110 protein-coding genes (1 of these 110 running past the window's edge) are annotated in these 115,343 nt (G+C 37.9%); 57 read left to right on the top strand and 53 right to left on the bottom strand.

Features of this window, described 5'->3' with window-relative positions:
* The 12 genes from GXM16_RS21010 to GXM16_RS20955 form a co-directional block, all read left to right on the top strand.
* Positions 1-221, top strand: partial view of a CPBP family intramembrane glutamic endopeptidase gene (locus GXM16_RS21010; RefSeq protein WP_163396460.1) — the 3' portion only. 526 nt of this gene lie to the left of the window's left edge; the window shows 221 of its 747 coding nt (coding positions 527-747); its start codon lies off the left edge, out of view; the stop codon is at positions 219-221.
* A 31-nt stretch (positions 222-252) separates the two neighbouring features.
* Positions 253-822 (top strand): NUDIX hydrolase, encoded by a 570-nt coding sequence (locus GXM16_RS21005; protein ID WP_163396459.1) that lies wholly within the window; start codon positions 253-255, stop codon positions 820-822.
* Between the two features lie 46 nt (positions 823-868).
* Entirely contained in the window at positions 869-1,666 is a 798-nt protein-coding gene (locus tag GXM16_RS21000; protein WP_208797407.1) for a carcinine hydrolase/isopenicillin-N N-acyltransferase family protein, read from the top strand.
* 109 nt (positions 1,667-1,775) lie between these two features.
* Positions 1,776-3,035, top strand: coding sequence for a S41 family peptidase (locus GXM16_RS20995; protein WP_163396457.1), 1,260 nt, complete (start codon positions 1,776-1,778; stop codon positions 3,033-3,035).
* Positions 3,036-4,196: 1,161 nt separating this feature from the next.
* Positions 4,197-5,447, top strand: coding sequence for a PKD domain-containing protein (locus tag GXM16_RS20990; RefSeq protein WP_163396456.1), 1,251 nt, complete (start codon positions 4,197-4,199; stop codon positions 5,445-5,447).
* Between the two features lie 139 nt (positions 5,448-5,586).
* Positions 5,587-8,187 (top strand): glycosyl hydrolase 115 family protein, encoded by a 2,601-nt coding sequence (locus GXM16_RS20985; protein WP_163396455.1) that lies wholly within the window; start codon positions 5,587-5,589, stop codon positions 8,185-8,187.
* Between the two features lie 74 nt (positions 8,188-8,261).
* Positions 8,262-9,674: a glycoside hydrolase family 28 protein gene (locus tag GXM16_RS20980; protein ID WP_163396454.1), complete on the top strand. Its 1,413-nt coding sequence runs from the start codon at positions 8,262-8,264 to the stop codon at positions 9,672-9,674.
* A gap of 177 nt (positions 9,675-9,851) precedes the next feature.
* Positions 9,852-12,557, top strand: a complete 2,706-nt coding sequence (locus tag GXM16_RS20975) for a glycoside hydrolase family 2 protein (RefSeq protein WP_208797406.1) — start codon at positions 9,852-9,854, stop codon at positions 12,555-12,557.
* A gap of 514 nt (positions 12,558-13,071) precedes the next feature.
* Positions 13,072-13,584, top strand: coding sequence for a hypothetical protein (locus GXM16_RS20970; RefSeq protein WP_163396452.1), 513 nt, complete (start codon positions 13,072-13,074; stop codon positions 13,582-13,584).
* A 399-nt stretch (positions 13,585-13,983) separates the two neighbouring features.
* Complete coding sequence (locus GXM16_RS20965) at positions 13,984-14,490, top strand: hypothetical protein (protein ID WP_163396451.1); 507 nt, start codon at positions 13,984-13,986, stop codon at positions 14,488-14,490.
* Positions 14,491-15,067: 577 nt separating this feature from the next.
* Positions 15,068-17,533, top strand: a complete 2,466-nt coding sequence (locus GXM16_RS20960; protein WP_163396450.1) for a TonB-dependent receptor — start codon at positions 15,068-15,070, stop codon at positions 17,531-17,533.
* 48 nt (positions 17,534-17,581) lie between these two features.
* The gene (locus tag GXM16_RS20955) at positions 17,582-18,025 is read left to right on the top strand and encodes a DoxX family protein (RefSeq protein WP_163396449.1); all 444 of its coding nucleotides are present in this window, start codon (positions 17,582-17,584) and stop codon (positions 18,023-18,025) included.
* A gap of 312 nt (positions 18,026-18,337) precedes the next feature.
* On the opposite strand, the gene GXM16_RS23110 is transcribed toward GXM16_RS20955, so the two are convergent.
* From GXM16_RS23110 to GXM16_RS20935, 5 genes are all read right to left on the bottom strand, one after another.
* Entirely contained in the window at positions 18,338-18,472 is a 135-nt protein-coding gene (locus GXM16_RS23110) for a Fe-Mn family superoxide dismutase (RefSeq protein ID WP_229684412.1), read from the bottom strand.
* 183 nt (positions 18,473-18,655) lie between these two features.
* On the bottom strand, positions 18,656-19,012 hold the full coding sequence (locus GXM16_RS22935; RefSeq protein WP_229684408.1) for a hypothetical protein: 357 nt from the start codon (positions 19,010-19,012) through the stop codon (positions 18,656-18,658).
* A 48-nt stretch (positions 19,013-19,060) separates the two neighbouring features.
* Complete coding sequence (locus tag GXM16_RS20945) at positions 19,061-20,230, bottom strand: chromate transporter (RefSeq protein WP_163396448.1); 1,170 nt, start codon at positions 20,228-20,230, stop codon at positions 19,061-19,063.
* A gap of 11 nt (positions 20,231-20,241) precedes the next feature.
* Positions 20,242-20,757: a hypothetical protein gene (locus tag GXM16_RS20940; protein WP_229684407.1), complete on the bottom strand. Its 516-nt coding sequence runs from the start codon at positions 20,755-20,757 to the stop codon at positions 20,242-20,244.
* A gap of 62 nt (positions 20,758-20,819) precedes the next feature.
* On the bottom strand, positions 20,820-21,665 hold the full coding sequence (locus GXM16_RS20935) for a chromate resistance protein ChrB domain-containing protein (protein WP_163396447.1): 846 nt from the start codon (positions 21,663-21,665) through the stop codon (positions 20,820-20,822).
* 1,116 nt (positions 21,666-22,781) lie between these two features.
* Between GXM16_RS20935 and GXM16_RS20930 the strand changes: the two genes are divergently transcribed.
* The 9 genes from GXM16_RS20930 (at position 22,782) to GXM16_RS20890 (ending at position 32,411) form a co-directional block, all read left to right on the top strand.
* On the top strand, positions 22,782-22,946 hold the full coding sequence (locus GXM16_RS20930) for a hypothetical protein (protein ID WP_163396446.1): 165 nt from the start codon (positions 22,782-22,784) through the stop codon (positions 22,944-22,946).
* Positions 22,943-23,563, top strand: coding sequence for a YciE/YciF ferroxidase family protein (locus GXM16_RS20925; RefSeq protein WP_163396445.1), 621 nt, complete (start codon positions 22,943-22,945; stop codon positions 23,561-23,563). Before GXM16_RS20930 ends, GXM16_RS20925 begins: the two co-directional genes overlap by 4 nt.
* A gap of 79 nt (positions 23,564-23,642) precedes the next feature.
* A complete protein-coding gene (locus GXM16_RS20920) occupies positions 23,643-24,815 on the top strand; it encodes a PQQ-dependent sugar dehydrogenase (RefSeq protein WP_163396444.1) in 1,173 nt (390 codons plus the stop codon).
* Between the two features lie 4 nt (positions 24,816-24,819).
* Entirely contained in the window at positions 24,820-25,779 is a 960-nt protein-coding gene (locus GXM16_RS20915) for a gluconolaconase (protein ID WP_163396443.1), read from the top strand.
* A 24-nt stretch (positions 25,780-25,803) separates the two neighbouring features.
* The gene (locus GXM16_RS20910) at positions 25,804-26,916 is read left to right on the top strand and encodes a catalase family protein (RefSeq protein WP_208797405.1); all 1,113 of its coding nucleotides are present in this window, start codon (positions 25,804-25,806) and stop codon (positions 26,914-26,916) included.
* A 115-nt stretch (positions 26,917-27,031) separates the two neighbouring features.
* Entirely contained in the window at positions 27,032-28,444 is a 1,413-nt protein-coding gene (locus tag GXM16_RS20905; protein ID WP_163396442.1) for an MFS transporter, read from the top strand.
* 213 nt (positions 28,445-28,657) lie between these two features.
* Entirely contained in the window at positions 28,658-29,143 is a 486-nt protein-coding gene (locus tag GXM16_RS20900) for a (2Fe-2S)-binding protein (RefSeq protein ID WP_163396441.1), read from the top strand.
* The gene (locus GXM16_RS20895) at positions 29,136-30,155 is read left to right on the top strand and encodes an FAD binding domain-containing protein (protein ID WP_163396440.1); all 1,020 of its coding nucleotides are present in this window, start codon (positions 29,136-29,138) and stop codon (positions 30,153-30,155) included. The genes GXM16_RS20900 and GXM16_RS20895 overlap by 8 nt, the downstream gene beginning before the upstream one ends.
* An 18-nt stretch (positions 30,156-30,173) precedes the next feature.
* Positions 30,174-32,411 (top strand): xanthine dehydrogenase family protein molybdopterin-binding subunit, encoded by a 2,238-nt coding sequence (locus GXM16_RS20890; protein ID WP_163396439.1) that lies wholly within the window; start codon positions 30,174-30,176, stop codon positions 32,409-32,411.
* A 356-nt stretch (positions 32,412-32,767) separates the two neighbouring features.
* Here GXM16_RS20890 and GXM16_RS20885 read toward each other — a convergent pair whose 3' ends face one another.
* Complete coding sequence (locus GXM16_RS20885; protein ID WP_163396438.1) at positions 32,768-33,508, bottom strand: DUF72 domain-containing protein; 741 nt, start codon at positions 33,506-33,508, stop codon at positions 32,768-32,770.
* Positions 33,509-33,970: 462 nt separating this feature from the next.
* On the opposite strand from GXM16_RS20885, the gene GXM16_RS20880 reads away from it, so the two are divergent.
* Complete coding sequence (locus GXM16_RS20880) at positions 33,971-34,219, top strand: hypothetical protein (protein WP_188726563.1); 249 nt, start codon at positions 33,971-33,973, stop codon at positions 34,217-34,219.
* A gap of 83 nt (positions 34,220-34,302) precedes the next feature.
* Here the strand turns inward: GXM16_RS20880 and GXM16_RS20875 are convergent, their stop codons facing one another.
* Together GXM16_RS20875 and GXM16_RS20870 are read right to left on the bottom strand one after the other, a co-directional pair.
* Positions 34,303-35,370 (bottom strand): zinc-dependent alcohol dehydrogenase, encoded by a 1,068-nt coding sequence (locus GXM16_RS20875; RefSeq protein WP_163396437.1) that lies wholly within the window; start codon positions 35,368-35,370, stop codon positions 34,303-34,305.
* Between the two features lie 45 nt (positions 35,371-35,415).
* Positions 35,416-37,614, bottom strand: a complete 2,199-nt coding sequence (locus tag GXM16_RS20870; RefSeq protein WP_163396436.1) for a hypothetical protein — start codon at positions 37,612-37,614, stop codon at positions 35,416-35,418.
* Positions 37,615-37,909: 295 nt separating this feature from the next.
* Between GXM16_RS20870 and GXM16_RS20865 the strand changes: the two genes are divergently transcribed.
* A complete protein-coding gene (locus GXM16_RS20865; RefSeq protein WP_163396435.1) occupies positions 37,910-38,533 on the top strand; it encodes a YciE/YciF ferroxidase family protein in 624 nt (207 codons plus the stop codon).
* A gap of 59 nt (positions 38,534-38,592) precedes the next feature.
* On the opposite strand, the gene GXM16_RS20860 is transcribed toward GXM16_RS20865, so the two are convergent.
* From GXM16_RS20860 to GXM16_RS20835, 6 genes are all read right to left on the bottom strand, one after another.
* Positions 38,593-39,081 (bottom strand): CinA family protein, encoded by a 489-nt coding sequence (locus tag GXM16_RS20860; protein WP_163396434.1) that lies wholly within the window; start codon positions 39,079-39,081, stop codon positions 38,593-38,595.
* A gap of 92 nt (positions 39,082-39,173) precedes the next feature.
* The gene (locus tag GXM16_RS20855) at positions 39,174-40,310 is read right to left on the bottom strand and encodes a hypothetical protein (RefSeq protein WP_163396433.1); all 1,137 of its coding nucleotides are present in this window, start codon (positions 40,308-40,310) and stop codon (positions 39,174-39,176) included.
* A complete protein-coding gene (glf, locus tag GXM16_RS20850; RefSeq protein ID WP_163396432.1) occupies positions 40,311-41,444 on the bottom strand; it encodes a UDP-galactopyranose mutase in 1,134 nt (377 codons plus the stop codon).
* Complete coding sequence (locus tag GXM16_RS20845) at positions 41,441-42,580, bottom strand: glycosyltransferase (RefSeq protein ID WP_163396431.1); 1,140 nt, start codon at positions 42,578-42,580, stop codon at positions 41,441-41,443. Before GXM16_RS20845 ends, glf begins: the two co-directional genes overlap by 4 nt.
* Before the next feature lie 583 nt (positions 42,581-43,163).
* Positions 43,164-43,706, bottom strand: coding sequence for a DUF2243 domain-containing protein (locus tag GXM16_RS20840; RefSeq protein WP_208797404.1), 543 nt, complete (start codon positions 43,704-43,706; stop codon positions 43,164-43,166).
* 213 nt (positions 43,707-43,919) lie between these two features.
* Positions 43,920-44,282: an SPW repeat domain-containing protein gene (locus GXM16_RS20835; RefSeq protein ID WP_163396430.1), complete on the bottom strand. Its 363-nt coding sequence runs from the start codon at positions 44,280-44,282 to the stop codon at positions 43,920-43,922.
* Between the two features lie 308 nt (positions 44,283-44,590).
* On the opposite strand from GXM16_RS20835, the gene GXM16_RS20830 reads away from it, so the two are divergent.
* Genes GXM16_RS20830 through GXM16_RS23105 form a run of 3 tightly spaced genes read left to right on the top strand, consistent with a single transcriptional unit; the run spans position 44,591 to position 46,688 of the window.
* Positions 44,591-45,748 (top strand): zinc-dependent alcohol dehydrogenase, encoded by a 1,158-nt coding sequence (locus GXM16_RS20830; RefSeq protein WP_163396429.1) that lies wholly within the window; start codon positions 44,591-44,593, stop codon positions 45,746-45,748.
* Between the two features lie 16 nt (positions 45,749-45,764).
* Positions 45,765-46,304 carry a hypothetical protein gene (locus tag GXM16_RS20825; RefSeq protein ID WP_163396428.1) on the top strand — a complete coding sequence of 180 codons (540 nt, stop codon included), beginning with the start codon at positions 45,765-45,767 and terminating at the stop codon, positions 46,302-46,304.
* Positions 46,305-46,340: 36 nt separating this feature from the next.
* Positions 46,341-46,688: an SPW repeat domain-containing protein gene (locus tag GXM16_RS23105; protein ID WP_373285447.1), complete on the top strand. Its 348-nt coding sequence runs from the start codon at positions 46,341-46,343 to the stop codon at positions 46,686-46,688.
* A 171-nt stretch (positions 46,689-46,859) separates the two neighbouring features.
* Here GXM16_RS23105 and ligD (GXM16_RS20815) read toward each other — a convergent pair whose 3' ends face one another.
* The 7 genes from ligD (GXM16_RS20815) to GXM16_RS20785 form a co-directional block, all read right to left on the bottom strand.
* Positions 46,860-47,273, bottom strand: coding sequence for a non-homologous end-joining DNA ligase LigD (gene ligD, locus GXM16_RS20815; protein ID WP_163396426.1), 414 nt, complete (start codon positions 47,271-47,273; stop codon positions 46,860-46,862).
* Positions 47,274-47,496: 223 nt separating this feature from the next.
* On the bottom strand, positions 47,497-47,778 hold the full coding sequence (locus GXM16_RS20810) for a hypothetical protein (RefSeq protein WP_163396425.1): 282 nt from the start codon (positions 47,776-47,778) through the stop codon (positions 47,497-47,499).
* A 32-nt stretch (positions 47,779-47,810) separates the two neighbouring features.
* Positions 47,811-48,086, bottom strand: coding sequence for a DUF2188 domain-containing protein (locus tag GXM16_RS20805; RefSeq protein ID WP_163396361.1), 276 nt, complete (start codon positions 48,084-48,086; stop codon positions 47,811-47,813).
* A gap of 5 nt (positions 48,087-48,091) precedes the next feature.
* The gene (locus tag GXM16_RS20800; protein ID WP_163396424.1) at positions 48,092-48,271 is read right to left on the bottom strand and encodes a DUF3606 domain-containing protein; all 180 of its coding nucleotides are present in this window, start codon (positions 48,269-48,271) and stop codon (positions 48,092-48,094) included.
* Between the two features lie 125 nt (positions 48,272-48,396).
* Entirely contained in the window at positions 48,397-51,657 is a 3,261-nt protein-coding gene (locus GXM16_RS20795; RefSeq protein ID WP_163396423.1) for a CheR family methyltransferase, read from the bottom strand.
* 524 nt (positions 51,658-52,181) lie between these two features.
* Positions 52,182-52,529: a hypothetical protein gene (locus tag GXM16_RS20790; RefSeq protein WP_163396422.1), complete on the bottom strand. Its 348-nt coding sequence runs from the start codon at positions 52,527-52,529 to the stop codon at positions 52,182-52,184.
* 192 nt (positions 52,530-52,721) lie between these two features.
* On the bottom strand, positions 52,722-55,043 hold the full coding sequence (locus GXM16_RS20785; RefSeq protein WP_163396421.1) for an ATP-dependent helicase: 2,322 nt from the start codon (positions 55,041-55,043) through the stop codon (positions 52,722-52,724).
* Positions 55,044-55,205: 162 nt separating this feature from the next.
* Between GXM16_RS20785 and GXM16_RS20780 the strand changes: the two genes are divergently transcribed.
* The 3 genes from GXM16_RS20780 to GXM16_RS20770 all read left to right on the top strand — a co-directional run bounded on the left by GXM16_RS20780 (position 55,206) and on the right by GXM16_RS20770 (position 56,746).
* The gene (locus GXM16_RS20780) at positions 55,206-55,943 is read left to right on the top strand and encodes a transporter (RefSeq protein ID WP_163396420.1); all 738 of its coding nucleotides are present in this window, start codon (positions 55,206-55,208) and stop codon (positions 55,941-55,943) included.
* Between the two features lie 273 nt (positions 55,944-56,216).
* Positions 56,217-56,465 carry a hypothetical protein gene (locus GXM16_RS20775; protein WP_163396419.1) on the top strand — a complete coding sequence of 83 codons (249 nt, stop codon included), beginning with the start codon at positions 56,217-56,219 and terminating at the stop codon, positions 56,463-56,465.
* A gap of 56 nt (positions 56,466-56,521) precedes the next feature.
* Positions 56,522-56,746 carry a hypothetical protein gene (locus tag GXM16_RS20770; RefSeq protein WP_163396418.1) on the top strand — a complete coding sequence of 75 codons (225 nt, stop codon included), beginning with the start codon at positions 56,522-56,524 and terminating at the stop codon, positions 56,744-56,746.
* Between the two features lie 369 nt (positions 56,747-57,115).
* Here the strand turns inward: GXM16_RS20770 and GXM16_RS20765 are convergent, their stop codons facing one another.
* The 5 genes from GXM16_RS20765 to GXM16_RS20745 all read right to left on the bottom strand — a co-directional run bounded on the left by GXM16_RS20765 (position 57,116) and on the right by GXM16_RS20745 (position 62,930).
* Positions 57,116-57,619 carry a mechanosensitive ion channel family protein gene (locus GXM16_RS20765; RefSeq protein ID WP_229684405.1) on the bottom strand — a complete coding sequence of 168 codons (504 nt, stop codon included), beginning with the start codon at positions 57,617-57,619 and terminating at the stop codon, positions 57,116-57,118.
* A 29-nt stretch (positions 57,620-57,648) separates the two neighbouring features.
* Positions 57,649-57,924, bottom strand: coding sequence for a mechanosensitive ion channel family protein (locus GXM16_RS20760; protein ID WP_163396417.1), 276 nt, complete (start codon positions 57,922-57,924; stop codon positions 57,649-57,651).
* 244 nt (positions 57,925-58,168) lie between these two features.
* Positions 58,169-61,225 (bottom strand): DNA polymerase III subunit alpha, encoded by a 3,057-nt coding sequence (locus tag GXM16_RS20755; RefSeq protein ID WP_163396416.1) that lies wholly within the window; start codon positions 61,223-61,225, stop codon positions 58,169-58,171.
* A complete protein-coding gene (dinB, locus tag GXM16_RS20750; RefSeq protein WP_163396415.1) occupies positions 61,225-62,433 on the bottom strand; it encodes a DNA polymerase IV in 1,209 nt (402 codons plus the stop codon). Before dinB ends, GXM16_RS20755 begins: the two co-directional genes overlap by 1 nt.
* A gap of 278 nt (positions 62,434-62,711) precedes the next feature.
* Complete coding sequence (locus GXM16_RS20745) at positions 62,712-62,930, bottom strand: hypothetical protein (RefSeq protein WP_163396414.1); 219 nt, start codon at positions 62,928-62,930, stop codon at positions 62,712-62,714.
* A gap of 234 nt (positions 62,931-63,164) precedes the next feature.
* On the opposite strand from GXM16_RS20745, the gene GXM16_RS20740 reads away from it, so the two are divergent.
* Entirely contained in the window at positions 63,165-63,464 is a 300-nt protein-coding gene (locus tag GXM16_RS20740) for a MauE/DoxX family redox-associated membrane protein (RefSeq protein WP_163396413.1), read from the top strand.
* 118 nt (positions 63,465-63,582) lie between these two features.
* Here GXM16_RS20740 and GXM16_RS20735 read toward each other — a convergent pair whose 3' ends face one another.
* Together GXM16_RS20735 and GXM16_RS20730 are read right to left on the bottom strand one after the other, a co-directional pair.
* Positions 63,583-64,401 (bottom strand): carcinine hydrolase/isopenicillin-N N-acyltransferase family protein, encoded by an 819-nt coding sequence (locus tag GXM16_RS20735; protein ID WP_163396412.1) that lies wholly within the window; start codon positions 64,399-64,401, stop codon positions 63,583-63,585.
* A 233-nt stretch (positions 64,402-64,634) separates the two neighbouring features.
* On the bottom strand, positions 64,635-65,144 hold the full coding sequence (locus tag GXM16_RS20730) for a hypothetical protein (protein WP_163396411.1): 510 nt from the start codon (positions 65,142-65,144) through the stop codon (positions 64,635-64,637).
* Between the two features lie 500 nt (positions 65,145-65,644).
* Here GXM16_RS20730 and GXM16_RS20725 point away from each other — a divergent pair, with 500 nt between their 5' ends.
* The 4 genes from GXM16_RS20725 to GXM16_RS20710 all read left to right on the top strand — a co-directional run bounded on the left by GXM16_RS20725 (position 65,645) and on the right by GXM16_RS20710 (position 68,490).
* Complete coding sequence (locus GXM16_RS20725) at positions 65,645-66,025, top strand: response regulator (RefSeq protein WP_163396410.1); 381 nt, start codon at positions 65,645-65,647, stop codon at positions 66,023-66,025.
* 486 nt (positions 66,026-66,511) lie between these two features.
* Complete coding sequence (locus tag GXM16_RS20720) at positions 66,512-66,874, top strand: lipocalin-like domain-containing protein (RefSeq protein ID WP_163396409.1); 363 nt, start codon at positions 66,512-66,514, stop codon at positions 66,872-66,874.
* Between the two features lie 172 nt (positions 66,875-67,046).
* On the top strand, positions 67,047-67,379 hold the full coding sequence (locus GXM16_RS23100; protein ID WP_163396408.1) for a DUF3667 domain-containing protein: 333 nt from the start codon (positions 67,047-67,049) through the stop codon (positions 67,377-67,379).
* Between the two features lie 382 nt (positions 67,380-67,761).
* The gene (locus GXM16_RS20710) at positions 67,762-68,490 is read left to right on the top strand and encodes an SDR family NAD(P)-dependent oxidoreductase (protein WP_163396407.1); all 729 of its coding nucleotides are present in this window, start codon (positions 67,762-67,764) and stop codon (positions 68,488-68,490) included.
* Positions 68,491-68,722: 232 nt separating this feature from the next.
* Here the strand turns inward: GXM16_RS20710 and GXM16_RS20705 are convergent, their stop codons facing one another.
* Both GXM16_RS20705 and GXM16_RS20700 read right to left on the bottom strand, forming a co-directional pair.
* Complete coding sequence (locus GXM16_RS20705) at positions 68,723-69,115, bottom strand: response regulator (RefSeq protein ID WP_163396406.1); 393 nt, start codon at positions 69,113-69,115, stop codon at positions 68,723-68,725.
* Positions 69,116-69,175: 60 nt separating this feature from the next.
* A complete protein-coding gene (locus GXM16_RS20700; RefSeq protein ID WP_163396405.1) occupies positions 69,176-72,421 on the bottom strand; it encodes a PAS domain S-box protein in 3,246 nt (1,081 codons plus the stop codon).
* 715 nt (positions 72,422-73,136) lie between these two features.
* Between GXM16_RS20700 and GXM16_RS20695 the strand changes: the two genes are divergently transcribed.
* Positions 73,137-73,646, top strand: a complete 510-nt coding sequence (locus GXM16_RS20695) for a response regulator (protein WP_163396404.1) — start codon at positions 73,137-73,139, stop codon at positions 73,644-73,646.
* 86 nt (positions 73,647-73,732) lie between these two features.
* On the opposite strand, the gene GXM16_RS20690 is transcribed toward GXM16_RS20695, so the two are convergent.
* The 5 genes from GXM16_RS20690 to GXM16_RS20675 form a co-directional block, all read right to left on the bottom strand.
* On the bottom strand, positions 73,733-75,724 hold the full coding sequence (locus GXM16_RS20690; RefSeq protein ID WP_163396403.1) for a PAS domain-containing sensor histidine kinase: 1,992 nt from the start codon (positions 75,722-75,724) through the stop codon (positions 73,733-73,735).
* Positions 75,725-76,008: 284 nt separating this feature from the next.
* Positions 76,009-76,143: a hypothetical protein gene (locus GXM16_RS23020; RefSeq protein ID WP_262892364.1), complete on the bottom strand. Its 135-nt coding sequence runs from the start codon at positions 76,141-76,143 to the stop codon at positions 76,009-76,011.
* Between the two features lie 54 nt (positions 76,144-76,197).
* The gene (ligD, locus tag GXM16_RS20685; RefSeq protein ID WP_229684404.1) at positions 76,198-78,246 is read right to left on the bottom strand and encodes a DNA ligase D; all 2,049 of its coding nucleotides are present in this window, start codon (positions 78,244-78,246) and stop codon (positions 76,198-76,200) included.
* Positions 78,247-78,385: 139 nt separating this feature from the next.
* Positions 78,386-78,565, bottom strand: coding sequence for a DUF3606 domain-containing protein (locus GXM16_RS20680; protein ID WP_163396401.1), 180 nt, complete (start codon positions 78,563-78,565; stop codon positions 78,386-78,388).
* Positions 78,566-78,601: 36 nt separating this feature from the next.
* The gene (locus tag GXM16_RS20675; protein ID WP_163396400.1) at positions 78,602-78,829 is read right to left on the bottom strand and encodes a hypothetical protein; all 228 of its coding nucleotides are present in this window, start codon (positions 78,827-78,829) and stop codon (positions 78,602-78,604) included.
* Between the two features lie 501 nt (positions 78,830-79,330).
* Between GXM16_RS20675 and GXM16_RS20670 the strand changes: the two genes are divergently transcribed.
* The 4 genes from GXM16_RS20670 to GXM16_RS20655 all read left to right on the top strand — a co-directional run bounded on the left by GXM16_RS20670 (position 79,331) and on the right by GXM16_RS20655 (position 82,226).
* The gene (locus GXM16_RS20670; protein WP_163396399.1) at positions 79,331-79,576 is read left to right on the top strand and encodes a hypothetical protein; all 246 of its coding nucleotides are present in this window, start codon (positions 79,331-79,333) and stop codon (positions 79,574-79,576) included.
* 137 nt (positions 79,577-79,713) lie between these two features.
* Positions 79,714-81,150, top strand: coding sequence for an exodeoxyribonuclease VII large subunit (gene xseA / locus GXM16_RS20665; protein WP_163396398.1), 1,437 nt, complete (start codon positions 79,714-79,716; stop codon positions 81,148-81,150).
* Positions 81,128-81,337 carry an exodeoxyribonuclease VII small subunit gene (xseB, locus tag GXM16_RS20660; RefSeq protein WP_163396397.1) on the top strand — a complete coding sequence of 70 codons (210 nt, stop codon included), beginning with the start codon at positions 81,128-81,130 and terminating at the stop codon, positions 81,335-81,337. The genes xseA and xseB overlap by 23 nt, the downstream gene beginning before the upstream one ends.
* Positions 81,338-81,761: 424 nt before the next feature.
* Entirely contained in the window at positions 81,762-82,226 is a 465-nt protein-coding gene (locus tag GXM16_RS20655) for a response regulator (protein ID WP_163396396.1), read from the top strand.
* 358 nt (positions 82,227-82,584) lie between these two features.
* On the opposite strand, the gene GXM16_RS20650 is transcribed toward GXM16_RS20655, so the two are convergent.
* From GXM16_RS20650 to GXM16_RS20620, 7 genes are all read right to left on the bottom strand, one after another.
* Entirely contained in the window at positions 82,585-83,037 is a 453-nt protein-coding gene (locus tag GXM16_RS20650; RefSeq protein ID WP_163396395.1) for a carboxymuconolactone decarboxylase family protein, read from the bottom strand.
* A gap of 67 nt (positions 83,038-83,104) precedes the next feature.
* Positions 83,105-83,677: a Crp/Fnr family transcriptional regulator gene (locus tag GXM16_RS20645; RefSeq protein ID WP_163396394.1), complete on the bottom strand. Its 573-nt coding sequence runs from the start codon at positions 83,675-83,677 to the stop codon at positions 83,105-83,107.
* A gap of 493 nt (positions 83,678-84,170) precedes the next feature.
* Entirely contained in the window at positions 84,171-84,401 is a 231-nt protein-coding gene (locus GXM16_RS20640) for a hypothetical protein (RefSeq protein ID WP_163396393.1), read from the bottom strand.
* Between the two features lie 59 nt (positions 84,402-84,460).
* Entirely contained in the window at positions 84,461-84,868 is a 408-nt protein-coding gene (locus GXM16_RS20635; protein ID WP_163396392.1) for a hypothetical protein, read from the bottom strand.
* Between the two features lie 1,051 nt (positions 84,869-85,919).
* The gene (locus GXM16_RS20630; RefSeq protein WP_163396391.1) at positions 85,920-87,209 is read right to left on the bottom strand and encodes an HlyD family secretion protein; all 1,290 of its coding nucleotides are present in this window, start codon (positions 87,207-87,209) and stop codon (positions 85,920-85,922) included.
* Entirely contained in the window at positions 87,193-89,373 is a 2,181-nt protein-coding gene (locus GXM16_RS20625) for a peptidase domain-containing ABC transporter (RefSeq protein ID WP_163396390.1), read from the bottom strand. Before GXM16_RS20625 ends, GXM16_RS20630 begins: the two co-directional genes overlap by 17 nt.
* Positions 89,366-90,964 carry a nucleotidyltransferase domain-containing protein gene (locus GXM16_RS20620; RefSeq protein WP_163396389.1) on the bottom strand — a complete coding sequence of 533 codons (1,599 nt, stop codon included), beginning with the start codon at positions 90,962-90,964 and terminating at the stop codon, positions 89,366-89,368. The genes GXM16_RS20625 and GXM16_RS20620 overlap by 8 nt, the downstream gene beginning before the upstream one ends.
* Before the next feature lie 191 nt (positions 90,965-91,155).
* Here GXM16_RS20620 and GXM16_RS22750 point away from each other — a divergent pair, with 191 nt between their 5' ends.
* The 4 genes from GXM16_RS22750 to GXM16_RS20600 all read left to right on the top strand — a co-directional run bounded on the left by GXM16_RS22750 (position 91,156) and on the right by GXM16_RS20600 (position 94,370).
* Positions 91,156-91,812, top strand: coding sequence for a DUF6973 domain-containing protein (locus GXM16_RS22750; protein WP_163396388.1), 657 nt, complete (start codon positions 91,156-91,158; stop codon positions 91,810-91,812).
* 2 nt (positions 91,813-91,814) lie between these two features.
* Positions 91,815-92,384, top strand: a complete 570-nt coding sequence (locus GXM16_RS20610; RefSeq protein WP_163396387.1) for a hypothetical protein — start codon at positions 91,815-91,817, stop codon at positions 92,382-92,384.
* Positions 92,385-92,608: 224 nt separating this feature from the next.
* The gene (locus tag GXM16_RS20605; protein WP_163396386.1) at positions 92,609-93,916 is read left to right on the top strand and encodes a TolC family protein; all 1,308 of its coding nucleotides are present in this window, start codon (positions 92,609-92,611) and stop codon (positions 93,914-93,916) included.
* Positions 93,906-94,370, top strand: coding sequence for a GNAT family N-acetyltransferase (locus GXM16_RS20600; protein ID WP_163396385.1), 465 nt, complete (start codon positions 93,906-93,908; stop codon positions 94,368-94,370). Before GXM16_RS20605 ends, GXM16_RS20600 begins: the two co-directional genes overlap by 11 nt.
* 676 nt (positions 94,371-95,046) lie before the next feature.
* Here GXM16_RS20600 and GXM16_RS20595 read toward each other — a convergent pair.
* From GXM16_RS20595 to GXM16_RS20560, 8 genes are all read right to left on the bottom strand, one after another.
* Positions 95,047-95,511: a GNAT family N-acetyltransferase gene (locus GXM16_RS20595; protein WP_163396384.1), complete on the bottom strand. Its 465-nt coding sequence runs from the start codon at positions 95,509-95,511 to the stop codon at positions 95,047-95,049.
* A 484-nt stretch (positions 95,512-95,995) separates the two neighbouring features.
* Entirely contained in the window at positions 95,996-96,223 is a 228-nt protein-coding gene (locus GXM16_RS20590; protein WP_163396383.1) for a hypothetical protein, read from the bottom strand.
* Positions 96,224-96,551: 328 nt separating this feature from the next.
* Positions 96,552-97,745 (bottom strand): hypothetical protein, encoded by a 1,194-nt coding sequence (locus GXM16_RS20585; RefSeq protein ID WP_163396382.1) that lies wholly within the window; start codon positions 97,743-97,745, stop codon positions 96,552-96,554.
* 102 nt (positions 97,746-97,847) lie between these two features.
* Positions 97,848-99,059 carry a Shedu immune nuclease family protein gene (locus GXM16_RS20580; RefSeq protein WP_163396381.1) on the bottom strand — a complete coding sequence of 404 codons (1,212 nt, stop codon included), beginning with the start codon at positions 99,057-99,059 and terminating at the stop codon, positions 97,848-97,850.
* A gap of 270 nt (positions 99,060-99,329) precedes the next feature.
* Positions 99,330-100,238, bottom strand: a complete 909-nt coding sequence (locus GXM16_RS20575) for a COG2958 family protein (protein WP_163396380.1) — start codon at positions 100,236-100,238, stop codon at positions 99,330-99,332.
* A gap of 151 nt (positions 100,239-100,389) precedes the next feature.
* Entirely contained in the window at positions 100,390-101,220 is an 831-nt protein-coding gene (locus tag GXM16_RS20570) for a hypothetical protein (protein ID WP_163396379.1), read from the bottom strand.
* The gene (locus GXM16_RS20565) at positions 101,190-101,525 is read right to left on the bottom strand and encodes a hypothetical protein (RefSeq protein WP_163396378.1); all 336 of its coding nucleotides are present in this window, start codon (positions 101,523-101,525) and stop codon (positions 101,190-101,192) included. Before GXM16_RS20565 ends, GXM16_RS20570 begins: the two co-directional genes overlap by 31 nt.
* Positions 101,526-101,660: 135 nt before the next feature.
* Positions 101,661-102,362 carry a hypothetical protein gene (locus GXM16_RS20560; RefSeq protein WP_163396377.1) on the bottom strand — a complete coding sequence of 234 codons (702 nt, stop codon included), beginning with the start codon at positions 102,360-102,362 and terminating at the stop codon, positions 101,661-101,663.
* A gap of 782 nt (positions 102,363-103,144) precedes the next feature.
* On the opposite strand from GXM16_RS20560, the gene GXM16_RS20555 reads away from it, so the two are divergent.
* The 14 genes from GXM16_RS20555 to chrA all read left to right on the top strand — a co-directional run bounded on the left by GXM16_RS20555 (position 103,145) and on the right by chrA (position 112,870).
* Positions 103,145-103,555, top strand: a complete 411-nt coding sequence (locus tag GXM16_RS20555) for a single-stranded DNA-binding protein (protein WP_163396376.1) — start codon at positions 103,145-103,147, stop codon at positions 103,553-103,555.
* Positions 103,556-103,610: 55 nt separating this feature from the next.
* Entirely contained in the window at positions 103,611-104,684 is a 1,074-nt protein-coding gene (locus GXM16_RS20550) for a DUF932 domain-containing protein (protein WP_163396375.1), read from the top strand.
* 125 nt (positions 104,685-104,809) lie between these two features.
* The gene (locus tag GXM16_RS20545) at positions 104,810-105,475 is read left to right on the top strand and encodes a PRTRC system protein E (RefSeq protein ID WP_163396374.1); all 666 of its coding nucleotides are present in this window, start codon (positions 104,810-104,812) and stop codon (positions 105,473-105,475) included.
* Positions 105,476-105,491: 16 nt separating this feature from the next.
* Positions 105,492-105,710, top strand: a complete 219-nt coding sequence (locus tag GXM16_RS20540; protein ID WP_163396373.1) for a PRTRC system protein C — start codon at positions 105,492-105,494, stop codon at positions 105,708-105,710.
* A gap of 16 nt (positions 105,711-105,726) precedes the next feature.
* Positions 105,727-106,899 (top strand): hypothetical protein, encoded by a 1,173-nt coding sequence (locus tag GXM16_RS20535; protein WP_163396372.1) that lies wholly within the window; start codon positions 105,727-105,729, stop codon positions 106,897-106,899.
* A complete protein-coding gene (locus GXM16_RS20530; RefSeq protein WP_163396371.1) occupies positions 106,896-107,624 on the top strand; it encodes a PRTRC system protein B in 729 nt (242 codons plus the stop codon). The genes GXM16_RS20535 and GXM16_RS20530 overlap by 4 nt, the downstream gene beginning before the upstream one ends.
* Positions 107,621-108,415: a PRTRC system ThiF family protein gene (locus GXM16_RS20525; protein ID WP_163396370.1), complete on the top strand. Its 795-nt coding sequence runs from the start codon at positions 107,621-107,623 to the stop codon at positions 108,413-108,415. Before GXM16_RS20530 ends, GXM16_RS20525 begins: the two co-directional genes overlap by 4 nt.
* Positions 108,408-108,719, top strand: a complete 312-nt coding sequence (locus tag GXM16_RS20520) for a hypothetical protein (RefSeq protein WP_163396369.1) — start codon at positions 108,408-108,410, stop codon at positions 108,717-108,719. Before GXM16_RS20525 ends, GXM16_RS20520 begins: the two co-directional genes overlap by 8 nt.
* Positions 108,720-108,744: 25 nt before the next feature.
* Positions 108,745-109,074 (top strand): ArsR/SmtB family transcription factor, encoded by a 330-nt coding sequence (locus GXM16_RS20515; protein WP_163396368.1) that lies wholly within the window; start codon positions 108,745-108,747, stop codon positions 109,072-109,074.
* An 88-nt stretch (positions 109,075-109,162) separates the two neighbouring features.
* A complete protein-coding gene (locus GXM16_RS20510; protein WP_163396367.1) occupies positions 109,163-109,636 on the top strand; it encodes a DUF6428 family protein in 474 nt (157 codons plus the stop codon).
* Between the two features lie 19 nt (positions 109,637-109,655).
* Positions 109,656-110,270 (top strand): arsenate-mycothiol transferase ArsC, encoded by a 615-nt coding sequence (locus tag GXM16_RS20505; protein WP_163396366.1) that lies wholly within the window; start codon positions 109,656-109,658, stop codon positions 110,268-110,270.
* A 3-nt stretch (positions 110,271-110,273) separates the two neighbouring features.
* Entirely contained in the window at positions 110,274-111,305 is a 1,032-nt protein-coding gene (arsB, locus tag GXM16_RS20500) for an ACR3 family arsenite efflux transporter (RefSeq protein ID WP_163396365.1), read from the top strand.
* Positions 111,306-111,315: 10 nt separating this feature from the next.
* Positions 111,316-111,750 carry a DoxX family protein gene (locus GXM16_RS20495; RefSeq protein WP_163396364.1) on the top strand — a complete coding sequence of 145 codons (435 nt, stop codon included), beginning with the start codon at positions 111,316-111,318 and terminating at the stop codon, positions 111,748-111,750.
* Positions 111,740-112,870, top strand: a complete 1,131-nt coding sequence (chrA, locus tag GXM16_RS20490; RefSeq protein WP_163396363.1) for a chromate efflux transporter — start codon at positions 111,740-111,742, stop codon at positions 112,868-112,870. Before GXM16_RS20495 ends, chrA begins: the two co-directional genes overlap by 11 nt.
* A 197-nt stretch (positions 112,871-113,067) precedes the next feature.
* Here the strand turns inward: chrA and nhaA are convergent, their stop codons facing one another.
* From nhaA to GXM16_RS22925, 3 genes are all read right to left on the bottom strand, one after another.
* A complete protein-coding gene (nhaA, locus tag GXM16_RS20485; protein ID WP_163396362.1) occupies positions 113,068-114,255 on the bottom strand; it encodes a Na+/H+ antiporter NhaA in 1,188 nt (395 codons plus the stop codon).
* Between the two features lie 213 nt (positions 114,256-114,468).
* Positions 114,469-114,960 carry a transposase gene (locus GXM16_RS22930; protein WP_229684403.1) on the bottom strand — a complete coding sequence of 164 codons (492 nt, stop codon included), beginning with the start codon at positions 114,958-114,960 and terminating at the stop codon, positions 114,469-114,471.
* Positions 114,911-115,343, bottom strand: a 433-nt coding sequence (locus GXM16_RS22925) for an IS110 family transposase (protein ID WP_244307527.1), incomplete at its 5' end; no start/stop codon positions are given. The genes GXM16_RS22930 and GXM16_RS22925, both read right to left, overlap by 50 nt.

The following is a 115,343-nucleotide window of genomic DNA, read 5'->3' as shown; positions in this document are numbered from 1 at the left end:
TTTCAAAAAAAGGTACTTATGGACGAGGGATTTTTATACGGATTAATGAGCTTCCTCTGACCGAGCTTCAAAATTTAGTATTATCTTTATGTAAAGGTTTAGTTCCAGTGGCAATTATGTATCTGGCATTGAAGGTGTATTTTGCTTCTAAGAATAAACCACAAAGTGTAAAATTTGAAAAAACACACGTAGAATCTGCTGATGCATCTCTGCCGAGGTAATTATGGATCTTTTTTTATGAACTTTAATTATATGACTCAAAAAACTGCTGTTTACTTGCTGTTCTTGTTCTATGCTTTTTCTCATGCACAGAACACTTCAGTAATCTCTGTGAAGACAGATAATTATACCGTACAGTTTCTGATTATTTTCAACGATAAGAAGGAAATACTGATGATGAGAAATCAACTCGGCTGGCATATCCCGGCAATGCGTTCTGACAAGCCTCAGGCTATTCGAGAAGCAATAGATAGTTTAGCGGCAACTATCGGACTGAAAATTAGACACATTAAATTATCTGGTTTATATACTCATAAATTCCAAGGAGTAAAAGATCATCCCGAAGTGTCTTACAGGAGTTATTTTACAGCAGATTATGTTAATGGGAGCATTGTACAGCCGGAGGACAAAAATATCGAATATAGCTGGATTTCCATAAAAGAGGCACCAGCTGTGTTTCATTTTGATTTTATGAAAAAACAGACAATTCCTATTTTAAAAAACAGAAAAAAAGTATGGGGAGGTACTTTTTTGATTGTTTGGGAAGATGAAAAACTCAAAGGGTCAGAAATTACTGAAAATATATACGAACTGGGAGGGTAGCTTATAAAATATTTAAGTAAATAAAATGAGGGGATTTAGAAATTTAATGCTATTAATCATAATTGCATTGACCACGGATGTATCGGCTTGTTCTATAGTGTATTTTATAGATAGTAGAACAGGTAAAATATATTTTGTAAACAATGAGGATTACTGGTATGATGTGAAGCCATACATACAAATTATACCAGGTTCAAAAGGTAAATTAGGCAGAATATGGTACGGCTGGAATAATTTTGGACAAGGAGGCGTTAATGAAAAAGGATTGGTCATCGATGGCGCAACGACAACAGAACAGAACATTCCGGCAGGATATTCTGCAATGAAAGGAAACATGACCGATGATATTTTAGCTAAATGTAGTACGGTAGATGAGGCATTGCATTATTTAGAAGATAAAAGGATTGCTCTTAAAAATGCGCATATTATGCTGGGTGACCGAAATGGCAAAGCGGTAATTGTAGAGTGGGTAGATGCAGCGAAACATATTATACCAATCCAAAACAACCGCCTGGCAGCAACAAACTTTAATATTTCTGACAATACTGAAGCTAAAACCTGTTGGAGATATTCACTAATTGAAAAAGGTCTGGATGAACTTGATGCTCGAAATTCAAAAGACATTATAACGCTTAAAGATGTAGGAAATGTAATTGGAAAAACGGTACAACCGCCAGAAAAAGACTCTGAGGGCAGGCTTGGGGGCACGATTTATTCAACTTTCATCGATTTAACAGACATGAAATTTATTTTAATCTATAAACTCGATAATTCTAAAATGCAAAAAATGGATATAGTAAAAGAATTACACACTGGGACCAGCAGAAAAATCAAATTGGAATGAAAAGGCCTTCTTACTATTTGGGTGATTTGATAAATCCGAAGAATATGGCTAATTTTTCCAAACCTTCTGTAATAACTGCCGCACACTATCTAAATATTCATTAAAAAGTATGAGAATAGCCTTGATTTTTATTTTCTTTTTCTGGACAATAGTTTCAAATGCACAGACAAATACCTATTTGGCAGACTTAACTGCACTAAAAACTATACTTCAAAAAACACCATCTTTCAAGGCTCAAATTACAGGAAACAAGTTAGCCTATTATAATACTTTGTACATTCGTTTAGCATCGGACACCTTAAGCAAACCAAACAGTTATATATACTTTTACAACTTATCTCAGTTGCTTTTTCCTTTACGGGATAACCATTTGGGCTTTTATGAACTTCCAAACTATAATGACTTTAAAACAAAAGAGAGTATTGACAGATTTACAGAAACAAAGGAATTTTTGAACTATCCGACCTCTAAAATCAATATTGACTCATTAAAAACTGAATTACTCAAAAAATCAACTAATTCAATTGAAGGAATTTATTACTACGATAAATTTTATTCTGTTGGTTTATTCAAAAGTGCAGACAAAGAATATATTGGAGTGGTAGTTGATTCCGATACAAAATTGTGGGTGAAAGGACAAATTGCGATACATCTTTATGAATATGCGCCAAATCTATACAAAGCAATTTACGGCCATCCGTTGTATAAATCCTATATTCTGCAAACCAATGAAAAATACCAAAATCAATCTTTAATCAACTCGTACTTCTATGCATCTTATTCGCAATCTATTTACTCGAAACAGCGGCAACAAATGGATTATGCCAACCTTCCAAAGGGTTCTCCAAAATTTGAACTGAAAAACATTCATAAGGATGTTCAGTATTTGTTAATCAGAACATTTCAGGTAGATGCAGCCACTAAAGAGAAATCACAACAATTTTATAATTCTATACAAGACTCTTTAAAAGCGCCATACGTTGTTTTAGATTTAAGAAACAACGAGGGTGGGGCCGAAAAGGAAATGAAAAAGTTTTTTTTACTTTTGAAAAAATATGTCAATCATGGACGCCTGTATGTACTAATAAACAATAGCACGTTAAGTCAGGCAGAAATTTTTACTTTAGCATTGAAGAAACTAGCAAATGTCATTACGGTTGGACAAACAACAAAAGGGATGCTGACTTATGGCAGCAACTACGGAAGAAGAGAGCGGTTGCCTAGTGTGCGATTTGAGATTTACCCTACTGACATGAAGGGCGATGAAAAGTTTTTGCAGTATGAGGATTACGGAATAACCCCTGACATCGTTTTAAGAACCGATATTGACTGGATTGAGCAGGTAATCGAGGTTGTACAGAAAAATTGATGCTTACAGCTGGATGTGCTGACGGTAATTAACCATTTTTTTGCCTTAGGCGAACAACAAACAATAATAGGAAATTAATTTAGATGCTTTAAACAAACTGCCACTTACTCAATACCGTTATGAATTTTATTATAACGCTAATATTCAAAAGTATAAAAGAAAAATATTTTATTTACTAGTGTGTACTTAGTTTGATATCAATTGAATAACAAACAATTTGAGTACTTGTCAAGCCACAGATTCAAAGACTATTGGAAAGGAGAACAACTCATAAATAATATAGTGTATTAGTTTTATTATCAATCTCGAGACAATAATTTTGGAGCCATATATCAAACCAAAATCAATTCCTTTTAGTAAGGAGAAATCTTTCAATAATCAGTTTATGCATTATTCCAATGATACAATTGTGATTGGGGATGGATATTTCAAAATAGATAGTATTAACAGAGATATTATAAAAAGAATTGGGCAAATGGATTTATAGATAGAAACAAAAAAAGGATGCTTTTTCAGGATTTGGCATTACAAGCATATCCGACTTTTATTCTATTGGACTCAAATGGGAAAATTTTAATGGAGGAAGTAGTTACAAAGAATTTGAAAAAATTGAAAAAATTATAAAATAATTTTAATGAGTATTGAATACGACTCTCTTTTTCAGTACGATTACCAAAAGATAAAAAAAACTATATCCTTAAAGGGATTTCGAACCGTCGTTCAGCTTCGATTAAATCTCTGATAGCGCCACTTTAAGACTGTTTATTTCAAACAGACTAAGAATTTCCTGTGAAAAAAATCGAACCACCAATATTAGGCTGTGAAGGCTTCAAAACCTAGAGAGAACCATTTGCTAGTTGTCCCCTTAAGAAGGGTCAGGACAAATTTCAACATCATTTATGGAAGATTTACGAAAATTGGCTTATCATATGTAGTGTCTGTCTTCCATTGGCATTGTAAATTTGGTTTGAATGTCCTGTTCGGGATTGATGTATTAATCTGTATAATTTATCAAATAATTTTAAGATAGTAATGGATCGCTTATTCCTAATAAAATTGACCGTTTTCTTACCTGCAATTTAGATTATTTTTGCCCCTAATTCATTATTTTTGTTTTTAACAAAAACCTGCAGATAGGATTTATTTGCATGAATTTACAAAATGGACAAGCGACTACAGCTAAAAGTTATAATAAAACAATGCGAACAAAAGTTTGGTCGTGGTAATTCTGAAGATTGGAAACACAATGACTATCTTGATTTCAGCCAATCCATTTTTGAAGAAACCAAAATTAGCATCAGCCATAACACATTAAAGCGTATTTTTGGAAAATTAGCAACAGACAAGTATTATCTTCCGCAACAAGCCACCTTTAATGCCTTGATAAACTATTCTGGTTTTAATGAAAACGAATTTCAGATAGCAAACCCAAATAGTGAAAATTTTCTTGTTGAAGCGGAAACGGACAATAAAAACCGCTACATAATAGTGGTATTGCTTATTGTTACATTGTTGACCAGTATTCTTGCTTACATGTATTTTTGTCGCTCGGATTTTAATGTAAATGAGAGTAATATAAAGCTGTCTTCTTCAGAAGGAATTTTGCCCAAAACTTGTTTTTTTACTGTTGATAACAATTATACAGCGGATAGTTTATATATTGACTTTGGCGATAAAACTTCACCAGTTTATTTAAACCCAAACAAAAGAACTATCGCACATACCTATTTTATTCCAGGAGTCTTTGATGTTTGTCTTACCAATAGAATAAAGGAAAATAGAAATAGAAAAGCAAGAGTGTATATAACCACCAATAAAAAATGGTATGCTTTGGGATTTCAAAGACAACGCCTTATACCGAAAAGGTTTTGTGCATTTTTTGCTTATAAAAACCAAGATAGTTTATTTGCTATAACAAACAGGGAATTGCATAAATACAGTATTGATACCTTACAGCCATTTTTTACCCGTTTGTGTAGTTATACGCCGCTTAAACATAATGCTGATAATTTTATTTTTGAAACAACTTTCAAAAAAGATTTTCGACATCAAGATGTGACTTGCAGTAGTTTGGTTTTTAAAGTTTCAGGTGCTGATAATGATATACGTTTTCATTTTGTAAACTCAGGTTGCAGCAGCATAGTTGCAAATATAATTAGTGAAAAAAGAATAAATGGAATTGATAATAATCTGGCTTCTTTTGTTGTTGATTTTAAAAAAGAGAATACAATTAAATTAATCAACAATAACAAAAGACTTATTTTGCTCGTAAATGGTAAACCAATTTATACTGGAGCTTATAAAGAATCATTGGGTGATTTAAGAGGTGTTTTTGTAGAGTTTGAACGCAATGGGTTTATTAAAAATTGTCTTTTAAGCTCGTTGGATGGCAATATCTATTATAAATTCTAAAATTTAGTAACTCTCTATTATTAAAGGTTTTAATTCTGTACAGAATTATGGACGCACTTTGATTAAAGTCAAAATGTACATTAAATTCAAGGTTTTTTATTTTTGACTGCTACAAAGAAAAAATCAAATTTGTGCTGTTATGAATTTTAACCATTTACTTTTAAATTTAAGGAAAGAAAACTTTAATTTGGGTACTGTTTTCTGTTTTGTCATTTTTCTTTTTACAAGTATCTTTTGTGCTCAAATTTGGGCACAACGAAAAGAAAATCAATTAAGTACTGCTCTCAAAGCAACTCCTGCAGCTTTTCCATTAATCAAAAACGGAAGCGTGCCGTCAATTCTTACCGATAAAGCAGATGCGGAAGCAGTAACCCTTGTAGCAAATGCTGTTTCTAGTGACTTGGAACTGGTTTGCGGAATAAAACCCGACATCTTTCACGATTTGAATAAGCATGAAGACTACTTGATTATCGCTGGAACAATTGGTCATTCCAAATACATTGACCAATTGATTAAATCGAAAAAAATAAATGTCGCTTCTATTCAAAATAAATGGGAAACCTATATCATGTCGACAGTTAACGCTCCAATAGAAGGTGTAAAACAAGCCCTTGTAATTGCCGGAAGCGATCGTAGGGGGACAGCTTACGGTTTATTTGAAATATCAAAATTGGTTGGAGTTTCCCCTTGGGTCTGGTGGGCCGATGTAAAACCAAAACCTCAAAATGAACTTTATGTTTTGGCTGGAAATGTAGTATCAAAAGAGCCTTCGGTAAAATACCGAGGAATTTTTATCAATGACGAGGATTGGGGGCTGCATCCCTGGGCAGCCAAAAATATGGATACGGATATCAAAGATATCGGCCCAAAAACGTATGCGAAAGTGTTTGAATTATTGCTTCGTCTCAAAGCTAATTTAATCTGGCCAGCTATGCATGACAGCACCAAAGCTTTTTGGTACTATCCTCAAAATCCTGTGGCGGCCGATAAATATGCCATTGTAATTGGTTCCACGCATTGCGATATGATGCTGCGAAGCAACACCTTCGAATGGCAGGTAGGCTACGAGCAGGAATACAGACGCAAACCGGGAATTTACCGTTACGACACCAATAAAGACGAAGTATACAAATACTGGGAAGATCGCGTAAATGCGGCTAAAAATTATGAAGCGATGTATACCTTGGGAATGCGCGGAATTCGTGATGGTGGTATTACTGGTCCGGAGACCAAAGAAGGAAAAATTGCTTTGGTAGAAAATATTATCGATGATCAAAGAAGTATTTTCAAGAAGTATTTTGGTACTCCATCAAATGCACTTCAAATATTCTGTCCTTATAAAGAGGTTTTGGATTTATATACTGGGGGCCTAAAAGTCCCTGATGATGTTACTTTGGTCTGGACGGATGATAACTTTGGATATTTACGCCAGTTATCAAACACGGCAGAACAAAAAAGAAGTGGTTCCAGCGGAATTTACTATCACTTGTCCTATTTAGGTGGACCTCACGATTATACTTGGCTTTCGTCCAATTCACCTTCGTTAATTTCGTACGAAATGACTAAAGCGTATCAATTTGGAGCCGATAAATTCTGGGTGGTCAATGTTGGTGATATCAAACCTGCCGAACTGGAAACGCAATTTTTCTTGGATATGGCTTGGGATGCAAAAAAATGGACTCCCGAAAAAGCATCCCAATACGTTTATGATTGGGCAAAATCAACTTTTGGGGAAGAATTTGCAACTGATATTGCTCTTGTCAAAAATCAATATTATCAATTGGCACAAAGCGGAAAACCGGAACATATGGGTTTGTTGAAATTTGATGCTGTAACTCAAAAACAGCGACTGGCAGCTTACACTGATTTGATAGAAAAAGTGGATCAACTGAAAACTCGTATTCCGCAGTCACTTAGAGATGCTTATTTTCAGTTGATAGAGTACCCTTCAAAAGGAGCGGCTTTGATGAACCAAAAATTCTTCTACGCGCAAATGAGTCTTGAAGCAGCAGAAACTGATAAAAAAATGGCTTTGAACTATTCGCAGAAAGCAAAAAATGCTTTGGAGCAAATCATCACATTAACCCATCATTATAACAAAGAAATAGAAAATGGAAAATGGGACGGCATTATAACTCATGCTCCAAGGAATCTGGAAACCTATGCTATGCCCAAGATTGCAAACCCTGAAATTTTAAGTGATTCGCTTCGTAATCCCGCTCCATTCGACAGCAGATATCTGGAAAAAGTAATCACTTCTATAGATGGGGCAAGTTCGTCTAATATTGTTTCGTTGAATCCTTCAGATTTCAAAACAAAAAAGGAAATCCTTTTGGAAAAAATTATTGTTGTTAATGGTTTAGGAGTAGGAGGCAAGAGCATTTCCCGCTATCCTTTTACCGGAAAATCTTTTAAAAATGATGAATATCTCCATGCGCCTTATGTAGAATATAAAGTAAATTTGAAAGTAGGAGAATACAAATTGTCACTTAAAAGTCTTCCGACGGATGCCATAAACAACGAAAGAAATCTGAGTATGGCAGTGGTTGTAAATCAAAAACCTCCTCTATTTATTGATACGGATAATTCCAAAAAAAACAAAAATTGGACCATGAGCGTAGTTAGAGGCTATTTTGAGAAAGTGCTCCCATTTAAAGTTGAAAAGACAGGCGAAACCAAGATCAGGATTTATCTGCAGGATACCGGATTGGCTTTGAGCAGAATTGACATTGTAAAATAATTAATGATTTGGAATTTAATAAAAATAATATAAAACTTAGAAAAAGTTACAGGATGAAACTAAAAAAAAATGTAATGAAAATTACTTTTATAACTTGCTGTTTTTCCGTTTTTATGGCTTTTGGCCAAAAATCAGAAGCTAGATTCTGGTTATCTTCAGAGGAAGCGTTAGAAGAAATAGCACAAATAAAAAAAGCCATTATTGCGCCTGCATTCAAAAATAGAGAATATCTCGTCACGAGTTATGGTGCCAAAGGAGACGGAACAACCAAGAACACCGAAAGCTTCAAAAATGCTATTGAGGCCTGCAACGCTGGCGGTGGCGGTAAGGTAGTCGTTCCGGCAGGAAACTTCCTCACCGGACCAATTTATCTAAAAAGCAATGTCAATCTTTATCTTAGTGAGGACGCAACCATTACTTTTTCACGCGATACTAAAGATTATCCACTGGTACTAACGCGTTGGGAAGGAATGGACTGTATGAACTATTCACCTCAGATTTATGCTTACAATGAAAAAAATATTGCAGTAACGGGTAAAGGAACTTTAAACGGAAATGCCAATAATATGTATTGGTGGCCATGGAAAGGAAGTAAAAACCACGGTTGGAAAGAAGGAGTGGGAAATCAGTTTAAAGCAAGAGAAAGCCTTCATGTAATGATGAAAGGAAAGATAAATCCTCGAAAAAGAATTTTTGGCGACGGCTACTATTTAAGACCTTATATGATTCAGCCTTACCACTGCCAGAATCTTTTGATTTCGGGAGTGAAAATGATCGATTCTCCAATGTGGTTTATCAGTCCGGTGATGTGCGAAAACGTTATTATAGAGAAAGTTCATATAGAAGCACACGGGCCAAATACGGATGGTTGTGATCCTGACGCCTGCAAAAATGTATGGATCAAAGACTGTTATTTTGATACCGGAGATGACTGTATTGCTATAAAATCAGGTCGCGATGAGGATGGAAGAAACAATAAAAGAGGGGCCGAAAATCATATCATCGAAGGTTGTACCATGAAAGATGGTCATGGTGGAATTGTAATCGGAAGTGAAATTGCCGGCGGCGCCAGAAATATCTATGCTGTCAAATGCAAAATGGACAGTAAAAATCTTGACCGCGTCCTACGTGTTAAAACCTCATCTTCTCGGGGCGGAACGATTGAAAATATCTTCCTCAAAGACATAACTGTGGGAAGTTTTGGTGAATCGGCTATTCATTTTAATATGTTTTATGAAAACCCAGGGAATTTTATGCCAACCATTCGTAACATATGGGTAGAAAATCTCAATGTTGAAAAAGGTGGTGAATATGCTATCTGGGTCAAAGCTTACAAAGAGTCTCCTATTGAAAACCTCAAAGTAGTGAACTGTAAATGGAATGGCATTAAAACTCCATTAAAAATTGAGAATGTGAAAAACATGCAATTGGAAAATGTAGTCATTAACGGAGAACTTTTCAAATACGACAATAACCAGGAAAAGTGATTTGCGGCGTAACTTTAAGTGTTTAAAAAAATGTAACTAACTATTTATTTGAAACCAATGAACTTTTTTTTTACTTTCAAAAATTTTAGTCTCACGCTATTATTGCTGATTTTTTTAACTTCATTTGGGCAATCCAACGTCCAAAAGGAAATTCTTTACCTTTCTGGAACTGATGTGATGCATACCAAAACTTGGGATTTTTATTGTACAGCTGGCCGAAACAGCGAAAAATGGACGACTATTCAAGTACCGTCAAATTGGGAGCAGCAAGGTTACGGCAATTATAATTTTGGACGTGATAATGTGAATTATGGGAAAAATTTTCAGTTTGCCGATGAAAAAGGTTTGTATAAATTAAAATTTGAAGTGCCTGCCAATTGGAATCAAAAAGAGGTATATATCGTTTTTGAAGGTGCAATGACAGATTCAGATGTCAAGATTAACGGAAAATCTGCAGGATCAGTTCATCAAGGCGCTTTTTATCGTTTTAAATATAATATTAGTGACAAAATACAAATTGGAGGTACTAATTTATTAGAAGTGACGGTCAGTAAAATGTCGGCAGACAATTCGGTCAATGGAGCGGAACGTTTGGCAGATTATTGGATTTTTGGAGGTATTTACAGACCGGTTTATTTGGAAGCTGTTCCAAAAGAGCATATTTCATGGACTGCTGTCGATGCAAAAGCAGATGGGAATTTCAATATGAATGTGCATCTGAATAAAGCTGTTTCTGATGCCGAAATAGTGACCGAAATAATTGACGCTAAAGGCAAAACAGTTGAAACTACTGTTACAAAAACAGGCAAGGATTCTGTTGTTGCCGTAAAAACTAGAGTGCAAAAACCACTGTTATGGAATGCCGAAACTCCAAATTTGTATCAGCTAAGAGTTCATCTCAAAAAAAGAAATGAAACGATTTATACTACCAATGATAAATTTGGTTTTAGAACAATTGAAGTAAGAAAATTGGATGGAATTTATATCAACGGCAAAAAAGTAAAAATGAAAGGTATCAACCGCCATGTGATGTGGCCTGAGTATGGTCGCGCCACTTATCCTGAAGCCGATTTGTTGGATGTAAAATTGATAAAGGGAATGAATATGAATGCGGTTCGTTGTTCGCATTATCCGCCGGATAAAAATTTCCTTCGTGTCTGCGATTCTCTTGGACTTTATGTGATAAATGAATTGGCAGGCTGGCAAAAAGCCTACAGTACCAAAGTCGGAACACCATTGGTAAAAGAAATGGTGGTCAGGGATGTCAATCATCCTTCGATAATTTTTTGGAGTAATGGTAACGAAGGCGGACATAATTTCGACTTTGATGCTGATTTTGGAAAATACGATCTATCAAACAGAACTGTAATTCATGCGCATCATAAACCGGGTAATGCCATAAACGGCATTGATTGCAATCATTATGAAGGTTATGAGAGCACCAAAGAATTAGTGAGTGAAAACAGTAGAAATATTCACATGCCAACTGAGTTTTTACATGCAATGCATGATGGCGGAGGTGCTGCTGCATTGGCTGATTATTTGGAGTTGCAGTGGAATGGAAAGCTCGGCGGAGGCGGTTTTATATGGAGTTTTGCAGACGAAGGAATTATGCGTACTGATTTCAATAATATGATTGATGTAAATGCTAATAATGCCGCTGACGGAGTCGTTGGACCGCATCGTCAAAAAGAAGCCAGTTATAATGCCATCAAGGAAATATATTCGCCCGTTAAAATAACATTGAAAGAACTGCCTGATAATTTTAAAGGAGAAATTCCAGTAGAAAGTCGTTATCATTTTACAAATCTTAAGGATTGCAGTTTCCGTTATGAACTTATAAATTTTCGCAGCCCCAATGATATAGAACCTGGTTATAAAGTAAGTCAAAGTGGTACAATTAAATCGCCTGATATTGATCCGACTGCAAAAGGAAATTTACAGATAAGTTTGCCAAAAGGCTGGAAGAATAATGATGCGCTGGCAGTTGCTGCTTATGATCCAGATAATAATGAAATTTACCGTTGGGTCTGGAAAATAAAGTCTCATAAAGCTTTAGTAACATCCCTGTTAATTGAACCTGAATCTAAAAAAGGTAATATTTCAGCTAAAGAAGAAAATAATGTACTGACTGTGAAGGGCGGAGAAATTGCTGTGAGTTTTGATACCAAAACAGGAATGATATCTAAATTGACCAATGACAAAAGTCCGGCTTTGCCATTTGGAAATGGTCCTGTTTTGGTGAGTGGAAATGCAACGGTGGCATCAGTTAAGCATTTCAAAGAACAAGATTACTATATTGTAGAATTTAATTACAGTGGTGATCTTTCTTATGTACGCTGGAAAATGCATGTTTCTGGATGGTTGGAGATGAATTATAGATATACGCTTAGCGGAAGTTATCCTTTCACGGGAATAAGTTTTGATTATCCACAAGGATTAGTAAACAGTGTAAAATGGTTGGGACAGGGGCCTGATCGTGTCTGGAAAAATCGCATGCAGGGTGTTACCACAAATGTGTATCAAAACATGAACAATAATACCGATACAGGCAGTATACCTTGGATTTATCCTGAATTTAAGGGCTATTATGCAGATATTGTGTGGATGGAATTTAGCACACAAATGGGAAGATTTACAATTGCTTCTCCAGATAAGGATTTGTATGTACGATTATTTAATTTTTACGGAATAAATGGAGATAAAAAAACACCTATATTGCCTACAGGAGATATTTCGTTTCTGGATGTTATTCCGCCTATCGGCTCTAAAAATAACGTTAGCAATAATGCGGTTAAAGAGCTGGGGCCATCAAGTGATTTGAATAATATCAGGGAAGCCAAAGAGCGTACTGTTTTTTTCTTTTTTGGTACACCAAAATAAAGTATCTCTGGAATTATCTAGTGAAATTGTAGACGAAGGTTTTAATAAAATTTCTTTTTTAGAAAGGTGAATAATCTTTAAAATTCACCTTAGTTTTTTATATTGAATAAAAGCCATTTGGCGTTGTGACGGGGTCAGGACAAATTACAACATCATTTTTGGATGATTTGAAGAAATTGGCTTACTACATCTAGCGTCTGTCTTCCTTTGGCTTTGTAAATTTGGTTTAGATGTACTGTTGGGGATTGATGCAAAAATCTATTTAATTACTCAAATGATTTTAAAGAAAGTGATAATTTATTTTTAAGTCCAAAAAAATCAAAATTAGATTTTGTTGAAAAAAAATCACAGTTCTAAAAAATTTGATCCACGCTTCAGTAAAAAGTATAGATAGCTGATATTTGTTAAAATTCACCTTAGCTTTTGTGGCAGAAAAGTTATCAGGCCGAAAAACATCCTCTATCCAAATTTAAATTAGTATTTTCGTTTTATTGCTTACTTAATTAATCAAAAAATGGGACAATATATTACTATTATTTATGCAGATGAAAAATTAGAAATTGATGATAAAATACCACATTTTTACAAAAATGGGCATTTGATAATTCCATATAAAAATGAAATCCGCTATGCGGTTGAAGAATTACAAAAGATATGTAAAGAGGGTATGACGCTTGACGAATTGTTTAATTTTTATATTGATACAGATTACATTTTCAATGAAGATAAAACTGATTTTCTTGAAGAATATAAAGGATTAAGTAATGATTTAGATGATTTAGAAGATATAGCTTTAGTTGAATTTTTAAAACGATTAAATCTTCCAGATTTTACGGTTTTAAGTTATGATGATTTGGTCGGAGATTATATTTTAAATTTTGAAAATTTTATTTATAAAAATTCAGATCGAAATTTCAATAGACTTAGAATAAGAATGGATGAGTCATATCTATATCATTATGGCGGGTGTAAAATATATTGTTTGGAAATTATGGAAGCAAAAAAAAACTCTAAATCGTTGATTTAGAGTTTTTAAAGTGACGGGGTCAGGACAAATTACAACATCATTTTTGGATGATTTGAAGAAATTGGCTTACTACATTTAGCGTCTGTCTTCCTTTGGCTTTGTAAATTTGGTTTAGATGTACTGTTGGGGATTGATGCAAAAATCTATTTAATTACTCAAATGATTTTAAAGAAAGTGATAATTTATTTTTAAGTCCAAAAAAATCAAAATTAGATTTTGTTGAAAAAAAATCACAGTTCTAAAAAATTTGATCCACGCTTCAGTAAAAAGTATAGATAGCTGATATTTGTTAAAATTCACCTTAGCTTTTGTGGCAGAAAAGTTATCAGGCCGAAAAACATCCTCTATCCAAATTTAAATTAGTATTTTCGTTTTATTGCTTACTTAATTAATCAAAAAATGGGACAATATATTACTATTATTTATGCAGATGAAAAATTAGAAATTGATGATAAAATACCACATTTTTACAAAAATGGGCATTTGATAATTCCATATAAAAATGAAATCCGCTATGCGGTTGAAGAATTACAAAAGATATGTAAAGAGGGTATGACGCTTGACGAATTGTTTAATTTTTATATTGATACAGATTACATTTTCAATGAAGATAAAACTGATTTTCTTGAAGAATATAAAGGATTAAGTAATGATTTAGATGATTTAGAAGATATAGCTTTAGTTGAATTTTTAAAACGATTAAATCTTCCAGATTTTACGGTTTTAAGTTATGATGATTTGGTCGGAGATTATATTTTAAATTTTGAAAATTTTATTTATAAAAATTCAGATCGAAATTTCAATAGACTTAGAATAAGAATGGATGAGTCATATCTATATCATTATGGCGGGTGTAAAATATATTGTTTGGAAATTATGGAAGCAAAAAAAACTCTAAATCATTGATTTAGAGTTTTTAAAGTGACCCGTAAAGGACAGATTACAAACCATTTTATGGAAGATTTGAAGAGATTGTCATACTGGAAGTAGAGGCTGTCTTTCATTGTCTTAGTGAATCTGATTTAGTTGTCCTGTTGGGGATCGATACAAAAAATATAAAAACTTAATTGGTTAATGGCAGTGGGCTAACGTACAATTCTACAAATATTATTGAGGATTTGAAAAGATTGTTATCCTTAAGCTAGAATTGTCTTTCGTTGGCTGTATGAATTATTGTTGCTAAAAATAATATTTGATTTTTAGAAACTTTTTTAGGAATATGATAATTTATTTGGTTAAAAAGTCTTCCTGAATTTTTTGGACCAAAATTTCATACTCAAATGGTTAGCTAAATTTTATTTAATAGCCGCCTTAATTTTTTTGTGCAGAAAATGCATCAAGTCCAATTTCTGATAGATTCAAAATTACTTTAGGATTTATTCTCATATCAAAAATATATTAATCCTATATAATAAATAGGCTTTTATTTTGACTATTAAAAAATAGTTTGCAAATTTACCGATTGGAAAAAGATCATAAACTAATGAAACAATACTTATTAAACATTCTCTTATTATTTTTTATACAAACCATATCAGCACAAAAAGCTTCCATAAAGGGCACCATTTTAGACGATCAAAATGCAGTTCCTATAGAATATGCAAGCGTTGCATTGCTAAGTTCCCTTGACAATTCGGTAATTGAAGGTGATGTATCCAATAAAAATGGAAATTTTTCTATCCAAAACATTAAATCGGGCAGCTACAAACTCAAAATTTACTTTGTGGGCTACGAATCGCAGATATTGGAAAATATTAAAGTCGAGGATAACAAAAATACAGAACTTGGAGCCATCAGATTAAAACCTGGCGCTCAGGAATTGAATGAAGTCGTGATGAGAGGCAGGAAAGCAAAATCCTATAATAAAATTGACAAACAGCAATACAAAGCGAGCCAGTTCGAAACCGCGAAAGGAGGTTCGGCCGTTGATGTTATAAAAAACCTGCCATCAGTCACGGTAAATGGAGAAGGCAGCATTAGTTTTAGAGGTTCTAATAGTTTTATGGTGCTTATCGACGGCAAGCCTGTGCTGACGGATCCTGCAACCATACTGAGCCAGCTGCCGGCAAATACAATTCAAAACATTGAATTGATTACTGCACCTTCAGCAAAATACGATCCCGATGGAAAAGGCGGCATCATCAATATTGTGACTACTAAAGGCAGTGCGGATAGTTTTGCCATATCTGCAAATCTAACGGGAGGACTGCCCAGTACGGATGATTATGATAATTTAGAAAAACCGCGGCGTTTTGGCGGTGATATCACGGCCAATTATAAAAAAAATAAAATAGACCTTTCTCTTACAGCCAATTATCAAAGAAACGACAATAATGGCTATCGGGAAGGTGATGCCTATACCAAAGATTTTGATGCAAATACCATTACAAGATTTCCTTCTAATGGCGAGAGAAGCTTTGATAAATATAATTATTCTGCCAAAACAGCATTGATTTATACAGCCAATAAAAATAATTCCTTCAATTTTGGGTTTTATTTAGGCAGGAAGTTTCAGTCCCGACGAGCCGATCTTGTCTACAGAAACAGTACTTCCGACTTGATTAGTAATGCTGTTTTGAACCAGTTAACGTACTTCAACTCAAATGTGCAGACAAAAGAAGGAAAATTTACTTTAGCTAATTTTGATTATACGCATACCTTTATCAACAAATCCGCCCTAACTGTTTCCGCGCTCTATGAACATGCCGATTTATACGGGAATACAGTTAATTTAAACATGGATTATCCTGCCAAAGAAACTGTTTTTCAGGAAATCAACAATCCGTATTCCAATCCTATTTACGGCTATCGATTGAAATTAGACTACACAGTTGCTATTGGCGAGGGAAAACTGGAAAGCGGTTATCAATATAGAGAAGACAAACAGGACGGAACATTTGGTTATACTGTGGATCCGGAACCGGTTCCGCCGGTTGACAATTCATGGTTCAGAGGAACCGCCAGAACAAACAATCATATCAATGCTGTTTATTCGCAGTATTCGGGAAAATCAGAAAAACTAAGCTATATAGCCGGTTTGCGTTATGAATATGCGCAAAGGGAAGTAGTGCTGTCTACTGATGTGAATCCTCATCGTTTGAATTTCAGCAATCTTTTTCCATCGGCCAATTTGTTATACGCTTTCAATGATTCCTGGAATGCAAAAGCGGGATACAGTAAAAGAGTGCAGCGCAATAATAATTCCGAATTAAATCCAATACCTGAAAGAGAGCACTCCGAAACTTTAGAACAGGGAGATCCTGATTTGCTGCCCCAATTTATCGACTTGGCCGAACTGGGAATAAACCACACTTTCAAAAAAGGAACTTTGTTTGCAACATTGTATTATCAAAACATTAAAAACCCGGTTCAAAGAGTCAATAGCGTTTACAATGACACCATTTTGAACAGGGTCTATACCAATGCAGAAAGGGCAAGACTATATGGTGTTGAAATGGGAACCAATCTTAAACCATGGAAATGGGTGTCCCTCTATCTTGGCGCCAATATGTACAATTATAGAATAAATGGCCGTTTGGATGTTCTGGGCGAAGCATCAACTGTCGATAATTCGGACTGGGTGTATTCGCTGAATAGCAACTGCACATTCAGCTTAGATAAGAACTGGAGCATTACTGCCAATGTGAATTATACTTCTGAAAAACCTACAGCCCAGGGAGAAGACTCACGCTTTTTGGTTCCGAACATGTCACTAAAAAGGACCATTTTGGACGGCAAAGGCAGTTTAGGATTCCAATGGCAGAACATCAGCTTAGGCAATATGGGAACAAACCAGCAGAGGATTACCACTTATGGAAGCGACTTTTATACAACGACCAACTATATTTATGAAACCAATGTTCTGCTGCTGAATTTCAGCTATAATTTCAATAAACTGACCAGTAAAAACAAACTTCCAGCCAGTGAATTTGGCGAAAAAGAATTTTAAGTTTCCATGAACCAGCCTTTTTAGCCAAAACTTTCAAATAAAATAATTATGATGCAAAAGCTGATACATACAAATGATTCTAAAACAACTATTATAATCCGTTTATTGGTCGGGGCAGTTTTTCTTTCAGAAGGAATTCAGAAATTTTTATTTCCTGAAACTTTGGGAGCAGTGAGATTTGCCAAAATCGGCCTGCCATTCCCTGAATATTTGGGCAATATCGTTGGTTCTTTTGAAATACTCTGCGGCATATTGGTCCTGATTGGACTTTTTACAAGGCTGGCAAGCATTCCAATTATCATCATTATGCTTGCTGCGATCACCACAACAAAAACTGAAATTTTTAAAAACGATGGTTTCTGGAAAATGCTTCATGAGAGCAGGACAGATTGGGCAATGCTGCTTGGAGCAATTTTTCTTTTGATGGAAGGTTCCGGCAGGTGGTCGGTTGACAAGAATGGACATGCAGACAGAAACTGGCGAAAAAATTAAGATCCTATCTTTTTTGTCTCAATTTTTCTTTAGTATATTCATTTTAGATTTAATATTTTTTTTGGAAGCTTTCCCCTCTGTACGCTCCACCGGGGCGCAAGGGAACTGGCGAGCCAATCTTCTGCACCTAACCCCGGCCGGCACAGAAGGATTTCTGCTTCTATCGGGGCCAGGTTATTGAGCAGGTAATTGTTAATGTAAATTTTACCTGCTTTTATTTACCGGTAAACAGCAGTTTAATTATCCGCCATTTTTAGTGTTTGAATACTGTTCCGAATTTTGGTTTTTATGTACTGCCGTGCATTTATGGATTTATTTTGTTAGTTTTTCGGCCTCATTGAGACGTTGTGCAACATTATCCCAGTTTATGATATTGAACAGGGCATCCACAAAGTCAGTGCGTTTATGTTTGTATTTTAAATAATATGCGTGCTCCCATACGTCAATTACAAGGATTGGAATTGCTCCACTGGGTAGGCTTTTCGTGATTTTCGCACTGCAGCACTACAAGGCTGTCACTATAAGGCTGATAGGCTAAAATTCCCAGTCATTGCCATCTACATTCTTGGAGGTCGCTGCAATTAAAACTTTAAGGTTATCGAAACTTCCAAAGTTTTTTTTCAATACGCTTTAAAAGACTGCCGCTTGGCAGATTGCTTTTGTGGGTAAGGTTGGTACAAAAAATAGAATGCAGTATATGGGAAGAAAAGTGGTAGGATAATTTTTTGTCCAGAAATCAACAGTTTCAAGATTGTTTTGCTCCAAAGCTTTTCTTATCATCTGCAGATCTTTATTAGCACCTTTAACAGCCCCGCCGTGCTGAAAAGTGTAATGCAGGTGAAGCATTTCAGAATCCATGTAAGGCTCCAGGAAATTTTCATTGTAGGGAAGGGTCTGCTGGATGTAATTCCCATCTGCGTCTGCCAGCTTATCAATATTGTTATGGGCTAAATTGTTTGAAAAAGCATTGGCTGTGGGAAGTACCAATGCCGCTGCCCCGAGAAACGTACCTGATTTTTTAAAAATCTTTCCTATTCATATTATTACTGATTTTATGATTATGCCCACTACAGCGGCTATAAGAATAATATACGGCTCCTGGATTTTCTTTATGTATAGCAGCGCTAAGATACTGGAAAAAGCGATAAGTACAGTCGGAATATCAAAAATGCTCCTTCTTGCAATTACGATTACCGACCCGACAAGCGCCCCTACAACTGCCGCAGTAATCCCGTCCACAAACGCTTTTACGGGTTTGTTTTGTGCAATTTTTTTAAATGAGGGAGCCATGGCAATGGTGAAGAGATAGCAGGGCAGGAAGGTTGCCAGTGCGGCCACCAGCGCTCCAAGGAATCCATTGACAAGATAACCGATAAATCCAACGGTTATCACAACAGGACCTGGGGTAATCATGGCTACAGCAACAGAATCCAAAAATTGCTGCTCTGTCAGCCAGTGGTTGTCAACCACAACTCCTGAATGCAGGAAGGGAACGATCGCCAGCCCGCTTCCAAAGACGAAGGTTCCGGCTTTAGCAAAGAAAATGGCAATTTCTGTAAGGGTTGAACTTTCGTAATTCCAAAAGGCAGCCTGCAGCAGCACTATTGAATTTACGGTTTTTCCATTCCACCATTCAGGCGGAGCCTTGACAATCATATATAGGATTCCTGCGGCTATAAATAACAGAACCTGCTCCTGTTCGGTCAGAAAGGTAATGACTGCCGCCAGGAAGAAAAACAGCCATAAAAGCCATTTTGATTTAAAGGACTCCACATTGAACCTGCCTATGGATTTTAATGTCAGCTTATAGGAGCTCAGGGCAATAATTCCAATAACGGCAGCCCCCACACCGTAGAAAACAGCCTGTATCCATGACAATCCCCCATACAATTTATATACGATTCCCAGCAGGACCACCATTATAAAAGAGGGCAATACAAAAGCAAATCCTGCCAGTGTGGCCCCAAGAAGCCGGTAATGTACAAATCCAATATAGATTCCCAACTGCGCCGCCAGGGGTCCTGGAGCCAGCTGTGCCAATGCCAGGCCTTCCCTGTATTCCTCTTCTGAAATCCATTTTCTGTCTTCAACAAGATCTTTATGCATATAGCCCACCAGGGCAACAGGGCCGCCAAAGCCGATCGTGCCTAATTTTAAGAAATAAAGCACCAACGACCTTAAGCTGTATTTTTTATTTTGTTCCATTGTATGATTTTTTAAAAAGCAATTCCAAACTGCACTCCGGCGGTAAATGTCGCGGGATGATCGTTGCCAAAACGCACGGGCAGGGGCACTGCCAGGAAATAGCTGCTGTTTTTGTTTTTTATGAAAGTTTTGTTCAGTACAGGAGTGAAGCCGTATCTGCCTGCACTTTCAAAGGCCAGTCTTCCGGCAAAAGTGTAGCCTTTTCCCAAAGCTACTAAAACGCCGGGATGAAATACCGTATTGGTTACTTTGTCGCTGCTGCCCTGGATCCTGATATTGGGAACGATCTCAAACGAGAAGCCTATTTTGGAACTTTTCCAGATGTTTATTCCTGTTGGGAATCCCACGGCATAATAATCCCGGAAGTTTAGATTGGTCTGCTCGCTAGAGATTGTCACTATTGGGTGGTAGATCCCAAAATATCCTGTGATCCTCGGATAGGTTTCCTGAGCAAAAGCGGCTGTGCTTATATACAGCAATACAAAAAGTAAAATAGGTTTCATTTCAATGATATAGTTTTGTTTCATAAGACAAAGCTATATATACTAAACCGATAGAAATAGAAGGTTATTTACTTTTTGTATCTGGTTTACTTTTTAGGTGATTTTTTTCGGTATGCAGAAGGATTTCTGCCGGTCTGAAGTTTGAAAATCCTGGTGAAATGGCTGTGGTCGGAAAAGCCCGTCATATAGGCTATTTCTGTTAGGCTGTAGGAGGAATTCTCAATAAGGCTTACAGCTTTCTCAATTCTCAATTTACGGATGTAATCGCCAAAATTCAGGTCGTCAAAATACTTGGAAAATTCCCTTGAGAGATAAGAGGGGTTTAATTCAAGGTCATTTGAGATCTGTCTGAGGTCGAAATTAAACTGGGTGTCGATCTGGTCCTGAAGCATTTCCTTGAGTTCTTTTACCCAGGGCGGTGTCTTTTTGTTTGGCTTTTTTTCGGCCAGAAATTTTTGGTACACCTCGTGCAGGAGATTCTCAAAAGGGCTGTTCTGGAGATGTTTCTCCTTATGCAGATGCGTGGCCCAGCTGTAGAGGGCATCATAGAGGACTATACCGCTCTCCAGCAGCTTGTAATCATCGGTGATATTGTAGGAAAGCCCGGCTGAAACCGCCCAGAGCCCGGCTGATTCTGCTGCAATATCATGCCTGTCGGTGTCTGCGCCGCGTACAATTCCTGCTATAATTGCAATGGCAGGATCATCAATGCTGTATTTTTTAACGATGTAGTCAAAGGTGCACTGCTCGTTATAGTGCGTAAACTCTACACCAGGAATATCAAAGGGAACCGCATCAAGTTCTTTGGCTTTTTCCAGAACCTCGCTGTAGGGGACGTAAATGAATTCAGCTTGGCGGTCTACAAATCTGCGGATGAGCCACGGACATGCAATGCGGTCTATTTTAGGTCTTTCCCTTGTAATCCATTTCATGGTATATCGGACGGCTTTTAAATATGATGCAGGTAAATGCAGGCTAATTTACATTTTTTTTCTTCTCAGCGCTTTTGATTTTCATAAAAATTGAACATGTCCCTTTGGCTGGTGTGGAAGATCAGCGGCATCAGCCGTTTATCTTGCCCTTATGGCAGGGCATGAGCCATTTTCCATCCTCTGCAGCAGCCGGATTTCTTCAGGGCTGTGGGCAGCACATTGAATTGTGTTATGCTGTTTTAATTTTATTTTTATGGAGGTGTTTCCGCTATGCGCTCCAATCTTCTGCACTGAACCCCGGCGCAGAAGGATTTCTGCTGCTATCGGGGCTAGTAAGCTGGACAGGAATTTGTAATCGTGAAGTTAGTAAGATTAATACTTATCAGCATTCAATGATTTAAATATATTAAAGAGTCATAATTTTATTGCACACTCGCTGTTTCTATATGTGTAGGCTTTCGAATCATTAGTTTATGATTATAAAATATTTTTTGTCAAAGGTGTTCTTTTGCATTTTTTTTTAGTGAGAGAGATTTTTAATAAAAAAAAAGGGATTAAGGTATTTTATAATGCAAATAAAAAATGGCGCCAATTGTCTTTAATTGGCGCCATTTGGCTGTTGAGTGCCCCGTAAAGGACAGATTACAAGCCATTTTATTGGGGATTTGAAGAGATTGTTTTACTGGAAGTAGGGGGCTGTCTTTCATTGGCTTGGTGAATTTGGTTTGGTTGTCCTGTTGGGGATTGATATATAAAAAATATAATACTTAATTGGTTTATGCGGGCAGACTAAGATACAATTCTACAAAAATATTATATAGAGTTTGGAATAGATTGCTATAATCGACATAGCATTGCCTTTCATTGGCTCTTTGAAGTACTATCTTGTATTTAAAATATAACTATTTTTTTTAAACTTTTAAGAGGTTTGATATTGTTGGTAAAAATAGGTCTTCCTTAAATTTTGCGTCAAAATATCATAGGTTATTGGTTATTCGTCTTAGCTTTTTGTGTGGAATCAAATCAAGCTTAAGAATGCAACCGAGGATATTCTTAAAGCTAAAACCTGTATAATAACCATTTTTAGATAAATACTTATTTAGACCTGCCGGCTTATTGGTAAAATACTTTCAAGCACAAAATGATGACGATCTCGCCGATACCCAGAGATATGCTTCGTTTGTAGCAGATTATAAAGCTGTAAAAGAATTCCGATATTATGTAATAGGAAATTTAATGGACAGAGTAATTTTGGTTGGAACTAAAAAGCTAAAATTATGAAAACTGCAACACAGAAAACAGCAGCTGCAAAAAGAAACACCACGGCCACGAAAAGCCCTGCAAAATCCAAAACTGAAACTGCTGGCACAAAAAGCGGAGCTGCGAAGGCTAAGTCTACTGCAGCCTACGGCTTGCGAGAATTATTTATCAATTCTTTGAAAGATATATACTGGGCAGAAAAAGCACTTACAAAAGCGCTGCCAAAGATGGCAAAAAATGCCACTTCAGAAAATCTTGTAAAAACAATAAATGACCATCTATCCGTAACGCAGGAACAGACGGCAAGACTGGAAAAAGTATTTTCATTGATCGGTGAGAAAGCAACGGCAAAAAAATGCGATGCCATGGAAGGGCTGATTGAAGAAGGCGAAAGCATTATTGAAGAAACAGAAAAAGGACCTGTGCGAGATGCCGGTATAATCGCTGCTTCACAAAAAATCGAGCATTATGAAATTGCCGCCTACGGCACTCTTGCAGCATTTGCAACTACTTTAGGTGAAGATGATGCGGTGCTCCTGCTTGAGAAAACTTTAGCCGAAGAAAAAGAGGCTGATACTTTACTGACAGAAGCTGCCTACAATACCATCAATTTTGATGCGGCGGCTGAAGACGAATAAAAAGATAGATTAAAAACTCCAATAGACCTGTATCATGCGATACAGGTTTTTTATTCTATTTAATAAATAATTCAACTATATGAAAATAAAAATTTTACTGCTGCTGATACTTATTCTCAGCTGCATCAGCCTTAAAATGTTTGGGCAGAAAGGAATCCCTCCCAGGGAAAATACAATGAAAACCACCATTACCAATTTTCCAGCGCATATGGAATATACCAGTAATCTGGCATCGGGTCTCAAGACAGCTGACGGCTGGACAGTTACTCCCGCAGCTACAGGACTTGGAAAACCGCGAATGCTTTATCTGGGAAAACAAGGACAACTTTATGTTACCCGACGCGATGCCGGTGATGTACTAATGCTGACTGATAAAGACAAAGACGGAAAATTTGAAGACATGATTCGTGTCGCAGACTTTCCAGGTGTGCATGGTATTACTTCAAAAGACAATTATATGTACCTGTGCAATAACAATAAAGTATTGAGGTATCCTGTAAATCCCGACGGTACGTTAGGAAAAGTGGCGGACACGCTCATTAAAGATTTACCGAGCGGCGGACAGCATGCCAACCGAACCATGGATTTTGGTCCTGATGGTAAATTATATATTTCAGTGGGAAGCGTCTGCAATGATTGTAAAGAAAGCGACAAAGAAACTGCCGCAATGTTACAGGTAGACTCGCAGACTTGGAAAAGGACATTGTATGCATCAGGACTTCGTAACACCATTGGTTTTGACTGGCATCCGGAATCTAAAGAAATGTGGGGAGTAGACAATGGCGGTGATACCAAAGGGGATGAATGGCCTCCCGAAGAACTTAATCACATTATAATGGGAGGAAACTACGGTTTTCCTTTTGCTTATGGGAAAAAGGAAGTAGATAAAAGCAGGGAAGACCCTGTAGGAAATACAAAAGAAGGATGGGTTAAACCTACACAGCCTTCTGTTTTGGAATTTCCTGCGCATAGCGCTCCGATTGCTTTTGCTTTTTTTGATAAAGGGTCAAATAAAGGTGATGCTTTGATCTGCTGGCATGGCTCATGGAACAGACAAAATCCGAGCGGTTACAAAGTACAGCGTATCAAATTTGATAATAAGGGAAATGCAGTAGGATCAGAGGATTTTTTAAGCGGTTTTCTAATTGGAAACGAACGTTTTGGAAGACCTGCAGGAGTTATAATTGGAGAAAATATAGTATACATTTCTGATGATGCCAATGGCATTATTTATTCCCTTAAACAAAAATAAAATCATGAAAAAGTTAATCATATCATTACTGATTATCCAAACAGCTTGGGCACAGCAACCTACTAAACGTATCGAGTTCGAAGCGCCGGAATCCTATCCGGAAGGCGTGGCTTTTAACAAGACTGCCAATGAATTTTATGTTTCTTCTGCACGCTTAGGAACAGTTGGGAAAGTTACAAAAGAGGGTAAATATTCAGAATTGTATGCAGATAAATCACTGAAATCTACTTATGGTCTGAAAGTACATCCTGACTGTAAAAAACTGTATGTATGTTCTGGTGATGCCAACTATAGCAAGTTCAGTACTCCTGATACCAAAAAGAAAATGGCAAGATTGGTTATTATTGACCTAAAATCCGGAAAGAAAACTTCTGATATTGATTTGTCAGGCCTTGTTCCGGGAGAGCATTTTCCAAACGATCTTACTTTTGATGATAAGGGTAATGTTTATATCACAGATAGTTATGCCGATGTTATTTATAAGGTGGATAGTTCCGGAAAAGCATCTATCTTCAGTAAAAGTGAACTGCTTAAATCGGCAGGTGTCGGACCTAACGGAGTTGTATTTCATCCGCAGGGATTTCTTCTTGTGGCTAATAACGGGACAGGAGCATTAGTAAAAATTGAAATTGCAAATCCTGAAAAAGCAGCAAAAGTTAAAATAGATCAGTTTTTTCCAAGTGCAGACGGACTGCTTTTAAATGATGTAAACACCCTTACTTTAGTGCAGAACGGAGGGGTAAATAAAATTTTTAAAATAAAAACTGCTGACAATTGGGTTTCAGCACAGGCAACAGAATCTACATCTATAGAAGACCGCTTTGCTTTTCCATCCACAGCGGCGATGTCAGGAAATGAAACTTGGATTATGAATGCCAATTTCAGCGAACTGACAGAAGGGAATAATGTTCCTTCCAAAAAGTTTTCGTTGCAGCAAGCAGTTTTTAATCCAATAAAAAAATAAATTTTATAAACGAATAAGTATAACATGACTGATTTTAATTCCTACCTCCTTTATAATAATACTATAGAAACAATACAGCCTGACGAACAGGAAATCAGTCAGAAAATTGTAGATTCAATGGCAAGGGTAAACCGCCTTATGTATGAAAAATACAGACATGCGATCAGAGATGCCCATTCTAAAAGTCACGCGATATTAAAAGGTGAACTCCAGGTATATGAAAATCTTCCAGTTCATATTACGCAGGGATTATTCAGTATTCCTAAAAAGTATCCGATAATTGTCCGCTTTTCTACAGCTCAGGGATCTATAGTACCAGATAAAATGTCTGCCTTTAGAGGTATGGCTATAAAAATTATTGGTGTTGAAGGAGAAAAACTGCTTCCGGAACTATCTGATGCCCTTACGCAGGATTTTCTGCTGGTTAATTACCCAATCATACCAACGGGAATTATTAAGGAATATCTTAAAATGCAGGAAGGGTTGGAAAGTCAGGCAAATAGAGGTGAATTATTTCAGAAAGTGGCGCAAAAGGCTGCTGTAGAGGTACAGAACGTTCTGGCAGCAGTAGGTCTGGCAGACGACACCAATGAATTGAGCGCACCAGGCCCGCATGTTCTGGGAGACACTTATTTCAGTATGGCAGCATTGCGTTTTGGAGATTACGTAGCCAAGATAAATGTCAAACCGTTGTCTGAAAATGTAAAAGCGCTGTCAGGAAAAAAGATTGATAATGAAATAATAGAAGAAGATGAAAATGCTTTTCTGACCAGAATTATTTCGGATTTCTTTCAAACCGGAATCGCGGAATATGAAATGGGCGCACAGCTTTGCACCGATCTTGAAATTATGCCTGTTGAAGACGGATCTGTACAATGGCCTGAAGATAAAAGTCCTTACCAGCCTGTTGCAAGAATCAGTTTTCAGCCTCAGCAGACCTTCAGTCCCGAAAGACGGGTGTATGCAGATGATGTTTTGAGTTTTAATCCTTTTCATTGCCTGCCCGAGCACCGTCCTTTAGGAAACATCATGCGTGTTCGAAAACTGGCATATGAAACATCTAGTAAGTTCAGACATCATATGAATGCTCAACCAGGGTCGAACCAAAAAGTATTGAAGAGCTACCGGATTAAATAGTGTGTATTGATTTTCAACTCATTAAATTAATAACCCTATATATTTAAAATTGACAATGTTCAATTCAATACATTAAACTATTGATAATTAGTATTAATTACCATATATGCAGTAAATGTTTACTAAAGAAGAAGAGAAAGAGATTAAAAAAAAGAAAAAGCGTACTGCGGTCCATTTACTGCCGTGGGTAACTGCGGTGGCAATGTTCATTCAGTCGCTTGATGGTACTATACTCAATACTTCACTGCCTTCTATTGCGAAAGACATGGAATATTCTCCAACACAAATGCATTCTGTTATCGTAACTTATGCGCTGACACTTGCACTATTCATTCCGCTATCTGGCTGGCTTGCCGATAAGTTCGGCACCCGTACCATGTTTATGATTGCTGTTGCCTTATTTGTAGCAGGATCTTTATGCTGTGCGCTTTCAATCAATCTTTTAACCTTTAACCTGTCACGAGTTTTGCAGGCAATTGGAGCATCAATGATGGTACCGATTGCAAGACTCGCAATATTATATCAATATCCAAAAAGCAGGCTTTTAAAAACAATGAATTTTATCACGATTTTTGGTCTGCTCGGTATGGTCGTAGGACCAAGTTTGGGAGGATTTTTATCGGATAATCTTTCTTGGCACTGGATTTTTTTGGTTAATGTTCCTATTGGAATTATTGGTATTTCTATGGCTAAAAGAATCATGCCGAATTTTAAAAAAGCCGTTGGGAAATTTGATTTTCGAGGGCTGGTTTATTTTAGTTTTGCCTTGATTGTAATTACCATGATGTTAGAGCTGGTAAGCAGTGGTCTGAGCAATTGGTTCATTATTCTTGGCGGTTTATTTGTTTTTAATGCATTGGCGGCGTTATATTACTATCATTATAAAAAAACTGAAAAACCAATTATTGATTTAAGACTTTTGAACATTAAGACACTTAGAGTAGGATTGACAGGAAGCCTGATTACCCGATTAGGAATTGGAGGATTACCATTATTACTGCCACTCATGCTCCAAACAGGGTTTGGATATTCTGCCTCTGTTTCCGGATTGTTATTGCTTCCTTCAGCACTTGCTAATGTTGCCATTAAACCTTTTATGGTTCGTATTATTAAAGCGTTAGGATATCGAAATGTATTAATCAGCAATACGGTGTTATTGGGAATTGTTTTAATTATATTAGGCTTTGTAGAAAGAGATACACCTTTAGTATATTACATCATACTGATGGTTTTCTACGGTTTTTTCACTTCAATCCAGATGTCGGCTATGAACACCATCACCTTAGTAGATCTTGATGAAAATACTAAAAGTGGCGGCAATACTATGTTGGTCATTATGCAGCAATTGTCTATTAGTTTTGGAGTATCTGCGGCCAGTTTGATTTTGTCGTTTTTTGGATCTCAAGCTATGGGATTCAGTATAACGCAGTCATTTCATTATACTTTTATTGTCCTGGCAATAGTCACGATTTTTTCAAGTATAACTTTCCGAAGGCTCAGCTACTCTGATGGGCGCGGATATATGTAATTTTTTTTAATTATTTTAAAAAAGAAATCCTGTCTTAATATTAAGCTTCATAAAAACGAATAGTTAATATTCTTCGGCTACTACTCAACAAGTGTTAGCATTTCTGTAATAATTATGTAAGGATCTGGCTTAAAAAATGTAAATCAATTTAGTATTACTTGCAGAGATTTGTTTGGCTGCACAAATCTTGTCAGTATTGAAATTCAAGTGATTATGAGATCAAGCCCGTTATGGAGCATTATGCTCACCGTCAATCGTAAAGATTATGAATTAGAAATATTGCCTTGGGTTTCTTTACTCGATGCATTGCGCGACAGACTCAAGCTCACAGGGACAAAAAAAGGCTGTGATCATGGACAGTGCGGTGCCTGTACTGTCATTTGCGATGGACAACGAATTCTGAGCTGTCTTTCGCTTGCGGTTATGAAAAACGGCAGCGAAATCACAACGATAGAAGGTGTAGCAAATGGTTCTGAACTTCATCCGCTTCAAAAAGCTTTTATTGAACATGATGCCTTCCAATGTGGATATTGTACGCCGGGCCAGATATGCAGTGCTTTGGGAATGCTTACGGAAGGTAAAGCACAAACCCGGGAAGAAGTAAAAGAGCTCATGAGCGGTAACCTTTGCCGTTGCGGTGCAAATGCAGGAATAATCGATGCGATTATGGAAGTAAAGAAAGGAGGAGATCATGAATAATTTTCAATATAAAAAAGAGATTACCGTCACTACAGCGTTAGAAGCAGTCAATTCAAATGAAAACGCTGCCTTTATAGCAGGAGGAACAAACATAATTGATCTTTGGAAATATAATATAACAAACCCAGAGTTGCTTGTCGATATCAATGGAATTGATGAACTAAGGACAATTCAGGAACTCGAAGACGGAGGTGTAAGATTAGGCGCCCTTGTCAAAAATGCTGCTACTGCCTATCATCCTGTAATTGAAAAAAAATATCCCCTATTATCTAAAGCAATTTTAGCTGGTGCTTCGGCGCAGATTCGGAATATGGCTACTGATGGAGGCAATCTTTTACAGCGCACCCGCTGCTATTATTTTTATGACCCCGATGTTCCCTGTAACAAGCGTGTACCCGGATCGGGATGTCCGGCTTTAAATGGCCGTAATCGCATGCATGCTATATTAGGTAATAGTGAGCACTGCATTGCTGTTTTTCCTTCAGACATGTGTGTGGCATTGGCTGCTTTGGAGGCCGTTGTTAATGTTATGGGACCAAACGGAAGCAGAAGTATTCCTTTTGCAGAATTTCATCGTCTTCCGGGCGATATGCCTCACCTCGATAATACCTTGCAGCAAGATGAAATGATTACTTCAATTGATCTTCCGTCGAATCATTTGTATAAACACTATACCTATCTCAAACTTCGTGACCGGCATTCTTATGCTTTTGCATTGGTTTCCGTCGCAGCAGCTTTTGAAATGGATGGAAATGAAATTAAAAAAGCCAGAATAGCCTTAGGCGGTGTCGCGCATAAACCATGGCGTAATACAGAAGCCGAAGAATTTCTTAAAGGAAAAACAGCCACAGCAGATAACTTCTTAATAGCGGCAGAAAATGTTCTTTTTGGGGCGCAAGGCAGAGGAGAGAACGATTTTAAGATTCCACTTGCCCGTCGTGCAATTGTACGCGCCTGTATGATGGCACTCAATCCTGAAACACAGAGACCGGGAGCTGGTCCGTCACTTTAACTTATTAAAGATCACGAAATGGAAAATAAACTCTTAGTTGGAAAACCTGTAAGCAGGCTTGAAGGTTTTGAAAAAGTGACAGGAAATGCCAAATATGCAGCAGAATATGCTGCCCCGGATTTGCTTTATGGTTACGTGGTAAACAGTACCATAACAAAAGGAAAGATATTGAGTGTAGATGTATCTGCAGTGCTGGAACTCGCAGGTGTAGTTAAGGTATTTACTCATGAAAACCGCCCAGGTCTTGCGTGGTTTGACTTGCAATATGCCGACATGGACGCACCACCGGGAACTGTTTTCAAGCCGCTGAGCGATAATAAAATAAGGTACAATGGACAGCCGATTGCACTAATAGTGGCAGAAGATTTTGAAACCGCACGTTACGCATCGACCTTACTTAAATTTGTTTTTGAAGAAGAACCTTTTGATACATTATTAACCCAGAATCTTGAAAAGGCACGTAATCCAAAAAAAGGAATGTCGACTCCTCTCAAGCCACCGCCGCCAAAGCCAAAAGGTGATTTTGAAAAAGCATACAAAAACGCTCCATTCCAAGCTTCTGGTGATTTCCTTCATGCTACTGAACATCATAATCCAATGGAATTATATGCAACTACAACAGTCTATGAAGGGGAAGGGAAGTTGACCATATACGATAAAACGCAAGGGACAATCAATAACCAATTGTATGTAGCCAATGTTTTTGGCTTAAAATATAAAAATGTACGGGTGCTGGCGCCCTATGTGGGTGGTGCCTTTGGTTCTGGTTTACGACCTCAGTACCAATTGTTTCTTTGCGTTCTGGCGGCATTGGAACTCAAAAGAAATGTGAGGGTTGTATTAGAAAGAAAACAGATGTTTTCCTTCGGACATCGTCCGCAGGTTGTTCAGTCGCTTCGGTTTGGAGCCAATACCGAGGGAAAAATTACAGCAATGAACCACAGTGCTGTTGGAGAAACATCCAAATATGAAGATTATAATGAGATATTGGTTCCGTGGAGTCATAAACTATATCCGGCGGCTAATACATTATTTGAATATAAACTGGCGCCGCTCGATCTCGCCACGCCAATTGATATGCGCGCTCCGGGTGGTGTCTCGGGAATGCACGCTATCGAATGTATTATGGATGAACTGGCTTATAAATTAAATATTGATCCGCTTGAGTTTCGTTTAAGAAATTACTCCGATATAGATCCCTCAACACAAAAACCTTTTACCAGTAAGGAATTAAGGCAGTGTTATGAAAAAGGAGCAGAAAAATTTGGATGGAATCTAAGAAATCCGAAACCCGCTAGTACCATAAGAGGAAACAAGCTGGTAGGCTGGGGAATGGCAACCGGAATATGGGATGCTTATCAGTTTCCGGCAAGAGCGGAGGCTATATTAACCAAAGAAGGAAAACTGGAAATACATAATGCGACAACAGACATTGGGACAGGTACGTTAACCGTTATGACCCAGATAGCAGCAGACGAAATGGGACTTTCTTTAGATGAGGTGTCATTTTATTATGGAGACAGCAAAAAGCCTTTTTCCATGTTTCAGGGCGGATCTGCCATCACGGCCTCTACAGGAGCGGCGATTGTCGTTGCTGTTAAGGAATTAAAGAAAAAGATCATAAAAAAGATAAAAGATATTCCGGATTCGCCTTTTAAAGAAATCCCGGAAGAAGAGATTGTTTTTAGAAATGGTATGGTGCATCAGATAAACCAGCCGAATGTGTTTATTTCGTTTAATGAAATTATAAGAGCAAACAAAAACAAAGTAATAAAAGTTACTAAACTGGGTGGCCCGGACTTAATTAAAATTAGAAAATTTAGTAAAGCGACTCATAGTGCTTCTTTTGTGGAGTTAGAAATAGACAAAGACTTGGGAACTATTTCTGTTACAAGAGCAATCACAGCAGTTGCAGCCGGAAAAATTATCAACCCCAAAACAGCAAAAAGTCAGATATTGGGATCAATGATCTGGGGTATCAGCAAGGCATTGCATGAAGAAACATTATTAGACCAGCATTTGGGAAAATATATGAATGCCAACCTTGGAGAATATCATATACCTGTGCATGCCGATATTCCACAAATGGAAGTGATTTTTGCCGAAGAACGAGATTCTGTAATCAATGAACTAGGAATAAAGGGAGTAGGTGAGATAGGGATGACGGCCATTCCTGCAGCAGTAGCTAACGCTATTTTTCATGCTACGGGAAAACGTATCAATGACCTTCCTATACATTTTGAAAAACTATTATGACTCCTTTTAAAACTACAAAGCCGTATATATTTTCGGGGCTTTGAACGAGTTTGTTTAGAAAACCCCTTGCATGGCTTTCTTTTGAACCTGTATTTTCTAATAATGAATCAAGTTGTTTGTGAAGTTTCTATAATTGATTCATGGTATTGAATTATAAATAAAGATCAACAATATATAACGTATTGCACTGCTAATAATATATGTTTAATACTACAGCTAAGTGAATCTACTAAAATGTAGTAAAATGATTTGTTAAGACTCTCAAACTTAATTGAGCTAGAATAGCGTAAAAGGCTAAAATTTATCAACTATTTTTTTCCATGAACTTTACAATTTTATAATCTCTATTTTTAATTTCATGAACTTTTACCGTTCATTAGCTTTTTCAATTGCAAAGCATTAAAAGGCGCATACCCTTTTTCGTCGTTGTCAAAAAACACAAATACATCTTTGGTTTTTAACCATTGCAGGCATTGATCAGCCCATTCTTTTAAAACTTCATCAGAATAACTGCCCTGATATTTAGCAGCAGTCGGACCGTGTAATCGTACATATACAAAATCAGCAGTAATTTGTATAGGTGAAATATGTCCGGCTAATTCATAAATGCAAAATGCGCAATTATATTTTTCTAAAAGCTGGTACACTTCGGGCATATACCAGCTTTGGCTTCGAAATTCAAAAACATATCGATTTTTCGTTGAAAGTGTAATTAGAAAATCTTCCAGTAGCTTAATGTCTACGTGGAGAGTGGGTGGAAGCTGAAATAGAATAGGACCTAATTTTTTTTCTAAAAACTTAACCTTTTCCATAAATATAAGCAGACTGTTCTGGGGATCATGTAATTTTTTCATGTGCGTAATAAAACGATTTGCTTTTATAACATACACAAAATCATCCTGAACGTGACTCTCCCAATCTTGTAAAGTTTTGTCAGCAGGCATTCTATAAAATGTATTATTGATTTCGACCGTGTTAAAAAATTTTTGATAATATGAAAAATGATCTTTCACTTTTAAATTTTCAGGATAAAATGTGCCACGCCAATGTTTATAAGCCCATCCTGAAGTGCCAATATGTATTAAGTGCCTTTTCATAATGTATTTGTTTTTGCAGAATTTTAAATTTAGAAAAAGCAAAAACAATCCATTTATAACTGCATTGATTTTAATTGTAGAATTATCAGCTTAATGTATATAGAAATGGTTCAAGTAAAGAGGTAGAAATAAACACATGGGCACCAATAGACGAAAGTAGTTCAGCAGTTGCTTTTCCGATTCCTGTTGTGCCGCCAGTTATTACAATGCGCTTTCTGTCAACATTGCGTCCAAAATAGTCTGATCAATTCCCCATTATAGTTAGTGCGATATATATCTACGGAAACAATATCTGGTGTAAATTGACATAGTTTTTATTTATTCCCATTCTGCATTGTAGAATTTTTAGGTTTATAAATTTATTAAATCCTTATAATGGTGTAACTTAAATAGTAAATAGTATAAGCAGTACCTGATTGAATGACCTACTTTGCCAGTTATTAATAATTAAAAAAATATATTATGTTATTAGAAAATCAAAACACCGAAGGCGCAACTGCAAAAGCCCTTGAAGAACAAACTTCAAAAATTCCATCTGATCTATTTTTATATGCATCACTAGCAGCTATGGGAACATCGCTTACTTTAAAATGTCTTGGAAAGAGTCATAACGCATTGTTTGTAGGACAGTGGGCAGCTCCATTTTTATTATTGGGAATTTATAATAAGCTTGTTAAGCAATCAGGGCATGATTCTGAAGATAAATCGTAATTAATAATCTCTGAATTAGAATATTAAGCTAAGAAAAAAGCTGTCCTCATGAGGGCAGCTTTTTTTGTAGTAATGAAGAATATCTATGTTATAGTAAGCGCTACAAATACGGCCTCAGAATGCTCCTTGTCACGTGCGACCATGAAAGCATCATTAATCTGCTCAATTGGAAAACTATGTGTAATCATTTTTTTTGCATTTAACTGTCCTTTTGAAAGAAGGTCCAGACAAATCTTCATTTCAGGATAAATATCCCAAAAAGAATAACTTGCGCTCGGAATTAGTTTAATTTCGCCCATTTGAATGCGTTGCCACTCTAATTCGGTCATGGTTTTACCGGGATCAAATCCGCCAACAATAACAACTTTACCGCCAATTCTTGTAAAAGACACAGCCTCAGGAAGCGTTGTTTGCATTGCAGTTCCTCCCGCACATTCAAAAGTAATATCTGCACCCCGGCCATTAGTAAATTCCATCAGTTTCTGATAGCCCTCATCTGTTTTGGTATTTACCACCATGTCAGCACCAAGTTCCTTTGCCAGCCCGAGTGAAGAATCAACGATATCAAAAATAATTACATCGGCACCGGCTATCTTTGCCAATTGCAGCTGACCCAATCCTATTGAACCTGCTCCTATTATGGCTACTTTCTCATTTATTTTAAGGCCACTTAATTGCAGCGCATGGAGTCCAACAGAAAATGTATCGAGAAGTGCAGCTTCTTCATAACTAACGTGATCAGGAAGTTTATAGAATTTTTTAGCCGGACCACTTACGTATTGGGCAAAAGCCTGCGATACAGTTTGCATTCTTACTTTATATAAATCAGGACACAAATTATATTGTTGTATGTTGCACCATTCGCAGGTATCGTCTCCAAGAACGGTTTCTATAACGACCCTGTCTCCCGGTTTTACATTTTTTACTTCAGGACCTACACTTACGACTTCGCCGGCTAGTTCATGTCCCATAATTTTGCATTCAAGATGCGGATCATGTTTTTTCCAATGGCGAAGATCGGTTCCGCAAATTCCGGCTACTTTTACACGTGCCAATACCCAGTCCGGTTTTTGCAATTCTGGAACAGGGACTTCGGCAATGGAGAAATCGCCTTTTGCGGTTTTTAATGCCGCTGTCATTTTATTATCCATAATATGTACTATTAGAATTTATTATCATTTAAAAAATGCTGCAGATTATTTCCAGCTTATTCGCGCACGGGAACCGCCCGGAATTTCAAACTGATTATAAGGTTTAGGTTCAATCTCCTTGTATAAAGAATTAACTTTTATTTCAACCTTTACTTTTGATAAGTTGCTTTTTGTAATTCCGAAAAACATAAGAATCGCATTTAATTTCGGATCTCCGCATACACCAAACGTGATGTTTTTTTTACCAAAGCGAAATTTAACTGCAGGATAGTTGAGATATCCGGTTGCACTGAGTTCTTCAATTTTAAAATATTGTCTTGGAATAACTCCGAAAGAAAGTCCGGCGCCATAAACTTCCTGACCGACCTCACCGGATTTTTCCCAGCCGTCATGTATATCTTCAAGCGGAACCCATAATTTTTTTTGGACTTCACCTGTTTTTATCTCTTCGGCAATCATATCCTCCGGTAACAGTGTCGGATAATAATAAGGCAATCTGGTTACCGTATATTTTATAAACTCCGGAATTAATATTTTTAATGCCGGAAGAATATCAAGTCCTTCTGTAACTTCCATATAATGATGTAAAGCGGCATATACTTCAAATTCTTCATAAGCGGCAGTATAAGGTGCGTCACTTAACGGAAAAACAGAGAAGAAATTAGGAAAGTTTTTTCCGTAACCATAATTACAATCCCAAAGCTGAACATTTTTAAAAATTCCGGCAAGACAGCTGTAACTCAGATCAAGATATTTCTGATCATTTGTTTCTCTATATAATTCTACCAGTGCTCCGGCGGTAAATGCTGTATTGTTGGCCTGATAAAAAATGTCAAAAGCAAGACCTTCAAGGCTTTTTAATGCTTTTATTGCCTCATTAATAAATCGTTTTTCATTGGTAAGTTTATACGCCATAAGCATAACATGCGCATACGATCCCGGAACATCTTTTTCTCCGCCGTTTCCCGGTGATGTTTCTGCTTTGATAATCTCAAGAGTGGTCATCTTATAAAAAACCGGCCATTCATAATCAAAGGCATGCGCCACTTTAATGGCGTAATCAACAGATCCCAGAAAAAGTTCTTTTGCTACTTTGTCGCCGCGAAGTGCCAGACGTGAAAGGTTCAAAAGGGGATGGTGCAGGTACCAGGAGTCCATTACCATATCTTCTTTCTGCTCTTCAGATTTGTCCAGATTATCTACAAGATTAGGATGCCATCTCACAATACTCTTTATCCTTTCGTCATAAAAATCAGCAAGTCCACTATTTAAATCATTATATAAAGGATGTTCTGTACCAGCCCATGTCAGATATTCATGCAGTGGAAGAAGGACTGCCAGCTGTACCATGATTTCAGAAGGTGTGTTATAGTCGCCTACATATGCATTAAGAAACGGATTGCTGTTGGTCATAGTCCAGCAGCCTTTATTCATATGGAGGTCACTTAGAACATTCTCCACAATTGGATTCCAGTCGCGATATTCGGGCTCGGCAGGTTTAGGCAGAAGGGTATAAACTGCTGCCAGATTTTTTAAAAACTGGGTGGTAACTTCGATATCCTGCTTTACAACATTCTCTTCTAAAATTACAAACGCGTCAGAAATTGTAAATTCGACATCGGCCGGAATTGGTTTTTCCTTATTAACAGGAAATTCGAATCCTATTTCGGGCCAGCTGCCACCGACGGTTTCGGCCACCGAAGTTTCAGATGCATGACAGTAATCAGACATGGCAGATAGATTTTGAAAATAGAAAACAGAACCATTCTTTGGCTTGGTCATACTAAAATACAGCAAACCCGAACGTGTGCCAACCTGATGCGCGTGAATAATACCGGCAGTATTTTCGACTTTTCCGTCATCGGTCAACGGAACTATATCTCTCGGCCAAAACGGAATAAGCATCGGAAACGAGGCAGTAAATGTGGTGGTGTATCTAAAGATGGAAACCTCACTCTCAGGAAAAGATACTTTTATCTTATAATTTCCTAATCTGGTTAAAGCAATTAAAATTAGATCGCTGTTATCCTTATCAACAGATACTTCATCAAAATTACTGTTCATTGCAAAAGCCAGCCTGTAAGCAATTCTTCCTGCATTTGGGCGGCCTGCAGTCAGCCAGATTGAGTCACCGGTATTATAAAGCTGAATATTATAATCTGATAGGGCTGTTTCGTGCAGCAGCATACCACTCTGAATGTCGGACTGCGCAGTGGCAGTCCATGGTGTAACAGGATTTATCATAAAATTAAATTTTGGAGCAATTTATATTGTTTGATTTTATTTCAAATTTGCTCACTTTGCAAACTTCGTTCTTACATAATATTTTCTGATAGTTACACAATTTCATATCAAACATTGAATAAAAAGTCATCTTAAATAAAAATAACTTTGAAATTATCATCACTTTTTATAATATGATGAATAGTTTGTAGAATTCTAAAAAATAAGCACTGATTGTATAAAACATTATTAGAATTGTGTAAAATACGCTTGAGTCGTATTAATAGATTTGGTTGTATTAATTAAATTAAAAATTATGAAAAGTACACAAACGAAAAAAGCAACTTCAGCAAAAACAGCATCAGCAAAAACGAGTGTTGCGAAAGCACCAGCTAAAACATCTGCTGCAAAAGGACAAAACGTTAAAGCAAAATCTACTGCAGCAGAAGGTCTAAGAGAATTATTTGTAGATTCGCTTAAAGACATTTACTGGGCAGAAAAAGCACTTACTAAGGCATTGCCAAAAATGGTAAAAAACGCAACATCCGAAAATTTGATTACTGCTATAAACGAGCACTTGACTATAACAGAAGGACAAGTTCAAAGGCTTGAGCAGGTATTTGAGCTGATTGGACAAAAAGCGGTTGCTAAGAAATGCGAAGCTATGGAAGGTCTTATCAAAGAAGGCGAGGGAATAATGGAAGAAACACAAGAAGGTCCAGTAAGGGATGCCGGGATTATTGCTGCTTCACAAAAAATAGAGCATTATGAAATTGCCTCTTATGGAACCCTTGCTGCCTTTGCCCTTACTTTGGAAGAAGAAGAAGTTGCCAAATTGCTGCAACAAACTCTAGAAGAAGAAAAAGAAGCCGACATCATCCTTACTGAGGCCGCATATAACACAATCAATTTTGACGCTTCTGAAGAAGACGAGGAATAACTTTTGTATTTCATTAAAATTAAAAACCTGTAATCAACTCGAGATCACAGGTTTTTTACTTATTGGTTGTATACCTCAAGGTTGACTAGAATAAGTTCTGCGGTTCGGTCAATTGCCTGAAGAACAATTTCTTCAGGGGATCCGTGAAATATTTCCCTGTGTTTTATTTTATCAGTTGGAGTTATAATGTAGAAGAAAATTGTTCCTACTGGCTTTTCTCTTGTTTCGCTTCCTCCCGGTGATGCGAGCCCGGTTACGGCAACGGTTATTTTTGTATTGAAAATTTTGGCAGCTTGTTGTGCCAGCACTTGGGTAACCTCGGCAGATTCGGGCGTGCATTTCTCAATGGTAGTGTGCGGGACATGGAGAACCTGTTCTTTTACAAACACCTCGTAGCAGGCAATTCCACCGCGCAGTATATCTCCGGAATCTTCTGTCATCGAAAATTCGAAGCACATCCTGCCCGCTGTAACACTCTCGGCAAAGGCTATATTCCAACCTTTTTCCTTAATTATTTTGCTGCACTTTTCAACAATTCTTGATGACATAGTTTCGAAATTTTATTGTTATATCATTTAAACATTCCCATTTGTAACCATTTATGATAATGTTATTGAAAAAGCAATGCTCCTTATCAATATTATTTAAAAAGGCCAACTAACTGTTCTAATATATTTTTTTTGACAAGAAATGAATTTTGCGCTTTAAGGACCGCTTCAATATAGCTTTGGTGTGCAATGCGGTTTTTGTTTCCGTCCAAATCCCATATACCGCAATTGCTGTATTGCGCGAGATTGTCCCAGTCAGGCCTGTCTGTTACGGGGTATATGCAGATGCCTCTTAAGTCAACCCCATTTTTTTTTGCAATCAGGCACTCGGCAGCGATTTCTTCCAGCCATTCAACGCGTCCTGAACCTATATGTCCGGTTTCTGAAATGATTACCGGCTTCTTGTACCGGCTGTAAGCATTTTGAAGTAATTCTGAAAAAGGCGTTCTTTTTTTTGCTGTATCGGGCCACCCAAGCGATTCACCATTTCCTTTCCATTGGCAGTTCCAATAGTAATTAAATCCAAGTATTTCAAGGAAATCTTCAGACCCGCCCAGTTCAGGACACATCCTTCCGGCAATAATGTCCATGGCCTGAAATTGATGTTCATTTAGCGCTGTAACATCTTCAATACCTATTGGGTGTATCTTAACCAGAGGTTCCACCAGAATAATAAGGCAGTTTGGATCTGTTTCCTTCAGTTTTTTTATCCCCAGGATGGCTGCTTTGCATAGATGATATTTTATATCCCATCCGCTGTTAACAGCAAAAGGTACAGTTCCACGCACATCGCCGGAATGCCAGGATAAAAAGCTAATTTCATTGATTGGAACTACTAATAACTGACAGTTGGAATGTTGTTTGTGAAAAAGGGCAAATGCTTCGCACAACTCTTCAAACCGCCTACAGAAATGAGGATGCGTTGGATAAATTCCATCCGGGTAACCAAAATGCACCAAATCCCAAATCTGCTGTACACCTTGCTTTTGTGCAATTTGCATGCGGCTAAGTATTTGTGAAAAATCAAATTTGCCGGGAGCGATTTCTACATCGCTCCAGCATATTCCTTCACGAACCGTTTTGATTCTTATTTCATCCAGTAATTTATAATCTTCAGCAAAACGTAGATCATGCTGGGTTTCTTTTAAAAGACTGACCCTTTCACCAGAACGGTTGATGTGATCTGCACATTCGAATCCTCCCATAAAAAAAGTAGTAAAATGGTCCATTTATACTGCGGTTTTGAATTCACTGTCTTTTTCCAGCTGATGAAATAAATCCAGGGCGTTTTTAAACGCCTGATCCATATTAAAATATTTATAATTTGCGAGTCTTCCCACAAAATAGACGTCGGTTAGCTTATCGGCTTCAGCCTTATATCGTGCATAGATCTCCTGATTTTTAGGATTGGGCACTGGGTAGTACGGTTCTCCTTGATCAACAGTAAATTCTTTTACTACCGTAGTTTTATCAGATATCTGATTTCCAAAATGTTTATACTCGATGATGCGGGTGAAATCGACTTCGGTACCCGGATAATTTACTACCGAATTTTCCTGAAAAAATTCTGCATCAACTGTTTCACTGACAAAGTTGATTGAGCGGTATTCCAGTTTTTCAATTAGACTGTGCCTAAATTCAAAGAAACGGTCTACAGGTCCGGTGTAAAACAATTTTTCGTATCCTTTGTATTGATGCTTAACATCGAAATAATCTGTTTCCAATAAAATATCAATGTTCGGATGATCCAGCATATTTTCAAACAATTGTGTGTAGCCACCAACAGGAAGCGCCTGAAAGATATCCGAAAAATAACGATCATCATAGTTGGTGCGCACGGGAATTCGATCCAGAACCGAAGCATCAAGTTCAGCAGGGTACTTGTCCCATTGCTTTTTGGTATAATGCTTGAACATTTTCTCGTACAATACCAATCCTACACGATTTAAGACGGCTTCCTCACCATTGGCAGGTTTCTCAAATGGCTCGCGATTTTCTTCCAGCCAATTTTTCATTTGTTCTTCATTGGTGATGCTAGCATCAAATAGTTTATTTACAGTAGTTATATTCACAGGAATTGGAACGGTTTTATCATCAACCCTGGCAATGACCTTATGCTCCCACGAATACCAGTCAGAGAACGTATTGACGTAATTCCAGACCTGTTCTTCATTGGTATGAAACAAATGTGCCCCATACTTCGATACCAATATTCCGTTATCGTCTGTATAGTCATAGCAGTTGCCTGCAATATGGTTGCGTTTTTCAATAATCAGCACCTTTTTTCCGATAGATGCATAGCGCTCTGCTAATACGGCTCCGGAAATACCAGCGCCAATAATTAAAATGTCGATGTGTTTCATTTGGCAAATAGTTTAATAATACTTTCCATTTCACGTGCAGTAGTGTCCCAGGAGGTTTTTTCTAATATCATAACATAGTCGTTTTCCATACCTGTGAGATCTGTATCGTCGCAGAGAAAAGCAATTGAATTGGTAAACTCTTCAGTATTTTCTATCAGGCTTACACAATGATCGTAGTCACGCACTACATCGATAATACGGGTAGAAATGATTGGCTTTCTGGCGGCCATATATTCCAGCGTTTTGGTCGGGCTTATAAATTTTGTGGCGTCGTTCAGAGCAAAAGGCATCATAGCAATGTCAAATGCTTTAAGATAATGTGGTAATTCATCGTAGGATTTCATACCAAGATAATGGATATTAGCTGCCTTGGGAAGCTCTGATTCGTGAATCTTAGCCAGCGGACCTATCATTACAAAGGATACATCAGGCAGTTGTTCAGCAGTTTTGCGCAGTAGCTCTAAGTCAATTCTTTCATCAATTACGCCATAATAACCGACGACAGGAGATGGTAAAGGAGAAATGTCATCGGGAAGGCTAATTCCGTTAAGAGCCTTTGCAAAATGCGGCTCATCTACTGAACTAGGGAAACAGTAAACATTGTTATTAAATTGTTTTTTTGATTCGTACAAGGATTTACCTCCGGTAAATATGATATCTGCATTAGCCATTAGGTATTTTTCCTGATTAATAAGTTGTTCAGGAGCACCTTTGAACAGCGACAGCTCATCCATGCAATCATAAACAATCGTATCAAATTCAAAATAATCCAGAAGTGGACAGAATGATGCTGAATAAAACCAGCCAATCGGAATATTTTTATGGGACACATAAGACGAAATAATATCTGCAATTGATGCAATGTCACTTACATTAAGTTGTAGAACATGGAGATTGTCATTTACAACAATCAGATTACCAAACTCTCTGTTTTGATGATCATCTATTGGTTCTTCTATAAATAAGACCTTCATTGATTTAGCCATGCGACTGATAATGTGCTGTGGTCTCTGGTATACAAACTGCCATCGCAAGTGGCAGAATACGATCATATCATATTGGGATTTGTTTTGATTCACAGTGCCTGACTCAGCGGGTCTGTTTATTTTTTGTTGTTGTTTTAAATTGTTCATCATGATGTTTAATTTTATAGGCCATTCCGGCTATTAACTAATCTTATAGCTTTCAGGCTGCATTGGTTGATGTATAATTGTTTAAGTTTTTATACCTGCAATTCAGTATAATTCGATATTCCTACAAAAGTACTTCAGGTTTCTGGCAGCAAAAAATATAGAAAGTAATTGACGGATTATGAGTATTTTAATTATAGTTATTTAAGTTTTATTCAAGCGCATAACTCTTATTTCAAATTTTTTTAAGCAGTGTTATTTGAGATCAAAACTAAGATTACAATGAATGGGTTATTTTCATGATTTAAGGCATTGATTACACAATTACCATATTGGCGTGGAACTCCGACAGATAGTACAACGTAAACGGAACCGGTAGAGCAGTAGGAACCGGAAAACACGGACAGGTTCGGAAGGCACTGGTACTGGTACTGATGCAACTGGAACCGATACGAAGTCAAATGACGGTGCTGGCTCAGGTAGTTCTTTAGCAACAAGGAAAGTAATTGATGTTACTTTTGCAAAAAAGCCTGTTATGGATAACAGGCTTTTTTGCATTTGTAAGTTGAATTAATTTTATTAAACAGTATCAAAGATCATCTGACGGTATTGGACGCGATACCTGCATAATACCTGCAAGCAGCAGCAGCACACTAAAAAATAAAAATCCGTAGTTCCACCAATCCTGAGCAGTGCTAAACTCCCTCACATTATGAAGCTTTAAAATATGGTGATTAAGAATTCCTTCAAGCAGGTTAAAGATAGCCCATCCCAAAAGCATTCCTCCAGTTAGTAGTCGATGGAATTTTGAAGTGTATTTCCGTTGTAGTACTTTCCATAGCAACCATATTCCGATAATTGTGACCACGAGTGTGAACAGATGGAAAATCCCATCCCAGAACATATTCGTATTTTTCGTAATAACAGTTACAGGTGCAATTTTATTGGACAACATTTCGTGCCATTGCAGGATCTGATGTAACACGATTCCGTCGATAAATCCTCCAATACCAATTCCGAGAACCATACTTGCAGCAGTCAGAGGTGTTTTGGGAGAATGCAAAGCAAGACTGGAGTTTTTCTTATACGGGTCAGGTTTATTCAAAGCAATGATAGAGAGGCCTGTTACCACAAATGCTAACACTACAAAACCCAAAAGCAGTAGGGGATTATTCCAAAAGCTGGTGCTAATTGCCCGGCCAACTTCTGGATTGCAGTTTATGCACGAATATCCGCTTGTGGCATATAAAAGCGAAATAACAACTAAGATGTTTTGGCTGGATTTTTTGCCTTTGACCAATTTTTGATTTATCATTATCTTTAGATTTAAAAATGAAAATGGCTTCTAAACTTCTACTTCCCTTGTAATTTTATGACTTGTCAGGATACTTACCAATATCTCAATTATGCCCAGTGTAAGGTGGGGTCCATACACTGTTTCGGCAAAACCAAACAGCCATGGTGATGTGGCAAGAAATACACCTGAAAGGAAATCAAGCGTAAGATGGATTTTCATCGGAATAATTTTCACCAGTCCAAGTTCATAGTTGGTCAGTATACTATAGACTACCGCTGCAGCGCCGGCAGCATAGAAAACAATGCCCTGGACTGTTTCATGACCTAAATCAAATAAAGAAGGGCATGCAATTAAAAAGATACCCATAATATAATCCATATATCCGTGGGTTTTTGTGTCAATAATCTTCATAACATAATGTTTTAGTGAATAGTTAAATACATCCATTTTTTGGATTGCTAGTCAAACTTCAAATAATTTCAGCGTAACCGCTTACATGTCAAATCATTTATGTTATAGAATTTCTAGAAACTAAATAATAGATTCTTATAGTATGAATTATATATTATTAATAATCAGTGAGTAATAGGGTAATTTTGTAATTCTTGATTAAAAAAATATAATTAGCAACCACTCTGCTTACATAAATTGCTGTTTCTTCTCGGTATTACGTGTTGAGATTAATTCAAAAATCAAGTTTAACTTTAAAAACTAAAATTATGCTGGCAATGAACTATAGAGGGCCTCACAGGGTCCGTGCGGATTATGATATGCCGTATCCTGAAATATTGCATCCGCAGGATGCAATAGTCAAAGTACTACGCTCCTGTATTTGCGGCTCAGATCTTCACCTGTACCATGGACTAGTACCTGACACTCGTGTAGGATCTACCTTTGGACACGAATTTATAGGTGAGATTGTTGATGTCGGAAGTGCGATACAAAATCTTAAAACTGGCGACCGGGTAATGGTGCCTTTTAATATCGCATGTGGTAAATGCGCCTTTTGCCGTCAGGAACTTTATGGCAACTGCCATGAATCTAACCCCGGTGCAACTGCGGTGGGAGGAATATTTGGATATTCCCATACAGCCGGTGGATATAATGGGGGACAGGCAGAGTATGTAAGAGTACCCTATGCAGATGTTGGGCCTGTTGTAATACCAGAATGGATGCATGCCGATGATGCAGTGCTGCTCACTGATGTTGTTCCTACTGGTTATCAGGCCGCCGAGATGGGAGGTATACAGCCAGGTGATACTGTAGTTGTATTTGGCGCAGGACCAATCGGAATAATGGCAGCAAAATGTTCCTGGCTTTTTGGTGCTGGTCGTGTGATTATTATTGATCATATTGATTATCGTCTGGAGTTTGCCGAAAAGTATGCTCAATGTGAAGCATTTAATTTCAACTCAATCGGCGATCCGGTCGTTTTCCTTAAAACAATCACTGATTCTCTAGGCGCGGATGTGTGCATTGACGCAGTAGGTTGTGAAGCAGCTGGCAATGCGGTCAACACTCTTACAGGCCGACGCATGCTTTTGCAGGGAGGCTCAACAACTGCGTTGCATTGGGCAATCAATGGAGTCAAAAAGGGAGGAATCGTTTCAATCGTAGGTGTATACGGTCCAATTGACAGCCTCATTCCAATAGGAAACGTAGTTAACAAAGGTATTACCATACGTGCCAATCAGGCTTCTGTCAAAAGGTTGTTGCCTCGATTAATCGAACATGTGGAGTCTGGAGTACTCGATCCTAAAGGTCTTATAACACATAAAGTTCCGTTGGAAGAAGTGTCGGATGCTTACCATATCTTTTCTTCCAAACTAGACAATTGTATAAAGGCGGTTTTAATTCCTCCTTCCGCAAATCAATAACTTAAAATATTTCGATATGATGACAGATCAAACCAGCCCTCAAGATTTTAGAAATGACAGAATGGGCAAATATAGCCATATAAAAGGATGGGGTATAGACATCAATCCATCAAATGATCCCACCTATCCAATAAAGAAGCGTAATAATGCAGAGCATGAAGGATATGTTTGGGAGCGTCCCCAGCAGCAGGAAGAAACAGTTGAAATACTGCAGTCAGTTGAGAGGCCAAATATTACCGCTGTATATGGAACAGCGCGTCCACCTTCGGGCCTCAGCGGTATGATCAGACGATTAGCCTACCAATATAGTGAATCAAGCTACGGACGCTGGCTTCCCCTTGTACTTGCTGATCGAATACAGGTAGCCGAAGGAATTTTAGAAGACTTTTCCAAAGGATACATTCCAAATATCCCGAAGGAAATTGGGATGAAGTCGGACTGGAAATATAATAAAAAAGCTTTTTTTACTAAGTTGACCATTGGGGCACTATTAGTAGCCGTGGCTGTTGTAGCTGTCATGAGTCCATCTGCTGATAAAAGTGAGAAGCTGTCGTAGCAAGGAGTTAAATAGTATTATTAAAGTTTAAATATAATGAAATTGTTAAGTACCAATATCCATAGTGTAATGGATTATATAGTAGGAGGGCTCTTAGTAGTGTGCCCATTACTTTTTTCGATAAATTCAAATTCTGCAGGGGGTATTACATTATACGCTGCTGGCGGCACGTTACTGTTGCATAATATTATAACAAAGTATGAAGCAGGTATATTTAGAATTTTGCCTTTAAGGATTCACTTATTGTTGGAGGTTATCATTGGGATTTTTCTCGCTGCGTCACCCTGGCTGCTAAACTTTTCAGGGACAGTATTTCTGCCTCACTTGCTTTTCGGTTTATTGGCAATTGGTAACGGAGTAATGAGGAGAGCGGAAACACCGTAATTAAAAAAAGCTGTCTCAAGACAGCTTTTTTAGTTTATGGAATTTTGGAAAGTAGCATTTAAAAATAGTTTTTTAAGACTTTGTGCTTTTTGAAGTGCCACAGACATATCGATACCTTCCAAATGTTTCTTGAAAAACATCACCATGTTCCCGCACCTTTGTGTGACATTTTTAATAGTGAAATCTTTCATCTGAAGTCCTTTTTTTAACTTCGTCCCAGTTGTAATGGCATAGAGACAGTAGCTCCAGGCTTAGGGCGCAATGAATACGGTCAATCAATAGTTGCTCCGGGTCAGTTCTGTAAAAATCAAGATATATTTTACCTGCCCTATTTTTTATCTGGCGCTCCATACTGGTAAATTCAGGAAGTCTTTTGGGAACCATGCTCACAATTAATTTGGCAAAAAGCTGTGACTGATCATAAGTGTATTGGGCGGTAAGGGGAATATACATATGGATTTCGGTTGAACCTGAAGTTTTACCAAAACCTTTAATGCCTATCACATCAAATATATTTTTAACTTCCCAAGCTGCCTGTGTTACCTGTTCAAAAGTGTTTTGGTCGGGATCAAGATCTATTACCAATAGTCAGTTTATCAGGATTGCTTTAAGAATTGCCTGGCGTTCAAAGACCGGCAATTCCATTTTATTAGTTCCATTGTACCCACAGCAAATCACAAACATAAAAAACAAGCGAGATAACCGTCGGCTTCGCTGCGCCAGTTTTGCAAAGCGCTAAAACCCGGCGGTTCTGTTTCCTTTATAACCATAATTTCGCCATCGATGACAGCGTCAATAGACCATTTTTTCAATTGCTCTGCAATAGGATAATATTTTTCGATAAAGGATTTATTATTGCGCGACAAAAGTTCGACATTGCTATCGTTGATATAGCCAATAGCGCGGTATCAATCCCACTTTTCCTCATAATCCATTTTGAATTATCAAATGGCTCATCGACAAGCGTCGCCAGCATAGGTTTAATTTTGGAAGGAATTTTAACGTTGATGCCTTTTTTCAAAAGCTCCTCTAATGCCGGATCTTCACCGATTTTCTCTCTATTATGCCGCGGTTTTTGCGTTTTTGCCATGATCAGACATTTAAATTGAACGGACTTATTTTTTAGAAGCTTTCAGCATATCTATGCATCATTTGGGTGATCATCTTTTGCAGTATCATTATTTTTAACTGATTAACATACAGGTCAGAAGGCTCCAACGCATGCTGATCACTGTGATTTTCAAGCAGTAAACGTGCCTGTTTAAGGCCTGTTGCAATTGCAACCCCTTCTTCGGCTCCTTCTGTAAGCAGAGCGTTGGCGATTTCTACACCTTTTTCGCGTACGGCGATTGGCTGATTTTTATAGGAGGGAGGATAATCCCCGTTATACCAAGGCATAATAATTAAGTTTTTTGTTTTAAGTGCTTTTCAACATCTGCTGCCAGGGAACCTGCTTCGCGTACAGCCTCTTTAAGCTCCTCTGCTGTGATATTGAATTTTTCTGACCAATATTGCAGTTCATAGCTTTCATTTACATTAATACGCGAATCGTCGCTTTTTCCGGTTTTTGATTTATCGTCCATGTTACTTAAATTTAAAATGAATAGTGTATTTAATGCAATGTATGATGACATACTAAAATGTACTTATAACATGTTTCCTAAATTTTATAGGATTCGTACCTATTTTATGGATGCCCGTTTAAAGATTAATTTTTACTGTAAACATCTGCAAAAGAGACTTCAAGAGGAAGGTAGATATGAATTGTCGTTCCTACACCGGGTGAGCTCGAAGCACTTATATAGCCTTTATGATTGGATATAATCTGTTTTGCAAGAGCTAAGCCCAATCCTGTACCGTATCGTTGGTCATTGCCCTGTAATTTATAGAAAGGATCAAACACAAGAGTTTCAAATTCCTTATCGAATCCACTACCATTATCGCTCACCGATATTTTAATGTACTCGGTGGATGCATCCGCTCTAAGCTTCTTAAATTCATCCGGCTCGGGAATGCTGGCAGCAACTCTTACTTCAGGACGAATATCGGGTTTGCAGTATTTAACGGCATTTGAAATCAAATGCATAAATAATACCTGAATCTGAAGTGGTATGATACGCAATGGAGGAAGGTTATCGGTTTCAATAATGGCTTTTTTTTCATTGATAGAAGGCTTCAGGTCATTAATAGCTTTTTTTAAGATGCTGTTTAAGTCTGTTTTTTTGAATTTCCTTTCCTGAAAGTTAATTTTGGAGTAACTAATTAGATCTTCCATCAACTGATTCAGGTTTGCTGCGGTACTCAACAAACGATTAAGATTGTGTCTCTCTGTTTCGGTTAAGGATTTTTCGCTATCAATTACTTTTTTTCCAAACATATAAATCTTTCGCACGGGATCCAGCAGATTGTGACTTGCTGCCGCGGTAAAAGATTCAAGCGCTTTGCTGTGCTGTTGGAGCTCAATGTTTTTAGCTGTTAAGATTTCATTAGCCTCTTCCAGGTCGGTGATGTCTTCAAAAGCTAGTAGGATGAGGTTTTCCGGAATTGACTCATTGATTGTCGCAGCCGTGACCAGCATCGTTTTTTTTCTGCCATTGGCATCAAACTGTACTTTTATGTTTTCTACAGGCTCACTACGACTAATCTTTTTTAGTATGTTTTCTTTCAACTCATCAGTATTCCATTGAGAATTACCAATATCTAATATTGAAAATCCTTCCGTATTACCTTCTTTCATCCTGAAATAACTGTAAAAAGCCGGGTTGGCACTATGAACAATAAAATTTTTATCGATAATAAGAAGCGGCTCTTTAATTGTTTTCACAATGGATTCATAAAAATTACGCATTGACCAGAGTTCACTGCGACGGTCACGTAATTCATCATTTGTAAAAGAAAGCTCTTTATTATTAGAACGGAGTTCCTCGGCAGCGGTTTCAAGCTGTTCGTTTAAAAGCTGCAATTCATCGGTACGTCTTAATAATTCTTCGTTGGTTGTTCGGAGTTCTTCAAAATAAATCTGGTGTTCCTCACTTAGCTGCCTGAAATCTTCCTGAAGCAAAACCAGTTCCTTTGAATTGTTTTTTTCATCCCCATCAGTTGTTGATTTTCGTAATGGTCTGGGATAAAAAATAATCAGCAGTAATTCAGTATCAGAAGGAAGATAAACAGCCTCAAACGAAGTGGCAAAATTCTGATGTTTGACTTTGATGTTTTCTACCTTGAAGTTTTTTTTGTCGCTTCGCGATTTCAGGATTGTATTTTCAAGAGCAAAACGAAGTTCCTCATGCACCATATTTAAGACGTTAAATGTAGGCCGTCCGGATGGCTGTTGAAAAAATTGGCTTGTGTCACCATGAAAGTGTACAATTTCAAAATCTTCACGGATAAGGACTGCTGCCGGAGTATATTGTTCTAACAGAATGTCTGCGACAATTTTTCTAAATTTTTTTTCGCCTGTATTCTGGCTATATGTATCTATTTTATTTTTGATATGATGATCGCCGGTCAACTGTATATAGGGGTGGAAGTGGCTTTCTGAATTTCTGCGCAGGTATATTTTTTCTTTTTTTTCAACAGCTTCAAAAAAACTCTGGGCACTATATGCAGATTCCGCTTTTCCAAGAAATAAAAAACCATTTTCCCGAAGTGCATAATGAAAAGAGGCCAATATCTGGTTCTGCAGTTCACTGTCAAAATAAATTAAAACATTTCGGCATATTATAAAATCAATTTTAGAAAATGGAAAATCCTGTGTCAGATCATGAACAGAAAACACGCAATTGTCACGTATAATATTATTGACATGATAACCGCTTTCCCTTTTTACGAAATATTTATTAATTCTGGCTTCATCAATATTTTTCAAATCTTGGTGGGTATAAATCCCGGTTCGTGCTTTCTCAATACATCTGGGCAAAAGGTCAGAGGCAAATATTTTTACTGTAATTTGTTTGTTGCCTGTCTTTTCAAGATATTCGTCCAGACATATTGCAAGCGAGTATACTTCTTCGCCGGTGGCACATCCCGCAGACCAGATTCTCAGTTCATTGCCATGTAAATTTTCTATCAGAGAAGGAAATACAATAGTTGACAAACTTTCAAAAAACTGAATATCCCTGAAAAAATAAGTAACCGGAATCAGAATATCACTAAACAGTAGTTCTTGTTCAGCAGGATTATTTTTAAGAAGGGACAAGTAACGCTCGGCAGTTTCCTGTTTAGTAATTACCATTCTTTTGGCAATTCTTCTTCGGAGAGTCTGATTTTTATAATGATGAAAGTTAGTTCCTTTTCTACGTACAATTACATTTATGATACTCTCAAAAATACTGTCCTGATCAACTATATTTTCCTCTTGCTGATAAGCGTGATTAACTATATAACTGCTTCTGATCTCCAAAAGGGTAGGAGCCGTTTTTTCTGGTGTTGTGAAATAATCAATAAATTCATGAGTCGACTTGTTCAGTGCAAAACCTGTTTTGGTTACAGCAGAAACAGCGGCACCACCCATTTCCTTTATTTTTTTTAAACCAGCAGATCCGTCGAGAGTTGGCCAGTAAAGAAGCAAACCTATGGCATAAGTCCCATATTTGTGGGCAATTGAATTATAGAATAAATCCAGAAAATTAGTGGTACGGTTGCTTCGGTTATTCGCCTTTATAATGAGTTCACCATTTTCCATTACAAGAAAATTATTATTGGGAATCACATAAATATTATCTACATGCAGTTCTACTGTACTGACAATTTCCTGAACTGGAATTTTTGCCTCTGTGGCAAGAAGAGTAGTCAGGTTTTCATGCTGTGGCAGCGAAAGGTCTTCAAAAATTAAGAAGGTCATCCCGGAATTTTCGGGCAAAGAAGAAATAATTTTTATTAATGTATCAATTTCCGATGCAGCTGTTCCTATGGCAACAACAGGAAACTGAGGACTGATTAGTTCTATATCTGTAGCAGGGGTGTTCATGGCTTAAATTTTTTAATGAGCGATTTTTATTTGTTTGCTGTACATGCGACAGCCTCCCAACTAGTGGCGGCATATAAAAAATGCTGATATCAAAATCAAGTTTTAATTAAATTTTATTTCAAGGCTTTTTTCAGATGTATATTTTTCCTGGAGAGGAAACATTGAGAGGATCCCAATGAGCGGATATAGAATAGCCCGCAATTAAAAAATATACGCACCTAAAAAGTAGGAATCAGTCCGGTAGGATATCGTCTTGCGATTAGGACTAAAGTGTCAATTTTCTTCATAGTCATATATCATGATCTAACTTGTTTTATACTTGTATTTTCTCGATTAATTGGATGGGATGTAAATATATTCTCATTATAGAAGTATTTTTTATATAATTTTTTCAAATTGTTTCAGAATTACCATTTTAATACAATAAACAGGTACATATATATTATTTCTTAGAAAATAATTTACTTCAAAAAGCCAATAACAATGTATCGGCTTTAGTACGGATATTTTTTACATTTTGAGAATCAGTCAATCTTTTGACTGTCATCTGCAAATGTTTCCGGTTCTATTTCTTCATCAGGATCATCATCTAATTCTTCATAATCATTTTCATCATAATCCTCCTCATCTTCCGGATCACTTTCGTCAAAATCGTCTTCTTCCAGGCTGTCATCAAAATCCTGTTGCAAATCATCCTGATTTTCGCTTTCTATGGCGTTAGAAAATTCGCTGTCCGTGTAATTATTATCACTTGCCAACAATAATTCCTCAGGATTGTTTTCATCTCCAACAGATGGTTGGTAATCACTTCCATTATTAGTTTCTGGGTTAGTATCACGATGATTGTCATAATCGTTATAGTACGTTTTCATAATAGTATATTTTAGTTAATAGAATAAAATTTATTCATTGCAAACTCCTTGCAATCATTAATCTAAAATTATATGATAATGGTCATTCGTTTTTATATGATTCTCAATGATAGTTGTTTAATTTTCACGATTGGATAGTGAAAGAAAATCGGGGCATTTACATTTAAAATAAACTGTGCAAGCTTTTTGCTATCATTTTTTTGCTCCGGAATCTATTTCATCGGGATTTTGATTTTCATGAGTAATAAAAAGTTTTTCATCCTTATCTGTTTCTTCTTCAAATGGATTGGGTGCTGATTTTAGATTTTCGCGCAGATCATCGATACTTGCAAAATCATCAGCCTGATTTTCGTCTGTTTTGTCTTCATCTACTCTTGTCAAAAAACGAAAGCTGAAATCGATGGGTTTTTCTTTTCCGGTTTCCAAAAAAGCGATCGTATATTGATTTTTATCTTCATTTACACCTAGAACTTTTCCTTTGTTCCAGACCGGATGCATGACAAGATCACCAACATTGAATAATAGCGTATTTTCACTTTGTGGATTTTGAGATTTGATTTTACTGTTTTCGATAATCTCTTTAGAAAGTTTGCCTTTTCGGATGTAAAACTCTTCGCTTATTTCAAAAAGAAATCGTGACGGATATTTATTTAAGCCCGTCGTAAAATTAAATCCTTCTGAATCGGTCATGTAAAATCGTTTTTCTGCGCGTGTAATAGCAACGTACATGAGTCTGCGTTCTTCTTCTATTGCGCGTTTCCGTCTTTCTTTTATTGAAAGTGCGCTTGGCAGGACTCCTTCGGTAAAACCACACAAAAATACATAAGGAAATTCAAGACCTTTTGAAATATGGATTGTCATCAATTTAACCTTATCCTGCTGTTCGGTATCAGCATCAAGATCCGTGTAAAGCGCAACTTCCTGCAGATATTCTGAAATGTTGACTGGTCCATTGTTTTCTTTTTCCATCAAAAGCATCGAACTTACAAGCTCCTTAATATTTTCTAACCTGTCTTCGTCACCGTCTTTGCGGTACAACTCCGAAAGTCCGCTTTTGTCCAGAATTATTTTTACCAGGTCTGATATAGATTTGTTCAGAGAAAATTCTTTTAGTTCGCTGATCAGATTAAGAAATTCAACCGCTCCTTTTTTGGCAAGCTCCTTATCGTCTTTGTTTTTCTCTAATGTTGTAAGTAAGGAAAGGTTTTGTTCTGCTGCCAGAAAACTTAGTCTTTCAAGAAATTTTTTGCCCAGACCTCGGGAGGGATGATTGTGCATACGCAAAAAAGAAAAATTATCTCTCTGAACAATTAATCGCAAAAGCGAAAGCACGTCTTTGATTTCTTTTCTTTCAAAAAAACGGATACCGCCAAAAATTGCGTACGGAATATTTTCCTTTATAAGTGCCTGTTCAATATTTCGTGAGATATGGTTGGAGCGGTACAGGATTGTAATATCAGAATAAGCTGCGTTTTCACTTTTTATAATTTCCTTTATTTCAGATGCTACCCAAAGCGTTTCTTCAAAATCATTTTTTCCATGGAAGTGTACTACTTCGACCCCTTCCTTATTGTCCGTGACCATATCTTTGGCAACCCTTACCGTATTATTTTTAATAATATGATTGCCAACCTTGAGTATATTAGGCGTTGAGCGATAGTTCTGGTTCATAATGATGGTTTGGGTATCGGGAAACATTTGGTCGAAATCTACCAGATATTCCGGTTTTGCGCCCCGCCATTCATAAATTGTCTGATCCGGATCGCCTACCAAAAATAAATTATTATGAATACGCGAAAGCATTTCGACAAGCTGGAACTGACTCTCAGAACTATCCTGCGCTTCATCAACCTGAATATAATGCATGTTTTCCTGCCATTTTAAAAGCACATCTGCATTTTGGTTAAGAATAAAAACGGTGAAATGAATCAAATCATCAAAATCAAGCGCATAATTGCGTTTTTGTTTTTCGAGATATTTCTGAAATACCTGACTTGATAAAGTGTCAGTTTCATCGGGTTTAAAATTTTTGTTCTCCAAAATATAACCCAGATAATCTGACGTGCTTTTTGATTTCGAAATAAATCGCAAAACCTGTTTAAATGTCAGATGTTTGGAGTTGATATTTAGTTCGGTAAAAACCTCTCTTAAAATGCTTTTCTGATCTTCCGCATCGAGTATGATAAAATTTTTCGGATAATGGATTTTGTTGATTTCTTCTCTTAAGAACCTTACACAGAAACCGTGATAAGTAGTTATAAAACCTACATCAAAAGTGTCACCAATAAGTGCCTTCACGCGCTTTTTCATTTCCTGAGCGGCCTTGTTGGTAAATGTAACGCACAATATATTAGAAGAATTAATACCCAGACGATCTACAATGTATGCAAAACGGGATGTCAGCGCCTTTGTTTTTCCGGAGCCGGCCCCTGCAATAACGCGTATGTATCCTTCAGTGCTTTTAACAGCCTGAAGCTGATTTGGGTTAAGATTGTCTAAAATCGGATTTTTCATATTTAAAATAGGAGGTCTACTGTATGTTCTAATGTCAGTGTATCAAATTTACTAAATTAAACAGCATGAAAAAAGACCCTTAAATTATATAAGTACAGGGAGAAAAATATATAAATAATATAGTTGCGACATTTCTGAGATTTGTAACTAAACATAATACCCATGAAAAAATTATTCTATTTCTCTGCAGCCCTTTTTTCTCTGGCAGTTCAGGCACAGGAAATAGAAACAGACCGTCCCGACCAGACCGAAAATTCGGCATTGGTTCCAAAAGGACGTTTTCAGTTTGAAACCGTTATCATGCACGAGCAGACAGGAAAACATGAGTCAGAATTTATGCTGCCCGAAGTACTTGGCAAATATGGACTCGGCAATGCTGTAGAACTGCGTCTTACAACAGAATTTTTGTATGATAAAGGGGAAACTGATACATACGGACTTCATGCTTTACAGGTTGGGACAAAAATTAAGATTCTGGAAAATGAAGGCACTGTGCCGGCGATTTCTTTGATTACGCAACTGCAACTGCCAAAAGTAGAATCACCTGAATTTCGTACCGAACATTTGGCACCTGAAATTCGTTTGGTCTTGAGAAACGAATTATCGGACAAGGCTGATGTTGGTTATAATACCGGAATAAGATGGGACGGGAATTCTACACAGCCCGAATACTTCTATACATTTGCGCCGAATTTTAAACTTACAGACAAACTGCAGGCATTTGTTGAAAGTTTCGGATATTTTCAGGTCGCACATCACGGACATCAATGGGCAGATGGCGGACTTGCTTTTAAGCTTAATGATGATCTTCAGCTTGATTTTGCGGCAGGTTATGAACTTACTAAAACAGAAGGTTATCATCACTTTTTTGAATCTGTTGGTTTTTCACTCCGAATTTGAAAATAAAGCACACTCAGGATTAATTAGCACTATTGAATCTTGATATATGGACAACTGAGTACTCAGTTGTTTGATAGTAGCCCTTATCTTAGGATACATCAGCGTACAAGTCTGAGCGTTCACATGCGAATACTATAAATTATAAAGATAGGAGTGTAAAAAACATGTACTATTTTAATCAATATTTGCAAGGAACAAAAAATGTATTTGTTTCAAAATCAATATATTAAATCAATAAATAAATTATGAAAAATTTAATCTTAAGCTATTGGCATGATGCTATTATGTGGATATGCATCGTCACAGGAAACACCTACCAATAAACAGGCCAAGACGAAAACAGACTCTACTTACAACAAGACAAGTAGTCATAGTACGCACAAGAAAACGACCACTACAAAAAGCGATACAGTGCGCAAAAAACATACCCAGTCAAAGAAGAATAAATCAGGAAAATCGACAGGTACTACAAATGCTGTTCCGCAGCGAAAAGATACAATAGGAGGGATCACCACACCCTAAATTATTAAAACGTATTGTAAAAACCAGATACTTGAACATATAAACATAATATAGTTATGGAAAATCAAAAAAATAATACTGCAAAAGACGAGCTAAAAGATTCTGATAAGGATTTTAATGCAAGAAATCAATACAGTGGATCTGGAAATTTCAGCCCTGATGAGGAGAAATCCGATCAAGAAGATTTGGAGAATTTAGAACCTTCAGTAAACAATGATGAGCCTGAATCTCCGACCGATTTGCAACAAGATGAATCAGGCACCTTAAAATCAAATAATTAATTATGAAGAATAAAGTGTAAGCTATTAAAGAAGCATTTTTGTTGCAAACGCATCCTGGTTAAAATAATAAAATACAATTCCTAGATTTGTTTGATTTTGATTAAAACCTGTATTATTAGATGATACAGGTTTTTTATTTTAACAAACCATACACAAAAACGATTCGTAATCTAAGCGTATAATACCGTATTGTAGACTGTTATAAGAATATGTTAAAAATGTCAAGTTACTAGAGAGTACTGAGTTCTTTATCTGAGTTTATTGGTTCTGAGCTTTTGCTGAATAATCACACCTGGTCGTACTTAATTCTAAGTCTTACTTAATCGATAAAGGGTTGCTTGTTTAAGAAGGATTATCATTGGTTTATTTTCAATGATAATTTACCCTACTAAAAGCGGGAATACTAATATGGTTGTGCTTAAATGCTTTTTTTGTATTTTCATAAAAATCAGAAACCACAAGTCCAAATTCAGCATTGGATGTCCATGCCAGCACAGATATAAGAATGGCTTCGGATGTCATATCCTTAATCAGAATCAAAGGTTCAGGATCGCTCTGGATACGTTTGTCTGCTTTTATCACGTCTGCGATTATTGATTTTACCTGATGAAGTTCACTGTTATGATTCACACTTAATGTAATATCGGTTCTGCGCTGTATTTCTTTAGAAAAATTTCTTATGATACCATTCGATAATGCACCATTAGGGATATATACGGACTGGTTGCTCGGGGTAATTATTTTTGTGCTGAAAATGAAGATAGCGGCAACAGTTCCTGACTCCCCTTGTGTTTGGATGTAGTCGCCTACCCGAAGCGGTTTAAAAAGAATTATCAGAAGACCGCCTGCAAAGTTTGCTAATGAACCCTGCAAGGAAAGACCAATAGCTAGTCCTGCTGCTCCTATAGCTGCAACAAAATACCGAAGTTTCGACCCCCAAGTTTAGTGATGACACTCACAAAAAGTAAGGCGCGAAATGCCCAGATCAAAACATCCATGACAAATTTTAAAAGAGTTGCATCAAATATTTTGTTGTCGATAAAACGCATCATTATCTTTCTGAAAATTTTGATGATGACAATACCTATAACCAAAGTTAAAACAGCCGATAAAAGATGTGGCAAGAATGCAATAGCTGCATGTTGGGTTTTGCTCCAATATTCGTTGATTACTTCCATAATGTAAAATTTAATGCCATACTTTTAAACGACAATTTATAAAGATTAGAAAATAAAGATAGTCTCGTTTATATGATAAGCTGTTTCATAGCATTTCAAATTTGTAATATCTGTAATTAAAAATTTATATTATCTATTTATTTAATTACAAAATTTACTTTTTGAGGCATTGGAGTGCCTAACTTGCTAAATTGCATCCTTTTCATAGATAGGTGTTTTTGATGTCTACAATTACTATTCAGTCTTATTGTGACATTTTATATCTTGGCATACTGTATTCATGTTCCTGAGGATAAGGCTCGCGATGTGTCATACTAACATCTTCACGAATATTCTGCTGAGTGTGGAACCTCCTCTCATCTGTTATGCCATAGCGCGGATCGGCAATAAAAGGCATTTTGGCCATTTTTGAAATGGTGATAGTCGGGAAATGATAATCCACTTCAACCTGACCCAAGAGCAGATAACAACCACCACCCTGAAATGGATATTTTGCAAGACAGTCCGCAAAATGGGCCGTGTCGAAAAATTCACCCTGTGCATCTATCCAGGTTCCAAAAAACATTTCGCCGCGTTTGGTAGGAACATGCTTTCTTGCAATTAAATACGCCAGCATCCTTACGTTTTTTTTATGGTGTTTAGTCAAGTCCTTTGCCATTACATCACCTCGGAACGAAGTCTGCAGTAAATTAAACGGCGTGACTGAAACCGGAAAGCCAAGCAGTTCGATCTCGTCAAAAGCATCTTCAAAGACAGAACGTTCCAATACCGGCAGTTTGTATTCTTTTATGGGTTCCTGAAGCAGCATCAGATTGCGGTTTTCAGGCTTGAAGTTTATAAGTATCAATCGGGCAATAATGAGCAGTTCGTTTTTCTGTTTGCCGGTAAACCGGAAAGCGTCAATAAAAATCAAAGTCTGTATCGCTTCAATTCCAATTGGGACACGGTTGATAAAATCCTCAAGGGAAAGATAAGGGCCATTTTCATTCCTTTCACTTACAATCACATTCATCGCTTTTTCCTGCAGGCTTTTTAAGTGCTGAAACCCCAGATAAATATTTCTCCCATATACAGTGGTCTGTTCATCGCTTTTGTTTACGCACGGATTATGAATTTTAGCCCCTGACATCCTCGCCTCATGCACATAGACTTCTGTACGGTAAAAACCTCCGAAATTATTGATAACAGCCGTCATGAACTCAATAGGGTAGTTCACTTTTAGGTAAAGGCTCTGGTAGCTCTCCACTGCATAGCTGGCAGAGTGTGCCTTGCAGAACGAATAGCCGGCAAAGGATTCTATCTGCCTGTATATTTCGTGGCTGAGTTGTAAGGGATGTCCCTGTTTGGCGCATGAGGCAAAAAAGTTATCTTTTACTCTCTGAAGCGCTTCTTTAGATCTTCCTTTGCCACTCATAGCCCGGCGAAGGATATCACCGTCAGCGGCAGGGAGTCCTCCGTAATGCAATGCAATCTTAATCACATCCTCCTGATATACCATAATCCCGTAGGTTTCACCCAACTGCTCCCTGAACACTTCATGAAAATACTCGAACTTTTCAGGGTGATTATGCCTGAAAATATACTCCTTCATCATACCCGATTGTGCAACGCCGGGACGGATGATAGAGGAGGCAGCAACAAGTACTTTATAATTATCACATTTTAAACGCCGAAGAAGACCACGCATAGCCGGGCTTTCAATATAAAAACAGCCGATGGTCTTGCCCCGGCTGAGCCACTCGTTGCACTGCGCCTCGTCTTTTGAAATGGAAGTATCACGGATATCGACTGTTATTTTTTTGTTTTTTTTGATCAGCTTCACTGTATCATCAATATGGCCGATTCCGCGCTGGCTCAGAATATCGAATTTGTCAAAACCGATATCTTCTGCTGTATGCATATCAAACTGCACAATCGGAAAGCCTTTCGGAGGCAGTTCCAAAGCCGAATAATTGGTAATCGGCTTTTCCGAAATGATAATCCCACAGGAATGCATACTTCTTTGGTTTGGGTATTTTAAAAGCATACTGCCGTATTGCTGAACCATATTGACTACTTCGTTTTTATGGTGTTTTGCCATCGGATTTTTAGCCAACTGGTCCAGTTCCTGTTTGGGCAGTCCAAACACTTTTCCAACTTCCCGAAAAATGGATTTGTGTTTAAACTCAACGTTTGTTCCACAAAAAGCAACGCGGTCAGCACCGTATTTCTCAAATATGTACTTTAGAATTGTATCACGTTCCTGCCAGGACCAGTCAATATCAAAATCAGGAGGGGTTTTACGGTTCAGGTTCAGGAACCGCTCAAAGTACAGATCAAGTTCCAAAGGGCAGATGTCGGTAATCTCAAGACAATAGGCAATAATAGAATTGGCACCACTGCCACGGCCTATATGAAGAAAGCCCTGACGCATGCTGTATTGTACAATATCCCAGGTAATAAGAAAGTACCCGCTAAATTCCAGTTCATCAATTACCTTGAGTTCCTTTTCAACCCTTTTCAAAGCTTCCGTATTGTTTTTGCCATATCGGCGGACCATCCCTTCATGGGCCAGCCTGGCAAGCAATTCGATATCTTCCTTTTTGTTGGCTTTGTAATGTTTTTTGTTTTGAGGGACACCGAATTCGTATTTAAAATTACAGTTCTCTATTAAATTCCTTGTATTTTGCAAGATAACCGGATAATCGCTGAACTTGGAAACAAGATCATCTACTGGTATCATCACGTCAGAAACCTTGCAGTAATCTGCCTGTGTAAGTTTAGTCCCGATAATATTCAGGTCTATTGCCCGGAGTATCTTATGCAGGTTGTATTCCTTTTTTGTCCTGTAGGTTACGGTCTGAAGTACCACCATTTTATACATTCTGGATTTCAATTCAGGATTATACAACTTGGTCAGCTGATCAGCGGTGATGCCGATGAATTCATTTTCCTGCAATTCAGCAGGAACATTATCGAGCGGGTAAATGATGAATACATTTTCAAATTGAGGTGCAATATAGGGAAGCATTATACCATCAAGATTGTGCCTTGTCAGCAATAGGTTCATCTCAGCTATTCCTTCATTGTTTTTTGCCAGCCCTACATACAATTGTCTGCAGTGATTGCGGAAGTCAATTCCCACCAAAGGCTTTATGTTTAAAGCTTCGCAATTCTTTACAAAATCGTAAATTCCAGTAACCGTATTGATGTCGGTCAGTGCCATAGCAGTAACATCAAACCCAACAGCCAGTTCTATGAGCTCGTTTGATGGGATAGTCCCGTAACGCAGTGAATGATAGGTGTGACAGTTCAGGTACATTACTTCTCATCTTTACGGTTGATATTTTGCGCTTTAGGATTGGAGATAATATTTCCTGCTTTTGATTTAAGGTTTCTTCCTCCACAACGTGTCACGGCATCATAACCAAAACGGTTCTTGATTTTATCCATAGCTTGATAAAGGGCTATCATTTCTTCAGTATCTTCAAACATATTAATTTGATAAGTCCCCCTTACCAGACCCGTAAAAGATAATCCCACCATTCTGATGCGCATGCGTCGATTGTATAATTTTTTGAAGAGTTCCAGGGCAATTTTGGCTAAAATATGGTCACATGAGGTATAAGTTATTTTTTTCTGGACAGTCTCCGTATCAAAATTCGCATATCGTATTTTTATGACAACTGTTGAAACCAGCCATTGTTCAAAACGTGCCTGATAGGCTAATTTTTCAACCATTCCTAAAATTAGTGATTCCACCTGTTTGATGTCAATAGTATCTTGAAGATAAGTGTGCTCTGTTGAAAGGGACTTTCTTTCTGTGTAAGGTTCAACAGGTGTGTTGTCAATTCCGTTGGCTTTTTTCCAAAGTTCCAGTCCATTTTTGCCTATAAGGCTCTGCAATACTTCGGTAGGTGTCTGGGATAATTTTTCAATATTTCGGATTCCAAGCCTTGAAAGCAGATTAAAAGTAACTTCCCCTACCATAGGAATCTTGCGGATAGAAAGCGGGTTCAGAAATGGCTGTACCATGCTTTGAGGAATTTCAAGATTTCCTTTTTGTTTGCCTTCTCCGGTTGCAATTTTCGAAACGGTTTTGTTTACAGATAGGGCAAATGTCAAAGGCAATCCTGTTTCTTTAGTAATGGTTTGCGATAATTCATTAGTCCATTTATAACTTCCATGAAATTTATCCATGCCGGTAATATCCAGATAGAATTCATCAATACTGGCTTTCTCTACCAGTGGCGCCTTCTCTTCAATGATTTGAGTAACTTCATGGGACTTATTAGAGAACATTTCCATATCCCCTTTAATGATTTTTGCCTGCGGGCAAAGCTGCATGGCCATACGCATAGGCATGGCCGAGCGTACCCCAAAATACCTTGCCTCATAGGAGCAGGATGCAACTACGCCTCTTTCGCCACCTCCTACAATCAAAGGAATACCATTTAATTCAGGATTTTGCAATCTCGCACAAGAGACAAAAAAGGTATCTAAATCCATATGTACAATTGCCCGTTCCATTTCCTTTATTTATTTTGTATCGATACAAAATTAGTACAGATAATAACATTTTTTAATAATCAATATGTTCTTAATTATAACAATAATGTTTAGTATTTTATTTCACACAATTTTGATAATCTTATTCGGGGATATTAGATTAATACTTTGTTTTATATCACCTTGTAGCTAGTTTTATATAAATGAAAAAATCCCCTGAATTAAGGGGATTTAATTTGTATTCTACTTAGATGGGACTATCTGCGGCTAACTTTTGAAAAAGTTATAACTTTAAAATTTTATCTTTCTTCAGAGTCACTTCTTTCGGTGCTTTCAGAAACTCCAGGTCTGTCAGATCTGCCATGTTCACGCGGGTCTGGATCAGTTCCCGGATCATCTTGGTTATCATCTTCTCCCCAGCCTGCAGTATAGGCTTGATTTTCTCTGGAACTATTTAATGGATTATGATACGGACATTTTTGTAATTCTTCCTGAGTGTATTGATTTAAATTTTCCATTTTGTGTATAATTTAAAGTTATTTATCAAATGTAAATATGTTGAAAGAGAGATGCTTATAGAATAAATGGTATACTTATTAAAATTTACATGTAAACTGAGAAATAGAAATTGGCACGTTTTCAAAAATTTTGGCTTGTTTTTTTATAACACTTTTTAAAAAACGCCCATCTACATTTGCTATAGTTATTTGTTAACTATTTTGTTTCAATAATGTAACTTGTAAAATGTAGCTATGAAATGGAATGCTAAAACTTTTGTAATTGAAATAATCTGTTATCTGCATATACTCTTGTTCATCTATGCAGCAGTCAGCAAACTATTGGATTTTGAAAACTTTCAGGTACAGTTAGGGCAGTCGCCTTTACTAAATCCTTTTGCAGGAGAAATTTCATGGTCAGTACCAACATTTGAAATCCTCACAGCAGTTTTGTTGGCGATTCCTAAATGCAGAAAAGCGGGTCTTCTGGCTGCTTTCGCATTAATGGTGTTGTTTAGCGTGCATTTATATTGTTTTCGTCTAGTATATGAGTAAATTAGTTTTGATATTACTATAGTATCTTTGATTTTTTTCTGGTTAAGAAACGATATAAATCTCCAATATTACAAATTTAATAGTCTAGCGATTATTAGTCCAGATAATAATTCGTTTTCTATTCCAATTTAATCTTTCTTGTTTTTCCTGTGTGTAATTCTTTTAGTATGTCTAACTTCTGAATTTTTGAATTGTCAAGCTTGTAAACTAAGACAAATTTCATATCTGTCAGGTCGATAAATGTAGAATAAAGAGTTCCTCCTAATTTGCCTGTCGAATTTTTTTGTGGAGCTTGAACTACTTTTGCCATTACATTACCAACGGCTTTCAGGTCTATTGTATCTTTTCTAAGATCCAGCTCGTCTAAACCATTATGAATTATGGGATATCTCCAACAAGTCATTTCAGTCTGACTTGTATCAGAAAGATTGTAATTTGTCGCTACAAGTCGGTTATTTTTAATTAAAACAATTTGTTTAATTCCATTTATCCATTCTATGATTACTGCTTTACCATTTTTATCACCCAATAAAATGTGTGCATTATTTAGTGCAATTTTTTTTTCTTCTAAATATTGGACTGCTTCATCTACTGAACTACATTTTGCCAGTATATCGTCTGTTATATTGCCTTTTGCAGGAGAGAAGCCCAAGGGAATTTTTTGTTCTGGTGTTGCTGCTCCGTCTATCACTAATCCTTTTTCATTTATACCTCCCTGTCCAAAATTGTCCCAGCCATACCAAATTCTTCCTAACTCGTTCTTTGAACTATGAACGATTTGTATGTATGGTTTTACATCGTACCAATAATCTTCATTGTTGGCAAAATATATTTTTCCCGTTTTATTGTCTATGTAGTAAACAATGGAACACGCATAAGCTTTTGTAGAGAATGCAGCAAGTAATACTAAGAATATTAGGTTTTTAAACTTTCTCATTTAATAAGGTGTCTTGTTAATGCCAAATAACAAAATATACCAGCCATAAAATGGCAGCAGTATAACTTTTTAACGGGCTTTGTGGAATTAGAAACTTTTTAAGCGAATATAAGAATAATATTGAATCTTTGATTTAATCCATCACAAAGTTGCTGAAAGTCATTTTTATTATTACCAATCGAGATTCACCAATAGCTAAACCCTTTGTAACTGTTGAAGGGAGTTTTTTTATCTTAGGACCCGGTTTCCAAAACAAATCTCAATACATTAAAATTTTCGCTGGGAAGGTTTATTATTTTGGAATGCACCATGATCTGTTTCGTCCCGGATGAGTTCATCGTTTTTAAGTTCCTCATTGCTAAGTTCGCCAATTTCGAATTCCTCGTTGACGGGATTATCCAGATCTGATTCACTGGTTTTTCTGGTTCATCGCTCAGGGGTGTATCAATTTGAGTTTCAAACCCTTCAGACGGATCATTATTTATAAGATCCTCTTCAATGTCTTGTTCGGTTATATCTTTCGATTCACTGTCCGATTCGTTGTCGAGATTTTCTGAATCATAAGGATTGCTGCTTGGATCACTTGTTTGAGGGGCTGAATTTGTAATCTTACGATGACCTACAGAATTTTTGTGACCGGATTCCCTGCTGATCTCTTGGGCGCTTAAATCATATCCGTAATCAGGTTCGGCATTTTCTGTAAAGGTGCTCTGTATTAGTAGCTGCTTTTTGCTGTTCCTCATTACCTATGCTATTGTTTTGAAAATTCTTGTCATTCTGACTGTAATTTTCCGGTGTATCTAAATTCCTCATTTTATTTTTAAATTAAATTTTGCTATCATTTTTTTAAGGAGTGTCCCATAACAAATCTGCCGGCTGCAATGTTCTTCTGAGTTTGTCCTGTGTTAAATGTAAAAAGGATAGTAGCACTTTTTTTACAGAATAATGATTTCGATTTATAAAATAGCTATCATATGCCTGCCATTTCCTGGATTTGATTTTTCATGTTGCAGTGCAATTACATAATACATCAAAAGGTGCTATTAAGAAGGATTTTACTATAATGCATATCTGGAGAAATTTAGTATAACTTATAAAGGATATAAATTAGCCATTTTTGTGACAGAGTTATAACCAGATATGGATTGCGTACCAAAAATAACTTAATTTCACAATTTTAAAACCTTATCAGCAGAAGATTCGTATATCTTTCTAATTATAAATAGTACTTATAAAAAAATTTATGTCAAGTAAAGAAATACTGGTGGTGGACGATGATAACGACGATATCGAAATTTTTGTTGAGGCTATCAATTCATTAAACAAAGATCTTATATGCAGGAGCTCGTTTAATCCGGCAAAAACATTGGCAGACTTAAGCTCCTGCGAAAAACTGCCGGATCTGATTCTTCTAGATTATAATATGCCTTCAATAAACGGACTGGAATTTATTCAACAACTGAAAGCTGATCAGAAGCTTTCAGGAATCGAAGTTGTTATGATGTCAACGCCAAATGTAGAATTGATGGTTCCGTGGCTTTTAAAAAATAACATTACTGCAAGGTACATAGCAAAACCAGATAGTTTTGAAAAATTAAAAATTATTCTTAATAACATTTTATGATATGAACCTCGTTCTGTGGTGATATGTCTAACTTCGTGGGTAGTTATTGTCGTTGGGAGGCAGTGGGTTTTGTGCCATGACTATATATTGATAAATATTATTCTGGATGGTTGTGAGAATAATTGTGGAGTCCCATTGGATTTTGATGAGTTTGACTTTAATACGTCGAATATCAGAATAATTGCAAACCCTGCTAAAAATTATATCCAAATTCAAAATGACATAAATACGATAGAAGTTTTCGCTTACAAAATTTATGGCGTAACACGGAGAATTGTGTAAAGTAAAAACTCAAATTTTACTGAAAAAATTGATGTGAAAAATTTGTTGAATGGACTTATTCGGTTTTAGTAAAAACTGAGAAGGAAGAAAAGATAACAAAACCTCTTCAAATAGTGGAATTGAAAAGCATGCGTATATAAATGGACCTATGAAATACAAAGAAAAAAAATCGTAAATTAACGCTCATAATCAATAAAGCTAATTATGAAAAGATTACTTTTAATTTTGATCTTAATGACCGCATGTTTCTCAAGCGCCCAAACATCAAAGGAACTATTAGGAAAATGGCAGTTGGTAAAGTGGGTTCAACATGGTAAAGAGAAGGATATCACTTCCTATTTTAAAACAGACCAGGTCTATCAGGTCTTCCTGGATAACGGTGAATTTCATAGTATCAATGGCACCGAAACCCATAAAGGAAAGTGGAAATTATCCAAAGACAATTCAGAATTGACAATTACTTCAACTATAATTCCAGTGAAATTCCGTATCGATTATTTTGACACCGTAAAAAGAGTTATCACGTATGAACAGCTTGGAACCTTCGAATATAAAAAAGTTGAATAATTTTGTTTATGACATGTAAAAATTGCAATCAGGTTTTCAGCGGTAATTTCTGTAATAATTGCGGTCAGTCTGCTGAAACGCACAAATTGAACGTGCATTTTCTATGGCATGATATTCAGCATGGCTTGTTTCATTTTGACAAGGGAATAACTTCTCGGCTAAAGAACTATATTTGAGGCCTGGTCATTCTATTAGGGAATTTATTGAGGGAAAAAGGGTTAAACATTTTAAGCCTATTTCATTAGTGATAGTATTGGCAACTGTTTATGGTTTGTTATATCACTCTTTTGAGATTAACCTATTTGATACGACCGGGAGCAGGGCTCCAAGATTAAATTCCGATCTCAATAATTGGATGGCTAAGCATTATTCCTGGTTTACCTTACTAACAATTCCATTATACACTTTTGGCACTTTCATAGCTTTTAAGAATAAGGGCTATAATTATATTGAATATATTATTCTAAATACTTTTAAGGCCTCACAGTGCTGGATGTCATTTTGATTTACTGGACAAATTTTCAATTTTTTAACAGATTAAGTAAAATCGAGGTCTTTTTCCGTTCGCTTTTAAGTCATCTGATTTTTTTGATAGGTTTATTTTTGGTATTAGTAATAATTTATTTGTTGTATTATCAGTAACTTCAGAATAACTGTTTATAGGGCGCATACAATTATTTTAGTGTTTAATTTGAATCTTGAAAGAAATGCAGTTATCGGGTTATCATGTTGTATCTTATAATTAATGAAGCAGATTAGCGGAATGTCCATTAGTTATAAAGCACACTAAGCAATTGCATTAAGATTATCATAATGCAGCAAGTATCAGATTTTATGAGATTCAATGTCAATTTATCTTTGTGTAATAACATTAATATAAATTTGACATGCAAAAATTAAAAGACAAAGTAATATTGATCACAGGTGCAAACAGAGGAATTGGAAAATCACTCGTTAAAGCAGCATTGGGAAAAGGCGCAGCAAAAGTTTACGCCACCTCGAGAAATATCAGTAAAATACCTGATTTTGATGACGATAGGGTAGTGCCATTAGCATTAGATATTACAAACAGCAAACAAATTGCTGAAATTCTTGAACGAACTAGAGATGTTCAAATACTCATCAATAATGCAGGCTCGCTCCGCCCGGGAACAATTCTAGAAGGAGAAAAAAGTAGAATGGAGGAAGATATGCAAACCAATTACCACGGAACAGTGGATATGATGAGGCAGTTTGCTTCAGTTTTAGAAAAAAATGCACCTTCAAAGATTGTAAATATTGTATCAATTGTTGCCTATTCGCCATTTCCTTCGATTGCCGGTTATTCAGCTTCAAAAGCGGCTCTTTTTTCTGCATCATTATCTGTCCGTACAGAATTATCAAAAAGAGGAGTCATGATACAAATAGTAAATCCAGGTGCAATCGACACAGATATGAACAAGGGAAGTGACTGGGACATGCCGAAGCCGGATAACGTAGCAAAAATAATAATGGACAGGGTGGAAACAGATGAATTAGAAATCATACCTGACACAAGAGGGCTTACCATGTTTAGTGCTTGGAGGCAAGAGCCTTCAAATCTGGCAGCAATATTTGACAAAATCTATCATGGTTAATAGAATGCACAAGAAATATTTCTTATAATTAGAATGCGAATGTCTTCTGACTTCGCACTTTTTTATGCCTTGAATTTCAAGATGGAATCTAGCGTGATTAAATAGGAATAGCTCATTTAAACTCTGTATTGTTTCTAATTTTTTGGTCACTCTGCAAAGATCAAAAAAACATAATTATGTAAATATCTCTAACGTGGCACTAATGCTCATTACTGTATTTTTAATCGGATTATTAAAGGTTCAAAAAATCATTAATGGTTTGTTTAAGCTCTTTTTGCAGCTGGATTATCGAATATTGTTTGGTCATGAAAAGGACAGCCTGATGTTCCAGGGCAAAAGCTTTATCTCCGAGGCTTGAAGAAGTGGAATATATAATCACCGGGATATCTTTTAAGTTTTTGTCCTGTTTGATTAGAATCAGGAACTGTTTGCCGTCCATAACCGGCATGTTAAGATCCACAAATATGAGGTCGGGCTTTTTAAAACCAGCAGAATTCAGTTTTACAAGTGCCTCAAATCCGTTTTCAGCCTCTTCAAAACGAACTCCAAGCTGGAGTGATAATAGGGAGTCTGAAAATATTTCACGGTCTTCGGCATCATCATCAATTAATAAAACTGTCTTCATATTAAGTTAGGGCATAAGAAAGGCAAATATAAGAATTCTCCCTGTTATTTAAAAATGAAGTCACGATTTCTCCTGGTACAGGGGAATTATAATTATAAAGGATGTGCCAATTCCTTCCATAGAATTGGCAGTAATCTGTCCGCTATGGTTTTGTAGTATCTTGCGGCACATAGCAAGTCCGATTCCTGTCCCTGCAAACTCATCTTTTCCATGCAGACGCTGGAAGATATTGAAAATTTGTTCGGAGTAGCTTTGGCTGAATCCTATTCCATTGTCTGTAATCGTAATTTTGAAATATTTTCCTGCTATCAGGTCCGGAGCAATGGCCTGCCTATTAATTTCAGAGAGCATTTCAGAACTAATGATGATATAAGGAACCACTTCAGCTCTACTGTATTTGAGTGCATTTGAAATTAGATTAGTAAAGAGTTGCGACATTTGGAGGGGTATGGCCTCAATTACAGGAAGGTCTTCTACCTTTATAACGGCATTTTTCTGTTCGATCATAAGGTCGAATTCAGAAAGAATGTCTTGCATCACAAGATTTAAATTGACAGATTCGTAGTTTTTGGCAATACCTGAAAGCTGCGAGAACCCCAATACGTCCTTAATAAGGTTTTCCATCCTGCGAGTTGACCCCACAATCTTTTCAATGTAAGTCATTGCTTTTTCAGGATTTTTTTCGAGATTGTTTTTAAGCATATCCGTAAAAATACTGATCTTGCGTACAGGTTCCTGAAGATCGTGCGAGGCAATATAAGCAAATTGTTTTAGTTCCTGATTGTTTATTTCGAGTTCGGTATTAGCTGCATGCAGTTCTGCTGTTCTCTCTTTAACCTTAAATTTAAGTTCTTCCTGCAGCTCACGTTCTTTGGTCACATCCTGTGCAGTTCCGCTCAGGTATTCCGGTACACCTAGTTTGTTATGCAGCACCTGCGCATTCGCATGGATAATCCGTACCTGACCAGTAATTTTATTGATAATAGGGAATTCATAATCATAAAAATCCGATGATTCAGGTCGCAATGCCTCGTTGATAGAGTGTATTACTTTTTCTCTGTGTGTTTCGGCAATCAGGTAAAAAATTTCGTCTTTCGGTAAGTTGTGTTCAGGCAGCCCCAGCCAGTGTTTAAACCGGGGAGAACATGTGATCATCCCAGTGTCGAGGTTTAGTTTCCATGTTGCTAGTTCTGCAAGCTCGATAGCTCCTGCAAGTGCGGCTCTGGTTTCATCAAGCTTTTTTGCGGCGGCAACCTGGTCTGTGATGTCAATGGCAATGTCCATGATGCCGTAGATTTCGTTTTTGGAATCACGAATAGGAGTGTAGGTAAAATCAAAATAGTAGGTGCTAAGTTTGCCCTTTACATTAAGATCAGCAGGCATGGCACGCCCATAGTATGTTTCGCCGGTGCGGTAAACGTCCCTGAGGATTTCCATGAAAGGCTGCCCCTTGAGCTCAGGGACGCCTTCTTCCATTGGTTTTCCAATTACTGATTTGTCTTTTCCCCAGTAACTTATCATAATGTCATTGGCGATTTCAATTTTCATCTCACTACCGGTAAAAAGACAGATTGCAACCGGAGATTGCTCAATCATCAAACTGATACGTTCCTGGCTTTCGGCCATCGCTTTTCTGCCCGAAATAATTTCATCCATGTCCATACAGAATCCTGCATATCCTGCATAGTTGCCATCAGCATCCAAAAAGGGATCTCCCGCAGCTCTGCACCAGATCATCTCTCCACTAAACTTCCTCGCACGGAACAGCACATCAAAATGTGCTCTTCTGGCAATAGCATCCGTATATGAAATAATGGCATTTTTTAGGTCTTCTTTAAAAATTACCGAAGACCAGCCACCATTGAGTAGTTCTTCCCCTGTCTGGCCGGTAAACTCGATCAGTGTTTTATTAAAATAAGTCAGTTCACCTTCTTTATTGGAAAGCCATAAACCTGTTGGAGAACTGTCGGTTACATTCTGAAACAGTGTGTCAGCTTCACGTTTGGCATGCTGTAATTTTGATTCGGCCTGCTCTAGCGCAATGCGGTTCTGCTCCTGTACAGTTATATCGGCCACAGTGCCTGAAAATATACTATTACTACCGCTGGAATTTATTATTCTTGCCGCTGACACAGCAATGCGGTGAACACTTCCGTCATCCCATATCACCCTTGGGGTATAAAAGAAGGTACCGGTGTTTATACCCTTTTTAACTGCTTTGGCACGAAGGGACAGATCTTCAGGATGCACATACTTTAAGAAATCTTTCCGTTTCAGATTTTTTTTAACTTTACCTGTAAGAAGCATTGAAAATTCAGGCGAATAGTCGATACTGTTGTCTGCAAAATTAACATTGAAAAGCCCGAGTCCCATACTTTTAATGGTAAGATCAGTTAGTTGCCTTGATTTTAAAAGCTCTTCTGCGGCGTTTTTATGACTAGTGATATCCTGAAGTGTTCCGTTGAAGCGGTAAGGCTTTTTAGTGTGATCAAACCATGCTTTTCCCAGTGCATGTACAATTCTTGTGACTTTAGTCTTAGGATTTATAATACTATATTCAATATCAAACTTTCCACCATATTCAAACTGTAATGCCAGATTGATCGAGTCAATGACTCTTTGTCGGTCCGATTCAGCTATTGAAGCTGTAGCGCTGCTTAAAAGAATTTCTTCATCTGACATGAGTCCAAACCATTCCTTTAGCCTTGAATTAGCAGAAAATTTTTTAGTTTCCGGATTAAAGTCAAATGTACCGAATTCGGCAGCATTGATGGCAAATTCAAGTTCGTCTTTATTTTGTTTTAAAATTCGGTTGTAATTTACTTTCTCAGTCGTCTCATTACAAACTACCAGTACGCCTTTTATATGTCTGCTGTCATCTCGAACCGGACTGTAACTGAAAGTCCAGTATACATCTTCCAATTCCCCATTTCGATAAATAGGAAGCAGAAGATCTTCGTACCAAACACTTTTCCCAGTTGACAAAACTTTAGTAATCAGGGGATAGATAAAGTCCCAGATCTCTGGCCAGCAGTCTACTGCCTTTTGCCCCATAGCCGTAGGATGCTTTCCGTTATTGCCAAGACTTGGCCGATATGAGTCGTTATAAAATTGTATCAAATCATCTCCCCACCATAGAAACATCGGGAATTTGGAAGACAGCATGGTTGAAAGTGTGTTTTTCAGGCTCTCAGGCCAGCTTTCCGGTCTGCCGATAGAAGTTTTTGACCACTCCGTATTTCTGATAATTTCAGCGGTTTCACCACCGTTCTGAAGAAAAAAGTAAGTAGGGTTTTGGTTGTCCAATTGTGAGATATTTAATAAGACAATAAAATGGCTTATTTTAATGCCTTGTGCTTGATTCCTGTAAATTTAATAAATAATATAGTGTAATCTAATATTATTTTTTATCAGTGTTTTTGTTTTACTATGGCATGAAGTAATATGTTTGCTTTCATTTCAATGTATTCATAATATTTTATAACTTGTAAATCGGTCATGGGCATTATATCAAAAAAAAGAAGTATAGGATTATTTACACCTTTTGGGGCAAAAATTACAAGATTATCTAGGACTGGATAATGCGAGCTTAATGTAACCAGACAATATATGCTTTTAATTATTCTCCTGGAAAGATGTGGAAAACAGTTGGGCTTAACCAATTCTTTTGCCTCTTATAGCAGCGGTTCGAAGCGCGTGCCTACGGTCGATATTTTTGGAGCTCTTCCGGCTATTGGTCCCAGTTTTTTGTCCCAAACCATGGCATAAAAGGATTTCACTGCTATCGGGGCTGGAGTGTCGGAACCTTTTTTATGCGCGTCTTTAAGCTTTTGAGGGCCGTTTTCAAATACAGAACGCACATCAATGGGCCTTGCGCGTATCCAGGACAGCCCTTGCACTGTCTTTTAACCGACCGGCAGGGGCGTAAAAACAAACATTTTAAATTTTAATATATATTTGGTGTAAATGCGCTTTGTAATCATTTATATAGTACTTTTGGAAACTGCAATACCTCTTCAATATGATGAATTCTAAAAACTTAGCTAAGTCCGGTAAAGAGCCAAATCAAATCGAGCCAGTGAAAATTATATTGGCTGATGATGACAAAGATGATCAGGAACTATTCAAGGAAGCCCTTGATGCAGCGGAGATTCCTTCAGACATTACAGCTGTGGACAACGGCCAGGAGCTCCTTGACAGATTGAAGGATGATGCAGAACCAAATCCCGATATGATCTTCATTGACATCAATATGCCTGTGAAAGGAGGCAAGGAGGCGCTAAGAGAGATAAGAAGTGATCAGGACCTGAAGGATATCCCTGCCGTTATGCTTTCCACCTCCGGCCACCCTCAGGATATTGAGGATGCTTTCAGCCATGGAGCAGATCTTTACGTGCAAAAGCCGAATTCTTTTGCCGGCTTTGTCTTAATCCTGAAAAAAGTTTTCACAATGCACTGGGCAAAAGCGCTGATGAACCCGCTTAAAGATATTTTTTTTCTTTCGGATAAGAATATTTCCCGCAGGGACTGATTATTTTCAGTCCCATTTGCCATGGAAGACTGCTGGGAGCCAACTGCCATAGTTTTTCTTCCCTCTGTGCTCTCCCCTGAAAATTATTAATTGTCCTTTGGGAGGTACACGTCAAAGACCGCGCCGTTATCACTGCTACGGCCTGCATCGATCTCGCCATGATGGTTCTGCACAATTTTCCTGCACATGGCCAGTCCAATTCCGGTGCCTGCAAATTCGCTTTTGCTGTGCAGTTTTTGGAAGATGTTGAAAATTTTATGCGTATCTTCTGTCTTCATGCCAATGCCGTTATCGGTGAACCGGATTTTATGGTAGGACAGCCGTTCGTTTAGATGCATTGACTGTATCTCCTGGACAGTTGCAGCAGTGCCCAGTATATGGATTTTGGGCTGCACATCGGGGCGTATGAATTTCAGCGCGTTGCCGATCAGATTAAAAAAGAGCTGTGACATCTGCAGGGGAATCCCCTTGATGACAGGGAGCGCGTCCCATGTAACTGCTGCGCCTGTACGTTCGATCAGCACATCATAATCTTCCAGTGCTTCGCGGGCTGTATCCTCAAGGTTTACTGGCACGAACGCTGTCTCATCTTTGGGAAGGGCTGAATAGGCAAGAAGATCCCGGATGAGCCTGCCCATCCGATCTGCCGCGTCATTTATCTTGTCGATATAGGCCTGCGATTTTTCGTCCAGGTTTTCTCTGATTCTGCTTTGGAGCCGTTCCAAAAAGGTGCTGATTTTGCGGAGCGGTTCCTGCAGGTCATGTGAGGCGATATAGGCAAACTGTCCAAGTTCCAGGTTGGAATGGGTCAATTGCAAGTTGGTCTGTTCAAGCTCCTCATTAATAGCCCTTAATTCTTCCATTGCAGCCTGGATCTCCTCGGTCCGCTGCTGGAGCTGGTTTTCCAGTTCCATCTGCAGTTCCGTCTGGATGGTGATATCCTGTGCTGTTCCGTTCATACGCAGCGGGCTGCCCAGGGAGTCAAAAACAGTTTTTCCCTGCGCGTGCAGGATTCGTTTTTTTTCTGTAACCCTATGGATGACCGTATATGTCTGGTCATATAATCCTCCAGACTGCGGGTCCAGTGCCCAAGCCACCGCTTCTGCTACTCGTTCGCGGTCTTCGTTGGCTATGATCGGAATGACCTCATTGTAGTCCCTAGCGGCAGGGTCATAGCCAAACCATTCTATCAGGCGGTCGGAATAGGTGAGCCCGTTTGATGCGACATCGATGCTCCAGGTGCCCAGCTGCGCAAGCTCGACTGCGATTCTCATGTTCTGCTCGGCTTCCTGCAGTCTGCTGCGAGCTATTACTTCTTCAGTAACATCAATTGCTGTGCATATCACGCCGTAGATTTCACCTTTCATATCGCAGAGCGGCTTGTAGGTATAATCATAGTAGCCGTAATAAGGGGAGCCGTTTTTGAGAAACATGATACGCGCGGCGGATTCGGTATGGATCTCACCAGTGCTCAGCACCCTGTGATAGGCCTGGAACAGATGCGTTTGCCTGAGCTCCGGAACCGCTTCCATTATGGGCCTGCCGATAATGGAAGCGTCGCGCCCGAATATTTCAAGCATTTTCTCATTGGCTTCCCGCAATACCATTTCCGGTCCTGTATAGACCAGCTTTGCGACAGGGGAATTGTAAAAAATGCTACGGGCAAATTGCTCATTTTCCTCAGCCTTCTGCCTTTGGAGCACCTGAAGGGTAGTGTCCATTACCCAAACGGCAACTTTTTTTACCTTTCCTGTGCTGTCTTTAAGGGGATTGTACACAAAAGATATATATATGGTCTGTTCCTTACCGTTTCTTATTACTGTACGCTCTGACTCACTGGCTCTGTAGGGCTGTCCGCCGGCTAGCACGCCGGCCATTGCCGCTTCGTAGGAGTGCCGCACTTCGGGGAAGGTGTCCCAGTAAAAGTTGCCAATGATCGCTTCGCGGGATTTGCCGGCCAGCTCGGTAAAGCTGTCGTTTACGATTTCAGCGGCAAGGTTTTGGGCATCAAGGACGCAAATACCCACCGGCGCATTCATTACTAGTAGGTAAAGCTCCTGCTGGTTTTCAACGTTCATAAGTTATAGATTAGATAAAGTTGAAGCAGTTTTTCCGCTTCAAAGGCCACAGGTGTTACATAATATCTAGTGCGCTGTCGGCTTGACTGGTTAGCTAGGGAATAAAGATATGAAATATGAAGCAGCTTCCCGATATTTAGTATGAAATTTTATGAATTACAAATATGGGGTAATGCCAGGATCAGCTTTTACACAATTTCTGCTTTCTGTTACAAGATTTTATGGAACTAAATCAGATTCATAAAAATGTTTCCTGCGAGGTTTCCCAGAGCTGTCTGTTAGCGTCATTCACGTCTATAAGCACGGTTTTTATACACCGCCGGCAGTGTAGCAGTTTCTTTTTTCTCCATTGTAATTTTAAGTTCAAAATCGTTATCCAGATCATTAAAGGATCCTGTAAGGAAATATGTTGTGTTCATAATCAATGTTTTAGCTGTAAGTTTATATACCTTTTTAATTTTCAAAGTGCCCATTTAGAAAAAGATGCTCTGGGCCTTGGCCACTGCCTTTTTCATATCAATTCCTTTTTTTAGTGATCCTTTGAAAATGTCGCCTTCGGACCTTATGCGGGCGATGGAATTCTCGATGGTGAAATCTTTCATCGCCAGGCCCTTTTTTACCTCTTCCCAGTGCAGCGGCATGGAGACCGTGGCTCCAGGTTTAGGGCGGAGTGAGTAAGGGCAGGCGATAGTGGCCCCCGGGCGGTTCTGCAGAAAATCAAGGTACATCCTGCCGCCGCGGTTTTTGATCTGGCGCTCCAGGCTTGTGAAATCCGGGAGCTGCGAGTGCACAACAGATGCTATCATCCTGCCGAACATCTGGGACTGGTCATAGCTGTATTTGGCGCCCAGTGGAATATAAATGTGTATGCCCGTTGATCCTGATGTCTTGACATAGCCTTCTATTTCCAGTGCGTCGAGGATATTTTTTACCTCGCAGGCAGCGCGTATGACCTGCTCAAAAGTATTTTGGTCGGGATCCAGGTCTATCACGCAGTAGTCGGGGTTATCGGGCTTCTGGACGCGGCTGAACCACGGGTTCATCTCGATGCATCCCAGGGAAGCCATGTACATTAGCGTCTTTTCATCATCCCCGACAAGGAATTCCTTGCTTTCCCCGTCACTTGTGGTATAGGGAAAGGTCTCGGCCCACTGCGGCGCTTTGCCTTTTACGTCTTTCTGGTAGAAGCTTTTGCCTTGGATGCCGCCGGGAAAACGGTTCAGCGACAGCGGTCGGTCCTTGAGATAGGGCAGGATGAATTCGGCCGCCTGGTAATAATAGTTGAACATATCGCGTTTGGTGAAGCCGTCCCGGGGCCAGTAGATTTTGCTCAAATGCGAAAAGGTCATATTTTGGCCTTTTATTTTCCTGGTCTGGGTTTCCTCTGATGGATTCAGCAGTGTCCCGCGCGCCGATTTCCCGGGTGCTGTCAAAGGTGAGGGGGCAGATTTTTTCTGGCTGGTTTTACTTTCTTTGACAATGGATGTGGAAGAGCTTTCTGCTTCCAGCACCACCTCAGCGGCTTTTTTATCGTTTCGCATGCCTTCAAAGGAAGGGTGGCGGAAAACGCCGTCCGAGGTGATCTCGGCATAGCTGACCTCGCATACCAAAACGGGTTTGAGCCAGACCGCCTCGGCATGGGGAGGGTTGGGACGGAAGCGCGACGGTTTGTTGATGTCCGGCTCTGATGCAAAAGGGATTTTTGTGGTAATGAGCGGTCTGAACTGTTCCATCATTTCACGCTGCATCTTATCGGTGAATCCAGTACCGACTTTTCCGGTGTACGCAAGCTCTCCGCCCTCATAAACCCCTAAGAGTAGCGAGCTGAAAAGCTTGGATGAGGAATCATTTTTGGTATATCCGCCAATGACGACTTCCTGTCTCTTGTTTGCTTTTATTTTAAGCCACTGCCTGTTTCTGCTGTCAGGGATGTAGAGCGAATCTTTCCTTTTGGCCATGATGCCTTCAAGGCCCATTTTTTTTGCCGTCTCAAAAAAGCCGATGCCGCCCTCGAAGGCCTGGCTCAGGCGTATCCTGTCGTCATTGGTGGGAAGTATCTGCTTTAAAATGAGCTGACGATGGGAAAGCTCAAGTTCCATAAGGTTGATACCATTGTACCAGAGGATGTCAAAAACGTAAAAGACAAGATGCCCGTCCGCTTCACTGCGCCAGTTTTGGAGTGCGCTGAAATCTGCCTTGCCGTCCTCTTGGAGCACGAGGATCTCCCCGTCCAGCACAGCATCGTTTTTCCACTTCTCCAAAGCATTGGTGATGGGATAGTATTTGTCTGTAAAGGGTTTGTTGTTTCGGGAGGTAAGCGAGACTACGCCCTTATGGATATAGGCCATCGAGCGGTATCCGTCCCATTTTACCTCATAGCTCCAGAGGGGATCATCGAAGGGTTCGTTGACAAGTGTGGCCAGCATCGGCTTGATGTCCGAAGGCATTCCAGCAGGCGTGCCTGACTGGAGGAGCGCTTTAAGCTCCTGACTGCCATTTGAAGTATTTTTTTTCTTTGCCATTTTCATTGTTTTAAAATAGATAAATGTGAAAGCCAGCTGCAATATTTTTAACGTTTTAGCTGCTTTTGAAATACAAGACAAAAAATCCCCGTTACATATACTGCATATGACGGGGATTTGTATTAAGTATGGGTTTGTGCTATTTTGAGCGCAGCACCTGCGCAACGGCGAGGGCAGAATTGCCTGCCTGGTCGACTGCCTTTTGCAGTTCTTCCCTGCTGACATTGAATTTTTCTGTCCAGTAGGCTACTTCGTGGTCCTCGTTCATATTGATGCGCGAGCGGTCCTGCTGCCCTTTTTTGTTTAAATCGTCGCTCATGATTATTTATTTTATTTTATTTAATAATTTTTAATATCAGCTGTTTGTCGCTGCGCTTCCAGTACTTCCTGCACCTCCTGAATTGTCATTTCCTCCGTTTTCATGACGGTCTGGATTTGTGCCGTCCTGGTCGCTTTCATCTATATCGCCCCAGTCGCCGGTATTTTCGTTCTCTTCTTTGTCTGTATTGTCCTGGGCCGCCAGCATCTGGTGGTATGGGCAGTTTTTGAGCTCTTCAGCGCTGAAATTATGCATGTTTTCCATTGTTTTGTTTTTTATGATTAATCCTTTTAAAATTAGTCAGATAAGACCGGTATTGCTTACAGGAATATCCGGAGATATTATTTAATTATCATGCAGGTGTAATCACAACTGCGACGATTAACATTTGATTTTAATATAAAATGTCCGGCATTTTTCCTGTTCGGGAGCTCTTTCCGCTATGCCTTTCAATCATCTGCGCCGAACCCCCGGCCTACATGGGCAGAAGGAGTTCCGCTTCTATCGGGGCTGAAAAGCGCGATCCGATTCTCAAAAGTGGCCTGCTGACATCGACCGCCAAAGTTAAAGTGCATTGAAATGTTGCAATTGATGCTCGGTTCGTCGTGGCTTTTGTGCTACACAGTCAGGATGTCCAATGGTTAGCCGCAAAATTTATTTATGTTTGCTGCTTGTTTTTTTAACATTGCCCAGAATTGTGCATCAGATCTAAATAATTATATTTGAGTGAAGAAATATACAAAACAAATCAGCAGATCTTTCACAATGGAAAAAGCGATACAACTAAAGGTGAGAAAAGATTTGGATGCCCGCCAGCAGCATACGATATTGAAGCTCAAAGGCAGCCTTATTTCAAAAGGCTACACCGAGATTATCCATATCCTGGACCAGGACGATGAATTCCATATCAATACTTTTGAAACAGCTCTTGAGAAACGCAATGAAGTGCAGCAGTATATCGCAGCGTTTATAAATTCTGAGGACCTCAGCGATACCATTACCTTGAAATAATCCGCGGAGCAGCAATTCTGTGCAGGTTGTATCAGGGCGGGTTGGCGTCCAGTTTCGGAAATGTTAACATTACTGCATATTATTGCTATCTTAGCCTTTCGGCAGAAAATAGAAAAGCCGCCCTTTCTTAAATCACTATGGGACCGGAAAATTTCATCAAACTCTCACAGCTCAGCTATCAGATCCATCTGGCGGTAAACGATCGTTTCAGGGGGCTTACCTATTGGGTAGTGGCTGATGTGACCAGCCATAGTTTTAAGGCAGACAAGAACATCCACTATTTTGAGCTGGTGGAGAAAGCGGAGAAGAACAGCGCAATCACAGCCAAAATTATGGGCAAGGCCTGGGGAGAAGGGGCGGTGCACCTGTCTGATTTTGAAAAAAAGACAGGACAGAGCTTCACCAACAATCTGCATGTGCTGGTAAAGGTAAGCATTGACTACCATCCGCTGTACGGGCTCTCGGTGAACGTATTGGATATAGATGTGAATTTCACTCTCGGGGTGCTCGAGCGCCAGCGCAATGAAACCCTTAAAAGGCTTGCCGCAGAGAATGATTTTATCACCAGGACCCCTGAGGGCTATTCCACACTCAACAGCCGTCTGAAACTGCCCCTGGTTATACAGAGGGTCGCTGTTATATCGGCAAGCAATTCGGCAGGGAATGAGGATTTCAGGCACACCCTGCAGCATAACGATTTTGGATATGCTTTTCGGATTGATGATTATTATACCATCGTTCAGGGGGACAATAATGCCAAACTGTTTTTAAACAAACTTATTGAAATTTATCAGACAGGCATTCCTTATGATGCCGTTGTTATCACACGAGGAGGTGGCGCGCAGTCGGATTTTCTGATCTTTGACAATTACAGTATCGGGCGGGCTGTCGCTAAAATTCCTATTCCGGTCATAACAGGTATCGGGCACCAGAAAAATGTGAGCATCACAGACCTTATGGCCCATACCAATACCAAAACCCCGACCAAAGCCGCTGAGTTTATAATTGCCCATAACCGGAATTTTGAGACGGGACTGCTTTCCATGCAGCAGCATATCGTGATCAGATCACAGCAGCTTTTCCTGCGCCATTTCAAAGTGCTGGAAGACCTTAAAAAAAATATTGCTAAAAATGCAAGGGAACTCCTCTCCGGGCATAAGCGGCAGCTGGCTTTTGCCAATCAGAGAATGGCAGCAGATGCGAAAGACATACTGCACGAGCACCAGAAGAAGCTCTCGCTCAAAGCCCAGATGGCCGCCCAGAGCTCACAGAACCTGCTTCGCCGCCGCAAAAGCGATTTGGATTACCTGGCAGGCAGCTTAAAGCTTTTTGCGGGGGGATATCTCAAAAGCAGAAATCTTCGCCTGAAGCATATGCTCAAAAGCATAAACCTGATGTCCCCGCAGAATATCCTCAAAAAAGGCTATGCGATTGTGAAAACCAACGGGAAGATTGCATCAAATACCGAACATATAAAAGAAGGGGATGACATTGAGGTTTTCCTTCACGATACCATACTTAAAAGCACCGTTAAAGAAAAAATACAATACGATGGAAGAGCAGCTGACTTATGAGCAGGCCTGGAATGAGCTTGCGGCCATTTCAAAAGAAATAGAAAATGAAACCATTTCGGTGGACGAGCTGGCGGCCAAGGTGAAAAGGGCATCCGAGCTTATAGCCTTCTGCCAGGGCAGGCTTAAAGCCACCGAAACCGAAGTGGGGAAGATCATTGACGGCATGGAAAACCAGAAAGAAGGATAAACTGCAGCCGGAAAACTCATCTGAAGGGTAAGCCAGATCGGTTTTATGAGTCCCAGGATTCAGGTGCTTTTTTATCGCTCTCATCAGCGAAAACATCTGGATAAAGCGGATGCATCTGTATTTTTAAAAATTTCCGCGTCATCCTGTCCTGAGGCGTCATTTTGCGCAAAGGGATCGGGTGTCTGCTTCATCAGGTGCAGCGGTCAGGAAACGGAAAGCAAAATCAATCGGCTTTTATTTTTATGTTAAAAGAAGCCGTGTCGGCATTTCTAATGGCATTTTTATTACAAAAAATCATTATATTTGCAAGCTATTAACCGCCCCACGGATATAATTCGATTATTTATCGGTTTACAGGGTCAGGCTCCGGCATGATTTTGCAGATTTATAGATTCTTGTCTTCTGCAGCATAAATTTCAAGGCCATGATGCAACAAAAGAATTCCCATAAGCTTATTTTCCATGCTGATGACGATGAGGACGACAGGATGCTTTTTATGGATGCCATTGCCGAACTCGATCTGCCTTTTACGGTAAAGCAGGCCTGCGACGGAAAGGAGCTTCTGGAAAGCCTTAACCATAACAGACTGGAAATCCCCGAAATAGTATTCCTGGATATCAACATGCCCGGCATAGGCGGTTTTGAATGCCTCAAGGAGATAAGAGACGCGAAGGACCGCCTGAACAGGCTTCGGATCATCATGCTCTCCACCAGCGGCACACGTGAGAATATCAGGCGCTCCTTTGAGCTCGGGGCGGACCTCTATGCGGTAAAGCCCAGCTCGTTTGCGGGACTCAAGGATATGCTCTATGAGATACTGGCCTCAGACTTGAAAGCGGTGCAGAAAAGCAGCAGTAAAGTGTATTCGGTGCTGAACTGGCTTATGTGATGTGCAATATTTTGCTGTATGTAAATTTCTAAGATTATATTGTTCTCCAGGTTTATATTAATTTTTAGGAGCTGATCCCCGCTATGCGCTGCAATCTTCTGCACCGAGCCCTGGCGTAGAAGGATTTCCGCTTCACACGAGCGAAGCGAATTGGCGAAGCAATCGGGGCTGGGAGGTTGAATTATATGGTCTATTAATAAATTAGCAACTGATTATGAGCCGCTTTTTGAAAACCCGTACTAAATGGTTTTACAGCAAAAGCAATGAGACCGATCCAATATCGGGCTCATTGCTGTCAGATTTACTTATAGATTAGTTTAAACTTGTTCGTGCACGGCAGTTAAAACTTTTTTGCATGTCATGCAAGGCTCTGCCCTATAGGCAGGCGGGTGCTCAGCACGACCCTGTTCCAAAGATTTATGGTGATTACGGCAGTTATAATATCCGCAATCTGGGTTTCGCTGAAAAACTGCAGGGCACCTGCATAGGTTTGATCTGATAGTCCATTTTGATGGATTAATGTTATTTCTTCGGTTATGGCCAGCACTGCTTTTTCTTCTTCTGTAAAGATATCCCCGGCTTCCCTCCAGGCACTCAAAAGAAAAATACGCTGGTTTGTTTCGCCGTTTTTAACGGCATCCTGAGTGTGGATATTGATGCAGTACGCGCAGCCGTTGATCTGTGAGGCGCGGATCTTTATCAGTTCTTTGGCTGTGCGGGAGATGGAAATCTTGGACAGGTAGGTTTCAAGGCCGATCATCGCCTTTAGCGCCTCAGGGGAGGCCGTTTTGAAGTTAAGTCGTTTCTGCATGGTATTGCTGCTTTAAATTATACTATGCAAAATTGGACAATAGGAAGATCAAAAATCTTAAACTGGTTTAAGAAATCCTTTTTCGGATCTCGCTCAGGTACTCGGGCGTGAACCCCAGATAGGATGCAATGAGGTACTGCGGGACGCGCTGGATGAATTCGGGGTGGTTCCTCACAGCCTGGAAATAAAACTCTTCCTTGGAGAACGAGAAAAGGAATTTGATGCGTTTCTGGGCCGCTGCATACGCCCGCTGGTATACGAATCGGAAATAGCGCTCCATCACGGGAAACTCCTCCAGAAGCTTCTGCTGCTTTTCCAGTGTGATATACAGTATCGTAGATTTTTCTACAGCCTGAATGCAGAATTCCGTATCCATCTGGTTTTCGTAGGCATAATTATCGGTCAGCCACCAGGTTTCGATCGCAAATTCAGTGGTCTGTTCGGTGCCTTTCTCGTTGATGTAGAATTTTCGCAGAAGGCCCTGAAGGACAAAATAATGATGCCGGCAGAGCTGTCCCTGCTCCAATAGGTTTTCTTTTCTGCCAGCCTCTTTTGTGTTGAAGAATGTTATGATGTGCTGGAATTCATCATCAGTGACCTGCGCGAATTTGGCGATATGTTTTTTGAATATATCAGACATTTTGTTTTTTTTAATTGTATCGCTTAAAAATTCAGAACCTCATCCGTTTATTTTGTCCATATGATAGCGCGAAAGCCACTTTTCCATCCTCTGGAGCAGCTGGATTTCTTCAGGATTTCCCGTGGGGTCCAAGAGACCTTTCAGGGTTCTTGAGTAATGGAATTTGCGGTCCTGAAATTCGCAGGTAAACCTAGGGAGTTCATTATGGGAAAGCATCCAGCTCCCAGAGGCTGTTTTTTTTATTTCAAACTTTTTCATTCTCTTCTTGCCGCCCAGACCGGATGCAGCTTTAAACTGTTTTGGAAAAGCAAAATTAGCGGTTTTATTTGTTTTGGCAACTCTTTCATGTTAAGCCATAGCTGATTTATGTGCTGTCGGACATGGCCTGCTGCCTGATCAGCTTAACGCCTGTGCAAAGTAAAACGATAAAAAAAACCTGCGGAATGTAATTCATTTGCGCAGGCTTTTTTCTTTGATAACTGTTAGGATAAATTTAATGCTCATCGTCCGCGTCCTCGTCCGCCTGGGACTCGTCCAGGGTCCTTCTGTCGGCATCGTCATGGTCCAGTTCGGTGGGCTGGTGGTCGGCGGACCGCTCGGGGCTCAAAAGCTGGCCTGCGGCCGGCTCTGAGTGCTCCATTTCTTCCAAATGGGCTTGTTCTTCCCCGATAGGATAGTCGCTGTCTTGCTGATAGTGCGTATCGTAGTTTTGCTGTGGTATCATAATGTTTTAATTTAATGGTTTGTAATTTCGTAAAGTCCTTATGCGCGCTTAGGGGCCGGCTAGAATTTCCGCTCGGAAGGCTTGTGGAAGGGGGCATGCCCGCCCTCTGATTCGTCCCTTGTGAGCTCGTCTTGCTGAAGCTCCTCATTGCCGAGCTGTCCGATTTGGAATTCCTTGTTTATGGGATTGTCCCTGTCGGACCAGGTCATTTCAAAGGCATCGTTTTCATCCCCGCTGCTTTCAGGTTTGTCTACATCGGTTTCAAAGCCCTGCGATGGGTCGTTTTCTAGAAGGTCTTTTTGGGTGTCCTTCTCGGTGATGTCTTTGGATCCTGCGTTTGATTCCTTATCAAGGTTCTCCGAGTCATAGGGGCTGCGGTTCATATCGCTGTTTTTTGGGTCTTTGCCTTGGTTTTGGGAATTCCCATTGTTTTGGGACGGGCTTTGCGGTGTATCTGAGTTTTTCATTTTATATCTTATTAAATTACTGATGTCTGTTTTTTATAAGGAAGGCCCGGGGGCAGGGCTGCGGGTGCTGCGGTGCTGCTGGTATGTTCCTTTTGTTTTGCGCTTTGCGTTTTGCGTTTTGTTCTTTATGCTTTGTGCTCTGTACTTTATGCTTTGTGTTTATACTTTGTATCTTGAACTTGTACTTTGTGCTTATACTTTAAACTTCTTCAAATTTAGAAAGGACAGCAGCATTTTTTCTTACAGAAAAATGGTTTTCATTTATAAAATGGCTATCAGATGAGCAGGTGGGCGGGGTAGCTGGATAGTAGAATTGTGTATGGGCAATAGGGTATGAGGAATTGGGTAATGAGAAATAGGATATAAGGAATAGGGTATGAGAAATAGGATATGGGAATATTTGAGTAGACCTGATTGGAGTGTTCAGCGACGTCTACTGAATTAATGTAGTTTTATTTTTATTTTTATTTTTATTTTTTGGAGCTTATCCCGCTATCCGTTTCACCCGAGCGATAGCGAACTGGCGCAGCAATCTTCTGCGCCGAACCCCGGCGCAAAAGGATTTCCACTGCTATCGGGGCTAGGGCTATCGCAGAGCCCTTTTAGTCTTGGAGAACTCCTTATTCTGGCCCAATTGTTGTATTGGCCCTTTTGGCTGTGGTGATCTTTACAAGACAAGTTCCTATACATTTTCAGGAAGATTTAAAAAGATTGGGCGTATTGGAAGTAGTGGCTTTCTTTCATTAGCTTAGTGGATTTGGGATAGATGTCCTGTTAGGGATTGCTGTAAAAATTTATGTCATTTCTCAACTATTTTTAATAAATGTTATTGGACAATTTATTATTTTAAATTTGCAGTCTTAAAATTTTGAAGACAAAAAGTTATCCACTTTGAAATGTACATTTCCATTATTCATCATGAATCTTAAACAGTCGAAATATTTGCAAAATTCGACTTAACTTTTTGTGGCAGAAAACGTATCAAGTCCACTTTTATATCCGTGATGGTTCACTATGAACAACCGCTTGGTTAAAAAAAATCTGCCGTTAGTTATTTTTCAATAGAGTTTTGAATGTTACTGAAGATTCTTTGTAGCAAGCTTCTCTTTTTTCCATAGTATTCGACAGTTCCTGGCATGTTGTATGAAAAAATTATTTTTTTGTTGTGGGTTGTTTTTAAGTTTGGATCTAATTTAATGTCTAAGTAGTAAATAGTATCATGATAGACTTTTGATTTATTGCAGATTATCCCTTTTAAATCCCCATATTCTTTAGATGGGAAATCTCGCAGTTTAATATATACGGTATCATTGTTTCGCATTTTTCCATACCCATTTGCGGACATTACCCCTCTGGCATATACATTTTCAACTTTAGGCAGGATTATAAAGAGCTGGGATTCCTTTTTTATATATTGGGTAGAGTTAAGGAAAGGCTGATAATATTCGATCGTGCCTGAAATTGGTGCCGTGATCGTAAAATTATATTCCCAGTAGTCTATAGCTGTTTTCAGTTCAAAAAAAGCTTTTTTGACATTAAACAAGGCTGTTGCTACAAGCTTTTCCCTATCCTTTTTCAGCAATGAAATTTCATCACTTAATTCTCCTGTATTATGAGTTAAGTCCTGATCATTTTTATCCATTAACAGGGCTTTTTCTTTCATATCCAGAACGGTCATCTTTGAATTGTCAATTTTATCCCGTACAATTGCCTGGGCATCAAAGAGGATCATATCTGTCTGGTATGATTTATTGATTATGTCTGATTTATCGCTAAATACTTTTTTAGCTCTTTGTAAAATTTTTTCCCGCTCTGTATTTCTGTACAATTTGTTTTGAATGTTGCTGATTTTTTGTTTTGCCAGGTCGATTTTCAAAGTGTTGTCACACTCAATTACTGCCAGGAGAAAATTATAATAGAATTTTTGTATTTCACCTAGTTTAAGGGTTTTGTCAAACTCTACAGCTATAGTACTTTCAATATTATTAATATCGATTTTTGTTAATTGATTTTTTAATTTCATCAAATCAGAATAATCAGTTGTACTTTTTATCAACGCTAAAAGAGCCCCTTTTTTGACAAAAGTGTTATCTTTAATCAGTAGTTCTATCTCCCCGCTTGTTGGAGCATATATATTATTTGTATGGTTTTTGGAAACAATAAAAGCTCTTCCGATAATTTTTTCCGGGTATTTTATCACAGCACTAATTACTATACTGATCAGAATAAAGGAGATAATAAAATAAATGACTTTTTTATAGTCACTTACATTGCTTGCCAATGATATCTCTTTGAGTTCTTCAGACTGGTACTTATCTATACTATTATTTATTTTTTCCATCAATTTGGGATTTAAAGAGATTATAGAAAAAAGTTTTCTTTTGTATTAATTCATCATAGGAGCCATATTCTAAAAGCATCCCGCCGCCAATCATGATAATAAAATCCGCACATTTTACTGTTGATAATTTATGTGATACCAGAACGATAGTCTCTTTTTTTAGTTCATTGGCAAAAACATCAAGAATTTTATTCTCACTATTGGAATCTATTGCATTTGTTACTTCATCTAAGAGCAGAAATTTAGGACGTTTATAAAAAGCCCTGGCCAGCAGCAGTCTCTGTTTCTGTCCCTGGCTCAGCCCCTTTCCTCCTTCACTGAGTCTTGTGTGAAGCGCCTCTGGGAGACGATATAGCTCCTCTTTTAAATTGGCCCAGGGTAAAATCTCTTCAATACGCTGCAGACTGTATTGCTGCTCGTCCGACAGTACAATATTGTTTAAAATTGTATCATTATACAAAGTACTTTCCTGAAATACGGTTCCTGTGTTCTGTCTTATAAATTCATTGTCAAACGATTTCAGGTTGTTTTTTCCTATATAAATATCTCCTGCATATTCATCATATACTTTGGAGAGTAATTTTAAAATTGTGCTTTTTCCTGACCCGCTTAAACCCACTATCGCTGTGGTCTTGTTTTCAGGAATCGTAAATGATAAATTGTACAGTACGGGCTTGGAGGCTCCCTTATACTTAAAGCTTACATTTTTGAAGGTTATATCGTTGTTTTCAGGATCAAATTCATTTATCAGGGACTTGCTTTTCACCTGCTCTTCAGGCATGTTATTAATATCGTTTACCCGCAAGAAACTTATAAAGGCCGACTGTGCCATTTTTATGAAGTTTATTAATTCCATGACAGGAGTGCCTAACTGGCCGATAATAAACTGAATTGATATCAGTGTTCCTAGTGAGAGATCGCCCTGAATGACCAGATAGGCTCCGTAGAATGTCAGTCCGATATCTTTTATTCCGTTAATGAAATCAGCGCCAAGCTGTTGAATTCTATCTATGTTCAGCAGTTTAATTTCTATATTATAAAGTGATCCCTGTATCTTTTCCCATTTCCATCTTTTGTTCAGTGAATAATTGTTTAACTTAATATCTTCAAAATTTTTTAATATTTCAATCCAGGAACTTTGATTTTCTCCCATCAGCATGTAATAGCTCATATCCATTTTTTTTCTGATCTGATAAAAAAACATAATCCAGAAGATATATAGCAGAGTAGCTGATAAAAAGATTAAGAATAAGGTTCCGTCAAAAGCAAAAAGTATGATTCCGTAAATAAGAATAATCAGCGCTGACATAAAAATCGAAATTGCGGAGCTCGAGATAAACTGCTGGATTCTTTCCTGATCTTTAGAGCGCTGCATTATATCTCCCATTAACATGCTGTCAATAAAATTTACAGGCAGCGAGAATACTTTAATTAGATAATCAGTAACGATAGAAATTTTAATACGGCTGGCAATGTGCAGTGAAATGGAAGCCCTTATCCATTCCCCGACACTTTTAAAGATAAGCAGTGAAATATTTGCAATTAAAACTATAGTGATAAAATTAAAATCCTGTCCTTGAATTCCCACATCTATTATAGAGCGGGTAATGAAAGGAAGGCTGGCATATATTAAAGCCGTTATAATCATTACAAGAAGCAGCTGTGAAAGGTTTTTTCTATACGGGCTCAAATGCCTTACTAAAAATTCGAATGCAGCCAGGTAATTGGATCTGCTGTTTTTTAGTTCGTGAAACTTTTCAGAAACTTCCAGTACAATAATCTTTCCTGCATCATTTTCGTCTGCCCATCTGCTGCGAAATTCATTAACATCATAACCTGCAAGCCCTTTTGCAGGATCGGAGAGAAAGAATCTATTTTTTTTTACCTTATATAAAACTGCATAATGGTTTTTGTTCCAATGGATGATTACAGGTTTGTCAAGCGATTTTAAATCATTTACAGAAACACTGTATGCTGCGGATCTAAATCCAATATTTTCAGCAGTCCGGCATAGGTCATATACCGAGTAACCTTTTGATGTCAGATCTTTATAGTAAGGGGTAATATCAATTATTTTCTTATAATATTTAGCTATTATCTTTATACAGGTCAGACCGCACGTGAAGGAATTTTGTTGGGGATAATGGGGAAAGGTGTTAATCATTTGATTCTATTTTTTTTACAACAAAAGGGATGTAGGAAATAAGGCGGTTATCAATAAAAAGAATAGAGAAAGTTTTAAAAATTATTTCTCTATACAGGCTCCAGCATTTTTTGTCCATTTCACTTAAATCACGGGGAGCCAGATATGCCTTATAAGTTGGAATATCTTTAACTTCATGAATCTGTATGCTTTTTTTCATTGTAGTCAAGACACTTTTATCAATGATGCTTTTTGAATTGTAGCTGTTTAAGAGCGTCTCTTTCTGGCCTTCATATAAGGTTTCGAATTTTTCTAAATTCATTTTTCTGCTATCCAGCAGCTCTTTGGTTTTAAAGCTCAATCCATCATCATAAGTGAAGACAAACCAGCAGTCGAAAAGATATTGCAAGAATGGACAGAACATATCCGGCTGCTCTTCAAACCATATTTTTTTTGCCTCTTTTAGGAAATGGACAGCAAATTGAATCTGGTAAGAAGTATTGGAGAATCTTGCTTTTTCGGCAGTCATCTGCTTTGAAATGCCGTAAAACACAGGAGCAAGTCTATCATATATCTTCATTCCCGAAAAACGGTAAACGGGATCGTACTGAAATGGGAAAAGAAGTCTGGAAATATTTGATTGGCCAGAAAGAAAAAGCTCCAGATGATCAATCAAAAAGTTGTTGATAAACTCTTTTTGAGTATCTATTACCAAATAGATATTCTGCTCGGCTTTATCTCTGATGACGGGCTTGGAAGAGAAAAAGTAGTACTTGATTTTTTTGTGCTGAGCCGAATTTTGGATAAATTCTTCCAAAATCTGTATGGTATGGTTGATGCGCTCAATATTGGAATCGGTATCCAGTTCGACAACAAGGTAGTCCTCAGAAACTTTTGAGAGCGTGTTTGACTTAGAATAGTATGGCAGCAGCCCTCCATACTCTTCCAGAAGCTCTGTGGTTAAATCTACTAAGAGTTCTCTATTTTTGTTTCCATAAATTTCCGCAGTCGCTGCAGTGAGCCTGTGGTAAAAGTTTTCATCTAGAGCTTTGATCAGCTTCATCCTGTATTTGCCATCGCTGCACCAGCTCCCGCCGGCTTTCAGCTTAAACTGGGTAACTAAATCAATAAGATGCAGGATTGTATATAAGAATTCATCTATATCACCCGCTCCCATTACATCAAAGAGAAGCGAGGTGATTTTTACTCTGGCCATATAATTTTCATAGTCAGACAGTGGTTTAGCACCAAGGAGTTCGAGTTCTTTTGTATGTGGGATTAAATACTTTAAAAAATCTGACTCATCGAAAAGGATGTGGCCTTTCGAAATCATATTGACAAATGTTCCCTGTCCAGATATATAATCTACCCAGAGTATTTCCTGCAGGTTCTGCACCGGAATAATTATGGTCTGGAGTTTTAGGCTACGAAAAAGAACCATTTCATTGAATACAGTATTGCGGTCTTTTGTGAAAACTATTACATCAATATCCGAAAATTCATTATTGGTGCCTTCAACGTGGCTTCCGGTAACTAGACTTGCATGCTGGCTGGGGTAATATCTGGAGAGAAATACCATGATTTCCTCCACTACTTTTTTATTAATTTTCATACAGGGATACCTACAAACGGTATTTTTTAAATTTAACTGGCTTTTGTTTTATTTATATGCGATTTTTTTTACATTTGTCAAAAAAAGTACAATAATACGTATATTTTTTTGAGTTTAACAAAAAAAATAACAAGTATATTTTTATTAAAATTTACAATTTTATAACTTAATATTAACATAAATTTAAACGTATGAAAGACTTGAATTTTCCTGAGATTTCAAAAGAAATCCAGCAGAGTGTTTACGGTGCTTGGGGTGGCTCTCAATCTAACGATCCCAATGGCGGATGGTATGATAATGGCGATGGGATTACTATTATTACCAATCCTGGCGGCGGTTCCGGCGGGGGCTCTGGTGACTGGGGCTCAGGGGGGATAGGTGATGACGGAGGCGATCAGTGGGATCAGCCTGGAAGCGGAGGAGGAGGAGGAGGTTCGCCTGATCCTGCTATTGCGGATGGGATACTTGAGAATCCTAATGCATCTGAACTTTGGTGGCTATTTACCAACACGAATGAAGTCTCGCTTGCACTAATGGCACATAATAGAGATGTGGCACTTGAATATGGCAGACAGCTGCCAGGCACTCTTAATGGCCAAGGTGATGCATTAAGACATTCCATGTGGTCAGCAATGGATGCCGCGGATCTAGGACTTGCTAAAGCTAGAGAGTTTCATACGCTTCATGAAACTTCTAACCCGGATGCATCCAATGCGATGGACCTGCACAATAATAATTGGGGTTTTCAATGGTTTCAAAATCATGGCAACCCAGATGGTCAGGAATTTCAATTTGTACAGGATTTCTTGAATGCGTGGAATAATGGGGAGATTCAAACTCATCCGTAAACATGATGAGAAACAATTTGAATAGAAGTTTTGTGTATCCTTTATTAATGTCTTTTCTATTTCTATTTTCATGTAAAGGCCAGAGTGATCCGGAATGCCTAACAGTGCTTAATGGAAAACTTTCGCCGCACGTCAACGAACAAAATAAGATTGGCGAGGTTATTAACCTAAAGGATGAAGTGAATTGTTTTGACTGGGATTCCCTGATTGTAATAATGCCGATGTATCTAGATGATAAGGCAGAAAAGGAACTTGGAATTGCTCTTCCTAAAGATGTTGACTATCGTTGGGAGCCAGAATCTTCGGCGATGTTCCTTTTTGTTAAGGATAAGAAGGTTGTGCATTCAATGCTTCAAAAAGCAACGGTAAACAAAGAAGTGTTTGATTCGGCTAAGTCCATAAAATCTTACAGTTTCCTTCAGCTGCTTAATAATTATGGCAATGGCAGCTATTATGTTACCATTCCCAAAGAAAAGGCAGTTTTTGAAACTTATGCTATGGTTTACCATGATGCAAATGGAAAAGAAATATCTAATCCTAATTATGGTTTAGGCGTTAAAGTCAAGAAGTAAAAATTCGGATGGCTTTTTAAATAAATTATTATAAACGAAGTATTGTAACAATTCTAAATTTAAAAACAGGATATAACTATATCCTGTTTTTTTAATATTTCCCTATGTTCCGAATTTTTCTTATCACTTTCCTGTGTTTGTCAAATAACACTATATTTTCCCAAAAAATATTCACCATCGACGAATTTATAAGAAATTCAGAAAAATCAATTGAAGATTTAAAAATGGCCAAGTTCGCCAGCCTCAATAAAAATGAGGACCGTTTATTCCGCAAAGGCTTTCTGCCGGATGTTGCCTTGAACTTTACCTTTCCCGCTTATAATAGATCCATATCGGAAGTTGCCCAACCAGATGGAACTTTTGAATTTAAGGAAACGAATTCGGCTAATTCTAGAGTGAGCTTGTCTTTATCGCAGAAATTACCTTTTACGGGAGGAAAAATTACCGTTTCTAATTCTTTAAACAGGTTGGATTTATTTGGAGCCCAAAGATCAACTTCTTACTCTGCATCTTGGTTTGGAATAAATTTTTCCCAGTCATTGACTTTTTTTAATGATATGAAGTGGGAGCAGAAAATTCAGGAAGCCAAATATAATTACAATAATATCATATATCTTCAGAAGCGTATTGAAACAAAAAAAACAGCAATAAAATATTATTTTGAGCTCCTGAAATTTAAAAATCAGAGGACACTGCTGAATGCCGAATGGAACTCTGCCAGCAAATATAAAAAGGTAATATCCAATCTTATCAGTGCTGGAAAAAGGCTGCCATATGATTCCATTGATGTGGAATTAAAGCTTTTGGATATATATCGAAATCAGGTTTTTCTAAAAAAAGAGGAGCTGTTAAAAATAAAATCAATAAATAGTTTCTTCAATTCTGATTTTCTGGCTGATTCGGATAAGCTGTCAGTGCCTGGGTTAGCTTTTGATCTTCAAAGTGCAGATGTGTACATCGAGAGATATCTGGAAGTGCATGAGATCCTTAGGAGAAATAATTTAACAGGTCTGCAAAAGGAGATGAAACAGCTCGAAAGCATTAAGTACTACTCAGCAAATTTAGCATTAGGAGTCGGATTCAATAACGCTGCAGACCAGTATCAGGATATATTCCAAAATCCTAACCAGAGCCAGAATTTTACCATTTCATTAAGTGTCCCTCTTTTGGATTTCGGAAAGAGAAAAACGGAATATGAAATCAGTAAGGCCAAGTATGAAATAGAAAGTATTAGTCTTGATCAGGATAAGAGGAACAGTATCGAAAAAATTAATCTCTTACGTGAGGAGATTGCAGATTATTATGATGCTCTTAAGATTGAGAAATCAAGAGCCGACCTTCTGCAGAACAAATTGAGAATAATGGAGACGCTGCTCTTGAGCCAGAAAATTTTATATGCAGAATACTCTGATATTGAAAGATCAGCCTACGACACAAACATGGATATAATGAATATTACCGAAGAGATCTACAATAAGATTACCGATCTTGAGAAAATAACTTTAATAGAAATTGTTAAAAATGATAATTAGACCCGCAAGACCCGAAGATGTGCAGTCAATACTGCCGATGTTTAAAGAACTGGATGCAAAGCACTATGAAAATTGTGCAGATGTTAAAAATGAAATTAGCGATAAACGCTATCTTGTACTGTTTGATAATTTTTTTAGGCAGGACAGTAATCTGATTATTAATGTAGCTGAAGAGGATGATAAGATTGTGGCTTTTGCATTAAGTAAAATGACAGTGATAAAAGACAATTTGCTTTTTGAAGATTCAGTTATAGCAGAAATTCTTTACCTGGCTGTTGATAAAAACTGCAAGCGAAGAGGAATTGGAGCTTTAATTATGTCTGACATGGAAGACAGATTAAAAAATAGGGGTGTGGTCAGATGCGAAGCAAGAGTCTTTAGTTTTAATGATGAAACCATGCCCCAAAAAATTAATTATAAGCCGAGATACACTGTTTTTGAGAAATATCTTTAAGAACTAAACCAATCAGAATGTCTTATTATTTTCCATCTATTTAAATTGATGTACATCTCCGATTGGATATGCAAACAAAAAGCAGAGAAAAAGTTAAGCTGCATTTTTCTAATTAGTTAAATTCTTCAATAGTTTTATAGTTCAAAGCAGAATGCATTCTTTTTTTATTGTAGCATATTCGATGTATTCAAAAATTGAATGTGCCAACGAAAATTGGAGGCTAAAAATAAGTTGGCAAAAATGCATCCTTAATTATTTTTTTATGTAATCTTTTTTTCAAAGAGCGGTGAATTATCTTTAAAATTAACATTAGCTTTTTATGGCAGTAAAGGTATCAAGTCCATATAAAATTGATTGCTAATTATCGATGCCATTAAAATGAGCATTCCAAAAAAGCAAAGCCCCACTTCTGTCAATTTCTTTTTTCGCTTTTTTTGTTTAGTTTTTTGTTTAAAATTTGGACAACGTTCCGTGTCTGGAGAAGTTAAGATTAAAAAAACTAGAGTTTCGGTTAAAAACAAATTTATAAATTGCAAAACCATCTTTAAATTAAGCGAATCCCGCCATATTGCCAAAAGTCGGTTATGCGCTGGTTATTTTTTGACGGAATTATGGTTTTGACCGCGATATTTTCAAGTTTCTCTCGGCAAACTCCAGCTTTCACGTTTTTATATCCCTATACTAAGTTTGGGCCCTTTTTCCTCAAATCCATTCTTCTTGTAGAATTCAACGGTTCTTGGCCATTGCTCTTTGCTGGGGCGCCGACTTCCACTTTCTTCCAATTTTTTGTTCTTGCAAATTCTAAGGCGCTCTGAATTAATAATTTTCCAATTCCCTTGCTTCTGATGTTTCTGTCAACGTATAATTCTGTTATGACGCCAAAATCGCCGCCGTTGTAAATGGCAGTTCCTTGGGCAATTGTTATCATCCCTGCAGTTTGATTGGTTCTGCTGTCTATTGCAATGAATCCTGCGAAGTTCTCTCTTGGCAATAGCTCTTTACAGGTATCTTCAATTTTAGATGCGTCAATCACAAAATTGCTTCCGCTTTGCTGATTGAAATCCTTTAGCAGCTCGCAGATTAATTCTGAAATTAATCCCGAGTCCTTAGCTGTCGCTTTATTTATTTTGTATGCATTCATTTTATGATCGTGCCAAATGGCTGTTATTGCGGATTGTTTTTCTCGATATTAGGTTTTTATTGGCAAACTTTTCCCGTTTCTGCTTTTCATATTCTAATTTTTACGCTTCTGCTTTTTGATTTTCTGCGAAAAAGAAGTTTGTGTTTTCAAATTGCTTTTATCTGCTTAATTCGGCATAACTGGTACATAGCTGCCTTATGCCAGCCATAAAATGGCACCAGTATGACATTTTGCAGCCGGCTTTGTGCCGTTATTAAGCTTTTCTTAGGGAATATATGAAATAAATGCCAAATCCTTTTCGCTGTTGCAGCAGTAGTTTTACTTTTTAATTTCAGCGGTCAGTTTCTGCAATAGTAACCAGATTAGAAGGCTGTACGGAATCCACCCGCGAAGCGCACTGCTTTTCTTCCTGCTTTCCATTTATCCACTGCATCACAGTTACTTCCCTTTATGTTTTTGATTAAAAAGCCGGTATGCTTCTGTCTTATTCCACGAGCAAAGGTAACTCCGTGCCCTTTGCCAAAAGCAAGGCCGGGCCTTTCAGGTCTTCCTTGAAAATCTCCATCCCTTCGGGTAGTATTTTCAAGAAGAGCCGTTGCTTTTGGCGGACACTAACCTTTTTATGCTCATGAAACAAAACACAGCATACTGCGGCTCTTTTTGCTGCTTTTGCGGACGCTATTTCAGGGAAGTCATTATACGGGGGATCCATATGTCTCCGTTTGAACTATAAGGGTGTAGATGGAGGGGTGAATGTAAGAAAGATTGATTTAGTATCTACTTTTTAGTGATGCTGGAGTTTGGATAAGACCTAAATCAATTTGTCGATTTTAAATTGCTTTTTAGGAGCTTATCCCGCTATCCGCTGCAATCTTTTGCGCCGAACCCCGGCGTAAAAGATTGCAGCGGATAGCGGGGCTAGGGAGATAGCGTGATGAATAATCATTAGTTAAATGTCTGGATGCAATATTTTAGGTTTTCTTAGCGACGAAAGGATTTTTGATTCCGTATTTCTTATTCAGCTGCAGATAATCTGATGTTTATTCTAATTCGTCAAATTGGAATTTCAATTCTTCCGTTGATTTTTCTCCAAGTAATTTACTTATTATATTATTGAGAAAGTTGCTAGGAAAAACTAAAATACTATTGCATAAATTAGACGGATAAACACACTTGTTATGATTTTCTATGATACTATTATTATACCATTTGAGATGAACTTGCATCTCTAACATTTTCTTATAATCAATTTTTTTATAGTAACATGTAAGTTTGTTTCCATTTATTTCTTTTGAGAACATTTTTGTCGGTTTCAAATCTTCCAACTCGAATATATCCTTTACTTTATAATTTGTTTCTCGTTGTACTTCTTTAAGGTAGTTAAGCCACACATATGCAATTTCTCTGTTTCTATTGAAAGCAAGTTTTGTTGTAGCTTCTTGTATATGTTTAATGTTTTCTTCTATGTTAAAAATAAATTTATCGTTATTTTTAGTAGAGCCTGATGCATCTTTTCCAGAAATTACTTCCTGTAGTAAAAAATCAGTTGAAATTTTATCATTATAGTTATTGATTGTTCTATATGTTGGTATTAATTCTTTGTTATTTAATGGTTTAACTAAGTTGGAGTATTCTTGATATATTAAGTCTGTGTCTCCATATGGTTGACTATATGGATCAAAATTAATTCTCAAAAAGCAGAGTATTATAAGATTTACTATTAAAAAATTTGTCAATGAAATAAATGTAGCTTTTCCAAACTTTTGTTCAATTGCATAGCCAAAAAATAAAAACATATAAAAACTACTTATTGCTGAAAAAATATTTTGAATAAAATAATAAGTATAATTTTCACTAGTAAAAAAAATGGCAGTCAAAATATTAATTATTGGTATGGCTATTAGATGAAAAATTATTATATAAGCCAAAGTTCCTCCAATATATTTTTTACCGAAAAACCTGCTTACTAAACCAAATATAAAGGCTATCGGGAATATATAAAAAAGATTTAAAATTGCGGGTTTTATACCAGCTGTCAGGCTAGTTTCAACACTTAGAAAAATAAATGATGCTGCATAAACAAAGAAGAAAAATAAAAACTGTCGAGTTTTCTGCTCTTTATTTTTTATTAAGATATCTTTAATGGTAATTCTAGGTTTGAAAAAAAAATTATAATAGACTGTTATCCATTCAGACACTTCGTTAAAGGTAAAATCTTTTTGAAATTCAAACATATAATTGGTTCTAGTAATGATTAGTTTTTATAACGTCAGTCAACTTGCTATGATAAATCATGCAAAGCTACCTATAGTAATGTGTTATATATGAAGCTCATATCATTGAGCAATTTCTTCTTTTTTATGGCAAATATAAAACGCTCTTTGGTAAAGCTCGTCATATGTGAGGATTTCTATATTTTTTAAATTTTTTCTAAACATTTCAAAAGATGAAAATTTAATTTCATTGATTTTATCATCTTTTATAAACTCGTTTAGATTACCAATTAAGATAAAAGCTTTAGGATTGTATAGATAAAGTTCTTCACCTGTTAAATAATCTTCTGAATCTTTAATTTCCGTTTTTGTTGAAATTTCTTTTATAGCTTTTTGAACCGTTCTCTGAACCTGAGCAATTGCACCTGATAAATGATCAGAGATCTGCCAAGATTCTTCGCGATAAGAATTTTTGATTTCTTTTAATAATGAATGTGAACTTAATTTTAGTTCGCAGAAGCAAAGTGAATTAATTGCGCCTTGAGATTTTAGTAGTGCATCTATTCTTTTGCCTTTTGCTGAAAAATTTGAACCAGATGTTACTTGTTCTAATTTTTTTTCATCCAATTCTGAATTAAAAATATAATCTAAGCCGTAGCCTAATATCCAAGTGTTTTTTTCGAAAAATTTTTGCCAAACGGCTTCATCTCCCTGGCTTTTATTTAATTCATTTTTAATTTGCTCCTTGTACTCATCGAAAAAGCCATCATGGTGTAAAAGTTTATCAAAAATTTCTAATTGATTTTTTCTATAACCGAAATTGATAATATCTTTTGAGGTGACATTATTGCTTAAAGCTTCTTGTAATATTTCTAAATTTTCGGCAATTAGCTTTACTGCTTGTTCTTTATTTAATAGCATTTTTGCAAGTTCAGCATCACTAACATTAAATGTGTTGTCATTTGGAAATTCGACTTCTTTAATGCTTTTTAGAAACTGGTAGAGATGTTCGACTTCCCTACCATGAAATGAAGCTTCTTTTGTAGAATTTTTTAGAGGATTTCTCTGCACATCAAATTGCTGTATCACTAGCTTTTCAATATTTCGATTATCATCTTGAAAAAACAATGCTTTTAGCTGTCTTAAACCACTTAAAGTGTGGCCTAATGTTGTTTCATTTTTAAGTAGAAATTCGTTTCCTTGATGGTCTAAAATTTTATGCGCAAATTTTTTCTTAAAATTAGAAAATGCTGGCTGAAAACTTTTCGAAAAATATGTTTTACCGACTGAGCGCTGTGATGCGTGGAATTCATCTTGATTTATTTCTTCATTCATATTTGCAAATTTTGTGAATTAGCGATGTCATTGTTGGTATTATTCCAAGCATTTAGTTATGAGTCTGTAATACTTTCCAATTTAGTGCCGTTTCCTGTATTTATTATTTTGCTGTTAATTTCTTTTTCTCATTTTTTTTCATCAAGTATGCAGTCTCATATTTCAATTGAAGATAATTTTAAAAAATCGTTGCAACTCCTATTGTGGTTTGCACATTAGATTCATTACGCTCAATACTTAGCTACAGTATAATAGCTTTATGAATTGCAATTATTTTGCTTTTAGTTTTTCAATTTCTTCAACTGTATCATATTCTTTGTTATGGATTTTTCTGCTTGTTAAATCGATTTTTACTGTTTCAATAAAATCTTTGAAATCATTATTCATAGCGAGTTTATTGACAGTTTCTAAATCAAGATTTTTCTTGTGTTTAGCCGGGATGATAATTTCAGATGAGTGCGGGTCATCAACATCCAATTCTATAACTCCAATACCAAATGAGGCTGACAACCTTGATAACTCGTCAAAAAAATCCTCATCTTCAGAGATTCTCGCAGCAACTAAATAAGATTCGTTTGCCCATGAAGAGTTGGAGACACATTGGAAAAAGCTTTCCCGTAAATTCGCAAAACTCAATTCTCGTTTTAATTCAAATGAATATAATACGATTGATCTCACGCCAATTGCATTGCTGAAATCGTTAACTTCCTTTTTCCAGTCTTCCATTCTGAAATAGCAACCTACCATATCCGGATGCACCCATTCGCCGAATTCTTTTTTGTTTGAGACGTGATGTTTTATAGTTTTTGTATAACAATGCATATGGTAATAAGCAAAATAAGTTAGATACTTGTGCAGGTCTTTCTCTAAGTACTCAAATTTTTTCTTTTTTGCTGGCGGTAAATCTTCTGGAATTGTGTTGTCATCTATATCAATGGTGTTTGCCATTAGTTTAAGGTAAAATTTCTTTGGCCTTGAATCTGTTTTAGCAAAAATGGATTTGGGATTGTCTTTTGCATTTACATAGATTTGCGCTCCTAACGTAGCCCAAGGTGTTTTGCCTTGCGAGTTTAAGCTTTTGTCATATCCTTTTTTGACAGCAATATTCCATATTTCGGATGATGTTAATGGCTTATTTTCTTCTTTTAAAACTGATTCTGCTAATTCAAGAAATGTCATTTTAATAGGTTTTTGTAATGGTTTTTATAACGTTTTGGACTATATCGAGTTTGGGATTAAATTAAGTCATTCTTCTGATTTGGTAAATCTTCTTGGTATCAAACAACTTTTCATTAAGACACCAAAAAAAATCCGTTGCGGTAGTTGCCAATTATTTTAGGTCACTAATTCGTTTCAAAATTTCTCTTGTATCAAGATGCTGATTTATTTCAATTACTTTTTCGTAAAAAGGTAAAGCTAGTTTTTTAATACTTTTCTTTTTAAAATCATTTGTTTCATTTTTCCACTTATCATATTTTTGATTACCAAACTTTACAAGCAGTTCAATTATTCGGACCATTTCTTTTTCTAATCTTCGCTCAGTTATCTTGTCAGCTAAGTTGTTAAACTCTGCATTTGTGGTTTTAATATCATGCTTTGATTCATATCTTGTTAGCGTTTCATCAATCTCAATTGTCTCTTCTTGTGGAAAATTAAAATGAATATTTGTAGCAGCCCAAAATCCATAAGTTTCATCAAATAGAATAGTTGCATCATGCCATTCCCCATAAAAATTAGCTGTTTTTTTAATGGTAATACCTTTTAATCCTTTTTCTGTACCATGGACAACAACATCTTTTAGATTTGGAAAATATCCTTTAATATTTTTTTCTGCCCTATACTCTTCAAATGCCTTTACATATTCATTTTTAAACTTATCGAAAAAGGCAATTACATGGTCAATTAATGGAATTAGAAAATTTTGAATAGATACTCTATAATGAATTGTACCGCCGATATTAATTGGTTCAGAGTCAAATAATATATAATCACCATCACTTAAACCGTAAGCTGAGTGAAAGAAAGTATTTCTAATCTGCTCGTAATGCATATTTTCGAAAAAATCTATTATTTTGTCATAATTACAATCACTTAATTTCTCTTTGATAGCTCTTATTTTTTCTCCAGTTCCTAAAAGACGTTCTTGTTTTTTTGTTTCCAAAATAAACGAGATGACCCTCCGAAATTTAGTGCGTTTAAACAAAGACTACCGACTATGTTATAAAAATCACTGTTCTCGAAAAATGTAGAATAGAGAAGCAAGCCAATCCTAATTTTTTCGGAATCTTTATTTTCATTATATAGCTTTTTGTAGAATTCTAATCCGCTGAACCATTCTTTAAGATTTGAGGCTTCATCAGGACTTCCAATATGCTTATAATTTAGAATTGTTAAAAGAAATTGAAACTCATTTTTTGATTTTGCATTACTAAATAATTCTTCAATTTGCTTCAGTGTGTCTTCCATAGTATATTCGTTATAATGATTGTAGCCAATGTTGGACGTGCTTCACGATAATTGCCAAAATACTTATTTGTGAAATGTAGATTTTCTACTATCGAAATTCAACAATATCATGCAACGGCGGTTAGCAGAAGTGCATCACTTAATATTGTTATTAGACATCCATTTTTTAATATCTTCATAAAAATTGAAAGTAACAGTTCTGTAGTCATCATCCCAAATCTTTCTGTCGTCTAGTTTAATTTCTTTCCAGTGATCAAACATTTTTTTAATTATTTCGAAAAGCTCTGAATCGATTTGTTTAAGTCTCATTAGGTCTGCAGTGTAGTCAAAATTATCGTTTGGGTCAGCGATAATTGCCACAATTCGCCCTATATAGGGATCTACTAAACTCAAGTTGATTTCTTGTTCATTGCGGTAAAAACTTTCAAATTGTTGAATTTCTTCATTGGTGATTTTGTAAAGATTATAATCAGCAATAAATAGCTTTCTATCAAAACCCATTTCTAAATATAATGGCAACATCTTAATATGATCCATACTGTTACCGATGTGTTCGATTAATTCCTTTGATAAAATGCTTGATAAAATATAATCACCAATTATAAAGTTTGTTAAACTCGCACCAATATAACAGTCTTTAGATCTTAGATATACATGAAGCAATTCGTGGGTAAATGAATCTTTACATAAATTATCTGAAGTGACATATAGTACAACATTATCATTTTGAGCATAACAGCCATAATTATTTTCAAATGAATTTTCAATTGAAATATTAAATTTATTACTGAGGTCATCCCACAAATTTTGATTTCTGCTGTCTATTAATTGATTCATTGCTTTTTGTTTTTTTTATTTTGGATACCTACATTATATCATCCATCAAAGGCGGCATAGGTTTTTCCAGCTGGATTTGTGTATTAGTAAGATTTTTAAGCGAATATAATAATAATTACCTAATCTTTTTTCGCTGTCAAGCTGGATTTTCAATAATTAATTACAGTGGGCGGTGCTGAATTAAAAGAATATTTAGAAGACTGCTTTCTAATTCACCCACCGAGCACACTGCTTTTCTTCCAGAATGCTCTATATCCACATCATCGCAATTTCTTCCCTTTATCTTTTTGATTAAAAAGCCGGTATGCTTCTGTCTTATTGCATGAGCAAAGGTAACTCCGTGCCCTTTGCCAAAAGCAAGGCCGGGCCTTTCAGGTCTTCCTTGAAAATCTCCATCCCTTCGGGTAGTATTTTCAAGAAGAGCCGTTGCTTTTGGCGGACACTAACCTTTTTATGCTCATGAAACAAAACACAGCATACTGCGGCTCTTTAGACGAATAAAAAAAAATGTCAGAAACGGGAATTGAAATAGTGATTAAAGAAGTGATGAAACAAAACAGCGCCAGCTCTCATTGCCGAATAAATTTCCAAAAAAAATACAATCAAAAAAGATAAAATAAGGGGCGCAGATCAAAGCGGGGCGGGGCAAATAAAATGCGGAAGTAAAAGTATAAAAGTATAAAAATGAATAAATGAATAAATGAATAAATGAATAAATGAATAAATGAGCTATCAAAGTAATAGGATAATTAATTGGATATAAATATTTAAAAATCAGAATCATGAACATTACAGGAAGATTGACAAGAGATGCGCAGGTGCGCACATTGTCGGACAGCAGACAGGTGGTGAATTTTGCGATAGCCATCAACGAGAGTTACAAAAACAAAAAAGGCGACAGGGTGGAGCAGACTACCTTTTTCGACTGCGCCTACTGGATAAGCCCAAGGGTTGCCGAGTGGCTGACCAAAGGCACAGTGGTGGAACTTACAGGCATGGTAAGCGCAAGGGCGTGGTCAGGGAATGACGGGGAACCGCGTGCGGGGCTGACCTTCAATGCATCGAATATCAAACTGCATGGGGGAGGCAGAAAATCCGATGGTAAGCAGACGTTGGAAAGTGGGCAGACTGCGGAACAGCCAGAAAATAAAAAGGTTGCCGTAAAAGAGCCTGAGGACGACCTCCCGTTTTGAGCAGGCAGTGAACCGTTAGAAACAATTTTAAGTTCAACTTTTAAAATCAAACATCATGGCACATAATATCAATTACAACAGCAAGACAGGGAATTATTCCTTTTTCAGCGTGAAGGAAAAAGCGTGGCATGGGCTTGGTCAGATAGTACAGGACTATCCGACAAGCTCGGAAGCTATCAGACATGCAGGTCTTGATTATCAGGTGGCTAAAAGCCCGCTTTACACCAAGGGTTCGGAAATTCTCGTAACAAGTCAAGGTATTGAAGTGGGAAGCACGGAACTGGCAGTCCCTGACTGTTTTGCCACCATACGCACCGACAGCAATGCCGTTTTGGGCGTAGTCGGGAAAGATTACCATATCGTACAGAACCGTGAGGCGTTCGGCTTCTTTGATGCCGTCGTGGGCGGTGGTGACGGCATACTCTACGAGACGGCGGGGGCGCTCGGGCAGGGGGAACGCATTTTTATTACCGCCAAACTCCCTGATTATATCCGTGTAGGCAAAGGGGATGACGTGTGCGAAAAATATATTTTCCTGACCACCTCCCATGACGGGAGCGGAAGCATCACAGCGGCTTTTACGCCCATCCGCATCGTATGCCAAAATACCCTTAATGCTTCACTGCGCTCGATGAGCAACGTGGTGCGCATCCGCCATACCTCAGGGGCAAAACAGCGTTTGGACGATGCCCATAAAGTGATAGGGCTCGCGGACAGGCTCAGCGGTCAGCTCGAAGGAATTTTTAATGAGTGGACAAAAGTAAAGGTGACAGATAACGAGGTTAAAAAGCTGATTCAGCTGGCACTATGTCCCAATGCTGAAACCCTTGCTTTAATCAAAAAAGGGGCTGAAAATGAAGTATCCGTCATATTTAAAAATACCGTCGAGGATGCTTTTGCCTATGCCATGGCGAGCGAATCACAGCAGACGGAAACCACTAAAGGAACGCTTTTCGGGGCATACAATGGCGTGACGGGCTACTATCAGAATGTACGCAGATATAAAGATGATGAAGCTAAACTGCATTCAATTGTTATGGGAGGCACAGCCCAGTCAAAAGCCCAAAAGGCGTTTGATTTATGCACGGCTTTTCAGACGGACGGGGCGCAAATCCTCAACCTGAATTAGGCAGGCGGATAAACAAAGGCTGTTTCCAAAAGCGCAACAGCCTTTTAAAAAGTGTTATTCCTATCGGAATTATAAAATCTATAGTCATTAAAAAAACAGCAATAAACAATTAAAATTTTACAGCAATGGATACTAATTTTTTCAATCAGATAGCGCAGATGGACATTATTGGGGATCTGCACATTACCGTAGCCAAAGCGACAGAGGACAGGCTTGTAGTGCTTGTCATGCTACAGAACGAGGCTTGCGGGGACAGCGCCAAGCACAGCATACCACCGCTGAGCCTGCGCGGAACGGCAGAGGAGCTCGACCAAGGCTTTTTTGAGAATATCACAGCGCCCATGCAAAGCGCCTCGGGGCTGATGGTGGACATGGAAGGCTATATGAAACAGCTTGAAAATACCAAAAAGCAGTCGGCAATGGTAAAAGAAAAAGAAGACAGGCAGAAAAAGGAAGCCGAAGCAAAGGACAAAAAGTTCAATGATGCGATGGCTAAAGCCGACGAGCTTGAAAAGGAAGGGAAATTCCGAGAGGCATGGATGAAAGTGCCAGAAATCCACGAATTCCCATTAAAAGCAGAGCAGTTGCGCAGAAGAAAAGCCGAACTGTCTGCGAAATTCGCGCCCGACCTTTTTGGCAGTGCGCCAGAGAAGACAGCGACCGAACCGCCAAAAGAAGCGCTTTTCCCCGAGCACGGCTACACTGGGGAAGACGAGCAGGCAGAGCAAGAGGAAACAGAAACCCATGAAGCGGAATATTGGGAAGAAGACCCCGACGAGCCCGAATATTAACTAAAACACAGCAGTCATGGTACTATCGACACAATTGCAGAGGGTTTTTATACTCAAAGACAAGGGGCAGGAAATAAGGCTTACTGACCCCGAACCGCGATGGAGCACCGAGGCGGTGCTGAATTTCTATGCACCGACATATCCCATACTGACCACCGCGAAAATATCCTCCCCTGCCATCAGGGACGATGCGGTGGAGTACCGATTTGAAACGGTAATGGGGACAAAAGGATAACCGAAAATCCAAAGCCATGAAGTATGCAAAAGACAATTATTTCGGGAAAAGTCAAACTGCCCGAGGGAAAAAGACAAAAACAGCTTCACGCACAGCTCGCAGGGTTTATGCATTGGATGCAGAGACCCAAAGATGCGGGCGAGGTGCAGAAAAACAAACCAAGGTCAGTGCCTGCGGGGATGCTACCGATGGTTTTCTAAAGGTTTCTTTCCTGCCTGTACTGCAACAAGTCAAAACGGTGCAGGCTAATGAAGAATCTGCAAAAATGCAGGACGATTTTTATTCCTCCCTTGAAAGGCTTGCAGGGCATTACGGCATTATGCCGATGGCAACACGCCATTTAGGGTTTCCGTACAATACGGCAGTCGCTTTTTGGGATTTGCAGGAAAAGCTCAAAAAAAGCGTATCGAACTTTTTTGAACTGCGGGTGTTGCAGGGCGCAGAGCAGACCTATCTGACAAGCGAGGAAAAATGCAATACAGGGACAACCCTCTATTATATTCCGATACAGCCGATCTATCAGATGCTCAAAGACCCAAATCACAAGAAAAATGCACACCTGCTTTTATCGGTGTGTGCTTATCTGTACCATATCGCAGAGATTCCGTACTACAGGGAGCAGGGCAGTTACGTGTATTGGCTCTACGAGATGCACAGGGAATGGACGGAACAGGACGAGGACAGGGAGGAAAACGAAAGATATATCGGAGAGTTTGACAGGGCGGAATTTATTGGAGACAGCATACAGCAGAAGATTTTCAGCTTGATGAACCTAAGTTTTTTTGAAAAAAGGCTGAATGCTTTTAAATGCCGTGATGCTTTTGATAAGGTCTGTTTGGATATAGCCCGAAAAGCTTTTGCCTTATTTGCCGACTATCCCAACGAAAACATTTTTCGAAATGCACCCATGAATTACGCGGATGAAGATGAAGAAACGGAAAGTGAGCGCATAGGCATGGAAAAGTACATATCCTTTATCTGCGATACCAAAGGCTGGCTGTATGAAAGTCTTGAGGAGAGCATCAACAGCGAATTCAACGAGTACGGTACAATGGATGAGCCCACGATTGTAAAATGTTTTGACGCAAATGAACTGACAGGGAACAGCCTTGATTTTGAAAGCCGACTGTTTGCCCTTTTGGACGATATGTGCGCTTTGCTTTATAACTATAAAAAACAACGAAAATGAATAATATAACTGATATTACACAGGACTTTGGAACGCTTTACCACCCCAAATCAGCCCTTGTTTTCTATGAAAGCAATACTTTAGATAAAGAGGTTTATGTCGAGCATTTTGATATGGATAAAAACGGTGCGCCCATCAATGCCCATCCGCTTACAGAACGTGAAGCCGAAGCGCTCGCAAAAGCCCTTATAACAGAAAAAATGAAGCAGACCGCCTTTTTAAAATCGGGCGGGATTCTGCCGACAAACATTCTTCATATCCATCCAAGCAGGGACAAAGGAGCTGTGATATGGCATACCAAACCCCAAAAAAGACCGCTGTATTTTATAGAGGGTCTAGGGATTCCGAGCGGGCAGGCTTTTGTGCCTGCCATGGTCTGGCAGGCAACCAAAAACAGCCTTCGGGTATTTGCGCTTATGGGCAACCGCAGACCCACGGAAAAAACACTACTGTATCATGCACCGTTTTTTAACATTAATGAAGACGGCAGGGTGTGCATGGGGTCGGTAAGCATTGATATAAAAGAATCTTCCTGCGTTGAGCAGTTTACAAAGGCATGGGAGCACTATTTCTTCCGAAGCTATTTCAGCCACCTTATGGGAGAGAACAGCCCAATAAAAGGCAACTGCGTGAGCCTGTGGAAAGACCTTGTCGCATCGGGGAGAGCTTTTCCGACAGCAATTTTGAAAAGAAGCAACAATACACTTAAAAATTTATTGCCATGAAAACCAAGATACATTTTACAGACCCTTACCTGATAAGCCCGACAAATCCCCTTACCGTTAACCTTATCGGGGCGGGCGGTACGGGCTCAAAGTTGCTGACCGCCCTTATGGAAATGAACCACAGCCTCACCGCTCTCGGGCATGCAGGGCTTTCGGTGCGCCTATGGGATGATGATGTTATCACAAATGCCAACCTCGGCAGACAGCGCTTTGCGCCCTCTGAGGCAGGATTGTATAAATCCGTGGCGCTTATCAACCGTGCCAACCGCTTTATGGGCACAAACTGGAAAGCGGAAACAGTTAAATTTCAAAGGGACAGTTTTGGAAAACTGCCTGCAAATGCGAAAGCAACCATTTACATTACCTGTACGGACAGCGTAGAATCCCGTTTTGAAACTGCCGATATTTTAAAAAACAGCAACCAAAGAAACCACAGGGACGACCCGAAATACTGGATGGACTTTGGCAACAGCACCTGCACGGGGCAGGTTATACTCTCCACGGTGGGGGAGATTGCACAGCCCAAATCAGAGAAGTTTGAAACAGTGGCGCGTCTGCCTTTTGTGACAGAGGAATTCGGGGAACTTTTAAACCAGTCGGAAGCATTGGACAACACGCCAAGCTGTTCGCTTGCCGAGGCGCTCGAAAAACAGGATTTGTTTATTAATTCGGCATTGGCGCAGATGGGATGCTCGCTTTTGTGGAACCTCTTTCGGGAGGGCATGACCGCGAACAGGGGATTTTTTCTGAACCTGAAAGATTTCAGGTCTCAGCCCATTGCAGTTGGATAAGCCCTTAATCGGGCGGCAAAAAGACACTCCTTCCTTGCGGTCGGAGCGTCTTTTTGCGTTTAAAGCGGTGGAGCGCCTTTGCCAAAATGCAGTTCCCGCTATTTTACCAAATCCGCTGCGTTTTTTAAAGGGATTCTGTATCCCTTATGCTGTTTTTGGCGGGCTTCTTTTCTGGGTGGCCGAAGAAAAGATTTGGTGTTATGACCCAAGTTTTTTTATAATTTTTGTTGACTTTTGCAGGTTCAATAGTGAGCCTTCAAAAATAATGAATGAAAATCTTTTGTATTTGATTTTAATATCGTAATATTGCGATGTAAATAAATATAGAAATGGGAGTTACAAAAACAGAAATATATAAGGACGAGCAAAACAAGCTAGCGTCGCTTCTTAAGGTTTTAGGGCATCCTGCCAGAATAGCAATCCTGCAATATATTATCAACCAAAAGGCATGTATTTGTAATGATCTGGTTGAGGAATTAGGATTGGCGCAGGCAACTATTTCACAACATTTAAAAGAATTAAAAGCCATTGGGATTATTCAAGGTTCAATTGAAGGAAAATCAGTTTGTTATTGTATTGACGAAAAGGTATGGAAACAATTTCAAGAGGAATTTAATGGCTTTTTCAATCAGGATGTAAACGTAAAGCAATGCTGTTAAGGCATTTTTTTTCTGTTTAATATCGTTATATTGCTATATAACGCTTATAAATTAAGTATCATTTTTATTATTTTAAAAATTTAGTATTATGAAATTATCAGAAATCAAAGAAATCTTACCAACATTAGAGAATGTTGAATTTCAATTAGAAAATGGAACATTTGTTCCAGAACACTTTCACGTTACCGAAGTGGGACAAATCATTAAAAATTTCATTGATTGTGGCGGAGTAATCCGTAAAGAAAAAGCAGTCAATTTTCAATTGTGGAATGCCGATGACTTTGAACACAGGTTGAAACCAGGAAAGCTGTTAAGCATAATTAGACTTTCGGAAGAAAAATTAGGAGTGGAAGATGCTGAGATAGAAGTGGAATATCAAAACGATACAATTGGCAAATATGATTTGGATTTTAACGGAAATACGTTTGTCCTTAAAAATAAAACTACTGCCTGCTTAGCTCAGGATGCTTGCGGTATTCCATCCGAAAAACGAAATAAAAACTTTTCCGAATTAACTGCAAAGCAATCAAATTCCTGCACTCCAAATTCAGGATGCTGCTAAACCCTTAAATAGAATATTTATGTATCCAATATTATCAGAGACAATTCAACAGTTAGAATGGGGGAAAATTAATAACGATGAGCGTAAAAGTACCTTACAGCCGTTGATTGATTTTATTCAGTTAAAAATAAATAAAAAACAACAAATAAATATAAATTTCATTTGTACCCATAATTCACGAAGGAGCCATCTATCACAGGTTTGGGCACAAGTAGCAGCTTCTCATTTCGGTATTGAGAATGTGATTTGCTATTCAGGAGGTACAGAAGAAACAGCACTATTTCCTAAAGTAGCAGAAACATTGACTAATCAGGGCTTTAGTATCTTCAAAATTGCAGACGATAACAATCCTGTATATGCTATAAAATACAGTGAAAATGCTTTGCCAATAATCGGTTTCTCCAAAAAATACGACAGCCCTTTCAATCCAGTCTCCGGATTCGCAGCTATTATGACCTGCTCGCAGGCAGATGGAGGTTGTCCCTTTATAGCAGGAGCAGAAAAAAGAATACCTATTACATTTGAAGATCCTAAAATTTCGGACAATACGCCGGAGCAGTCAAAGGTATATGCTGAAAGAGGTTTGCAGATAGCAGCCGAAATGTTTTATGTCTTTTCAAAAATCAGCCGATAAGTCATGCAAGCAAAATTAAAATTCCTTGACCGTTACCTAACTTTATGGATATTCCTTGCAATGGCATTAGGTATATTTTTAGGTTATTTCTTCCCAAGTATTTCCAGTGTTACGAACAGCTTGTCAGTCGGTACCACCAACATTCCATTGGCAATAGGATTAATACTAATGATGTACCCGCCATTGGCAAAGGTGGATTATTCATTACTACCTAAAGCCTTTAAGGATAAAAAAGTAATCGGAATATCGTTATTGCTGAATTGGGTTATCGGTACAGTATTGATGTTCGGGTTAGCTGTTTTGTTTTTACGGAACGAGCCCGATTATATGACAGGCTTGATACTGATAGGTTTGGCAAGATGTATCGCAATGGTCATTGTGTGGAGTGATCTGGCTAAAGCCAGCCGGGAATATACTGCTATGTTAGTAGCATTAAATAGCATATTTCAAATAATTTCTTACAGCTTTTTAGTCTGGTTATTCATCAATGTATTGCCCTCAAAATTAGGCTTGGCCAATTTCAATGTAAGTGTATCAATGAGAGATGTTACAGAAAGCGTATTAATATACTTAGGGATCCCATTTTTTGCCGGATTTCTAAGCCGTTACTTTCTTGTAAAATCAAAAGGTATAGAATGGTATAACCGAAAATTTGCACCCAAAATATCGCCAATTACATTATATGCTTTACTGTTTACTATCGTATTAATGTTTAGTTTGAAAGGCGATAAAATACTGGAACTGCCAATGGATGTGCTAAAAGTGGCTATCCCGTTAGTTATCTATTTTATACTGATGTTTTTTGTGAGTTTCTTTATCAATAAATCATTAAAAGTTTCTTACGATAAAAATGCGTCAATCGCATTTACAGCCACGGGAAATAATTTTGAACTGGCAATAGCCGTAGCCATAGCGGTATTCGGTATTCATTCGCCACAGGCATTTGTAGGCGTTATTGGTCCATTGGTTGAAGTGCCGGTATTGATACTTTTAGTCAAAGCAAGTTTATGGTTGAATAAGAAATATTATAGTTAATTTTATAGTAATGAATCTCAAAAAAATCATCGAGACAGACCTATCAAAAACGACAATCTTAATTCGATTGATGGTTGGTGCGGTGTTTCTTTCAGAAGGAATTCAGAAGTTTTTATTTGCAGATACACTTGGAGCAGGGCGATTTGAAAAAATTGGTTTGCCTGCTCCTGAATTTTTGGGCTGTTTCGTTGGAGGTTTTGAAATTGTTTGTGGACTTCTTATTCTAATCGGACTTTTCACACGCCTTTCAAGTATCCCACTTATAGTTATTATGCTTGTTGCTATTGCAACAACCAAATCAGAGGTTTTAGCAGAAAAAGGATTTTGGGAAATGATGCACGGAAGCCGTACAGACTGGGCTATGCTTTTGGGGAGTATCTTTCTATTGATAAAAGGTGGAGGTGATTGGTCGGCTGACAAAACTCTGGGAACAAATGGGACATAAAACAAAGCTAAAAGAAATAGCAAAAGTTTTCAGTAAATTAGGTGTCATTGGATTTGGTGGTCCCGCAGCACATATTGCCATGATGCGGGATGAAGTGGTGATCAAACGAAAGTGGATGAACGAACAGCATTTTTTGGATCTGCTGGGTGCTACCAACCTTATTCCAGGACCCAACAGTACCGAAATGGCAATCCACATAGGATACGATAAAGGCGGTTGGAAAGGATTGATAATAGCAGGTTTATGCTTCATTCTACCTGCGGTATTTATCACTGGTGTTTTTGCATATTTGTACAATCTTTACGGACAGCTACCCGAAGTACAACCTTTTATTTATGGTATCAAACCTGCTATAATAGCCATTATTCTGACAGCAATTTATCCATTGGCAAAACAATCTGTCAAGTCCATAAATTTCGGTCTTATTTGTATTGCTGTTTTGTTCGCAGTGGTGCTTGGAGTGAATGAAATTTATTTAATGTTTGGTGCAGGTTTGTTATCATTTGGATTGCACAAGATTCAGAATAGCCAAAATGATACTTTGCAAAGTATTGTTCCGCTTACCTTTCTTCAATTTACACCTGCAACTTTTTGGACAGCGACCAATATCCAACTTTTTTGGACTTTCCTTGAAATTGGTTCTATACTTTATGGTAGCGGATATGTGTTATTTGCCTTTTTAGATACGGAATTGGTAACAACAGGTTTACTCACAAAGCAGCAATTGATGGATGCTATTGCAGTAGGTCAGTTCACGCCTGGTCCCGTTTTTTCATCGGTAACTTTCATCGGCTTTCAAATCAATGGGCTTTCAGGTGCTATTATTTCAACTATAGCTATTTTTCTTCCCTCATTTATTTTTGTAGCACTGCTTAATCCGTTAATGAAAAAGCTACGAAATTCTAAAGGATTGTCTGCCTTCTTAGATGCTGTGAATGTAGCATCGGTGGCCATAATCATAGCAGTGTGCTACGAAATGAGTAAAGAAACAATTACCGATTGGCGCACGATGTTAATTGCAGTTTTGAGCATTGCAATAACTTTTGGATACAAAAGATTAAATAGTGCTGTTGTGGTTTTGGGTGGATCTGTATTGGGCTACCTGTTATTTCAAATTTAAATACATTACTGCTAATGCAGGCCATAACTTTTTACAATGGCCATAACAGTATTTACAATGGCCATAACAGTATTTACAAAAGACAGAAAATTGGGGAACCCAAACACTTCCGTTTTAGCAATTCTTCAGATATGACCATTGCTAACCTAAGATAAAAAAAGTTAACCTTTGTCTTCATTATGAAAGAAGACCGAAATCTAATATCCAGTCTTCCTGATTTTTGCTCTACTGGAGAGATTTAAAATTACATAGCCTAAGATGCCTGCAATTAATGAGGTAATAAGAACAGATAATTTAGCCTCCTCAATGAGTATTTGGTTATCAAATGACAGTATAGATATAAATATAGACATTGTAAAGCCTATTCCGGCAAGCAGTCCCAATCCCAACATATGCAGCATTTTGCTGTTTTCCGGCAGTTGGCCGATTCCTAATTTAGAACAGATAAAAGATGTTGTCACAATCCCAATCGGCTTACCAAAAATCAGTCCTAAAGAAATCCCCAAGCCCAAAGGAGAGGTCAATCCCTCAATCATCTCCCGCTGAATCGTGATATTGGTATTAGCGAATGCAAAAATGGGAATGATCAGAAAATTAACAGGTTTTACAAGGGCGTGTTCCAATGTTTCTAAAGGTGATTCTGCTTCAGTATCATTTGTAGGCAAAGTCATCGCTACCAATACTCCAGCAATAGTGGCGTGAATACCGGAATGATGTACAAAGTACCATATAAATACACCTGGAATGAGATACAGGTAAGGATTTTTTACATTAAATCGGTTCATAGCTAACAAAATAATCATTCCTATTCCTGCCAATCCGAGATAAGCAAATTTTATTCCTTCTGAATAAAATATCGCAATGACTAAAATAGCAATGAGGTCGTCTACGATTGCCAATGCGGCCAGGAATATTTTCAAACTGCTTGGAACCCGTTTATCCAATAGAGAAATAACAGCGAGTGCAAAAGCGATATCGGTGGCCATTGGAATGCCCCATCCGCCACCAGTCTCACTTCCTGAATTAAAACCTAAATATATTAAAGCGGGTAGGACAGCTCCACCAAGAGCTGCAATGATCGGCAGAACAGCTTTTTTTGGTGAGGAAAGTTCACCTTCGACTATTTCTCTTTTTATTTCCAATCCCACCAACAGGAAAAAGATGGCCATCAATCCATCGTTGACCCACATACTGACAGAGTAATCGAGATGAATAGCTTTATTTTCAAAACCAAATTTTGTGTCCAGTAAATTTTGTAATGGAACTGCCAGTGACGTATTTGCAATTATCAATGAAATTATGACGCATAAAAAAAGGAGAAAACCTCCAAAATTGCTTGATTGCACAAAGTCTTTGAAAATCCTAAAATTGATTTTATCCTGCATATTAAGATGAAAAAATTAAATATCGCAATATACCAATAATAACGAACCCAGCCTAATAAATTGAATGTTATAAGTCAATCAAATTAACTGGATTTTTTGTGGATAAATCCATGTATTTGAAAGAATATTTCTTTAAATTCAACATATAGAATCCTTGGATAATAGCAAATAACTAATACCCTTTTAATTTAAAAAAATAGTTTCAATACTTTTTTATACTGTTATTGCTACGGATGGAACAAGATAGTAATCAAAACATGGATCGTAATAGGCATTATTTTTCCATAGTATGTATGTTAATTCCAGTAATTTCCTTTGAATGGCTACAATTGCTTTCATTTTAGTGCCATGCTTTGAAACTATTCTTAGGAAAATATTTCTGAACCGTTCATCCGTCCTTATTGCAGCCAATGCAGGAAAGTGCATTACTTTCCTTAAATTCATGTTACCACGTTTGGATATCCGGGGTTTGGACTTTACAGAAGTTCCAGATGTCTTCTCCCTTACATCTAATCCTGCATAACTGACCAACTGTCTTTTATTCTTTATTAACTCGAATCCATTAGTTTCAGCGATAATTGTTACAGCTGTTAGGCTTCCGATTCCTGGAATAGAAGATACTATTTCCATCTTTTCCCCTAGAGCTTTGTCAGCTTTAATAAGTACTGTAATTTCTTCCCTTGTTTCTTTTTTCCTGCAAATCAATAACAGCTATTCTTTTTTTAGTTGGTTTGACTGAGCTATTACTTGAAGTTGCAGAAGTACGTTCTGCATGCAATTGATTTTTTAACATTGTACGCTCATGTACCAGCTGCTCTCGTTCCCAACAAAGCTCCCTCAAATCATTGAATATTTTTAAAGGAGGTTGACAAACTTCCAACTGCCTTGCTAAACCAAATCTTGCGATGGCTTGTGAAGCGCTTTTGTCAGTTATGGTTTTTATGTCAAGTGTTTTCACATAATTACTGATCTTGTCTGGTAAAACAATACTGACTTGTTTTCTAATACTACATTGGAAAAACCGGTCAATTTGACCACCTAATTCCGGAGTAAATTGACCACGCGTTCCGTAGCAAAGTGACCACCTG

This window comes from Flavobacterium limi (assembly GCF_010645075.1).
Classification (GTDB): Bacteria; Bacteroidota; Bacteroidia; order Flavobacteriales; family Flavobacteriaceae; genus Flavobacterium; species Flavobacterium limi.
The sequence above is the reverse complement of the archived record's forward strand: the minus strand, read 5'-3'. Positions and strand labels throughout refer to the sequence as shown.

Bases quoted from the DNA above. Each gene is read 5' to 3' on its own strand.
- GXM16_RS21005 (WP_163396459.1), top strand. From the start codon at position 253: ATGACTCAAAAAACTGCTGTTTACTTGCTGTTCTTGTTCTATGCTTTT.
- GXM16_RS21000 (WP_208797407.1), top strand. From the start codon at position 869: ATGCTATTAATCATAATTGCATTGACCACGGATGTATCGGCTTGTTCT.
- GXM16_RS20995 (WP_163396457.1), top strand. From the start codon at position 1,776: ATGAGAATAGCCTTGATTTTTATTTTCTTTTTCTGGACAATAGTTTCA.
- GXM16_RS20990 (WP_163396456.1), top strand. From the start codon at position 4,197: ATGGACAAGCGACTACAGCTAAAAGTTATAATAAAACAATGCGAACAA.
- GXM16_RS20985 (WP_163396455.1), top strand. From the start codon at position 5,587: ATGAATTTTAACCATTTACTTTTAAATTTAAGGAAAGAAAACTTTAAT.
- GXM16_RS20980 (WP_163396454.1), top strand. From the start codon at position 8,262: ATGAAAATTACTTTTATAACTTGCTGTTTTTCCGTTTTTATGGCTTTT.
- GXM16_RS20975 (WP_208797406.1), top strand. From the start codon at position 9,852: ATGCATACCAAAACTTGGGATTTTTATTGTACAGCTGGCCGAAACAGC.
- GXM16_RS20970 (WP_163396452.1), top strand. From the start codon at position 13,072: ATGGGACAATATATTACTATTATTTATGCAGATGAAAAATTAGAAATT.
- GXM16_RS20965 (WP_163396451.1), top strand. From the start codon at position 13,984: ATGGGACAATATATTACTATTATTTATGCAGATGAAAAATTAGAAATT.
- GXM16_RS20960 (WP_163396450.1), top strand. From the start codon at position 15,068: ATGAAACAATACTTATTAAACATTCTCTTATTATTTTTTATACAAACC.
- GXM16_RS20955 (WP_163396449.1), top strand. From the start codon at position 17,582: ATGATGCAAAAGCTGATACATACAAATGATTCTAAAACAACTATTATA.
- GXM16_RS20945 (WP_163396448.1), bottom strand. From the start codon at position 20,230: ATGGAACAAAATAAAAAATACAGCTTAAGGTCGTTGGTGCTTTATTTC.
- GXM16_RS20940 (WP_229684407.1), bottom strand. From the start codon at position 20,757: ATGAAACAAAACTATATCATTGAAATGAAACCTATTTTACTTTTTGTA.
- GXM16_RS20935 (WP_163396447.1), bottom strand. From the start codon at position 21,665: ATGAAATGGATTACAAGGGAAAGACCTAAAATAGACCGCATTGCATGT.
- GXM16_RS20925 (WP_163396445.1), top strand. From the start codon at position 22,943: ATGAAAACTGCAACACAGAAAACAGCAGCTGCAAAAAGAAACACCACG.
- GXM16_RS20920 (WP_163396444.1), top strand. From the start codon at position 23,643: ATGAAAATAAAAATTTTACTGCTGCTGATACTTATTCTCAGCTGCATC.
- GXM16_RS20915 (WP_163396443.1), top strand. From the start codon at position 24,820: ATGAAAAAGTTAATCATATCATTACTGATTATCCAAACAGCTTGGGCA.
- GXM16_RS20910 (WP_208797405.1), top strand. From the start codon at position 25,804: ATGACTGATTTTAATTCCTACCTCCTTTATAATAATACTATAGAAACA.
- GXM16_RS20905 (WP_163396442.1), top strand. From the start codon at position 27,032: ATGTTTACTAAAGAAGAAGAGAAAGAGATTAAAAAAAAGAAAAAGCGT.
- GXM16_RS20900 (WP_163396441.1), top strand. From the start codon at position 28,658: ATGAGATCAAGCCCGTTATGGAGCATTATGCTCACCGTCAATCGTAAA.
- GXM16_RS20895 (WP_163396440.1), top strand. From the start codon at position 29,136: ATGAATAATTTTCAATATAAAAAAGAGATTACCGTCACTACAGCGTTA.
- GXM16_RS20890 (WP_163396439.1), top strand. From the start codon at position 30,174: ATGGAAAATAAACTCTTAGTTGGAAAACCTGTAAGCAGGCTTGAAGGT.
- GXM16_RS20885 (WP_163396438.1), bottom strand. From the start codon at position 33,508: ATGAAAAGGCACTTAATACATATTGGCACTTCAGGATGGGCTTATAAA.
- GXM16_RS20880 (WP_188726563.1), top strand. From the start codon at position 33,971: ATGTTATTAGAAAATCAAAACACCGAAGGCGCAACTGCAAAAGCCCTT.
- GXM16_RS20875 (WP_163396437.1), bottom strand. From the start codon at position 35,370: ATGGATAATAAAATGACAGCGGCATTAAAAACCGCAAAAGGCGATTTC.
- GXM16_RS20870 (WP_163396436.1), bottom strand. From the start codon at position 37,614: ATGATAAATCCTGTTACACCATGGACTGCCACTGCGCAGTCCGACATT.
- GXM16_RS20865 (WP_163396435.1), top strand. From the start codon at position 37,910: ATGAAAAGTACACAAACGAAAAAAGCAACTTCAGCAAAAACAGCATCA.
- GXM16_RS20860 (WP_163396434.1), bottom strand. From the start codon at position 39,081: ATGTCATCAAGAATTGTTGAAAAGTGCAGCAAAATAATTAAGGAAAAA.
- GXM16_RS20855 (WP_163396433.1), bottom strand. From the start codon at position 40,310: ATGGACCATTTTACTACTTTTTTTATGGGAGGATTCGAATGTGCAGAT.
- glf (WP_163396432.1), bottom strand. From the start codon at position 41,444: ATGAAACACATCGACATTTTAATTATTGGCGCTGGTATTTCCGGAGCC.
- GXM16_RS20845 (WP_163396431.1), bottom strand. From the start codon at position 42,580: ATGATGAACAATTTAAAACAACAACAAAAAATAAACAGACCCGCTGAG.
- GXM16_RS20835 (WP_163396430.1), bottom strand. From the start codon at position 44,282: ATGAAGATTATTGACACAAAAACCCACGGATATATGGATTATATTATG.
- GXM16_RS20830 (WP_163396429.1), top strand. From the start codon at position 44,591: ATGCTGGCAATGAACTATAGAGGGCCTCACAGGGTCCGTGCGGATTAT.
- GXM16_RS20825 (WP_163396428.1), top strand. From the start codon at position 45,765: ATGATGACAGATCAAACCAGCCCTCAAGATTTTAGAAATGACAGAATG.
- GXM16_RS23105 (WP_373285447.1), top strand. From the start codon at position 46,341: ATGAAATTGTTAAGTACCAATATCCATAGTGTAATGGATTATATAGTA.
- GXM16_RS20810 (WP_163396425.1), bottom strand. From the start codon at position 47,778: ATGGCAAAAACGCAAAAACCGCGGCATAATAGAGAGAAAATCGGTGAA.
- GXM16_RS20805 (WP_163396361.1), bottom strand. From the start codon at position 48,086: ATGCCTTGGTATAACGGGGATTATCCTCCCTCCTATAAAAATCAGCCA.
- GXM16_RS20800 (WP_163396424.1), bottom strand. From the start codon at position 48,271: ATGGACGATAAATCAAAAACCGGAAAAAGCGACGATTCGCGTATTAAT.
- GXM16_RS20795 (WP_163396423.1), bottom strand. From the start codon at position 51,657: ATGAACACCCCTGCTACAGATATAGAACTAATCAGTCCTCAGTTTCCT.
- GXM16_RS20790 (WP_163396422.1), bottom strand. From the start codon at position 52,529: ATGAAAACGTACTATAACGATTATGACAATCATCGTGATACTAACCCA.
- GXM16_RS20785 (WP_163396421.1), bottom strand. From the start codon at position 55,043: ATGAAAAATCCGATTTTAGACAATCTTAACCCAAATCAGCTTCAGGCT.
- GXM16_RS20780 (WP_163396420.1), top strand. From the start codon at position 55,206: ATGAAAAAATTATTCTATTTCTCTGCAGCCCTTTTTTCTCTGGCAGTT.
- GXM16_RS20775 (WP_163396419.1), top strand. From the start codon at position 56,217: ATGATGCTATTATGTGGATATGCATCGTCACAGGAAACACCTACCAAT.
- GXM16_RS20770 (WP_163396418.1), top strand. From the start codon at position 56,522: ATGGAAAATCAAAAAAATAATACTGCAAAAGACGAGCTAAAAGATTCT.
- GXM16_RS20760 (WP_163396417.1), bottom strand. From the start codon at position 57,924: ATGGAAGTAATCAACGAATATTGGAGCAAAACCCAACATGCAGCTATT.
- GXM16_RS20755 (WP_163396416.1), bottom strand. From the start codon at position 61,225: ATGTACCTGAACTGTCACACCTATCATTCACTGCGTTACGGGACTATC.
- dinB (WP_163396415.1), bottom strand. From the start codon at position 62,433: ATGGAACGGGCAATTGTACATATGGATTTAGATACCTTTTTTGTCTCT.
- GXM16_RS20745 (WP_163396414.1), bottom strand. From the start codon at position 62,930: ATGGAAAATTTAAATCAATACACTCAGGAAGAATTACAAAAATGTCCG.
- GXM16_RS20740 (WP_163396413.1), top strand. From the start codon at position 63,165: ATGAAATGGAATGCTAAAACTTTTGTAATTGAAATAATCTGTTATCTG.
- GXM16_RS20735 (WP_163396412.1), bottom strand. From the start codon at position 64,401: ATGAGAAAGTTTAAAAACCTAATATTCTTAGTATTACTTGCTGCATTC.
- GXM16_RS20730 (WP_163396411.1), bottom strand. From the start codon at position 65,144: ATGAGGAACAGCAAAAAGCAGCTACTAATACAGAGCACCTTTACAGAA.
- GXM16_RS20725 (WP_163396410.1), top strand. From the start codon at position 65,645: ATGTCAAGTAAAGAAATACTGGTGGTGGACGATGATAACGACGATATC.
- GXM16_RS20720 (WP_163396409.1), top strand. From the start codon at position 66,512: ATGAAAAGATTACTTTTAATTTTGATCTTAATGACCGCATGTTTCTCA.
- GXM16_RS20710 (WP_163396407.1), top strand. From the start codon at position 67,762: ATGCAAAAATTAAAAGACAAAGTAATATTGATCACAGGTGCAAACAGA.
- GXM16_RS20705 (WP_163396406.1), bottom strand. From the start codon at position 69,115: ATGAAGACAGTTTTATTAATTGATGATGATGCCGAAGACCGTGAAATA.
- GXM16_RS20695 (WP_163396404.1), top strand. From the start codon at position 73,137: ATGATGAATTCTAAAAACTTAGCTAAGTCCGGTAAAGAGCCAAATCAA.
- GXM16_RS20690 (WP_163396403.1), bottom strand. From the start codon at position 75,724: ATGAACGTTGAAAACCAGCAGGAGCTTTACCTACTAGTAATGAATGCG.
- GXM16_RS23020 (WP_262892364.1), bottom strand. From the start codon at position 76,143: ATGAACACAACATATTTCCTTACAGGATCCTTTAATGATCTGGATAAC.
- ligD (WP_229684404.1), bottom strand. From the start codon at position 78,246: ATGGCAAAGAAAAAAAATACTTCAAATGGCAGTCAGGAGCTTAAAGCG.
- GXM16_RS20680 (WP_163396401.1), bottom strand. From the start codon at position 78,565: ATGAGCGACGATTTAAACAAAAAAGGGCAGCAGGACCGCTCGCGCATC.
- GXM16_RS20675 (WP_163396400.1), bottom strand. From the start codon at position 78,829: ATGGAAAACATGCATAATTTCAGCGCTGAAGAGCTCAAAAACTGCCCA.
- GXM16_RS20670 (WP_163396399.1), top strand. From the start codon at position 79,331: ATGGAAAAAGCGATACAACTAAAGGTGAGAAAAGATTTGGATGCCCGC.
- xseA (WP_163396398.1), top strand. From the start codon at position 79,714: ATGGGACCGGAAAATTTCATCAAACTCTCACAGCTCAGCTATCAGATC.
- xseB (WP_163396397.1), top strand. From the start codon at position 81,128: ATGGAAGAGCAGCTGACTTATGAGCAGGCCTGGAATGAGCTTGCGGCC.
- GXM16_RS20655 (WP_163396396.1), top strand. From the start codon at position 81,762: ATGATGCAACAAAAGAATTCCCATAAGCTTATTTTCCATGCTGATGAC.
- GXM16_RS20650 (WP_163396395.1), bottom strand. From the start codon at position 83,037: ATGCAGAAACGACTTAACTTCAAAACGGCCTCCCCTGAGGCGCTAAAG.
- GXM16_RS20645 (WP_163396394.1), bottom strand. From the start codon at position 83,677: ATGTCTGATATATTCAAAAAACATATCGCCAAATTCGCGCAGGTCACT.
- GXM16_RS20640 (WP_163396393.1), bottom strand. From the start codon at position 84,401: ATGATACCACAGCAAAACTACGATACGCACTATCAGCAAGACAGCGAC.
- GXM16_RS20635 (WP_163396392.1), bottom strand. From the start codon at position 84,868: ATGAAAAACTCAGATACACCGCAAAGCCCGTCCCAAAACAATGGGAAT.
- GXM16_RS20630 (WP_163396391.1), bottom strand. From the start codon at position 87,209: ATGGAAAAAATAAATAATAGTATAGATAAGTACCAGTCTGAAGAACTC.
- GXM16_RS20625 (WP_163396390.1), bottom strand. From the start codon at position 89,373: ATGATTAACACCTTTCCCCATTATCCCCAACAAAATTCCTTCACGTGC.
- GXM16_RS20620 (WP_163396389.1), bottom strand. From the start codon at position 90,964: ATGAAAATTAATAAAAAAGTAGTGGAGGAAATCATGGTATTTCTCTCC.
- GXM16_RS22750 (WP_163396388.1), top strand. From the start codon at position 91,156: ATGAAAGACTTGAATTTTCCTGAGATTTCAAAAGAAATCCAGCAGAGT.
- GXM16_RS20610 (WP_163396387.1), top strand. From the start codon at position 91,815: ATGATGAGAAACAATTTGAATAGAAGTTTTGTGTATCCTTTATTAATG.
- GXM16_RS20605 (WP_163396386.1), top strand. From the start codon at position 92,609: ATGGCCAAGTTCGCCAGCCTCAATAAAAATGAGGACCGTTTATTCCGC.
- GXM16_RS20600 (WP_163396385.1), top strand. From the start codon at position 93,906: ATGATAATTAGACCCGCAAGACCCGAAGATGTGCAGTCAATACTGCCG.
- GXM16_RS20595 (WP_163396384.1), bottom strand. From the start codon at position 95,511: ATGAATGCATACAAAATAAATAAAGCGACAGCTAAGGACTCGGGATTA.
- GXM16_RS20590 (WP_163396383.1), bottom strand. From the start codon at position 96,223: ATGGATCCCCCGTATAATGACTTCCCTGAAATAGCGTCCGCAAAAGCA.
- GXM16_RS20585 (WP_163396382.1), bottom strand. From the start codon at position 97,745: ATGTTTGAATTTCAAAAAGATTTTACCTTTAACGAAGTGTCTGAATGG.
- GXM16_RS20580 (WP_163396381.1), bottom strand. From the start codon at position 99,059: ATGAATGAAGAAATAAATCAAGATGAATTCCACGCATCACAGCGCTCA.
- GXM16_RS20575 (WP_163396380.1), bottom strand. From the start codon at position 100,238: ATGACATTTCTTGAATTAGCAGAATCAGTTTTAAAAGAAGAAAATAAG.
- GXM16_RS20565 (WP_163396378.1), bottom strand. From the start codon at position 101,525: ATGGAAGACACACTGAAGCAAATTGAAGAATTATTTAGTAATGCAAAA.
- GXM16_RS20560 (WP_163396377.1), bottom strand. From the start codon at position 102,362: ATGAATCAATTAATAGACAGCAGAAATCAAAATTTGTGGGATGACCTC.
- GXM16_RS20555 (WP_163396376.1), top strand. From the start codon at position 103,145: ATGAACATTACAGGAAGATTGACAAGAGATGCGCAGGTGCGCACATTG.
- GXM16_RS20550 (WP_163396375.1), top strand. From the start codon at position 103,611: ATGGCACATAATATCAATTACAACAGCAAGACAGGGAATTATTCCTTT.
- GXM16_RS20545 (WP_163396374.1), top strand. From the start codon at position 104,810: ATGGATACTAATTTTTTCAATCAGATAGCGCAGATGGACATTATTGGG.
- GXM16_RS20540 (WP_163396373.1), top strand. From the start codon at position 105,492: ATGGTACTATCGACACAATTGCAGAGGGTTTTTATACTCAAAGACAAG.
- GXM16_RS20535 (WP_163396372.1), top strand. From the start codon at position 105,727: ATGAAGTATGCAAAAGACAATTATTTCGGGAAAAGTCAAACTGCCCGA.
- GXM16_RS20530 (WP_163396371.1), top strand. From the start codon at position 106,896: ATGAATAATATAACTGATATTACACAGGACTTTGGAACGCTTTACCAC.
- GXM16_RS20525 (WP_163396370.1), top strand. From the start codon at position 107,621: ATGAAAACCAAGATACATTTTACAGACCCTTACCTGATAAGCCCGACA.
- GXM16_RS20515 (WP_163396368.1), top strand. From the start codon at position 108,745: ATGGGAGTTACAAAAACAGAAATATATAAGGACGAGCAAAACAAGCTA.
- GXM16_RS20510 (WP_163396367.1), top strand. From the start codon at position 109,163: ATGAAATTATCAGAAATCAAAGAAATCTTACCAACATTAGAGAATGTT.
- GXM16_RS20505 (WP_163396366.1), top strand. From the start codon at position 109,656: ATGTATCCAATATTATCAGAGACAATTCAACAGTTAGAATGGGGGAAA.
- arsB (WP_163396365.1), top strand. From the start codon at position 110,274: ATGCAAGCAAAATTAAAATTCCTTGACCGTTACCTAACTTTATGGATA.
- GXM16_RS20495 (WP_163396364.1), top strand. From the start codon at position 111,316: ATGAATCTCAAAAAAATCATCGAGACAGACCTATCAAAAACGACAATC.
- chrA (WP_163396363.1), top strand. From the start codon at position 111,740: ATGGGACATAAAACAAAGCTAAAAGAAATAGCAAAAGTTTTCAGTAAA.
- nhaA (WP_163396362.1), bottom strand. From the start codon at position 114,255: ATGCAGGATAAAATCAATTTTAGGATTTTCAAAGACTTTGTGCAATCA.